This window comes from Vibrio splendidus (assembly GCF_001557875.1).
GTDB classification, from domain to species: Bacteria; Pseudomonadota; Gammaproteobacteria; order Enterobacterales; family Vibrionaceae; genus Vibrio; species Vibrio splendidus_F.
Genome location: NZ_LNRF01000004.1, coordinates 1 through 114,886, shown reverse-complemented (window position 1 = coordinate 114,886; position 114,886 = coordinate 1). Strand labels below are relative to the sequence as shown.

Here is a 114,886-nt window from a genome sequence, read left to right as displayed (position 1 = left end):
TGAAGCGGCAGAGGGTGTAACAACCGGTATCTCAGCATCCGATCGTGCAGTGACGGTTCAAGCAGCAGTAGCGAAAGACGCAAAAGCGGCTGACTTAGTTCAACCTGGTCATATCTTCCCACTGACAGCTCAAGAAGGCGGCGTATTAACGCGTGCTGGCCACACTGAAGCGGGTTGTGATTTAGCTCGATTAGCGGGCTGTGAACCAGCTTCGGTTATCGTTGAGATCCTAAACGATGACGGTACCATGGCTCGTCGCCCTGATCTTGAAGTGTTCGCAGAAAAGCATGACATTAAGCTAGGCACTATTGCTGACTTGATCGAATACCGTAACAACACAGAAACAACGATTGAGCGTGTTGCACAATGTCATTTACCAACAGAGTTTGGTGATTTCGAGCTTGTGACTTACCGCGATACAATTGATAACCAGATCCACTACGCAATGCAAAAAGGCAGTTTAACCGAAGGTGCTCCTTTGGTGCGTGTTCACCTGCATGATACGTTTACGGATCTGCTTCACTCAGACCGCGGTACTGAGCGCAGCTGGTCGCTAGATAAAGCGATGAAGCGCATTGGCGACGAAGGCGGTGTGCTGGTTATTCTTGGCAACGAAGAGTCGTCTGATTCTTTGATCCACAAAGTGAAGACATTCGAAGCGCAAGATAAAAACGAGCAGCCAACCATGGCTAAGAAGCAGGGTACCTCGCGCCGTGTTGGTGTCGGTTCTCAGATTCTTCAAGACCTAGGTGTGCACGATATGCGTCTGCTTTCTTCGAGCACTAAGCGTTACCACGCATTGGGTGGTTTTGGTCTTAACGTTGTTGAGTACGTTTGCGAATAAATCATGTGTCAACGAGCAGACGTTTCTCCGTTTGTAGCGACATAATTTACCGATGATTTCAGTGGCTCTTTTGGTAATAAGTTTTGCCAAAAGGGCAAAGTAGCCAAGTTCGACTCAAAACGTGTTCAATACACAAACTTGGCTCCTCGCTGTTCCTATATGCTTGGGACCAGCGCTGCATTATCATCTTTACATTGCCGGTGTCTGTTCTTCTAAATTACCATTAGATATTGCTCACAGTTTTGTGCTAGAATCCGGCGATTCTCACTTGATGAAAATAGTTAAAGGAAGGCTTATGAAAGTGATCGAGGGTGGCTTCCCAGCGCCAAATGCAAAAATTGCTATCGTTATTGCTCGTTTCAACAGTTTTATTAACGAAAGTTTACTTTCTGGTGCAATCGATACTTTAAAGCGTCATGGACAAGTAAGCGAAGACAACATCACTGTTGTTCGTTGCCCTGGTGCAGTTGAACTTCCACTTGTAGCGCAGCGCGTTGCAAAAACAGGCAAGTTCGATGCGATTGTATCTCTTGGTACAGTAATTCGTGGCGGTACACCTCACTTTGACTATGTTTGTAGTGAATGTAATAAAGGTTTGGCACAAGTGTCTCTGGAATACTCTCTTCCAGTAGCGTTTGGTGTTCTTACTGTTGATACGATCGATCAAGCTATTGAACGCGCAGGAACCAAGGCTGGTAATAAGGGTGCAGAAGCAGCACTTAGCGCACTTGAGATGATCAACGTTCTTTCTGAAATCGATTCCTAATGGGGGCCAGTGTGAAACCAGCCGCACGTCGTAACGCACGTCAATTTGCTCTACAAGCAATTTATTCTTGGCAAATTACTAAAGAAAATATTGCTACCGTTGAAGAACAGTTCTTATCTGGTGGTAAGTATGATGAAGAAGAGCATCATGCTGCAGAACCTGCACTTGCTATGCCAGAAACAGACGTTGCATACTTCCGCGACCTGCTAACTGGTGTTGCTCTTAGCCACATGGAACTTGATAGCAAGCTTCGTCCATTCGTATCTCGCCCTATGCAAGATCTGGATCTGATGGAACTAGCGCTTCTACGTTTAGCTATGTACGAGATGACTCGTCGCGAAGATGTACCATACAAAGTGGTTATCAACGAAGCTATCGAGCTTGCAAAAGTATTTGCAGCAGAAGACAGCCATAAGTTTGTTAACGGTGTGCTTGATAAAGCAGCACCGCACGTTCGTAAGAAATAAGACGTTCGTATATTGAATCTAAAGGTCAGCTTTCATGCTGGCCTTTTTTGTAACTAAATTTCTGTAATATCAATAATTACGGTGATTTGTATGAATACTAAAGATAGGGCATGTGATGTCTGGCGAATTTAACCTGATTGAAAAATATTTTGTAAATCGACAACCACAACGTAAAGACGTACTTCTGGCTGCTGGTGATGACTGTGCTTTGGTCAAAGCGCCGGGCAATGTTGAGATAGCGATCAGCACGGATACCTTAGTGGCTGGTACCCATTTCTTGGCTGAGGCTAATCCGGCATGGGTGGCACACAAGGCTTTGGCTTCTAATATCAGTGACCTTGCCGCTATGGGGGCGACGCCTGCTTGGGTTTCATTTGCGTTAACCATGCCTGAAGTGGATGAAACCTGGCTTGCTCCTTTCTGTGACTCCTTTTTTAAACTCGCAGACTACTTTGGTATCCAGTTAATTGGTGGCGATACAACTAAAGGACCACTAAGCCTGACATTGACTGTACAGGGCTTTGTTCCTGAAGGACGAGCCCTGCGCAGAGATGGCGCTAAAGTGGGTGACTGGATTTACGTAACGGGTAACTTAGGTGACAGCAAAGCTGGCCTAGAGGTGTTGCTTAACCCTGAGCAGAACAAAGCTAAGCCTTATGCACTTGAGCTTGAAGAGAGACATTATGTGAGCGCCCCTCGAGTGTTAGCTGGTCAGGCGCTGGTGAACCTTGCTTCATCGGCGATTGATATCTCTGACGGCGTGATTGCTGACCTAAAACATATCCTGAAGCGTTCAGAGGTTGGTGCGAGTATTGATGTAAGCACGCTACCTATCTCTCCAGAACTGCGCCAGTTTGCTTCAGATGTTGCCTCAGCGCAGCAGTATGCGCTGACCAGTGGTGAAGAGTATGAACTGTGCTTTACTGTGCCTGAAGAGAATAAAGGTTCATTGGAAAGTGCTTTGTCACACACTGGTACAAAAGTCACCTGCATTGGCCAGATAAGACCTGTAGAATATTTTGAATTACACAATAATGGTGAACCACTGAGTTGGAACTTAACTGGTTACGATCACTTTAAGGTTAATTGATGACAAACCCACTTTCTCGTATTTCTCTTAAAAACCCTTGGCATCTACTAGCAACGGGTTTTGGCAGTGGCTTATCGCCGATTATTCCTGGAACCATGGGCACGCTCGCGTCTATTCCGTTGTACTTGTTATTGGTTCAGTTGCCTTTCCCGGTTTATGTCATTTTAGTGATTGTGAGCTGCATTATTGGTATCAAAATATGCCAAGTAACTTCTGACGATATGGGCGTGCATGATCACGGCTCTATCGTATGGGATGAGTTTGCTGGCTTTTGGATCACCATGGGTCTAGTACCAATGTTGGGCATTGCTACTGATGATTGGAAATGGCTATTAGCTGGCTTTGTTCTGTTTCGTTTTTTCGATATGGTGAAGCCTTGGCCAATTGGTTGGTTAGACAAGCGAGTTCACGGCGGCTTAGGTATCATGATTGATGATATTGTGGCGGGCATCATGGCGGCTATTTCGCTGTATGCGGTGGCGCATTTCGCGGGCTGGCTAGTATAAGCTCTGAACGGTTTAAATATAACGACTAATAAACAAGGAATTACAATGTCTAAGAAGGTTTACTGTATTGCTCAATTTCAGCCAAAAGAAGGCAAATTGAACGAGTTGTTTGAAGTTTTGAAATCACTAGAGCCTAACACTCTGCGTGAAGATGGTTGTATCCAATACACAGTGACTCGTCACATCAAGAGCCCGTTTGCTGAAGGTCAGAGTTTCCCAATTGCTTTCAACGAAATCTGGGCGGATAACGAAGCGTTTGAAGCGCATTGCCAACGTCGTGAGATTCAACAGTTTTTCCAAGAGCAGTGTGTTGAAGAGACTGGCTTAGTTGAGAACTTCAATGTTGCTATCTACTCTGATGAACCTGAGAACTATGACGCACCTGTGCTTAAGCCTTGTTGCTAATCTGCTGTAACAAGTGACTTAAACAGTGACTAGCTAATGAGTTAGCGGATACTAAAAAGGTTGACCCTAGGGCCAACCTTTTTTTGTTTTGTTGCTTATGCAGTTCGCTACTGAAAGCTATTTAGCAAGGTACTCAGAGATAGACTTCTCAATACCTTTCGCGTCTAAGCCTAGCTCTTCATGCAGTTCACCTTGAGTGCCTTGAGCAATGAACTTGTCTGGTAGACCAAGGTTCAGTACTGGCATTAGCAGTTTCTCTTGCATCAAGAACTCAATCACACCTGCACCTGCACCACCGGCAATCGCATTCTCTTCGATAGTCACCAATACATCGTGGTCAGCGGCAAGTTGTTTGATTAGAGCTTCATCTAGCGGCTTAACAAAGCGCATGTCTGCAACGGTCGCATCGATAGCGTCAGCGGTTTGAAGTGCATTTTCTAGGAAAGTACCAAAGCTTAGGATAGCAACCTTAGCGCCATCTTTTGCTTTTGAGCTTTCACGAACGATACGGCCTTTACCAATCTCAAGTGCAGTAAACTCACTTTGAATTTCTGTGCCCATGCCATTGCCACGAGGGTAACGAACTGCACTTGGTCCATTGTGCTGGTGGCCAGTGTAAAGCATTTGGCGACATTCGTTTTCGTCACTTGGTGCCATGATCACCATATTTGGAATGCATCGCATGAAGCTTAAGTCGAACGCACCTTGGTGTGTTTGACCATCGGCACCGACAAGACCAGCACGGTCAATAGCGAACATAACCGGTAGATCCATGATAGCCACATCATGGATCAGTTGATCGTAGCCACGTTGTAGGAAAGTTGAGTAGATAGCCACAATCGGCTTATCACCTGCAATCGCCATACCTGTTGCTAGCGTTACTGCGTGCTGCTCAGCAATAGCAACATCGAAGTATTGCTCTGGGTACTCTTTCGAGAAACGCACCATGCCAGAACCTTCACGCATTGCTGGCGTGATTGCCATTAGCTTAGGATCTTGCGCGGCCATATCACACAGGAAGTCGCCAAAAATCTTAGAGAAAGTTGGTTTAGAGCTGGTGCTCTTAGGCAGACTTGAGTGTGCTGGATCGAATTTCGGTACGCCGTGGTAACCGATTGGATCTTTCTCAGCAGGCTCGTAGCCTTTGCCTTTCTTAGTCATGATATGCAGGAACTGAGGACCTTTTAGGTCTCTCATGTTCTTAAGCGTTTTAATCAGCTCATTGACATCGTGACCATCAATTGGGCCTATGTAGTTAAAGCCTAACTCTTCGAACATGGTGCCAGGGACAACCATGCCTTTTAGATGTTCTTCTGTACGACGAACCAGCTCTTTAATCGGCGGAACGCCTGATAGCACTTTCTTGCCGCCCTCACGAATTGACGTGTAAAGACTGCCAGAAAGAACTTGAGCTAGGTGGTTGTTTAGCGCACCCACGTTTTCAGAGATCGACATCTCGTTATCGTTCAGGATAACCAGCATATCATTGTGAATATCGCCTGCGTGGTTCATGGCTTCAAATGCCATACCTGCAGTAATCGCGCCATCACCAATCACACTCACGACTTTACGGTTCTTACCTTCTTTCTTTGCACTGATAGCCATACCAAGTGCAGCACTGATCGAAGTTGAAGAGTGACCAACAGAAAGTGTGTCGTATTCGCTCTCTTCACGCCATGGGAATGGGTGCAGTCCATCTTTTTGACGGATAGTCGATAAACGGTCGCGACGACCAGTAAGAATTTTATGCGGGTATGCTTGATGCCCAACATCCCAAACCAACTGGTCAAAAGGCGTGTTGTACACGTAGTGCAGAGCCACGGTTAGCTCTACTGTACCCAAGCCTGATGCTAAGTGACCACTTGATTGGCTCACTGAGTTAAGAAGATAGGTACGTAATTCATCACAAAGCTGGGTCAGCGTCTCTTTTGGAAGTAGACGCAAATCCTCTGGCTTATCAGCCAAAGCAAGAGTTGGGTACTTTGATATATCAAGAGTCATAGGTAATGCGCGCTTATTGTCTTAGTTCTTGCGCTCGATGACGTATCGGGCGAACTCTTCGAGTAACTGGGTATTGTATGGGATTGCAGCCAAAGCTTGAAGCGCTTCCTGTAGCAGAGTTCGCGCTTTTTCTTGAGCGCCCTCTAAACCTAGCAAAGAAGGGTAGGTGCTTTTGTTTAATTCTTGGTCAGAACCCTGTGGCTTACCCAAAGTTTCAGTATCGCTAGTGATATCTAAAATATCATCTTGAACCTGGAATGCTAATCCAATGGCATCGGCGTACTTGTCTAATTGAGGCATCACTTCAAACGCTTTCTCGCCAGCAGCAAGCGCACCTAAACGAATCGCACATTTCATTAGAGCGCCCGTTTTATTGCGGTGAACTTCTTCTAACTCTTCTAGAGTGACAGAGCGATTTTCAGCTTCAATATCAAGTGCTTGTCCAATACACATACCTTGTGCACCAGAGGCTTCTGCTAGGCGTTGAATCATTCGAACGCGATTGCTTTCACCGTCAGCACTTAATGTGCCTTCCGCAAGTATAGTAAAAGCGAGAGTTTGTAGTGCATCGCCCGTTAAAATTGCCGTTGCTTCATCGTATTTGATGTGACAAGTCTGATGCCCGCGACGCAGTTCATCGTCATCCATTGCTGGAAGGTCGTCGTGAATCAGAGAGTAGGCATGAATACATTCGATTGCAGATGCTGGAGTGTCGAGTTCTTCAGCGGTGCAGCCGAGCATTTCCCCTGTAATGTAGACAAGAAATGGACGTGCGCGTTTGCCGCCTAAAAGTAACCCATAACGCATCGCGTTGATCAGGTTCTGATTTTGGTGTGGCAGGCGATCAAGCCAAAGGTTCAGTTGCTCGTTATTACGTGCTTGATAAGACAATAAAGTCTCGATCATAGGGGATCTCATACAATTCGTTATTCAGGTTGTGGGTTAAAGTCACTCAGCTCTGCATTTTCATCATTCTGCAGTAGGATGCTAACGCGTTGTTCAGCATCATTTAGTTTACTTTGACCGGCACGAGCGAGGGAGATGCCTCGTTCGAACTTTTTAAGCGCATCATCTAAAGCTAGATCACCATTTTCTAGTTGATCAACCAAGCCATCAAGCTCTTCGATTGCTGCTTCAAAGCTCATATTTTCAGGTTTCTTAGTAGCCATAATAAATCTGCGTTTGGAAAGATGAACGAACGTTACCCTAGGCCGCTGAGATGGTCAAATGTAACCAAGAAATTTTGCTAGAAAGTTTGTTTTTAAGGGGCTTGAACTCACTTTGCTTGAATAACCTTAGCTTTATCGAGTTTATGCGCTACGTATAAAAGCAAAGTAAGCCAATAGTTGGGATTCAAAAACGAAAAGTGTGATACTTAGGCCAAGAATTTACTAAAAGATCTTATAGTCTTGCCGATACAAAGATTATCGTCGACATAGAGCTACAAAAAAGCATGAGGAGTGCATCAGTGGATTTAGCAACCCTAATAGGTTTGATTGGTGGATTTGCCTTTGTAATCATGGCAATGATCCTAGGTGGAAGCCTCGGGATGTTCTATGACACGACATCCATTTTGATCGTAGTTGGTGGCTCAACCTTTGTTGTTCTAATGAAGTTCACCATGGGACAGTTCTTTGGTGCGACTAAAATTGCTGGCAAAGCATTCATGTTTAAAGCCGATGAACCTGAAGATCTTATCGCTAAAGTGGTAGAGATGGCGGATGCAGCGCGTAAAGGTGGCTTCTTAGCACTCGAAGAGATGGAAATCAGCAACAGCTTCATGCAAAAAGGTATCGACCTGTTGGTAGATGGCCATGATGGTGATGTGGTGCGTGCTGCTTTACAAAAAGACATTGCGCTAACGACAGAGCGTCACGAGCAGGGCGCGAAAGTGTTCTCTGCATTTGGTGATGTTGCTCCTGCGATGGGCATGATCGGTACTTTGGTTGGTCTGGTTGCCATGCTTTCGAACATGGATGATCCAAAAGCGATCGGCCCTGCGATGGCGGTAGCACTTTTGACCACCCTATATGGTGCAATTCTATCGAATATGGTGTTTTTCCCAATCGCAGATAAACTAGCGCTACGTCGTGACCAAGAGACACTAAACCGTCGTTTGGTTATGGATGGCGTATTAGCGATTCAAGATGGTCAAAACCCACGAGTTATTGATGGTTACCTGAAGAGCTACCTAAATGAAGGTAAGCGTATGATTGATGGTGAACCAGCGTAAGAGGAGTTGAAGATGGATGAAGAGAATCCATGTAAATGTCCTCCTCCGGGGTTACCTCAATGGATGGGGACATTTGCTGACTTGATGTCACTGCTGATGTGTTTCTTCGTACTGCTGCTCTCATTTTCTGAGATGGACGTACTGAAGTTCAAACAGATCGCTGGCTCGATGAAATTTGCGTTTGGTGTACAAAACCGCTTGGAAGTGAAAGACATTCCTAAAGGCACCAGCATCATTGCACAAGAGTTTCGCCCTGGTCGCCCAGAGCCGACACCGATTGATGTGATCATGCAGCAGACGATTGATATTACGCAGCAAACGCTTGAGTTTCATGAAGGTGAATCTGAACGTGCTGGTGGTACCATGCGTGACCAAGGCAAGATGACCGGAGGCAAGTCGCCAGAGGTCTCGACTCACGACAATCAAAACTCCGAGTCAGACCAACAGCAACAACAAGCTGAAGCTCAATCGCAAGAGATGGAAACCTTAATGGAAAGCATCAAGAAGGCGTTGGAGCGAGAGATCGACCAAGGCGCGATTGAGGTGGAAAACCTTGGCCAGCAGATTGTGATTCGAATTCGTGAAAAAGGCGCATTCCCATCAGGTTCCGCTTTCTTACAACCTAAATTCCGCCCGTTGGTGAGACAGGTTGCTGAGCTGGTAAAAGACGTTCCGGGTATCGTTCGAATCTCAGGACACACCGATAACCAACGTCTTGATTCAGAGCTTTATCGCTCTAATTGGGACTTGTCATCACAGCGAGCTGTGTCTGTTGCTCAAGAGATGGAAAAGGTTCGCGGATTTTCTCATCAACGCTTGAGAGTACGTGGCATGGCCGATACCGAGCCAGTCGAGCCGAACGATACTGAATGGCAACGTAGCCTCAACCGCCGCGTTGAAATCAGCATCATGCAGGGCGAACCGCTTTACAGTGACGAAGTGCCTGTTATTAATAAATAGCCTATACGAGCACACGCAGTAGTAAGCAGATAGCATCGAAAGCCCAACCTTATAATGAGGTTGGGCTTTTTGTTTGCTGGTCTTCTATCATGCTTTCTGCTGAATTAATGTTGTTTCGAAACCTGCTACTTTTAATAACAAGCGGTTTAATGATGGTGTTACAGCAAGCACTCTTTTCCTTGCTTCACTTTCTCATGTATAATTCGCGCCCTTAGATTTAGATATGATCTATTCTTGCTTCAAGTGCTGCGTAAATTCTCTAATTTACTTGGCGATGAGCGTTTTCAAAATTTTGAACATTAATGTTGTGAAAGTACTATGAAATTTATTGTTAAGCCCCATCCGGAAATTTTTGTAAAAAGTGAATCGGTGCGTAAGCGCTTCACAAGGATTCTAGAGTGCAACATTCGTAACGTTATTCAACGTCGCTGTGAAAGTGTTGCGGTATTCAACCGTCGCGATCATATCGAAGTGACGTCTGAGAGTGACCAGTACTACGCAGAAGTGTTAGAGGCTCTGACTCACACTCCAGGTATTCACCACTCTCTTGAAGTACAACAGTCTGAGTTTAAAGACTTGCACGATATTTACGAGCAAGTACTAGAACGCAGCCGTGCAGACATTGAAGGCAAGACTTTCTCTGTTCGTGCTAAACGTCGTGGTAAGCATGACTTTACGTCTATTGAACTTGAACGCTACGTAGGCGGCGGCCTAAACCAAGCAGTTGAGTCGGCTCGCGTTAAGCTGAAAGATCCAGAAGTAACGGTTAAAGTTGAAGTTGCGAACGACAAACTGAACCAAGTTCTAGCTCGTCACAAAGGCCTCGGTGGCTTCCCTCTTGGTACTCAAGAAGATCTACTAAGCTTGATCTCTGGCGGCTTTGATTCTGGTGTTTCAAGCTACCTGCACATCAAACGTGGCTCTAAGGTTCACTACTGTTTCTTCAACCTTGGTGGCCCAGCGCACGAGATTGGCGTTAAGCAAGTGGCTCACTACCTATGGAATAAATACGGCTCATCTGCAAAGGTGAAGTTCATTTCTGTAGACTTTGAACCCGTGGTTGCTGAAATTCTTGAGAACGTAGAAGACGGCCAAATGGGCGTTGTTCTTAAGCGTATGTTCATGCGTGCTGGTGGTATGGTTGCAGAGCGCTTCGGTATTGAAGCTCTAGTGACGGGTGAAGCACTTGGTCAGGTTTCTAGCCAAACGCTGACTAACCTTCGCCACATTGATAACGTGACAGATACTTTGATTCTTCGTCCGCTTATCAACTGGGACAAAGAAGACATCATTGACCTTTCTCGTATCATCGGTACTGAAGACTTCGCTAAAGTAATGCCTGAGTACTGTGGTGTTATCTCTAAGAAGCCAACAGTGAAAGCGAAGAAAGGCAAACTGGAAGCAGAAGAAGCTAAGTTTAACTTTGAAGTGCTGGATCAAGTGATCGAGAACGCTCGTGTTATGGATATCCGTGACATCGAGAAAGAGAGCCAAGAGCAAGCGCCTGAAGTTGAACAAGTTCAAGCTGTTGCTGAGCACGCTATCGTTCTTGATATCCGTAGCCCAGAAGAAGAAGACGAAAGCCCACTAGAGATCGAGGGTGTTGAAATTAAACACATCCCATTCTTCAAGCTTTCGACTCAGTTTGGCGACCTAGACCAAGCGAAAGAGTACTTGCTGTACTGTGACCGTGGTGTAATGAGCCGTCTACAGGCGCTTTACCTACAAGAGCAAGGCTTCCATAACGTTAAGGTTTACCGCCCATAGTGGTGTATTGATCAACCGTTAATCATTTTGCCAAGCCGCTTACTGAAAAGTAAGCGGCTTTTTTATTTTCTATTGTGAATGATTTACAGTAGTCAGACAGAGGCGTGAGTTTGGGCGTGCTATCGTCATGCTCAGCTTTAAAATTTTTGATTGATAGAAAGAGTAAGCTCTAAACGGGTTTATAAGTACCGAAGAAGTGTGAGTATCTTGAAGTATTCTGTTACTTTTTAGTGCAACTCAATGGTGCTATTTGTATGTGTTCAGTTGATTATTTGAGTGGGTGTCTGATTCTGTGATTAGCGATGAAAAATAATAAAGATTAATTAGCACAGCTATTGATAAACTTGTTGTTACATTTCTTTGCACATAAAAAAACACCGCCCATAAGGCGGTGTAAACAAATTTGACAGACAGGTCAAAATAAATACAGGAAGTACATGCCTCGTTTCAGTATAGAACTGCAACAAAACATTTGGTAGAACTCTACCCAACTCGAAAAGAACGAGTTTGCAAACACAACATCGCAGGAGCTAAGCCAATTGATTCTAGAGAGAATCAAGCCGTTCAGGCTAGCTGCTGCGGGATGAAATATAGAATTTCTCTGGCCGCTAGGCAATGGACAAATTATAATGTTTCAGATAAAAAAAACTAATGCTTATTTAGAGAGTAACTATGTCTCGTCGATTACCCCCATTAAACTCGCTAAGAGTGTTTGAAGCAGCTGCTCGACACTTGAGTTTTACGCGTGCCGCAGAAGAGTTGTTTGTTACTCAAGCGGCGGTCAGCCATCAGATCAAAGCGCTTGAAGAGTTCTTATCTTTGAAGCTGTTTCGCCGAAGAAACCGCTCTTTGCTGCTGACTGAAGAAGGCCAAAGCTACTTCTTGGATATCAAAGATATTTTCACATCACTGGCAGAAGCGACAGACAAAGTGCTGGAGCGAAGTGAGAAGGGCGCATTGACCATCAGTTTACCGCCTAGTTTTGCTATTCAATGGTTGGTGCCAAGGCTCGCTGACTTTAATCAGCAAGAACCTGATATTGATGTAAGAATCAAAGCCGTTGATATGGATGAAGGCTCGCTGACCGATGATGTAGACGTGGCTATTTACTATGGTCGAGGTAACTGGCCGGGGCTTAGAGCCGATAAGCTTTACCAAGAATACTTGATCCCTCTTTGTTCACCTTCCGTGCTGCTAGGAGCTAAACCATTAGAATCTCTCAGTGATCTAGCATGCCATACGCTATTACATGATACCTCTCGAAAGGATTGGAAACAGTTTGCTAAGCAAAATGGCATCGACGGGGTTAACGTTAATCACGGTCCTATCTTCAGTCACTCAACCATGGTGTTGCAGGCAGCAGCTCACGGCCAGGGTATTGCACTGGGTAATAACGTGTTGGCGCAACCTGAAATCGAAGCGGGTCGTTTGATTGCGCCTTTCGACGAAGTGTTGGTGAGTAAGAACGCCTTCTATGTGGTTTGTCATGAGAAGCAAGCCGATATGGGCCGTATCGCTACTTTCCGTGATTGGATGCTGGCGAAAGCGCAAAGCGAACAAGAGGACTTACTCGATGAATAACCTCATCATTGATGGTGAAGACAATCCCATCACCTTTATCTTTGCCCATGGTGCTGGCGCAGGCATGGATCATGAATTTATGCAGTCGGTAGCCAAAGGATTAGCCTTTAAAGGGATACGAGTGGTTCGCTTCAATTTCCCTTATATGATCAAGCGTGCCGAAGATGGTAAGCGTCGTCCACCTGACAGAGCGCCTAAGCTGCTTGAAGCTTATCAAGAGATCATTGAGCAAACTGATGCTGACAAGCTTGTGATTGGTGGTAAGTCGATGGGAGGCCGCATGGCGAGTCATTTATCTCAGTTGGATAAAGTGGCAGCGATGGCTTGTTTAGGTTTCCCTTTTCATCCTCCGGGTAAGCCAGAGAATTATAAAGGTGAACACCTCGCTTCTTTGCAAAAGCCATGTCTGATTCTTCAAGGGGAACGCGATACCTTTGGTAAGCGTGAAGAGTTTGCTGATTTCGACCTATCGGATTCCATTCGAGTTGAGTTTATTCCTGATGGTGATCACAGCTTCAAACCACGCAAGAGTTCTGGTCACACAGAGCAGCAGAACATCGCATTAACGGTTGAAAAGCTCTCAGCATTCATTAAAGAGGTGCTTAATGAAAAGTAAGTACCTACTTACCTTCGCTGGTCTATCTGGCGCTATTGCGGTGATGCTTGGCGCGTTTGCTGCACACGGTTTAAAAGCTATTTTGCCTGAGTACCTGTTAGGTGTATTCGAAACGGGTGTTCAGTATCAGTTTATTCATACGTTAGCGATATTAGCGTGTGGTGCTCTGCTACAGATGAAACTTGGCGCTAAATCACAAAAATATTTTTTCATTGCGGCAATTTGCTTTATCATCGGCATCCTTTGTTTTAGTGGCAGCCTGTATGTGTTGGCACTGACAGGAATAAAATGGTTTGGCCCAATAACTCCGTTTGGTGGTCTACTATTTATCATTGGTTGGGGAGTCTTCTCCTTCGCTGTTTTGAATATAAAAGAGGTAACTCAGTGAAACACGTACTACTTTATTGTCGCTCTGGTTTTGAAAAAGAATGTGCTGGCGAAATTCAAGACAAGGCAACACAACTGGAAGTGTTTGGTTTTCCTCGCTTAAAAAACAATACCGGTTTCGTATTGTTTGAATGTTACCAAGCTGGTGAAGCGGACAAGTTGATCAAAGAGATCGATTTCCAATCATTGATCTTTGCTCGTCAAATGCTAGCTGTAGCGGTTGAAATCAAAGACCTGCCAACTGATGACCGTATCTCTCCAATTCTTGAGGCGCTTTCTGAGAAAGAAGGTTTCCCTCGCTGTGGTGATATCCGTATTGAAACGCCAGATACTAACGAAGCAAAAGAGCTACTGAAGTTCTGTCGTAAGTTTACTGTTCCAATGCGCCAAGCAATGCGTGGCAAAGGTTTGATGACAGCTAAGGATAACGCTAAGAAGCCTGTGCTTCATTTATGCTTCATCGCGCCGGGTCACTGTTTTGTTGGTTATTCTTATCCAACCAACAACTCACAGTTCTTCATGGGCATCCCTCGTTTGAAGTTCCCTTCAGACGCGCCAAGCCGTTCTACATTGAAGCTAGAAGAAGCGTTCCACGTATTTATCCCTCGTGATGAATGGGATGAGCGTCTTGCTCCGGGTATGTGGGGTGTAGATTTAGGTGCTTGTCCAGGCGGTTGGACTTACCAACTAGTGAAACGTTCTATGTTCGTTCACTGTGTTGATAATGGCATGATGGCAGACAGCCTGATGGAAACTGGCCAAATCAAACACCACATGGTGGATGGCTTTAAGTTCGAACCAGACCGTAAGAACGTCACTTGGATCATCTGTGACATGGTTGAAAAACCAGCGCGCGTTGCACACCTTATGGGTGAGTGGATCATCAAAGGTTGGGCGAAAGAAGCACTATTCAACCTTAAACTGCCAATGAAGGGCCGTTACGATGAAGTTTTGCAAGATATTGAGAACCTAAAACTGTTCCTGATTGAGAACAAAGTGAAGTTCAAGATGCAGGCGAAGCACTTATATCATGACCGTGAAGAGATTACCGTTCATATTCAGTCGCTTTCAAACATCTCACCGCACTAATATTAGCGTTGATATATCAGTGATAAAAATGCTCCTTTAAGGGGCATTTTTTGTATCTGAAATTCGTTAAATGTTCGGGTTTAGGCGCGTTAATGAAGTCAACATCGTCGAAATGTCGGCCATTTCAGTATTCAGATGTTAAAAAAGCCGTAAGTGATCGAGACTTACGGCTACCTATCTTCAGGGGTGATACGAAGCGGGATTTATTCAAAGATTCAGCAGCAAAACGAAGTAAGTTTTACAGCGAGGGCATCTTAACAAAATTTATTTTATGAAAAGTAAGTGAACGTAAGTAAAGAATGTAAATGATAAGAATTATCATTCAATTTGTGTAATATTCACGTCCCCTGACTTAAATCTATAAAATATAAAAACACAGTATGAAACTTAAAGCACTTTCAGTAGCCGTTACGGTTGCCTTAACTTCATTTACAGCCCTTGCTGCCGACGAACAAGAAACGGTAGTGGTAATTGGCTCAGCTCTTGATCAACTTGTTCAGACTGAAATCAACTCTGACACACTTGAAAAGAAACAAGCATCAGACATTAAAGATGTACTGAATACTATGCCAAGCGTAACGGTAGATGGAAACGCACGTTACTCTCGCAAAGTGTATGTACGTGGTATGGAAGACAAGTTTGCCGTGGTAACTATCGATGGTGCACGTCAAGAAGGTCAGCTGTTCCACCACTCTGGTGATCAGGCCATTGACCCAGCGATGCTTAAGCGTGCTGAAATTGAATTAGGCGGTAACTCTGCACTGTCTGGCTCTGGTGCGATTAACGGCTCATTTAGCTACGAGACAAAAGATCCAAGCGACCTTCTTAAGCCAGGCGAAAGCATTGGTGCTCGAGTTAAAACTAGCTACCAAACGGCTTACGAGCGTTTCGCAACCAACGTTGCTGTGTATGCAAAAGTAAACGATAAGCTGCAATTCATGGGGATTGCAAATTACTCTGAAGATGGTGACCTACATATACCTGATCAGGAAGCAGTGACGTCTAAGCAAGGCGAACTGAAGTCTGGCATCGCGAAAGTGGTATTCATCCCGAATGACGCTAACGAGTTTAAACTGACTTTCAACCGATACAACGATGGTGGTAAACGTCAGCTTTCTGGTGAGAAGGCCGGTGCTCTGTATGCGGATGATGAACACAACTACCACTCGCTTAACCGTGATACTGTGACTCTGCAACATGAATACGATGCAGGTAGTGACTTAGTACACCTGAAAACCAACATTTACTACAACCGTCAGTACATGGAGCGCGATGCGCTTGTGGATACGGCTTGGGATAAAGACGCGAACGGAAAATGGATTAAAGATGGCACAATTGCTATCCCTGATCGTGAATACAACGTGACAACCATTGGTGGTGACATTCGCAATATCTCTTGGGTTGGTGAGCATGAACTAACTTACGGTCTTGATGGCTATAAAGCAGAGCAGTGGATTGATGCGGGTGACGGTGTTTACCAAAGCGGTTCTAAGCAAGGTGAGACTAAGAAGTACGGCATGGATGGCGGTACCGTGACAGCTTACGGTCTTTACCTGCAAGACATGTACGAGTTTAGCGACTTCCGTTTAACAACAGGTTTGCGTTACGACGTTCATAAACTTGGTGGTGTTTATGATGGCGACTTCGACCAGTTGTCTCCTAAATTTAAAGGTGAATACCAAACCACGGATAATCTAAAACTTCGTGTAGGTTACGGTCGTCTATTTAAAGGCGCGTCATTGCCAGAGACTCTGACAATGAAAGCAGCTGCAGATGTTAAGCAGTCTGATACTAAGGCGATGACGGGTAATAACTATGAGGCTGGTTTTGATTACGAGCTGACACGTCTACTGGCAGCGGACTACGCTATCCTAGGTTTCACGGCTTACACCTACAACCTAGATAATCAAATGCACCCAACTAAGAACAACACAACACTGGCTAACCAGTACGATGTTGAAGTGTGGGGTGTAGAAACGGTACTGAGCTACGCACTAGACTCTCTAAGCGTATACGCTAACCACTCTTACTCGGATGGTGACCAGAAAGATCTAGATAATGGCAAAACAAGCCACATGAGCAAAACAGGCATTCACAACTTCAAAGCGGGCTTTAATTACAGCCTAAACAGTGAGTTTGTGTTTGGTTGGGACTCTCGCTTCGTTCCGGGTAATGACTACACGGATGAAGATGGTGAGCAAGTGAAGCGCGCAGGTTTTGCTACGCATAATATCTGGGCCGCTTACACACCTACGTTTGCGAAAGACCTAGAGATGAACATCGGTATCGATAACATTCTTGATAAGAAATACGCGGAGCATACTGGCTTTGGTATCTCTTGGGGCTCAGACAAGTACACCAGCTACGAAGCCGGTCGTAACTTCAAAGCTTCTATCGCTTATAACTTCTAATCATCCGATTAAGTTCAGTTAGGCGGCAGCCAAAATAACAAAAAGCCTTAGTATCGACTAAGGCTTTTCTGTATCTGGAACTTCGTATAACAAAGGGTTTCTATGTAGAGTTAAGCGCTCGCTTCGTAACGAATATCTTGTAGGTTAAAGCCTAAATCTATGTCTGTTTTGAGAGCAGAGACTTGCTTACACACTCGAGCGGACTCAATGTGTTCATCAAACTTCTTACGATATTTCTTCGGTAAGTCTTCCGCTTGGTATGCAGTTTCAATATCGGGGTACGAAGTTAATATCTCTTTTGCTGCTTTTGGCCCCACGCCAGGGATGCCTGGCACTTGGCTAGAGCTTACACCGGTTAACCCCCAGTAATCTGCAAGCTGCTCTGGTTTTACGCCGAACTCCGCCTCGATAAAGGGCTTATCTAACCAGCGATGTTGGAAATAATCGCGGATCTGCAGGGTAGGCGACAACAGTTGGCAGTAGCCTTTGTCTGTAGAGATGATGGTTACGGTCTCGCCATGGTCTGCAACTTTCTTTGCCAGTGTTGCAACCAAGTCATCCGCTTCATCACCATCGGACAGTAATGAGTCTATTCCTAATTCCCACCAAGCTTGTTGGATCGCATCAAGGCCTTGCATGAGCGGCTCTGGCATGGGTTTACGGTTCTGCTTGTAAGCAGGCAGTACTTCCGCGCGCCAGCCTCGGTCTTGCAGGTGATGATCAAACACCGCGATGATATGAGTCGGCTTAGACTCTGAAGTAATCTTATTTAGAGTACGAGTTGTCGTGGTGATGGTTCTTGCTATATCGGTTGGATCCGGCTGAGCCGAGTGCACGCGTCGGATGAGATTCAAGGCATCGATAATAACAAGATGGATAGACATAAGTTTCCACTAAATAGGCAATAAAAAAGGGGCTGCTAGCCCCTTATAGTAACGTATCAGTTAGTGAGTTGAAACGTTGGTAACGTAAACGCCTTAATCACGAGAGGCGATTTTATAGCAAGGCACGTAGTCGGTCCCGCCCGGTAGCTTCATTCGATGTTGCTCAACAAAGTCGTTAAGCAGTTGGTCCATTTTGGTCATTAGCTCTTTATCACCATCGATAATGAATGGGCCATGTTTTTCTATCTCTAGAATACCTTCAGCTTTGACATTACCCGCAACAATGCCCGAGAACGCTTTGCGCAGATTCGCCGCAAGGCTCTCTGTTTTCTGATCCATGTGTAGGTCGAGTGCCGCCATCGATTCGTGAGTCGGATCGAACGGCAGTTGGAACTCAGGTTCAATATGCAGTGACCAGTTATAGCTGTAGGCATCGCCGGTCTCTTTACGGTGAGAACGGACATCCGGCATAGCTTGCTTCATGATTTTCGCGGCGCGAGCCGGGTCATCAATCACGATCTCATAATGTTTTTGTGCTTCTGGACCTAATGTCTCGCCAATGAATTTATCAATTGAGCGGAAGTAGGCTTCACTCTCCTTTGAGCCCGTTAATACAATCGGCATTGGCTGATCGGCATTGTTCGGGTGCATCATAATACCTAAGATGTACAACAGCTCTTCGGCAGTACCTGGGCCGCCAGGGAAGATGATGATGCCGTGCGCCATACGAACAAACGCCTCAAGACGCTTCTCAATATCTGGCATAATCACTAGCTCATTCACGATAGGGTTTGGTGGCTCAGCCGCAATGATAGATGGTTCAGTAAGACCTAGGTAACGGTGATCGGTGTAGCGTTGTTTCGCGTGACCAATCGCCGCTCCTTTCATAGGGCCTTCCATCGCGCCCGGTCCACAACCGGTACAGATGTTCAGCTCGCGCAGGCCAAGTTCATTACCCACTTCACGAGTGTATTGGTATTCGCTGGCATTGATTGAGTGACCACCCCAACACACGATAAGGTTCGGTTCGATGCCCGGAGTCAGTGCTCCAGCGTTTCTTAAAATACCAAACACTAGGTTGGTGATATGAGTAGCGTTGGTCAGGTTAAGCCTTTGGTTGTCGGCTAGGTGCATGTTGACGTACACAATGTCACGTAGCACTGAGAATAGGTGCTCTTGTATCCCCTTGATGATTTCACCATCGACAAAGGCATGTTCTGGTGGGTTGCTCAGTTCGAGCTTGATACCACGCTCACGGCGAACGACTTCGACATCGAACGATAGATATTTGTCGAGCAACTCTTTGGAGTTGTCGGTATGGCTACCTGAGTTGAGTACCGCTAACGTACAGTTACGATACAGTTGGTACAGATCACTAGACGCGGTTTTCTTAAGACGCTCAACCTCAAGTTGAGAGAGTAAATCCATGCTACCGGCAGGGCTGATATGAGTGATCATAGTGCCTCCTTGTTGAAAAGAGCAGAGGACGTTGAAGTGACCCTCTGGCTCGAGAGTGAGAAGCAAACGTTGAAAGTGTTTGGTTAAAGGTGGGGGAGAGTTAACCAGACGAAACGGATACGACAGCGTTGCTTGCCAAGAATGCTTGTTAAGCGAATGTTAATCATTAGCTTAGCAAACATTGAGGGAAATGGTATGTGATAAGTATTTGAAAAAATGAAATAAATTAAATCTAGGGCTGGCCTAGTGCCAAACAAGTTGGTTATTACCGCGTTGTTTTGCTTTATTTAGTGTTGTATTGAGTCGCTCTAATACTTCTTCAGGTGTATCTGACTCTTTAAACTGAGTACTTGCCGCGCATAAAGTAATCGTGATTTGTTGGTCACGGAACTTAAAGGGTAAGCGGCTTACTTGAGTTTGAATATTTTGAATCACTTGGTGACAATATTCATCGGTTTGCTCTGGCAATAGTAAGACAAATTCTTCACCAGAAAAACGCGCCACAGTATCGGTCGTGCCTGCTTCTTTGGTGATGGTTCTTGCGATGATCTTAAGCGCTTTATCGCCAGCGGTATAACCAAAGCTATCGTTAATGGCTTTGAAGTTGTCGATGTCCAGAAGTACTACGCGCAGTGAGTGTTGTGCGCGGATCCAGCGGCGATACTCAAGCTCTAAGCGATCAGTGAAAGCGGTACGGTTGTAAACCTTCGTTAGAGGGTCAAGTAGCATACGCTGAGCCTGATCTTCTAAACGCTTGCGGTAATCTTGAGTCACTTCATACAGTGAATCGAGCTGAGTTTTTCCGTAACTCATTCTCTCTATTAGTGCTTGCTCTTTTTGCTCTGCGTGGTTCAGTCTTTCCGAAAGAGATGCGATTTCACTGAGTAGCGGGTTAATTGACCGTTTTAAACTATCAATATCCTTGGCTTTCTCTACTGAATTCTGGCTCTTAGTGACAAGTTCATTTAACTCAGAGTTAAGCCCTTGGCGGTGCTCAAAGTAGCTTTGGCTCTGGTCGGCATTTTGGTCTGCCGTTTTGATGCTGGAAGCTAGAGAGGAATTAAGCTGATCGATAAACTGTTCAGACTTCTTGCGCTCTAGATTGGTGCCTTCAATAACCAGTTTGAGGATCTGAAGTGTCAGATCTAGCAGGTTTTGTGTGGAAACACCAAGTAGTAGCTTCGCTCTAATATCAGTAAGCAAATCACCCGATTCACCCTCAAAATCGAGTTCAGTAATCAGGTGTTGTAATTCGTTTGACAGGTCGGAAAGAAGTTCCTGCTCCGGAGAATGCGTAGCATCGGCAAAATGAGTGCGTGAGTTGTTCGCCATAATCTTAATGGCACGCTCATAAATACCGAGTAATTTCATGGCATGGTCAACTTTCTGACTGCCATTGCATTCGGAGAAGCTAAGTAAGTTTCGTAGGTCGCGTTTTAGCTGTGCTGGAAGGCCAGTTATGCGTTGCAGCGTTTCCCCACTGTGCTTAATGCTATCGTCCAGATATCCGTTCTGTTTATCCATAGCCAACGTTTTCTGCTTAAGCATCCTTTCTAATACTGCCAGCTTTGGGATCATCGAGCTAATGTCTTTTTGCTTTTCTAGCTCTTCCCTAAGGGCAATGAGGTTTTCATCTAAATGGCTGTTACTGCCAACACATGCATTACTCAAAGATGTGACGATACGCTTTAGAACTTTTTGTTCTCTAAGAAATTTGAACGAGGTGTCTCTTTGCGCCAAACGGACTTGCTCCAACTGAAATTTCAGCTGGTGGAGTTGCGCCTGAATGTCTTTTTCAAGAATGCCCATAGATGTATTAATTAGCGCCGCGTAGACCGATCTCGATCATTTTGATGAAATTCCGTTAAATCAATAATAACAAAACTAAAAATAAGGTCACGACTTGCCGCTCTTAACCGCTCGCAAATCAGTCATCTTTTAGCATTTTTTTGATGTTGTCCTCATTCTGGTACGATGATTGTATTTTTATTAGCCCTTGATTAATCGCATGTTTACAGGCTTCTCTTATGTTACCCGTTGCAAGGCTCGCTGCGGGTGCATTATCGATAGCTTTTAAATATACCCATTGGCTACTGCGTTCTTTGAGACTGATCTCACGGGCTAGGTTAGTCGACATTAATAACACATCGAGCAGCTCTTGGTCGTTGATCGCGGTGTAAGCGCGTGGCAAGAATGGGTAGTCAGCGATACCAATACGGACCGTTCGGTTAATGTTACGTTCTGGTTCGAAGTTATTCACCCAAGATTGAATTTTCCTGAATATGGCCTCCGGCGATAAATCACGATCAGCGTTTGGTTCGATATAAAGCAGGTTCGCATCCGAGAAGTGGTAGACACGAGCTGGGCCTTCAAGCTTAGATTTGAGGAACTCGCCAAAAGCATCTTCGAGTTCTAAACCTGCTTTGTAACCGTTCTGCGTGTACATGTTACGTAGGAAGGGCAAATCAATCATCACGAAGCGTAAACGGTCGTTGAGCGGCTCGTGAATCAATTCACCAAGTTGCCACTGTTCAAAGGTTTGACTGGTTTGTTCCAATGAATTTGAGAGCTTCGCATTGAGCATTCTTAGGTTAGGAAGCTTAGAACGCGAGTGTGTAAAGAGGTCGGTGCGTAATGCATCCACTTCTTTGACTAAGGTTTGAATGATGTAACCTCGGCGTAGCACGAAGAAGAACAAGACAATGCTGAACAAGAATAGGGCGAACGATATCTTTTGGAATTTGCGATGTTCTAGTTTGTACTTTTCTAGCTCTTGCGCTTGGCCTGCATAGTGCAGGGTTTGTTCGGCAAACTCTTTCTGTTGACGGAATGCGTCTTCGCCAACACGGTTGAGTTTCTGCTGCTCCAAAGAGACAAGACTGTTGTACTGTTTTAGATTTGCCAACGCTTGCTGTGGACGGCCGGCTTGTTCATAACCCAAAGAGAGTAAGTAGTACGAGCGTTGTGAAAGACGCATGTTCTCTATCTGACGTGAGATCTCAAGCGCACGTGTCGCATGCTTTATCACATCTTCACTCTCTTGCAGATGGTAAGCCAATCCTGCCGATAATAGTGCAGCACGCCCCTCCAGTTTTGGAATGTCAGTGTACTCTAATAGTTCGAGGGCACGGGTGAGGTACTGCTCTGCGAGAGGGTAGTTATAAAGGCGTAGGTAAGTCGCAGATAGACTTAGGCGAATATCGATGACTTGGTGGATATCTCGGTCAGTACTCTCGTGATCAAGAACGTTGAAGAAGTGCACAAGGGCAAGGTTGTATTTTCCTTGATAGAAATACACGTCACCCATTTTCTTGAGTACTTGCGCTAAGACAGGAGAGTTTTCAAAGTTATCATAAAAATCAGCAGCTTGAGAAAGGTGTTCTAGTGCTTTATCTAATACTTGGCGCTCAAAGAACAACTGCGCAAGTAGGCGGTTTACTTTGGCCAAGCGTGAACTCAGGTTGCCTTCTACAGATTTCCAGTAGCCATACAATAATTCAGATAGTGCGTGGTTGTATTCTTTATGGGTTAGATAAAATTCACCAACTGCGATGTGATAATCGATGGTAACTTTTTCTGAGTAACGCTGATCGAGGTAGGTTTTCGCTTCTTGATAAAGCTTCTCGGCTTCGTCGACCTTGTTATCGTAAGAGGCGATATCGGCTTTCAACATGATCAATCGATAGGTGATGCCTTCCGTTAAACGTAAAGTTTTATTCACTGATTCTAGGTTTGCTTCAATGCTCGTTAGCGTAGCTTTTGCTTTGGCTGACTTTCTGTCATTGAGCCAAACTAACCGAACTTTTAGGATCTGAAGGTCCAGTTTTAGGTAATCAAGCTTATAGGTTTTGGCGAGATCTGAGGCTTTGTCGATGTGCTGAATCGCAATACGTATATTGCCAAGGTTGTACTCAGCTTTGGCTAAGATCTTATACGCATCGATACTGCTGTTTGGCGTTCTAATCGAAGAGTCTGTCTCTTCGCGAGAAATAGCTGAAGGGCTTTTCTCGCGTTGATCAGAAAGGACACGTAGCGTTAGGTAGCTGTTGGCCATTTGTTTTGCTTGGCTCGGCTCAATCTCAACCAAGTTATTGGCTTCATTGAGTAGCGCCGACGAATAAACTGACGCATTAACCGATGTACTTAAGCTTAAAATAAATAGACTAACAACGTATAACCAACGCATTTCAATGTCCCTTTAAAGATTTGGTAGGTTCAAATAAGTGTGGGTGGTTCACGCCTGATTATTGGCGAGCCATACGCTTATTGTGGCTTGGTCTATCTTGTTCTGTTGAACGGTATGGGTTGATGTCCAGACCACCACGGCGTGTGTAACGTGCGAACACGGTTAGCTTCGATGGCGCACAGTATTTCATGATGTCAGTGAAGATACGCTCAACACATTGTTCGTGGAATTCATTGTGCTCACGGAAAGAAACTAAATAGCGTAGCAGAGCTTCACGGTCAATTTGCTTACCAGAATATGCGATCTCAACGCTGCCCCAATCCGGTTGATTGGTGATCAAACAGTTCGACTTCAATAGGTGGCTATGCAGTGTTTCTTCAACGTCTTGCTCGCCAGCAGCGCCTTCCAGCAATGATGCTTCAAAATCGTAGCTAGTGATTTGGATGTCTTGGTTGTCGATACAGTCACCTTCCATCGTCACGATAGGCTGGTTGGTGTAGTTGGTTACTGAGTTTACATTCACAATCACCGTTTCGCCTGCACATGCCGACAAATCTTGGGTCAGGCGCTCAGTGACTTGATCCCAGTTTTCAAATTGAGTCTGGTTGTAGCTGTTCAAGTACAGCTTGAAAGATTTTGATTCAATTAAATTTGGGCTGGTTGCCGGGATGAAAACTTCACCGACAGCCACTTGTGGTAGGCCGTTTGTGTTTAGCCACGAAAGCTCGTACATCGTCCAAATATCATGACCAACAAAAGGCAGCTCGCCGTTTAGCGCAAGATCATCGCGATTAAGGCTACGAGGTACTGGCTGCAATAAACTTGCATCGTATTGGTTAGAGTACTCAGTTTTTTGGCCAAGGGTTAAACCCGCTAGCTCTTTTGCGTCAGAATATTTGCTCATACTTTCGTTTCAAATTCGATTAGAATGGGGTCGATTTTACTGAATCCCCATTACCCTGTCATTAAGTCATCGCTTAATCGGCGCGGAAAGGGCTCGGATTCTATTTATTATTTTGTGTTTAGGAGATTTTCATGACTCAACGTGCTCAAGACGCACTACTTTCTTTTAGTCAGCGATACGTTGACGCGTGGCAGCAGCAACACCAAAGCTTACCTCGTAATGAGGAGTTGGTGGATATCGTATCGCCATGCGTAGAAGAAAAGAGCGGCGACGCAGTGTTGTGGAAGCACTATCCACGTGAGCAATTCGCGGATTTCACCAACGTTGAAACCGGTATTGAGTTGACTCTGCATGAAGACATCAAGACTTTCTACGGCGCACAGTTCAGTGCGGATATGAACGCGACTTTTGATGGTAACGAACTGACTCTGTTACAGATTTGGAGTGATGAAGATTTCGAATGCCTACAAGAAAACATTTTGGGTCACCTAGTGACTCAGCGTCGCTTGAAGCTAAAACCAACGGTTTTCATTGCCGCGACCGATGCAGAGCTAGACGTTATCTCTATCTGTAACCTGACGGGTAACGTGATTCTAGAGCGCTTAGGCACCAAAAATCGTGATGTACTAGCCGAGACATTGGCAGAATTTTTAGAAAAGCTACAACCAGCGGTATAAATAGATGTACGTACTAGAACTTCAATTTGAGTGTTTTGATAACACAACGGTAAGCGCTGTCGATAAGGCAGTTAATGGCTTGATGGATGCACTTCGTTATAACGGACAAGTGTTAGGCCGTGAGTTTCCAATCGTGATGGGAGACGGAGAGTTCTTCGTTCGCGTTGTGTGCCCGGAGCAAGATAGCTTGCACCCGCGTAATCACTCAGACTTTGTGAAAGTGTGTTTTGATCGCTTGTCTAACGCGAGTCTACTAGCGCCTAAAATGCGTTTGTTGGGGCGAGATCTGAACTCAGAAGAAGTAGCAGAAGATGAAACGCCAAGCTGGCAGGTGTTATACACGACATTCGTGCATACCTGTTCACCGCTGCGCAGTGGCGACAGCTTGTTACCGATCCCTCTGTACCGCAACCCGCCAACCTTCAATGGCGACCATAAAGCTGTATTGAAATGGCAGACAGAATGGCAAGCCTGTGATGAAGTACAAATGGGCGGTGGTTGTCGCGCTGAACACGCAACGCTAACCGAGATCAGTGATACTAATAGTGTGCTGTTTAAACGCGGTTGGGGCCTAAGAGGACGCATTGAATATCTGACTAAGGTTCCAACCTACTACTACCTATATCGTGTCGGTGGGATCAGCCTGAAAGATGAAAAAGAACGTAAATGTCCGCAATGTGGTGGTGAATGGCTGCTAGATGCGCCTATCCACGATATTTTCTATTTCAAGTGTGATGACTGCCGATTGGTGTCAAACATCTCTTGGGATCACCTGAAGTAGTCTTCTAGTGGTTATTTAAGCGTCATGCTTTAGATATCGGAGCGCTAACTTAGTGCTCTGATATTAACTCCCCTTTAATATTAAATACTTAGCATCTTGTATCATCCCCGATACCGTGATTTCGTTACTTATTTTAGCTCGATCTTTCTTACTCTATTATCGTTACCCATTTTCCTTTTAATACGCACAGAACGTGATATTCAGCTCTTTCTGTAGCTCCGACGCATTCATTGAAATAATCCAACGTCCATCAACTTTTAGTTACCTCAATAGTTAGCCTGATCACAATAATCAATCAGTTCTCTTTCAATTTATATTCTTCTCAATATAAATGGGATCGATCCCATGGGAATGTTCCCATTTGTAAATAATAACTTGATTCTAGATCTGAAAGGAATGGACGATGAAACTGTTACCTATTGCTGCTGCACTCTCTACTGCTTTACTTGCTCCTAATTTATACGCTGATGAAACCACGCCATTGGAGTTCAATGGCTACATGCGCGGCGGCGTTGGCCTTAGCAATGAAGGCGGCTCAAACAGCAAGTGGGAGGTGAGTAAAGTTGGGCGACTCGGCAACGAGAATGACCTGTATGGCGAGTTTGGCTTTAAGAAAGAGGTGTATGCTGAGGACGACGTTTCATTTTTAGTTGATTCCATGTTGTCGTATTGGCAAGGCCAAGATGAGAACGCCGCGGATAAAAGCGTGGATGTGGTGCAATTGAATGTTCAGGCTGGAAGATAAGGACATTGGGATTTGGGCGGGTGAGCGCTACTACCAACGTCATGATGTGCACATCGTTGACAACTATTACTGGGATGTAAGTGGTATTGGTGCTGGTGTTGAACACATCAATATGGGACCAGGTAAATTATCGGTGGCTTTGATTCAAGACACGGTTGCGGGTGACATTGCCGATGGTAAAGAAACCACAGCCATGATTGCTGATATACGTTATGCGGGCATTCCATTGTGGAACAATGCTGATCTTGAGGTCGGTATTGATATGAACTTCGCCAATGAAAAGCAAGGCCAAACAGTCGATGCGGATGACAGCGTAATGCTAACGGCGAGCTTAAATCAAAACCTTTCAGGTGGCTTCAACAAAACTATTCTACAGGTTGCTAACTCTGGTTATGCCGAGCAGATGACGACTTTTGGGACAGGTAAAGGCATCGTTCGTGATGCCAACAACAATGACGCCGATGGCTTCCGATTGATTAACTGGGGCGTACTTGCGATCGGTGAGAACATCGAGTTTGGCCACACTGTCCGTTATGCTGCTTCAACCGGTGTTGGCGCCAATAATAGTGATGATGACTCTTTCAGTGCGGTAATTCGTCCGCTTTATAAGTGGGACAAGCGCATGCGTACCATTCTTGAAATTGGTGGCTTTGTTGAAACTATCGATAACAAAGATGGTGCGGGTGGTAAATTCACAATCGCTCAGGCTTGGGTACCACAAGTGGGTTTCTGGTCTCGTCCTGAATTCCGTATCTTTGCCACTTACCTCAATGATGCTGAAAACGACAATGCCTTCGGTGAAGGTAAAAACAGTGAAATGAGCGTGGGCATGCAAGTGGAAGCTTGGTGGTAAGTCGAACTTTCTTCCTAAATCCTAATCCATAAAAAGGGGCTGACGTTATGTCAGCCCCTTCGGGTATCTATACAATGCTGTAGTTTAGTTGATTACCAACCTTTAACTACGCCGCCTTGGAAGATGTCAGAAGCTGCGTTGTACACTTCTTCAGTTTGGTAAGCTTTAACGAAGTTTTGTACGTTTTCAGCGTTTAGGTTGTCTTCACGGGAAACGATTAGGTTTACGTAAGGAGAATCTTTGTCTTCAACGAATACGCCATCTTTTTGTGGAGTCAGGTTGATAGAGCTCGCGTAAGTTGTGTTGATGATAGATAGAGCAACATCATCAAGAGAACGTGGCAGTTGAGCTGCGTCTAGTTCAACAATCGTTAGGTTCTTAGGGTTACCCACAATGTCACGAACGGTAGCTAGAAGACCAGCACCTTCACGAAGCTCAAGCAGACCCTGTTGCTCAAGAAGAAGTAGAGAGCGACCTAGGTTTGTTGGGTCGTTTGGTACGGCAATACGCGCGCCGTCTTGGATTTCGTCTACAGATTTCACTTCTTTAGAGTAACCTGCAATTGGGTAAACAAATGTGTTACCAGCGATAGTTAGCTTGTAGCCACGGTCAGCCACTTGCTGATCTAGGTACGGTGCATGTTGGAATGCGTTGATGTCGATAGAACCATCATCTAGAGCTGCGTTTGGTGTTACGTAATCTGTAAAAGTCACTAGCTCAACATCTAGGCCGTATTTTTCTTTCGCTACTTTAGCTGCCACTTCAGCAACTTGAGCTTCTGCACCTGCCATTACGCCAACTTTTACTTTAGAAGTGTCGACTTCTTTATCACCACAACCTGCTAGAACTAGCGCTGAAGCTGCTGCTGCGATAGTTAGTAAACCTTTAAGGCTAAATTTCATAATAATCTCCTTTTAATAAATCTATTTAATTTGGTTCCGACGACTCTAATCTTTATGCGTGAGTCTTTATCTGTGGTCAACGCGGCGAACTAATGAATCACCGATTGATTGAATAATTTGTACCAGCACAATCAACATCACTACTGTCACAGCCATGATGGTCACATCGTAACGGTGGAATCCGTAACGAATCGCGACATCACCTAGGCCACCACCGCCTACAGTACCGGCCATTGCTGAGTAGCTCACTAGAGTCACTAGCGTAATCGTTACTGAGTTGATGATAGTTGGTAGTGCTTCTGGAAGCAGAACCTTATTGATGATTTGTGTTGGTGTCGCGCCCATTGATTGAGCGGCTTCCACAAGACCTGTTGGTACTTCAAGCAGCGCACTTTCGATGAGTCGAGCTACGAATGGGATAGCGCCAATCGTCAGTGGAACAATCGCTGCTGTCGTACCGATGAAGGTACCAATCAGCATCTTAGTTAGTGGGATAATCGCAACCATCAACACCAAGAAAGGTACTGAACGACCCACGTTCACAACCGCACCAAGAATCTTGTTTACTTTGGGGTTCTCTAGCAGACCACCTTTTTTAGTCGTATGTAGAATCACGCCTAATGGAATACCGACCGCGAAGCCAACGATGCCAGCGACAGCAACCATGTAAAGCGTTTCGCCTGTTGCGCCTAATAGAAGGTTACCGTTAAGGCTGATCCAGTCAGCAATCTCGTTGAAACTAAAGGACATAACCAAGCACCTCTACTTTTACATTGTTGTCGCGTAGGAATTGGATAGCAGCATTATCATCTGCTTCATTACCGAACAGCTCAGCGACCATCATGCCGAACTTCACGCCGCCGGCGTAATCAAGGTCAGAGCTTAAGATGCTGACGTCGATATTGAATTTACGTGCGATTTGCGTCATCAGCGGTGCATCAACCGTTGCACCAGTAAACTCAAGACGCACAAGCGGGTAGCTGCTGTTTACGCGAGTCTCTTGCAAGCGTGCTTGGTAATCTTCAGGAATCGTTAGATCCAACGTTGAGCGAATAAACTGATGTGCTAGCTCTGTCTTCGGATGAGCAAAGATGTCACCGACTGTGCCTTTCTCTACCAACTCACCGCCACCAATGATCGCGACTTCATGACAAATGCTTTTCACCACATCCATCTCGTGCGTAATAAGCAGGATAGTGATGTTCAGCTTGCGGTTGATTTCACGCAGCAGTTCAAGGATAGATTGAGTTGTTGCTGGGTCCAATGCGCTGGTGGCTTCATCACATAGCAGTACTTTCGGGTCAGAGGCCAGTGCGCGAGCAATCGCCACACGCTGCTTTTGACCACCACTAAGGTTTGCCGGGTAGGTGTCACGCTTATCAGCAAGGCCAACCAGTTCAAGTAACTCGCTGACTTTCGCTTCAATAATCGCTTTATCTTTACCAGCAAGTTCTAGAGGCAGTGCTACATTGTTAAATACAGTACGAGAAGACAGTAGGTTGAAGTGCTGGAATATCATGCCGATGTTACGGCGCGCTTCGCTAAGTTCAGATTTGCAGAGTTTTGTTAGGTCGATACCATCAACAATCACTTCACCAGAGGTCGGAGCTTCCAACATATTTACACAGCGGATTAGGGTACTTTTGCCTGCACCTGAAGAGCCAATGACTCCAAAGATTTGACCTTGAGGAATGTGGAGGTTGATATCAATTAAGGCATTGATTTCTTTAGTGCCTTGATAAAAAACCTTGTTGACTTGATTCACTTTAATCATAGAGAAACCCGTGCAGGTAGAACAGAATAATATGTCGATAGCTCGCTCGATTTACAGATGATGCTATGGTGTTCTATGATCTAAGTCAATAGATATTTTTACGTCTAGACGGCTAAACGTCGATTGTATGGCTAAGCTAGAAACAAATCGTTAACGAACGCAAAACTAAATAGATAGTGATGAAGCAAATAAAGCGTGTAATAATTAATGATTAATAGAGAGTTGATAGAGAACAAAATTTTGTCTAAACCTGCTGTTTTTTTAGATCGTGATGGTGTGATTAACGTTGACCACGGCTACGTACATGATGAGCATGACTTTGAATACATTGACGGTGTGTTTGAAGCGGCGAAAGCGTTTAAAGATATGGGCTATTTATTGGTGCTAGTGACTAATCAGTCAGGCATTGCTCGCGGCATGTTTAGTGAAGACCGTTTTCTTTCTTTAACGCAGTGGATGGATTGGAACTTTGTTGATAACGGCGTTGAGCTTGATGGCATCTATTACTGTCCTCATCATGCTGAGCACGGTGTTGGTGACTACAAGCAAGATTGTGAATGTCGTAAGCCAAAGCCAGGCATGTTCATTTCTGCCCGTGACTTTCTGAAGATTGATATGGCTAACTCGGTCATGATCGGCGATAAAGCTGAAGACATGATGGCTGCAGAAGCGGCAGGTGTTGGCACAAAAGTACTGGTAAGAACCGGTAAGCCAATCACTGAAAAGGGTGAAGCACTTGCAAGTGTTGTGCTTGACAGTATTAAAGATGTACCAGCATTCTTAAAAGGTTAAGACACTAAGTCTCTTTCACTTAGATATAAGTGTTGTTCACTATATAAAGATGAGGAACGCAGTATGAAAGCATTGTTGATAGCATCTCTATGTACGGTAGCGTTATTCGGGTGTTCTAAATCCGCAGCGCCTGATGGTGCAGTATCGGACGATCAATTCGTGACTTATCAATGTGAGTCTGACGCTTCATTTAAGGTCGCTTACCTTGGTAATGAAAAAGCGGTATTACGTTTGCCAGAGAATGAATATCGCCTCACTCAAATAGCGGCAGGTTCAGGAACGAAGTATATCTTAGATGATGGAACCTCTGAACTGATCAATAGCGTCACTTTACGCACTAAAGGTGACAACGCACGTCTAGAACTTGGTCGTGTCGTATATAAAAATTGTCGAAAGTAAGTCATAGTTAACTTCTAAGATTTACAAACAGTTAAGTGAGGGAATCTACCCTCACTTTTTATTCTCTTCCCTTTAACGTTAGACTTTTTATGAGCAAAAAACTCACTATTCTTGATATTGCAAAACTGTCCGGTGTTGGTAAGTCAACCGTATCACGCGTTCTGACCAACGATCCAAAAGTGAAACCTGAAACCCGTGAAAGGGTGGAAAGAGTAATTCAAGAATCTGGGTATACACCTTCAAAGTCAGCGCAATCGATGCGCGGTGGCAGCCAAAAAGTCATCGGCGTGATTATCTCTCGTTTGGATTCCCCTTCTGAAAACAAAGCCGTTAGCACCATGCTGGCCGAGTTGTATCGAGCGGATTACGATGTCGTGATCATGGAAAGCCAACTCGACAGAGAAAAAGCCAACGAGCATCTTCAGGTTCTTAAACGTCGTAACGTTGATGGCATTATTGTGTTTGGTTTTACGGATTGTGATATTCCTGCGATCGAAGCGTGGGAGCACAAAGCCGTGGTTATTGCTCTGGATACCGAGAATGTAACGTCGATTAACTACGATAACCAACAGGTGATTAATAGTGCGTTAGCGCATCTATCGGAGCAAGGGATCTCAGATGTCGGCTTTATTGGTGTTGATCCTAGCGACAAATCAACCGGTGAGCTGCGTCTTAAGGCTTATCTCGATTGGTGTGAAAGCACCGGAGTGATTGCGAACTATCGCACTGGCCAACTTCATCACGAAAGTGCTTATCAGCTGGTGGATGAGGTTCTAACTCCCGCGACTCAAGCGATCGTTTGTGCCAGTGATACCCTTGCTCTTGGTGTTATCAAACGTCTGCAAGAGCGACAACGTGAAGATGTGGTAGTCACCGGCGTTGGTGGTAATGATCTTCTCTCTTTCTTATTCCCACGAGTATTTAGCATTGATCCTGGTTACCAATCTGCAGGTAAGTTGGCTGCTAATCTATTGATCTCTCAGCTATTAGGCAATTCAGATATCTCTCATCACACTCAATCTCCGATTCTATAATCCACTCAATTAAGCGAAATTGAACCGCTTAGATTAAAATTAGAGTGTGATCTCTTTCAATTAATGGGACTGTTCCCATTTTAATTTATCATTCATGCGGGCATTATAATAACCGTGATTGGGAATGTTCCCATAAATCTAAATCTGAGTGGTTATAGCTGCATGGTTTAGATGAGTAATTGAATGAAACCAGGGTGGGGTAGTATGAGTAAGATAGCGAAGCAAGACGTTGCGCGTCTTATCGAGTTAGTCGGTGGTAAAGAAAACATTGCAAGTGTCAGCCACTGTCTGACTCGACTGCGTTTTGTATTGAACGATACAGAGCAGGCAAACAAAGCTGAACTCGAAAAATTGAAGCTAGTAAAAGGCTGCTTTACTAACGCAGGTCAATTCCAAGTTGTGATTGGCACTGAAGTTGATGAAGTGTATGCACTTCTGATTGAACAGACAGGTAAAGAGGCATCATCAAAAGATGAGGCGAAGTTGGCTGCTCGTCAAAATATGAACTTCCTTGAGCGTGGTATCTCCCATTTAGCCGAAATTTTCGTACCACTGCTGCCTGCCATTATTACTGGTGGTTTGATTCTTGGTTTCCGTAATGTGATTGGCGACATTCGCATGTTCGACGGCAAAACTCTAGTTGAAATCAGTCAATTTTGGGCAACGGTTCACTCTTTCTTATGGTTGATCGGCGAAGCTATTTTCTTCTTCCTACCGGTTGGCGTGTGTTGGGCAACGGTTAAGAAACTCGGTGGAACCCCTATTTTGGGCATCACGCTCGGTGTGACCTTGGTTTCCCCACAACTTATGAATGCATACATGATAGGTAAATCGGTACCTGAGGTATGGGATTTTGGACTGTTTGTGATTGAGAAAGTCGGTTATCAGGCTCAGGTGATCCCTGCAATGTTGGCGGGTGTAGCTTTGGCGTTCATTGAAACCAATCTTAAGCGCATCGTCCCAGCTTACTTGTACCTAGTGGTTGTGCCATTTGTATCGATTATTTTGTCTGTGATTCTAGCGCACGCTTTCATTGGCCCATTTGGTCGTATGTTAGGCGATGGTGTGGCATTCGCGGCTAAAGCGGCAATGACAGGTGACTTTGCGATTCTTGGTTCAGTGGTATTTGGCTTCCTTTACGCACCTTTGGTTATCACGGGCATTCACCACACAACCAACGCGGTGGATCTGCAATTGATGCAAGATTTAGGTGGCACACCAATCTGGCCTTTGATTGCACTATCAAACATTGCACAAGCATCGGCAGTAGTGGGCATCATTATCTTGAGCAAGCGTGAAGGTGAACGAGACATCTCGGTTCCTGCAGCAATTTCAGCCTACTTAGGTGTAACAGAGCCTGCGATGTACGGCATCAACCTTAAATACAAATTCCCAATGCTGAGCGCGATGATTGGTAGTGCTGTTGCAGCCGCAATCTGCGGTAGCGCAGGTGTTATGGCGAATGGTATCGGTGTCGGCGGCTTGCCGGGCATCTTATCGATTCAACCTCAATATTGGTCGATTTACTTAGTTGCGATGCTGGTGGCGATTGTATTGCCTGTAACCTTGACGTTGTTCTTCTACAAGCGCGCCCAATCAAAAGGTGAGCTCGAAACCGCTAACGCGTAATGCATTTTATAAGCGATGACTTTAATTGAGTCATCGCTTTTTCTCTTAGAAATGACTTCTATTCGACCATGATTTGCATGGTGATTTTAATTTATATTTTTTGGTAAGTGAGTGTTAGAGATGGCGATGACTGAACATGATGAAAGCTGGTGGAAAACCGCGACCATCTATCAAATCTACCCAAAGAGCTTCTGCGACAGTGGCAGTAAAGGTACTGGAGATATCAAAGGGATCATTTCGAAACTGGATTACCTCAAACACTTGAGTGTCGATGCAATTTGGTTAACTCCGGTTTACGCATCACCAATGATTGATAACGGCTACGATATTTCAGATTACTACGCGATTAATCCTCAATTTGGCACCATGGAAGATTTCGACCTATTGCTGTCTGAAGCACATCAGCGTGGTATTCGTATCGTGATGGATATTGTGGTTAACCATACGTCCACTGAACATGCATGGTTTCAATCTGCTCTGGGCGATAAAAACAGCCCGTACCGCGATTACTATATCTGGAAAGATCCAGTAGATGGTCAAGCTCCAACTAACTGGCAGTCTAAGTTCGGTGGCAATGCGTGGGAATTAGATGAGGTGACTGGGCAATACTTCCTACACTTATTCGCCAAAGAACAGGCCGACCTGAACTGGGAGAACCCAGTTGTACGTGAAGAAGTGAAAGACGTTATCAGTTTCTGGGCTGAGAAGGGCGTCGACGGTTTCCGTTTAGACGTGATTAACCTGATTTCAAAGCAGCAAGATTTCCCTAATGATGATATCGGTGATGGTCGCCGTTTTTACACAGACGGCCCACGTGTGCATGAATATCTAAAAGAGATCAGCGAAGCAGTATTTCAGAAGTACGGCAGCGTCACCGTCGGCGAGATGTCCTCAACCACGTTGGAACATTGCCAGCAATATTCAAATGTTGATAACAGCGAGCTATCGATGGTGTTTAACTTCCATCACCTTAAAGTCGATTACACCAATGGTGAGAAGTGGACTAATGCTCCGTTTGACTTCTTACAGCTCAAATCGATCTTCAATCACTGGCAAACAGGATTGAACGGAAAAGGTTGGGGCGCACTATTCTGGTGTAACCACGACCAACCAAGAGTGGTGAGCCGTTTAGGTAACGATCAGCAATATCGAGTTGAATCAGCCAAGATGCTTGCTGCTTCTGTCCACATGATGCAAGGCACACCTTACATTTACCAAGGTGAAGAGATTGGTATGACCAACCCTGGCTATACCGACATCAGCCAATATCGTGACGTTGAGAGTACCAATATGTACGACATCATGGTGAACCGTGATGGTGTAGCTCATCAAGATATGATGGCTATTTTAGCGCAGAAGTCTCGTGATAACTCTCGTACACCAATGCAATGGAACAGTGAGCCTTACGCAGGATTCTCACAAGCTCAGCCATGGCTTGATGTAGCGAATAATTACTCTGAGATTAACGCTGAGCAAGCACTTGAAGACAAAGACTCTGTTTTCTATTTCTATAAGAGCTTGATTGAGTTACGCAAACAAGTACCAGTGATTACGGATGGCAGCTATCAAGATTTATTGCCTGAGCACTCATCCATTTTTGCGTATGTACGTGAGAACGAAGGGCAAACCTTGCTGTGTATTAACAACTATTATGGTGAAGAGGCGGAATGCGTTTTACCAGAACGTTTTGATATGACTAAGGCGAAGAGTCTGTTGTCTAACTATCAACAAGCGAACACTTCAGTCGCATTACATCATCAAGTACTGCGTCCTTACGAGACTCGTATTCTCTTGATTGAAGGGTGACCTTGTTTTATTTCAATAAGCCTAATTCTTATTCCCCTTAAAGGGTTCGGCTTCTACAAAGGCTTTGGAGTGCTCCCCAAAGCCTTTTTTATTGCTTGTGGTTAGTCAGCAGTTACGCTCAGATTTAGTGAATCTAAGTCAGGGCTAGCTAATCGAGGTCAGTAGCGCTGCTGATTCTTCGATCGTAGATTGTTCTACAGACATCAATTCAATCTGCTCAATTAGGCCAATCGTTGGGTTGAACCAGCGCTCAGACGATGTGCCAAACTCTGCTGAGTCCATCCCAACACAGCCAATGTGGTAAGTGTTTTTCTCCGTAAGATTCGCAGCTTCGATCGATTTACCCGAAACAGTGAAGCTTTTACGCACACCAGTTTCATTAATTTCCTGCTGCCAAGTGACTTGGCACGAAGCGTCAGCGGATAACGTTTTAACCCACTGGTGATCCTCAAAGTCACTCAACATATTCGTGACGGCTTCTCCATCAAGCGTGATTTGCATTGAAATGGTTTCTTCACTGATATCAATGATAGGGTTGCTCTCTTTTACGTCTGTTCCTTTCAAACGGAACAGTGGGCTGCTGTACATCATTCTTGTGACGTATTGGCTGCCAATAAAGTAGGCACTGGTGATCTCGTGTAGGCCGCGGTCAGGGCCAGCAAAATAAATGCTGCCGTCTTCTTGTGTACCTTCAACATTCGTCATGATGTCTTCAGAAACATAAAATTCGGTGATGCCGTAATTGATGAGGTCATTGATAACTTGAACGACAGTTTCATTGCCGGTCTCTTCTTCTAACCCTGCAATAATGAGTTCACCGCTTAAAGGAGTGAAGTTCATTGTCATCACGCCTTCAGTTTGACCATCTTTGGTAAATGAGTAGCCCAATGTTGTTTCTGGTTTCGGGGAAAACGTAGCGCTCGCAATCGGGTAATCAACCTGATTGCTTGGCCCTTTGTTACCACCTGTTGAACCAGAAGAAGAGCCACCTCCGCCACCACAACCATAGAGAGCAAAGAGAGAGGTCGCTAGCAGCGTCATTGTTTTCTTCATGTTTAATATTCCTAAAGTTGAAAGCCCTTGGTGGGCCCGATGTTTTTAGGAATGCTATTGTTTGAGGAGTAAATAGGGCAAAAAACGAAGTCACATAAGATCTTAATTTATATTTAAGTTGTTTATTTGAAAGGGCTTTTTATTGTCATTTGAGAACTGCTGCCCGACAGCTGTGCAGTAGTTAAGCATTAAGTTTTCCCACTGCTTTATGATCAGAGGCTCTTTAACGCTTAGCTTTAAGCTCTTCCAAGGTTGTAGGCAGGTCGATTTGGATTCCGGTTTAGATAGTCGAGCGAATAGCTCTTCGGATGGAACCACTCTTAATAACGCAACCAGAGACTCCATGTAGTTGAGGCGGAACTTCTCCATGTTGCCTTGCTTATAAGCAATGTGAGAAACCATCATATAAACCAACGCATTTTCGATCGTAGAGTTTCCTGAGGTATTGGTCAGGAGTTCTTTTGCGGTTTGCAGGTTTCTCTGTTTGAAATGAATGATACCAAGCCACAGCTTGAGTTCGTCCGGAAGTAACTTAAATCGAGTTTGAACAAGATTCGTGAACGCAATGAGCTTCTTCTGATCCGTTTCAAATAGAGCAAGTTGTCGTGCAATCAGAGTAGAGGTCATGGTGTTGAGCTTGATGTTATCAAACACTATGGGTTTTCCACTCAGCAACTCGCTGACTTCGGTATTGTCGACAGACCATTCCGGCGACAACGGTGCAGGCAAAGCAAAGTAGCTGGCTAGCTCTTGGTTAATCTCCATCAAGCTTTCGCTGAGGTTGTCTATATCAACAGAATAAACGCCACGAAAGGCAAGCTTACCTGAGATCGGGTAGATCAGGCTGACCTTGGCCGCGAGTCGTTTGTTAACTTCTTGGTCCTTCAGTTGAATGTTAAGTAGATAGTCACTGGTACGCATGTTTTTCGCGCCAGGGAAGAAAGGGGAGCTATCTATTGGATCTAAGAAGTAACTAGGAGCATCTTGGTTGGCTAAATCGGTGTAGGCGTACTCAATTTGCTGTTGAAGTAGCAGAGCTTTAACAACCTTGCGATAGTGCCTTGCGTTGTCTCCGACAGCATCAATGCGATTGAGTAGCAGCTCAACCTTAGGAATCAATCGTTGGTCGCGTTCGACTTCAGAGGCTCGAGTCGAAGATTGCCAAAGCATATAGCCCATTACCGCGGTGCTGATCAGCAAAACCAAAGACACCACAACAAGCCAAGGGTTAGCAGGATTGGAGCCAAATCCTTTTTTATTGGTTGGAGACTCTATGGTGGCATTATTAGGTGCGTTTTCAGGGGAAGCCGCGGCAAAGCTAACCGAGCTTGGGTTAAGGAAGTAGCCCTTGCGCGGATAAGTCACCAGTATTTTGGTTGCGTCGCTATCTGGCAGGTGTTTTTGAAGTACTGAACGTAAGGTACTGATTCGGTTTGTCAGAACATTTTTGGAAATGAAGTTACTTTGCCATACAGATTCAATGATGTGCTCGGCAGCGAGCGGCTGACCAACGCTGGTAAGAAGCAACTCCAATAGCTCGATAGAACGAGGTTCTAAATCGATGACCTGCTTGTCGCAGCTTAAGACTCGAGTGTTGGGGTTGAATTCCAAGCCTTCAATATAAATAGAGGCTTGTTGGTCTTTGGCGCTAGAGAGGTAATCTTGCATAGAAAAGGCGACGGTTTATAAAACCTAAATTCTAGCTGTTTTTGTTATTAAAAACAGCTAGTAATTCATAGGGTGATTGGTATTAAGACGCGTAATTCACCGAGTAGCGAGTTGGTTTGTGGTTCATTGCCAATACGATGTTCAATACTGCGGTGCCTAATACAGATACGGTAATCACCCAAGGTGATACAAAGAAGAACGATGCAAAAAGAATACACGCATCAATACCCATTTGTGTTTTACCTACCGAGATACCGTAGCGGTCTTGGATAAATAAGCACAGTACGTTGAAGCCACCCAGGCTTGAGCGGTGACGGAATAGGATTAGCATACCTAAGCCCATTAATAAGCCGCCGGCAACAGCACAATAGATCTCGTTATGAACTTCTAGCGAGATAACTAAGTATAAATGATCGGCAAACACAGACACTAAAGCACCAGAAATCGCGCTGCTAATAGCAAAGCTGCGGCCAAATCGTTTCCAGGCCAATAAGTAGAATGGACAATTGGCAACAAAGTACAAAATACCAAAGGTTACAGGCAAGAATTGACTCAAAAGCAGAGCCAAGCCAGTAGTACCACCGGTAAGCAGGTTCGCTGACTGTAAAAAGAAGACGCCTAACGCCACTAAAAACGTGCCAGTGAGAATCGCTACCCAATCTTCTTTACGTGAGTGTTTTTCCATCGTTTTTATAATTACCTAACCAATAAAGGCGTGCATAGTAGAGAAAAACCTTAGCTTTCGGTAGCTTGAGGTGCAAAATTAAGGTAAACCTATGTAATCTGCGTTTTACAGGGTGTAAAGCGTAAAATTGACAGTAAGCGTCATCTTTGGTTGGATAAGCTTAATAACCATGATGAATCTTATATGTGATTATGAAAAAACTGCATGATAAAATTGCAATTAGCTCTTTATGACCTAGATCAAATTATGTAGAATGCGTCACATCAAAACGGTGACGGAAACGTTTGCTTTCGGTCGTTGTGTGGTTTTTTTGAAACTTTCAGTACAATCTGAGTCAGGAGATACAGATGCTTAAGCGTGACATGAACATTGCTGATTACGATGCGGATCTATTCGCAGCTATCCAAGAAGAAACTCTTCGTCAGGAAGAGCACATCGAACTTATCGCTTCAGAAAACTACACAAGCCCACGTGTAATGGAAGCTCAAGGTTCTCAACTTACAAACAAATACGCTGAAGGCTACCCAGGTAAGCGTTACTACGGTGGTTGTGAGTACGTAGATAAAGTTGAAACTCTAGCAATCGAACGTGCATGTGAACTGTTTGGCGCTCAATACGCAAACGTACAACCTCACTCAGGTTCTCAAGCAAACAACGCTGTATACATGGCACTGCTGAACGCTGGCGATACTGTTCTAGGTATGAGCCTTGCGCACGGTGGTCACCTAACTCACGGTTCTCCAGTAAACTTCTCTGGTAAGCTTTACAACATCATTCCTTACGGTATCGATGAAGCAGGTCAAATCGATTACGAAGAGATGGAAGCGCTAGCTATCGAGCACAAGCCTAAGATGATCATCGGTGGTTTCTCAGCTTACTCTCAAGTTTGTGATTGGAAGCGCATGCGTGAAATTGCTGACAAAGTAGGTGCTTACTTCTTCGTAGATATGGCTCACGTTGCTGGTCTAATCGCTGCAGGCGTTTACCCGAACCCAGTTCCACACGCTCACGTTGTAACAACAACAACACACAAGACGCTTGCTGGTCCTCGTGGTGGTCTTATCCTTTCTAACGAAGGCGAAGATCTTTACAAGAAGCTAAACTCAGCAGTATTCCCAGGCGGCCAAGGTGGTCCTCTAATGCACGTTATCGCTGGTAAAGCAGTAGCGTTCAAAGAAGCTCTAGAGCCAGAATTCAAAGAATACCAAGCTCGCGTAGTTGCTAACGCAAAAGCAATGGTTGCTGAATTCCTTGCACGCGGTTACAACATCGTTTCAGGTTCTACAGAGAACCACCTGTTCCTAGTTGACCTAATCGATAAAGACATCACAGGTAAAGAAGCAGATGCAGCACTAGGTGCAGCGAACATCACAGTGAACAAGAACTCTGTACCAAACGATCCTCGTAGCCCGTTCGTTACTTCAGGTATCCGTATCGGTTCTCCTTCTATCACTCGTCGCGGTTTCTCAGAAGCAGACGCGAAAGAGCTAGCAGGTTGGATCTGTGACATCCTAGATAACATGGGCGATGAGTCTGTTATCGAAGCAACGAAAGCTAAAGTACTAGAGATCTGTAAGCGTCTACCAGTTTACGCTTAATTTTTTCTGCGTAGAGTGAACGAATTTCTGTGTCGCACATACTCATTTGCTAGCGCAAACTCCGTGTGAGCTCCTTGAACTTCGCTCATCTACTTTGAAAAAAGTTTAAAAGGTCCCTGTTGGGGCCTTTTTTGTATTCGTAAGTAATAAAGTCGTTGTCGAGCATGCTCACTTACATTCGTAAGCTCCGCGTGCTCTCCTAGAATTTCAAACGACTACTTTGAAAAACACTTTTAAAGGGGCTCATTGAGTCCTTTTTGTTTTAGGGAAGGGTGTTGAAAGCTTCGTGTCTTTTCCTGAACTAAAGCTATTTGATTGAAAAATATGATTTGAAAGGCTCCTGTTGGGAGCCTTTTTTGTATCTGTCGGTATGGAGTTGGGGTATCTGAGAATACAGAAAGGCTGATACTAAAAAGGGCTGATGCTTGCACATCAACCCTTTGTTGTTTGCTGGTCTCGATTTTACTTTTTGATGCTCAGTAAAGTGCCTGATTTACACTTAAACGAGTAGTAGCTGCGGCTTTCATTGAATTTGCCTAAGCCTTCGCCATCGCAGTAGTCGATGTTGATATCACGCATTACTTCTAGCGTATCTTCGCTGTTCAAAGCGAATTTAGAACCATCAGAACAGACGATACGAATTCGCTCATCATGGCTTACAGAGTAGATATCGACTTCGGTATTACATAGTTCAAAAGAGGCTTCACGAAAGTTATCTTGCTGAGTATTTGAAGAGCACCCTGCGGTGAGTGCGGCTGTGATAACGGCTAATAGTCCGAGTCTTTTCATTGTTAGTCCTTCGATATCATCCAACTTAGTGATGAGTTTTATATGCTGTTCTGGGTAGCCTATACAACAACACGCTTTGGTTCAAGGATCGCAGGTTGACTCTAGGATATAAAAGTATAGGCGCAAACAGATAATTTATAATAGGTTTATTGATCTTTGGCCTATTATGTACCCTTCTTCCGGCCAATAAATAAAAAGACCAACACTAAGGTTGGCCTTTCAAAATCAAGCTTGTTCTAAATGACTATCTAAACTGTTTGGCTTCTGGAAGGAACTCAAAGCCAGCAGACGCAAGTTTCGCTATCAATGCTGCTTTGTCGATCTCGTAGAAGTTGACCACTCGATCCAAATCACCGCCGAAGTCGTCACGCAGTTTCATGTTGACGATGCTCATCAACATCACAGGATCCATCTTTTCAAAGTTAGCGAGGTTCATATTAGTCCTCGAAATCTGAGATCAGTAGGTTTGCAGCGGCAAAGGCTGCACGCTCACGCGCTTCTTTAGGAAGAGATTCGTCTGCAGCAAGGTCATTCAATGTTTTTACCGCGCAGGTGATCGCTTTCGGGATATAGCCTTGGTCGCCACTGCCAATTTGAGAATACAGTTCACGCACCAAATCACAACAATCGTATACTTTCATTTTTATACCTAACCAAATGATAACTGATCTCAATATACACATAGAGATAAGTAAAAACAAAGTGGATCTGATTAAGTTCAGAGTTAGTTTGTTCTTGCTCAATATCTCATTCTGTTGATGCTCAACGTATCACTTGCTAGCTTGCCAATTAGCCGGATATTGACCGCTTAACCAGATATTTGTTGTTCAAGTTGATAAGTCACTTCATCAGCAAGATTGAGTTGTTTGGCTAACTCTTTGAGGTACGCCTTTTCCATGAAGTTCTGCTCATCCGCTACGATCAAAGAGGCTAAGTAGATTTCGCTGGCTTGTTGCGGTGATGTCGCGAGTTGAGCGATTTCACTTGGATCGAGTGGTTTGTGCAACTCTTCAGACACCAATTTAGTCAGTTGATAATCGGCACCCATGTTTTCGACGGCTTGTTCAATCTTAGCCATCTCTTCTTCATCGACATGGCCATCGGCTTTGGACGCTGCAATCATCGCTCGGAGAATCAGTACGCTATGGTTTGAGTCGTTCTCATCAAATTGAGCTTGCTCGGTATTCGGTGTTTGGCCTTGTTTAGATTGGTAGTCGTTGTAGACCTTGTAAGCGAGAGCGCCAAGTGCTGCTGCGCCACCAATACCTGCGGCTTTTTTACCCATTTTCTTGGTTTTCTTCGAGCCCATTAACGCACCTAACAGTCCGCTGCCAACTGCGCCTGCACCGAAAGCGCCAAGTGTGCTCTTGTTGATACCCTTGCCATTGCTGCTACTGCCTTGAGAGAGGCTGCTTAAACTCGAAGATCCTTGGGAAAGCTTCTGAGTTCCTTGTTTAACGAGATCTGACTTAAGTGCTTGGTTAAGTAAGCTTTTGATATCCATCGATACCTCCAATGTAAGCGGGTCTAAAGAGTTGATGAACCCAATATACGGATTTAAAGATGAACCGGGGATTAACTCACGTTATTTACTCTACTGATAAATAGAAGAGAACTTGAAGGGAAACGACAGGCACAAAAAAGGCCACCTAATGGCAGCCTTTCAATGTTTATCTAGTGAGTAATCGGATTACTAAGCTAGTTGAGCTTTAAGGTGCTCGATAACCGTGTCCATAGCGATAGCTTCTTTATCACCAGTACGACGGTTTTTGTATTCGAAGTTGCCTTCGTCCATGCTGCGATCGCCGATAACGATAGTGTGAGGGATACCCACTAGCTCGATATCTTTGAACATTACACCTGGACGCTCTTTACGGTCATCGAATAGAACTTCGATACCCATAGCTGTTAATTCAGCGTATAGCTTCTCAGCTGCTTCTTTAACGCGCTCAGATTTGTGCATGTTCATTGGTACGATAGCAACTTGGAATGGCGCTAGTGCGTCTGGCCAAGTGATACCGAATTTATCGTGGTTTTGCTCGATAGCAGATGCAACAACACGTGAAACACCGATACCGTAACAACCCATTTCTAGGATTACGCTCTTACCATCAGGACCAAGCACGTTACAGTTCATTGCTTTAGAGTAAGTATTACCTAGTTGGAAGATGTGACCAACTTCGATACCACGCTTAAGCTGAATAGTACCTTGACCACATGGGCTAAGGTCGCCTTCAACAACGTTACGTAGGTCTTCAACTTGAGCAAGCTTAACGTCACGACCCCAGTTGATGCCGAAGTAGTGCTTACCATCTACGTTTGCGCCAGCGCCGAAATCACTCATTACAGCAACAGAGCGGTCAACGATGAATGGTAGCTCTAGGCCTACAGGGCCAAGTGAACCAGGACCTGCACCAACAAGTGCACGGATTTCTTCTTCAGAAGCCATCTCTAGCGGAGAAGCAACCTGTGGAAGGTTCTCTGCTTTCACTTCGTTCAGTTCGTGGTCACCACGGATGATTAGCGCGATGATATCAGCGTCTACTTCATCAGAAGCTTTAACGAATAGAGTCTTAACTGTCTTCTCGATTGCTAGACCGTGTTGCTCTACCAATTCTGCGATTGTTTTTGCGTTTGGCGTATCAACCAGTTCCATCTCTTGAGTTGGCGCTGCCGCTTCAGTCGTTGGAGCTAGTGCTTCTGCTTTCTCGATGTTCGCTGCGTAATCAGATTCAGAAGAGAATGCGATTAGGTCTTCGCCGCTTTCAGCAAGAACGTGGAATTCTTGAGAGCCGCTGCCGCCGATTGCGCCAGAGTCTGCCAATACTGGACGGTACTCAAGGCCCATGCGGTCGAATGCTTTACAGTAAGCATCGTGCATCGCTTGGTAAGACTTTTCTAAGCCTTCTTTATCGATATCAAAGCTGTACGCATCCATCATAGAGAATTCACGTGCACGCATTACGCCAAAACGAGGGCGGCGCTCATCACGGAATTTAGTCTGGATTTGGTACAGGTTTAGAGGTAGCTGTTTGTAAGAGCTGATCTCGTTACGTACTAGGCTCGTTACCACTTCTTCAGCTGTTGGGCTAAGAACAAATGGACGAGAGTGACGGTCTGTGAAACGAAGTAGCTCAGGACCCATCTTTTCAGAACGGCCAGTCTCTTCCCAAAGCTCAAACGGTTGAACTACGGGCATCAAGATTTCAACGGCACCTGCATTATCGATCTCTTGGCGAACGATATTTTCGACTTTACGCAGTACACGTAGACCAGTAGGTAGCCAAGTATATAAACCTGAAGCTAGCTTACGGATCATACCTGCACGTAGCATCAGCTGGTGGCTGATAACTTCTGCGTCGTTTGGAGTCTCTTTCAGAGTAGAAAGAAGGTAGTTACTGGTACGCATTCTATGGTATCCGTTTCATCATTGATAAAAGAAAACTTGCTGTCGTTCGTGACCACAGCAAATCTGATATAGCCGCATATAATATCAGCCTATTTGGGATCTCAAAAGCGTTCAATGTCAGTTACATTGATGAAAAGCGTTTCAACCACGAATTTCACGTTAAGATCGAACAAATTTACCGCATATTCTTTGTTGTCAGGCTTACCTTTCTTATAGGCAGGGCGAGGGTCTTGGCCTAATACTTCTTTGATCACCTGAATGATATGGCGCGCTTGTGGATGGCTTGCGAGCTTACTTTGCGCTTGCTGTGAAAAGTTAACGTCGAGCACCTCTGGTTCGTCGGCGGCGAACCCTCCCAATGCATCCGGAATCGAATCTGAGTAGGGGATATAAGGCTTGATGTCGATGATCGGTGTACCGTCTACTAAGTCGACGCTGCCGAGATCCAACCAAGTTTGTCCTTTTTCTTGAGACACACCTTTTAGTTCAACCGCAGACATGCCAATTCCATTCGGTCTGAATGTGGCACGAGACGCGAATACACCAATACGTTCATTCCCGCCAAGGCGAGGTGGCCTCACAGTTGGTTTCCAGCCTGCTTCAAGGTTCTTGTCGAACAGAAATAGTAACCAAACATGGCTAAATTGCTCGATATCACGAACAGACTCAAGGCAGTTTGCTGCATCAACCAACCTGACTCTTGAGGTGGATGTGGGTACTAGCCTAGGCTGTCTTGGCACAGCGAACTTCTCTTTATAAGGAGACTCAATAAAGCCAACAGGTTCAATGGTGTACATAGTTGGGTGTTCTCTGATTACGATTAAGACGGAAAAATATCATAAAATAGCTTGTTTTTCTTTTGATAATAATTATCATTTGCAATGTTATAACATATCAAATTAGTTATTTAAGGGAAATACAATGAAACCGAATATCCATCCAGATTACCGTCCCGTGGTTTTTCATGACACCAGTGTCGATGAGTACTTCTTAATCGGCTCAACGCTAAAAACAGACCGTACTATCGAATGGGAAGACGGCAATACTTATCCTTACTTCACGATTGAGGTGTCGTCAAAGTCTCATCCTTTCTATACGGGTAAACAACGAGTGCTGCATAAAGAAGGACGTGTTGCGAACTTCACACGTCGTTTTGGTCAATTAGGTAAGGGAGCGAAATAGAATGAAAGTTGTGAAATCACTTAAAAGCGCGAAAAGCCGCCATCCTGATTGCCAGATAGTAAAGCGCAGAGGTCGTCATTATGTTATCTGCAAAACCAATCCGAGATTCAAAGCGGTTCAGAAATAGTCAGTCAAATTGATGTGACGCGAGTGTAAAAACGAGGGGAAAGTCAAACTTCATTCATTTGTCTGTTTTTCTTTTCCCTCGAGAAGAACCTAGCAGAATATTGCGTATTAACTTAGAGTATGGCGTGTTTTATTTTCAAGTGAATCAATGGGTTATATTATCAGTTATATTTGTAGTGAATGTGTATTTGTGAATTATAAATCTAGATTTTGTATTTAATGTAGATTTATTTGCTAATTAATTGTTCAAATAGAGTTAAAAATCGTCGATTGTTACACATTTTGTAACATTTTGAATTTCTAATTGATAATTTTGTCGCGTACCCTTCGCTGGCAATTTGAACATTTTTGTCACAATTGCATAGGAATCACTACAAGGAGGGAACTGATGAGTTCATCAGCTTCAATAAAAAACAACTCGCCAAAGAAACCTATTTTTACCCGTTTTCTCGATGGTGTTGAATATTTGGGGAACCTATTACCCCACCCGATCACTCTTTTCGCAATCTTCTGTGTCGCAATCTTAGTTACTTCAGGTATCGCTGGATATTTTGAAGTATCTGTTATGGACCCTCGCCCAGAAGGTGCTCCTGGTCGTGCTGCTGACGGCATGATCTACGTTGTAAGCTTACTTAACGCTGAAGGCTTACAGCTCATTGTTACTAATCTAGTTAAAAACTTTGTTGGCTTTGCGCCATTAGGTACCGTGCTTGTTGCAATGCTAGGTGTAGCGATTGCTGAACACTCAGGTCTATTATCTGCGGCGATGCGTGGCATGGTAATGGGCGCATCTAAGCGTATGGTTACGGTAACCGTAGTTTTTGCCGGTATTATCTCTAACACGGCTTCAGAGCTTGGTTATGTAGTACTTATCCCTCTTGCAGCAATGCTTTTCCACTCTTTGGGTCGTCACCCATTAGCTGGTCTAGCGGCAGCATTTGCTGGTGTATCTGGTGGTTACTCTGCAAACCTTCTAATCGGTACGGTTGATCCACTGCTTTCTGGTATTACAGAAACAGCAGCACAAATGATCGACCCGACTTACAGCGTCGGTCCTGAATCAAACTGGTACTTCATGTTTGTTTCGACGTTCTTCATTGCGATTACAGGTGCATTTGTAACTGAGAAGATTGTTGAGCCAAAACTGGGTAAATACAACGATGAAGAAGCGTCTGAAGACCTATCAAATGATTCGATGGGCAAACTAACAGACGTTGAGAAGAAAGGCCTTAAGCTTGCGGGTATCGCAGTGCTAGCGGTTTCAGCGCTTCTTGCTTGGACGATTGTTCCAGCTGACGGCGTTCTACGTTCAGCCGCAGGTACGGTTTCAGGTTCTCCATTCCTGAAAAGTATCGTAGCGTTCATCTTCGTATTCTTCGCGGTTCCTGGTTTTGTTTACGGTAAAGTTACCGGCACAATGAAAACTGATCGTGATGTTATCGATGCAATGTCTAAATCTATGTCTTCAATGGGCATGTACATCGTACTTGTGTTCTTTGCTGCTCAGTTTGTTGCTTTCTTCAAGTGGACTAACTTCGGTCAAGTATTCGCAGTTGCAGGTGCTACTTTCCTACAGGATATTGGCCTAACGGGTCCAATGCTGTTCTTCGCATTCATCTTAATGTGTGGTTTCATTAACCTGATGATCGGTTCAGCTTCTGCTCAGTGGGCAGTAACAGCACCAATCTTCGTTCCAATGCTAATGCTAGTAGGTTACGCTCCTGAAACGATTCAAGCGGCTTACCGTATCGGTGATTCAACAACGAACATTATTACTCCAATGATGAGCTATTTTGGCCTTATCCTTGCGGTAGCGACTCGTTACATGAAGAACCTAGGTATCGGTACTCTGATTGCAACTATGCTTCCATACTCAATCGTGTTCTTGGTTGGTTGGAGCTTAATGTTCTACGTTTGGGTATTCGTATTTGGTCTACCAGTAGGCCCTGGTGCTGAAACGTACTACACGCCTTAGCCTTGAGAACTATATTTGTTTATAGACGGTTCGTTCTTATAGACAACTCTTTCTTATAGAGAACAAAAAAACCTGCGTTTATCGCAGGTTTTTTTCGTTATGCCACTGGGAACTAGTAGGAGTAAGTCATGATGACATTGATGATTTTTCTACCCGGGCCTCCGATAAATTCTAAATTAGCTCCGTAAGTTTTCGTGATATTCCAGTTTGCTCCGATGATTGCAGAGTAGTCTTCCGCGCTCTGTTGAGATAATTGGTAAGACAGTCCATCCACACCTAGTGCGTTGTTTTCTTGGGTTAGCCCTTCGCTATGCATGTAAGCGGCACCCATATAGGGGAAAATGTTACCCCAGTTTTCAGTTTGGATAAGTTGGCCAACTCGTGGGCTGAACAACATTGTTTTAGTGTTAGTACGCTCATCATCAGTGCGAGAGTGCGTCATACTGGCCGGAAGCACATAAGTGAAATCCCCAACCTGACCTACAATATTCATTGAGAACCCCCAGTTCGAACCTTCAACATCGGGATAAAACTCCGGAGTGCTGACGGATTCTTTAGCGCAAGTGGGTAATCTTGGATGATTGTCGCAAGCTTTAAAGAGTGAGGTCGGTATTTCGGCTGTTAATTGTGTTCCACCCGAGAAACGGCCTACATGCACACCCATTTGTAAGAAAGGAAACACCCAAGCCGCAGCGCGCAGCTGCATGCTTTTGCTCTCGATCTCAGGAGTACCAAAGGACACCTGAGAAAGATCGTATCTGTCTCCTAAGTCTACATCGCCAACTTGCACGCCCAAATCATACATTTCGATGTTTTGTTTAGAAGCGTTACCTATAAATGAAACAGAAAATGGTAGAGGCAGAGCGTAACCTAGATCAATTGCTTTTTGGGCATGAAAGGGCAAAGCATGCTCCCACTTTTTATTCAGCTTTTGCTGTGTTTCAGCATCAGGAAAATCGACTCGTGCACCGTTCTCTGCCTTACTTGGTGTTGACCCTATAGCCAATGCGACAGCGGCACCTAACGTTGTAAATTTCGTCATGATGGCCTCTTAAAACGCTTCGTTGATCGACAAGTAAAGGCCTTGGGCATCATTGGATCCAAACCCGAGATCAACACGAACATTCATACGAGGTTGGAGTTCATAGCGATAACCAACGCCATAGCTGTAAATTTTATCTTGATACAGCTCGTTGGTGTTTTTAGCTGTTGTAGCGAGACCTGCCCACATCGTAAAGCCATGTTTGGTGTAATCACCATGGCTCATAAATGACTGGCGATACTCCATGGTGTGCTCAATGCTGTGCATATCACGGTAGCGTCCGTAATAGATGCCACGCATGGAATCTTGGCCGCCAAAGGTCGGCAGTTCGTAATAGGGCACATCGCCTGTACTTAGGTTGGCAGTATTGAGAAAAGCGAAGGTGGAGCCTTTGATTGGTGTCCAATAAAGACGGTAATCGGCTTCGGCTTTTTCAAAATTGGAGTCACTGCCAAAGTTGTCCTGGTAGCTCGCGTATTCAAGGCTTAGAAACTGACCTTGACGTGCATTTACTGCGATGTCTCGAGTATCCCACTGTAAGGCTAACCCTAGCCCTAAAGTGAAGGGGTTATCTTGACCGTAGACAAAATCGGTATCTTGAGCGACGTTTGATGAAATCGACTCTTCAATGGCCTTTTTGTACTGCAGGCGAAGTATTGGCCCTAGGTAAATGTTGTTACCTAAGTGCATTCCTAGATCGGCATTGTAAGTGACGAAATCATAGTCGACTAAGTTCTCTTCATCTTTGCCGGTATTTACCCCTGATTGATAACCTGTACCGAAGTAGTACAAGCTTTGTTTTCCCATCGATAATTGGCCGAAGTAACGAAGTCGATTCTGTGGAGAAAATATTTTTTGCTTAGAGCGAACACCAAACCCTACACCGCTATCCATTTCATTGGCGATACCCACTAATGTGATAGAAGATCGTTGAGTTTTGCTCGGTTGTTCCGGTGTGGTGTTAAATGAGTACAATCCTCCGATGGCAAGCATAAAGCCAGTTTCAGGCATGTAAGCTGGCCCCCCAAGCAGTGAAAATAATCCGTTATCTTTGTTATCTGGTGGCGAGGGGAGAACTGTATCTTCTTGTGCTAAAGAAGTAGAAGAGAGTCCAAGGAGCAGGGAGCAGATCCATTGCAACGAGCCAAAAATAGTCGTTGTTTTATGTAGCATGGTGCACTCATGTGTTCACTAAAAGAGGGAGTATCTATGTCTGTGCTACGAGGAGGTAATGATCAGTTTCAATATCTGATATGTGTTAACTGTATATCTTTGTTGGGATAAGGCTTGGAGCACCATCTTGACCGGCTTCAAAATGGTGCACACAAAATAAATTGGTTACTTTGGTCGCTTAGCGAGGATTTTATCAAGGTGGTTGGCAAACTCACGACGATCGGTTTGAGAAAGGGTACTTGGTCCGCCAGTTTGGATGCCACTTGAGCGCATAGTATCCATGAAGTCACGAATGTTCAGACGTGCTTTGATTGTCTCTTTGGTATAAAGCTCGCCACGAGAACTGAGTGCTTGCCCACCTTTGGTGATCACTTCGTCGGCCAGAGGGATATCGGATGTAATCACAAGGTCGCCAGGTTCAGTGCGTTTTACGATTTCATCATCAGCAATATCAAATCCGCTTGGCACTTGAATCGAGTGAATGTTATTGCGTTTAGGAACGGGAACCAGATGGTTTGCCACAAAGGTACATTCAACCCCTGTGCGCTCAGCTGCGCGTACGATTGTTTCTCGGATAACCTTTGGACAAGCGTCCGCATCAACCCATATCTTCATAGTGTTCTAATTTCTCTGTTAGCTTATTTATCGGTCAACTTATTGCTCAGTTGCCTTATTGATCAGTTAGTTTAGCTTCAAGCATGGCAACGCGAGCAGTGAGTTCAAAGATTTGCTTCTCTAGTTGGCTAACACGATCAAGTGCAGGCTCTTCTTGTGTCGCGACTTCAACTTTAGGAACGCGATTTGCGCTTTTCCAGCTCTTGATGGTCGTAATTAAAGCTGGCATCGGAACGGATGTGCTCATACGAGCCTTAACTAAAGCAACTGTCGGTTCTTTCCCTTGCGCTTGCAGTCCTTCAAGCACTGATTTCAACTCTTCAGAAACATCTTTTGTCAGCATGTTGATCTCCATTTTTAGTCTTCAGTCATTTTACTCGCTCTGGTGAATGATAGCGAATCATAAAACCGCCCATGGCTTGTGAGAGATCTCTTACAAAGGCTGTGAGATAACACGAATACATCGCTAGAGAGATTGATGTGCATATGGTTAAGGTGTTGATTTTTAATTGTTTTATATAATTAACAACTTTTTCGAATTCAAAATGTGATGCAAATCTATTGTCCGAAACCCTAAATCGCGTAAATTAAACCTTGTCGGAAGGATTCTGACACGGAACAGGAAAGCACCAAGGATTTGGTTATCTTCAGGATGAAGATTTGGTTACTTAGGATTGAGTGATCAAGCATGGAGCGTAAGGACATTGTAGGGATACAGTCAGTTAACAGGAAGTTAGCTGCAACGGAATGACAATGGACACCTCTAGGATTAAAGGGTTGGATTAGCATCAGGACGATGTAAAGGACACCGCTCACGGAACAAGTGATGTGCGCTAACTAGGATTGTTAGCTTTCAGGAAGATTGGACACCGCTAGGACGGCGAAGTAAAGGAAAGAGCTGAAGGATTACAGCCACTATTATGGATGATGCATGGAGCATTAATTAGTAGCCGGACTGCTGCGAGTAAGACCCTAGCCCTGACACTTCGGTGTCGGGGCTTTTCTTTTCTTGGAGCTTTTATCTAGGCGCTGTTCTTTATTTTAGAGCACTACATCTGTTTTTCTGCTAATGGTCAACACAAGGAGTGTTTTATGACGATAGCAACCTCAAGAACGCTGTTGGTACCTTATACCGAACAGCTACAACTCGACTTTATCAAGTTAAATTGCTGCCCCATTAATCGTGCTGAAATGAACGGGCCTCACTCTTTCGCCTCTGCGAAGCATCTTTTTCAAGAAATACTACAAGATAACGTAGGGTTCTGCCGCGCGATCATCCACAACCAAACCCGTGAATATCTTGGGCATGTCTTTGTTTCATCGGAAAAGGGTAAGCATGAACTTGGCTTTATTTTGGATAAAAAATACTGGAATCAAGGCTTTGCTAGTGAGGTACTAAAACCTTTCTTTAGTTTGGTGCGCTTTGAAGAGCGTTTAACGAATGTTGTTGCGACTGTGAATGTCGGCCACAACCCATCCATTAAACTATTGGAAAAATTAGGCTTTGCATTTAAAGAGACCAAACAAGATCAGTTTGGCCCTTATCATGAATATCGTTATACCGAGTATTGCGACGTTACATTCTATGAGGCTGTAGCTCAAACCGCATAGAGCGGAAGCCTACCATAGTCAGTTTTCCTTGGTACAGGTCATCACCTAACGCCGAAAACTCAAATTGGTACACAGTATGCCAGCGCCAAATCGTAGTAAGCTCATGGCGCATCTTAAGTTTATGACCACTAAAGGCCACGCTCAATAGCTGTAAGTCGAGCTCTTTACATTTTCTCGCAATGGCAGCTTTCGCAAGCTCTGATTGCCTGCGCTGCTGCCAAAACAGAAAGCAAAAGAAGCACAGCATCAAAATAGCCAATAAGTTATCTATCATTTAATCCATACTTCCTTTTATCTCTCTATTCCAATCGTGATAGTTGCACATTTTGATGAGCTACAGAGTGAATCTCTCTGTGAACTTATTTAGCTTTAGCCGCTTGCTGCAGTTCGACCAGTGCGTTTGCAAGTTCTGGTGATGGGTTCGAGTTCAATAATGGTAAAAATACCATTCTCAGTGTCGGAATCATCACTAAATCTGCAAATAACTGATTGAACAGGTTCTGGTTGCCTGTTTGTGCGAGGCGCAACAAGAATTGCTCTGCAATCGCTGGATCTTGTAGTGCGTGCCAGCTGCGACCAGCCAAACCAATTAATACCTCTTGATGGCTTAGGCGTGGGCTAGCCAAGACTTGATTAATCACGGCATTCGTTGTGTTTTGCTCTGCGCCAGAAAGGGCACGTACCAGTGCTGACAGTAAGAACAGATCCGGTTCTTGACTGTTAATCTCATTCTCTGTCATTTCTTGTAAGCGTTGAGCGAGCTTGTCATTGATTTGAGTATGCTCAAGTGCCCCCAGTGTGGCGTAGAGAGGTTCTGAAGGCAGTTTATTCAATGCTTTGCGAATCGCGACACCATTTTGTTGGTTGCCCAAGCGAGCACACATATCTGTGATGCCTTGTAGGCCAACGGTTTTCCAGTTGTCCCAGCCTAGTTCGCCAGTGAAGTAGTGTTGAGCGTGTTCGTAGTATTGGCTCGTCGCCAAGTCTAAACCTGCTCTTACTTGGCTATGGAACACCGCCATTTTGTCTTCTGAAGGCTTGAAGGTATATGGGTTGTTAGACAGCTTTTGTTGTTGCTCTTCGCTGATCTCACCGTTCAAACGTGTGCCCATCGCTTCGATAACAAACTTAAGGAAATTGCCGACATCACCCTGATGTAATAGGCCTCTCTCATCCAGTTTGAATTTCAGGAACCAGATCCATGGTTGTTTGTGTTCGTTCCAGTAGCTAATCGCTAAGTGAGCTTGTTTCTGAAGTGGAAATGGGTACGGTTGTTTCCCTTGCTCAACATCAGAGAATAAGGTGTTGTCGATCTTCTGAATACGGCGACCTAGGTCGTAGATATCGTATTGGCAACCGCTATTCTTTAGTAACTGAGTGAGCGTGTGAATCGTTTCCATAGTAATAAAGCTCCTAACTTTCTTTCCTAAATAGATGGTACTCTATGCCCCAATTTCAAGGTCACTAGATAAATAACTTGGTGAAAAATGACAGCAGCCACAAAGTTACCTCTTTTACTTCAACAATTAGAACAACAAATGCGCCAATGTTCCCTATGGAGCACGCTTCCGCCTTCGGATGAAGCTCTAGCGAGCGTTGAACCTTTTGCTATTGATTCTCTGCAGCCAGAAGAGTGGTTGCAGTGGATCTTTATCGTTAAGATCAACGCAATGATGGATGCGAACATGCCGCTACCGAAGGGTTTTGCTATCTATCCTTATTTTGGTGAAGTTTGGAAAAATGAGGCAGACAAAGTCGAACTGCTAGTGACGATTCAGAGCATTGATGAGGTATGCGCGTAATGTTAGAGATCATTTATCAAGATGAGTATTTTGTCGCGGTGAATAAGCCCGCTGGCATGCTAGTGCATCGCTCATGGCTGGATAAACACGAAACGCAATTTGTTATGCAGACACTGCGTGATCAAATTGGTCAGCATGTATTTCCATTACACCGTTTAGACAGACCGACATCTGGTGTGCTGGTATTTGCGTTGTCGAGTGAGGTTGCTTCACAGGTGATGCCAATGTTCGCTAACCATGAGATGCAAAAAACTTATCATGCGATTGTCCGTGGCTGGATAGAAGAGGGCGATACGCTCGATTATGCACTTAAGGTTGAGCTGGATAAGATTGCGGATAAGTTCGCGAAAGAAGACAAAGAAGCGCAAGAGGCGGTGACTGTCTATGAACCGCTAGCAAAAGTAGAAGTGCCATACTCAACAGGACGTTTTCCTACGAGCCGCTACTGCTTGGTTGAGATGATGCCAAAGACAGGTCGCAAACATCAGCTGCGTCGTCACATGGCTCACCTAAGACATCCGATTGTGGGTGATACTTCACATGGTGATGGTAAGCACAACCGATTGTTTCGCGATGATTTAGATTCGCACCGTTTGTTGCTGCACGCTTCTGAGCTTCGCTTCATTCACCCTTTTACTAAAGAAGAGTTAGTGATGAAGGCCAACCTAGATGAAACTTGGCTAAGGTTGTTTGAAACCTTTGAGTGGGATACCAACTTAATTGATGCTCAAACTTGCTTGTCCAAGTAAGTCACGCGTGTTTAAGTAATTACGAGTCTAAGTGAATAGAGAAAATAGAATAAAAACAAAGGGCTGATATTAATATCAGCCCTTTTTGATGTCAGTGCGACCTTAACGGCATAACTATTATTGGTTAGTTAGTCGTTAATTGTGGGATCATTTTAGCTTTTCTAGATCGGCTTCGATCTCAGCGATCTTACTTGATACCACTTTCTCTAGATGGCGTAAGTCGGTAAGGATCTTCTGCTTCACATCCACCTCAGCCGTTGGCGTCGGTTTGGTGATCTTGTTGAGCTCATCAATCACAAGAGTGAGGTTGCGGTTAATCTCAGTCACTTCTTTGTATTGATTATTGCCACCGCTAACAAGCACACTTTTTACTTGTCGTGGGTACTTAAATTTAACGCTTTTCGCGAACAGTTCACCTTTCTGCTTACGAAAGTAAATCTTCAGGATATCTTTGTGCGCTTCTTGGCGAAGGGAGTAACGTTCAATCTGTTTAGGTTCGTGTATACCTAAGCCAGTGAGGTTTGGATACATAAGCGACCTCTAGGTTATGAATGTAATACTTTTATGTAATTGACTTGATCAATGTAGCAGCCTAACGACGAGCTAGATAGTTGATATCTGTGAATTGATTGTAAGTTGTGGGCAAGATCGCTCTCTATCTTTGCCCACACTTATTTGATTATTAAACCTGCTTTTAGACTTAATTCACTTTCTAAGGTGCGAGTTCTGAAACGTGCTCGGTTAATCGTTCTCTTAGCGCCTGCTCTTGCTCTTCAGACAGTCTTCCCCCTGCTTCACTGGTCAGAATAAACAAATCCTCTGCTCGCTCACCTATGGTGGTGATTTTCGCACCGTGTAAGTTGATGTCTAGCTCCGCAAAGGTTGCACCGACTTGAGCCAATAACCCTGGCGTATCAAGGGCTCTTAACTCCATCAAGGTGCGCTTTTTGCTCTTGGTTGGCAGGAACTCAACTAAGGTTTTGACCTTAAAGTGCTGCAAGTTACGTGGCGTGCGACGCGTCTTAATCTTCGTCGGTCGGCCATCAGCCAATACATGAGTCAAATGTTTAGCAACGGCTTTGTGTCTTGCTTCATCAATGGCTTCGCCGTGCTGGTCTAGTACGATAAAGGTATCCAAAACATGGCCATCTTTGCTGACCATGACCTGCGCGTCATGAACGTTAAAGTTGCGCCTGTCGAGTTCGGCAACCACGGTCGCAAACAGTGCCGCTTGGTCTTTACAGTAAACGAACACCTCGGTACCGCCCCGTGTCGCTTTCTTACTGATCAGTACTAATGGTTGGCTTGGATTTTCCAGGCGAAGTAAGTGCTCACAATGCCAAGCGATTTGTTTGTGCGTATGACGTAAGAAGTAATCGGCTTTGAAGCGCTGCCATAGCACTTCAATTTCACGAGCAGTGAAGCCTTCTTTACGCAGCAGTGCTGATGCCATTTGTTGATTGTGACGAATACGATCTCTAACATCGACAGGGTTTTCTAAGCCACGGCGCAGTGCTCGCTGTGTAGAATGGAACAGTTCAGCTAGCAGGGTTCGTTTCCAACTGTTCCATAACTCAGGGTTAGTCGCACAGATATCGGCAACGGTTAAACAAACCAGTAGCTCGAGTGACTCTTCATCTCGCACTTTTTTAGCGAATTCGGTGATCACATCTGGGTCGTAGATATCACGGCGCTGGGCAGTAACCGACATCAACAAGTGATTTTGTACCAACCACGCCACTTGTTTAGCTTCAGGTTTCGATAGCCCGTGCTCGATACAGAAAGAGTAAGCTTCAACTGCACCAATCTCAGAGTGGTCTCCGCCACGGCCTTTGCCGATGTCGTGGAAGATAGCAGCAAGGATTAATAACTCTTTCTTCTGTACTCGTGGGTACACTTCACAGCAGATAGGGTGCTTATCGTGGTTTTCAATTTGACCAAAACGGTTGATATGCTTGAGTAGGCGAATGCTGTGTTCATCCACGGTGTAAACATGGAACAGGTCGAATTGCATCTGACCTACTATCTGACTCCATTGCGGTAAGTACGCTGAGAGTACGCCGAGCTTATGCATCAAGCTAAAGGCTTTGTGCAGAGCATTCGGATGGCGAACCAATGCCATGAATTTGTCTCGAGCTTCAGGAATGGTATGCAGGAATCGGTTCAATCGACGACGCGCTGTTCGTAGTTGTCGCAATGTTGGGGGACTTACTCCTTCGATGGTCGAGTCATTAGCAATATGGATAAACATATCGAGAATCGTTTCTGGTCTCGCTTGGAATAGGGCAGGCTTACGCGCTTCGATCAATGACCCTCGACGTTGGAAGTCATTATCGAGAATCTCCGCATCTTGGGTCTGACCGCCATTGATGATCGCTTGATCGAACAGTTTCAGAAGCATTTTATTAAGCTCAGCTACGCGGCGAAGTGTTCGATAGAACTCCTTCATCATCATCTCGACGCCACGATTCCCTTCGCCCGTATAACCCAGATGTTCAGCTACTTGGGCTTGATGGGCAAACGTCAGACGATTGTCGTAACGGCGTAACTCAATGTGCAGTGCAAAGCGAACGCGCCATAGGAAATCTTGGCACTCAACTAATTCACGATACTCCGCATCGGTTAGAAAGCCGTATTTGCTCATCTCTAACAAAGAGGTCGCACCGAAATGGCGACGCGCAACCCAGCTCAGAGTGTGGATGTCTCTTAATCCACCCGGAGTCGATTTGATATCGGGTTCTAGATTGTAAGTGGTGTCGTGGTAGCGAGCGTGACGCTCTCTCTGCTCTTTAATCTTAGCCTTGTAGAAGGTTTCACTTGGCCAAAATGAATCGGAATGAATCTTCAGTTTTAGTTCTTGGAAGGTGTCTTCACTGCCACACAACAATCGCGATTCTTGAAGGTTGGTTGCAACGGTTAAGTCATCAATACCGATCTCGAGACATTCGGCAATGGTACGCACAGCGTGGCCGACTTCTAATCTTAAATCCCACAGTAGAGTGATGAATTGACTGACTTTCTCCCCCAGTGCTGGTGGCAGTGTTTTTTGTGAGACGACTAGGATATCAATATCGGATAAAGGGTGTAGTTCACCACGGCCATAGCCGCCCACTGCGACAAGTGAAATATGAGGTAATTTATTGAATCCAAAATGATCCCATAATCGACTGAGAAGCAAATCCATGTACTCGGAGCGCAGCAGAACTAAGTCGGTAACTGGGTGGTGATTCAGAAATTCATTTTTTTGATACTGCGTGAAGATCTCGAGCTGATTTTTTAATTCGCAGATTTCAATTTGTTCGTCATTGAACGTAAGAGGGCATTGATAAGGCATAGTCTGCTATCCGTGCAAGCAAATGAGAATAGTAAACAATTTAACAGAAGCTGATGGAAAGTCGAAATTGAGCGGATAAAAAAATATCCTCGATAATGCGAGGATATTTTTAAAAGGCTGATGCGTTCAGTTCGGCGAACTAAGCGTTCTTCATGATGCGTGGAATCGTATCGTCGCTGCGTAGTGTTAGTACTTCACAACCAGTATCCGTCACAACCAGAGTGTGTTCCCACTGAGCCGAGTTCTTGCTGTCGGCTGTGTATACGGTCCAGCTATCTTGGTCATCAAGACGGCAGCCAAATTTACCTGCGTTGATCATTGGCTCGATAGTGAAGCACATACCTGCTTTTAATACAGTGCGGTCGTTGTTTTTGTAGTGAACGACTTGTGGGTCTTCATGGAATTCAGCCCCAATGCCGTGACCACAGTAATCTTTAACAATTGAGAACTTCGCGCGTGGGTTGTTCTTATTGTTTGTTTTGATGTACTTCTCGATAGCAGTACCTATTTGGCCAAGCTGGACACCAGGTTTTACTTGGCGCATGCCTTCGTAAAGTGCTTCTTGAGCAACCATACATAGACGCTTGTTTGCTGGTGAAACTTCACCCACTAGGAACATCTTAGAGGTATCACCGTGGTAACCTTGTGGACGAACGCTTAGATCTGCGTTTTCGTCATCAGGGATAATTACCGTGATATCAACGTTAAGAATGTCGCCATCTTTTAGTACCGCCGGTTTGAATTGACCTGTGCTGCCAGTCTCATCTTGTGATGCTGGAATGCCGTGGCACACAATGTGGTTGATAGACGTACAGATTGACTTAGGGAAACCGTGGTAATCAAGTGGTGCTGAGTATGCGCCTCTTTCTAGAGCGTACTCGTGACAGATTTGGTTTAGCTCTTCTGTCGTTGTACCTACTTGGATGTGAGGTTCAATCATCTCTAGAATTTCAGAAGCCAGCTTGCCGGCGACGCGCATTTTTTCAATTTCTTCAGCAGTTTTAATTTTTACAGCCATTGCATATCTCTTAATTTGGTAGCACCTAAGTGTGCATATTGGGGCTATTCTATCAGTGCAGCATTTTAGCGCAACATTCCCATATCCGCACAATACCGATGGATACTGTTTAACCTGAGTAAATAATGTTCGGTTAAAAGATGTAGAAGCAACTCGATATGGATGCCATTTATAGAGGAAATTCGTCTTTAGAGGTCAGTATAGCAGTCGCCATTTTTCGATTTTTTTCTAGCCATAGATAGACAAAATATGGTATAAAGCGCGCCGGACATCAGGAGTGTTTTCTCCAATTGGCGAAACAAGCTTTGTGTCCACTAACTTATTTCTTTAAATCACACACATTCCGACACATGTTCCGGGGTGCCTCAACAACACAAATAACGGCTGAAAAGTGGTTAGTTGTTAGGGGTCGGATTCATGGGGGATGTGGAGGCCTAACCCCATAGAGGATTTTAAAATGGCAACTGTATCAATGCGCGATATGCTTAAAGCTGGTGTTCACTTCGGTCACCAAACTCGTTACTGGAACCCAAAAATGAAGCCATTCATCTTTGGTGCTCGTAACAAAGTACATATCATCAACCTAGAAAAAACTGTACCAATGTTCAACGACGCTCTAGCTGAAATCGCTAAAGTTGGCGAGAAGAAAGGTAAAGTTCTTTTTGTTGGTACTAAGCGCGCTGCATCTGAAGCTGTTAAAGAAGCTGCTATCAACAGCAACCAGTTCTACGTTAACAACCGCTGGTTAGGCGGTATGCTAACGAACTACAAAACTGTTCGTCAGTCTATCAAGCGTCTGAAAGAACTTGAAGCGCAAGCTCAAGATGGTACTTTCGACAAGCTTACTAAGAAAGAAGCTCTAATGCGTACTCGTGAAATGGAGAAGCTAGAGAAATCTCTTGGTGGTATCAAGAACATGGGCGGCCTTCCAGACGCTCTATTCGTAATCGATGCTGATCACGAACACATCGCAGTTAAAGAAGCAAACAACCTAGGTATCCCAGTTTACGCTGTAGTTGATACTAACTCTAACCCAGACGGCGTTGACTTCGTTATCCCAGGTAACGACGATGCAATCCGTGCAGTACAGCTTTACCTAAACGCTGCTGCAGACGCGGTTAAAGAAGGTCGCAACAAAGATGTTGCTGCTGTAGCTGCTGAAAAAGACGGTTTTGTAGAAGCTGAATAATAGCGGCTCTGAGCCATATTTAGTTCATATTAAGCGGTCATAATCGGTGGCTTAACGGACTGAATACAGTCAATATCAGGGGCCAATTAATTAGGCCCCTGTTTTTTATCTTTTTTAGAATTTACTGAGGAATAGAGAATGGCAACTGTAACTGCAGCTCTAGTTAAAGAACTTCGCGAGCGCACTGGCGCTGGCATGATGGAATGTAAGAAAGCGCTTGTAGAAGCAAACGCTGACATCGAACTAGCAATTGAAAACATGCGTAAGTCTGGCGCAGCGAAAGCAGCTAAGAAAGCTGGTAACGTTGCTGCTGAAGGCGCAATCATCATCAAAGAAGAGAACGGCGTAGCTGCTCTTCTTGAAGTTAACTGCCAAACTGACTTCGTAGCAAAAGATGCTAACTTCACAGCATTCGCAGAAGAAGTTGCAGCTGCTGCAGTAGCTTCTCAAGCAACTGTTGAAGAGCTACAAGCACAGTTCGAAGAGACTCGTGTTGCTCTAGTTGCAAAAATCGGCGAAAACATCAACATCCGTCGCGTACAGTACGTTTCAGGTGTTGCACTAGCATCTTACCGTCACGGTGAGAAAATCGGTGTTGTTGTTGCTGGTGAAGGCGAAGCTGAAACTCTTAAGCACGTTGCAATGCACGTTGCTGCATCACGTCCTGAGTTCCTAAACCCAGAAGACGTACCTGCAGACGTAGTTGCTAAAGAAAAAGCAGTTCAAGTTGAAATCGCTATGAACGAAGGCAAACCAGCTGAAATCGCAGAGAAAATGGTTGTTGGCCGTATGAAGAAATTCACGGGCGAAATCTCTCTAACTGGTCAAGCTTTCATCATGGAGCCTAAGCAAACTGTTGGCGCTATCCTTAAAGAGAAAGGCGCTTCAGTATCTAACTTCGTACGTCTAGAAGTTGGTGAAGGCATCGAGAAAGCAGCTGAAATGAGCTTTGCTGACGAAGTTGCAGCGGTACAAAAAGGTTAATCCTTAGCGTATTGTTTGAAAAGAGACCGTGGCAAATGCTGCGGTCTTTTTATGAATAGTGAATTATTTTTTAGCTGTTATGAATGCAAACTGAGCTATTCAGTTTTTATCCATGACTGTTAATCATCAACTCTTTGGAAGGTAAACTCCATGACTACGAACCCTAAACCGGCGTATCAACGTATTCTGTTAAAACTTAGCGGTGAAGCACTACAAGGCGAAGAAGGTTTTGGTATTGACCCGACGATCCTTGATCGTATGGCTCAAGAAGTGAAAGAATTGGTTGAACTAGGTGTTCAAGTAGGCGTTGTTATCGGTGGTGGTAACCTTTTCCGTGGTGCAGGCCTTGCTGAAGCAGGTATGAACCGCGTTGTTGGTGACCACATGGGTATGCTTGCAACGGTAATGAACGGCCTTGCAATGCGTGACGCTCTTCACCGTGCTTACGTAAACGCACGTGTAATGTCTGCAATCCCTCTTAAAGGTGTGTGTGACGACTACAACTGGGCAGACGCAATCAGCCAACTACGTCAAGGTCGCGTTGTGATCTTCTCTGCTGGTACTGGTAACCCATTCTTCACTACGGATTCTGCTGCTTGTCTACGTGGTATCGAAATCGAAGCTGACGTAGTTCTAAAAGCGACAAAAGTAGATGGTGTATTTACTTCTGACCCTGTAGCAAACCCAGACGCAGAGCTGTATGATACGTTGTCTTACAACACAGTTCTTGATAAAGAACTTAAAGTAATGGATTTGGCTGCATTTACGCTAGCACGTGATCACAAAATGCCAATCCGCGTATTTAACATGAATAAACCAGGCGCACTACGTCGCGTGGTTATGGGTGAAACTGAAGGTACATTAATCAGCGACGCTGACTAATTTTTCGGGCTTACTGAGGTGTTAGACTTTGGTAAGCTTATCCTTATCACTCAAATAAAAAGCTTTCTTGAAGAAAGAACATAATCAAGGTGAAATTGTGATTAACGAAATCAAAAAAGACGCTCAAGAGCGCATGGTAAAAAGTGTTGATGCACTAAAAAACAGCCTGCAAAAGATTCGTACAGGTCGTGCGCACCCAAGCCTACTTTCTGGTCTTACTGTTGAGTACTACGGTGCTCCAACGCCTTTGACTCAAGTAGCTAACGTTATCGCTGAAGATGCTCGTACACTAGCTATTACAGTGTTTGATAAAACACTGACTCCTCTAGTTGAAAAAGCAATTCTGACATCTGACCTAGGCCTAAACCCTATGTCTGCTGGCACAGTTATCCGTGTTCCACTTCCTCCGCTAACGGAAGAGCGTCGTAAAGACCTAGTTAAAATCGTTCGTGGCGAAGCTGAAGGTGGCCGTGTTGCTATCCGTAACATCCGTCGTGACGCGAACGGCGATCTAAAAGCACTTCTTAAAGATAAAGAAATCTCTGAAGATGAAGATCGTAAAGCACAAGACGAAATTCAAAAGCTAACTGACGCTGCGGTTAAGAACGTAGACGAAGTTCTAGCTGTTAAAGAAAAAGAGTTGATGGAAGTTTAATTTTCCATATTCTTTTCTTTCCGGAAAAACGCTGTACTCACGGTGCAGCGTTTTTTTATGCTACTCTGTTCGACTATTAGAATTTGATTCACTCTTTTATGCATAATTCTCAAGCGTTCACAGACTCTCTTCCTAAACACATTGCTATCATTATGGATGGTAATGGCCGCTGGGCAAAAGCTCAGGGCAAGCCTCGCGTCTTTGGCCATAAAAACGGTGTTCAAGCCGTTCGTAAAACTATCTCTTCTGCTGCCAGACTTGGCATTAAAGCCGTTACTCTTTTTGCGTTTAGTAGCGAGAACTGGCGTCGTCCTGAAGAAGAAGTCGGTATTTTGATGGAACTGTTTATTTCAGTGCTGTCGAGTGAAGTAAAAAAGCTTCATAAAAATAATCTACAACTTCGTGTTATTGGTGATAAAAGTCGTTTCAATGATCGACTACAAAAGAAGATAGAAGAAGCGGAAGCTTTGACTAGCACCAATACCGGTATGGTTATTAATATTGCGGCGAACTACGGCGGTAAGTGGGATATTCAGCAAGCAATGACCTCTATTGCTCAACAGGTAAAGTCTGGTGATATTAGTGTAGATGACATTGATGAAGCTATGATTACACAGCACCTGACGATGGCAGATATTCCTGAAGTCGATCTACTTATCCGTACCAGTGGTGAATGCCGCATTAGTAATTTTATGCTTTGGCAGTTGGCTTACGCCGAAATGTATTTCACTGAACAATTCTGGCCAGACTTTAATGAAGACAGCTTAGTAGAAGCTGTGACTTGGTTTGTAAACCGTGAGCGTCGTTTTGGATGCACTGGTGAGCAAATTAAAGCTCTGATGGACAGTTAATAAGGATTTTTTGGTTTGAAACAACGAATTATTACGGCGTTGATTTTAGCTCCCCTAGTTATTCTAGGCATTTTCGAGTTATCACTTCCTACATTTATTCTTTCATTAGCGGTAATCTCGCTATTAGGTTTTTGGGAGTGGACTCAGTTTGTTGAAAGCAAATCGCGTTATTTAGCGTTGATTCCAACGGTTGTGGTCAGTGCCGCAAGTTTTGCTTTTATCCCTTTTGATGCATTTAGCCTTAATAACTTGTCTACTGCTCACTACGCCATTCTAACGATTGGCTCAATTTGGTGGGTAATAGCGAGTGGTATGGCGGTGACTTATCCTAAGTCTATGCCTGCATGGAAAGATTCTTCTCTTCTTCGTCACGCCTTTGGTGTGCTGACTCTGCTGCCATTCTTCTGGAGTGTGGTTATCCTGCGTGCTAACGGTATCGATGTTGATCCTTACCACGGTGCAAAATTGGTGATGTTTGTTTGCTTGCTCGTTTGGGCTGCAGACAGCGGTGCTTACTTTTCAGGAAAGAGCTTTGGTAAGCGTAAAATGGCCCCAGCGGTAAGCCCGAATAAAACGATTGAAGGTCTTATTGGTGGCATCATTACTGCAGTGATCGTGGCTTGGATCTTTGCTGACTTGTTTGATATTCAATTCACAAGTCCTCTTCACATGATTGTTATTACTCTTGTGACCGTCGTTATTTCTGTTCTTGGTGACCTTGTTGAAAGCATGTTTAAACGTGTGTCTGGGGTGAAAGACAGTAGTAATCTGATTCCTGGTCATGGTGGTATACTAGATAGAATAGATAGCTTAACGGCTGCATTCCCTGTCTTTGCTCTGCTTTATTTAGCATTCTAATAAAAAAGGGCAGTGATTCTGCCCTTTATTACATTTCTACGGTCATATGTGATGCGAAATCTAACTATCCTTGGCGCTACCGGCTCTATTGGTGCAAGTACACTAAAAGTCGTTGAGCAAAACCCAGATCTTTATACGGTCGTGGCACTAGCCGCCGGTTCGAATGTTGAAAAGATGCTGGCGCTAGTTGAAAAGTGGCAACCAAGCTATGTTGCTATGGCTTGCCCCGATGCAGCGTCTCAACTGAGTGATGTGTTGTCTTCTGATTATCCAAACATCAAAGTACTTTCAGGCTCAGAAGGCATGTGTCAGGTCGCTTCCCTAGATGAAGTAGACACGGTAATGGCTGCGATTGTTGGTGCCGCAGGTTTACTTCCTACTATGTCTGCGGTTAAGGCCGGTAAGCGTATCTTACTTGCTAATAAAGAAGCCTTGGTGATGTCTGGACAGTTGTTTATAGACGCCGTGGAAAAGTACGGTGCTGAGCTACTTCCTGTCGACAGTGAACATAATGCTATCTTTCAGTGTTTGCCGCAAAACGTCCAAACCAATCTAGGTCGCTGTGATTTAGAAGCTAATGGTATTAACCATATTCTACTAACTGGTTCTGGTGGTCCTTTCCGTTATACCGACGTGGCTGAGTTGGAATCAGTGACTCCTGAACGCGCTATTGCACACCCTAACTGGTCTATGGGCCCTAAGATCTCCGTCGATTCAGCGACCATGATGAATAAAGGCTTAGAGTACATTGAAGCGAAATGGTTATTTAATGCCTCTCAAGAACAGTTGAAAGTGATTATTCATCCTCAATCTGTGATTCATTCGATGGTTCAGTACAAGGACGGCTCTGTGCTTGCTCAAATGGGCGAACCGGATATGGCGACACCAATCGCTTTAACGATGTCTTACCCTGAGCGCACAGAAGCGGGCGTTAAGCCTCTGGATTTCACTAAAGTGGGCGAGCTTACTTTTCTAGAACCAGACTTTAGTCGTTACCCATGTTTAAGGTTAGCGATTGAAGCTTGCTACTTGGGTCAGCATGCTACAACCGCAATTAACGCGGCAAACGAAATTGCCGTCGATGCTTTCTTGAACAATCGAGTGAGGTTTACCGATATTGCTGTCATTAACGAACATGTTATGAGCAAAGTATGTGAACAACATAACTCTGAGGGCTTAGATAGCTTGGAAAGCCTTCTCGAGCTAGATAATATGTCTCGTCAATTAGCCAATCAATTTATTAAAGAGCAGCTAGCATGAGTGGAATTCTGTGGAACTTCGCATCCTTTATTGTAGCGCTTGGCATTCTGGTCGCTGTTCATGAGTTTGGACACTTCTGGGTTGCTCGTCGCTGTGGTGTGAAAGTTGAGAAATTCTCGATTGGTTTTGGTAAATCAATCTGGAGCAAAGTTGGCCGTGATGGTACGGAATACAGCTTGTCAGTCATTCCATTGGGCGGCTACGTTAAGATGCTTGATGGTCGTGTTGACGACCTTTCTGAAGATGAACAACAATACGCTTTTGATAAGAAGCCATTGTGGAAAAGAACGGCGATAGTTGGTGCAGGTCCTGCGTTTAACTTTATCTTTGCCGTCTTTGCATATTGGCTAGTATTTTTGATTGGCGTGCCGGCGGTTAAACCTGTAATCGGTGAAGTCACACCGCAATCTATTGCTGCACAAGCCGGAATTGAAACTGGAATGGAACTTAAATCTATTTCAGGAATCAAAACCGCAGATTGGGAGTCAGTCAATATGGGTTTGATATCACATATTGGTGATCAGTCCATGACTGTAACGGTTTCTTCTCAAGACGATATCGGCTTTGAACAGCAGATGACATTGGATATTTCAGACTGGTCATTTAACCCAGAAACTGAATCAGCAATGACAACGCTTGGTTTTAGACCGTATTCTCCAGAGATATCGACAGTGCTCGCTCAAGTCATTGATGACGGTGCAGCATACGATGCCGGAGTAGAGGTCGGCGACAAAATTGTTGAGATTAATGGACAGCCTATTGAACAGTGGCAGTCGGTTGTTGAGTTAATTCGTGCAAATCCAATGACAGCATTGGACTTGGTCGTATTGCGAAATGGGGTTGAACAGCCCTTAGTTATGACGCCCAAAAGTCGTGAGCTTTCTGATGGTTCGACAATTGGCTATGCAGGTATTGCTCCAGAAGTCGCAGAATGGCCAGAAGATTATCGCTTTGAGTTACAATTTGGTGTAATTGAGTCTGTAGGAAAAGCATTTGATAAAACAGGTCAAATCATTGGATTGACGCTGACAATGCTTAAGAAGCTCATCGTTGGTGATGTTGGCTTAAATAACTTGAGTGGCCCGATTTCAATAGCTAAAGGTGCAGGGACAACCGCCGATTACGGTTTGGTTTACTTCTTAGGCTTTTTGGCTCTGATTAGTGTTAACTTGGGTATTATTAATTTGGTTCCGCTGCCTATGCTTGATGGCGGACATTTGCTCTTTTTCGCTATTGAGGCCGTTACTCGTAAACCGGTTCCTGAGAAAGTTCAGGAAATGGGATACAGAGTGGGAGGTGCAATCCTCTTCTCTTTGATGGCTCTGGCAATATTTAATGATTTTACTCGTCTGTGAATGGTTTCTCACAGGCATTGGTAGTAGCAAGGAATAATTAGAATAAGTATGGCGATTAAGCAAATTCTGTTCGCAAGTCTATTAGCCACTAGTGTGGCAGCGAACGGAGCACAAAACTTTGTAGTTCAAGATATCAAGATTGAAGGTTTACAGCGTGTTGCACTTGGTGCGGCTCTACTGAAAATGCCAGTGCGTATTGGCGATGAAGTAGATGAAAGCGATGTGTCTGAAATCATTCGTGCATTGTATGCTTCGGGTAACTTTGAGGATGTTAAAGTCCTTCGCGATGAAGGTGTTTTAGTTGTTCAAGTCAAAGAACGACCGACCATCGCGAGTATCTCATTTTCGGGTAACAAAGCGATCAAAGAAGAACAGCTTCAACAGAACCTAGATGCATCTGGCGTTCGTGAGGGTGAAGCCCTTGACCGTACTACGCTAAGCAACATCGAGAAAGGCCTTGAAGATTTTTACTACAGTGTTGGTAAATACAACGCGACAGTAAAAGCGGTTGTGACGCCTTTGCCTCGTAATCGTTCTGACCTTAAGTTTGTGTTTACTGAAGGCGTATCCGCTAAGATTCAGCAAATCAACTTTATCGGTAACGAAGTCTTCTCAGACGCTGAGCTACTTAGCCGCTTTAATCTGAACGTTGATGTTGCATGGTGGAACTTCCTTGCGGATGAAAAATATCAAAAGCAAGTATTAGCGGGTGATATCGAAGCGCTGAAATCTTACTACCTCGACCGTGGTTACCTTAAGTTTAAGGTAGACTCTACTCAGGTTGCGATCTCTCCAGATAAGAAAGGCGTTTATATCACGCTTGGTATTGATGAAGGCGAAGCCTACACCGTTAAAGATGTCGCATTTCGTGGTGAACTCATCGGCCGTGAGGCTGACTTTGAAGCGCTAGTGCCATTTGAAGACGGTGATACTTATAACGGTTCATCGGTAACGTCTTTAGAAGAGAGCGTAAAAAGAATTCTTGGCGAATCTGGCTATGCGTACCCACAAGTTCGTACGATTCCTGAGTTCAATGATGAAACCAAAGAAGTGTCGTTAGTTATCAATGTAGAAGCGGGCAGCCGTATCTATGTTCGCGATATTCGATTCACGGGCAATAACTCAACGAAAGATGAAGTTCTTCGTCGTGAAATGCGTCAAATGGAAGGCAGCTGGCTTAACTCTAAGTCAATTGATACTGGTAAGAGCCGTCTTAACCGTTTAGGTTTCTTTGAAACGGTTGATGTACAAACAGTTCGTGTTCCTGGTAGTGAAGACCAAGTTGATTTGGTTTACAACGTTAAGGAAGCGAACTCAGGCAGCATCAACTTTGGTGTCGGCTACGGTACGGAATCAGGTGTCAGTTTCCAAGTTGGTTTACAACAAGACAACTTTGCAGGCTCAGGTAACCGTGTTGGTGTAAGTGCCATGATGAACGATTACCAAAAGAACGTGAGCTTAGACTACCGTGACCCATACTGGAACCTTGATGGTGTGAGTCTAGGCGGTAAGATCTTCTACAACGAGTTTGAAGCATCTGAAGCGGGTATCGTCGACTATACAAACCAAAGTTATGGTACTAGCTTAACATGGGGTTTTCCTATGGATGAGCTGAACCGTATCGAGTTTGGTGTTGGCTACACACACAACAAAATCGGTAACGTACCGACTTATATCCAGGTTGAACAGTTCGCGAGAAGTATCGACCAATACGGTGACGAAAACATCTTAACCAATGATTTCGACATCAATATTTCCTGGACGCGTAACAATTTGAACCGTGGTTTCTTCCCAACAGAAGGTAACCACCAACGTGCTTTCGCTAAAATGACGGTACCAGGCTCTGATGCTCAATACTTCAAAATGCAGTACGATGTAAAACATTACATCCCGCTGACCAAAAAGCATGAGTTCACACTATTGATGCGTGGTCGATTAGGCTATGGTAATGGCTATGGTCAAACGAATGGTAACGATAACTTGTTCCCATTCTATGAGAACTACTACGCGGGTGGTTTTACAACCCTACGTGGTTTTGGCTCTAACTCGGCAGGCCCGAAAGCCGTTTACGGAAGCAGCACAGGTAATAACCCAACCTACGATACCGCTACTGATGATTCAGTGGGTGGTAACGCGGTTGCCTTGGCAAGTTTAGAGTTAATCGTACCTACGCCGTTTGCTTCTGATGAAGCGCGCAGCCAGATTCGAACCAGTGTCTTCTTCGACATGGCAAGTGTATGGGATACAGAGTTCGTAGACCGTGGCGCACCTAACAGTGGCAGCCAGTACTACTACGATTACTCTGATCCAACAAATTACCGTTCATCTTATGGTGCAGCCCTGCAATGGATGTCACCGATGGGCCCACTGGTTTTCTCTCTAGCGAAACCAATTAAAATTTACGAAGGTGATGACGAGGAATTCTTCACATTCACCATTGGTAGAACTTTCTAATATTTAAAGGACAATATTTTGAAAAATATGATTAAAGCAGCAGGTTTAGGCCTTGTAGTTCTTAGCTCTTCTTTCTTTGCAACAGCTGCTGAAGCTGCGCAAAAAGTGGGTTATGTAAACACTGCACAAGTATTCCAGGCTCTACCTCAGCGTGAAGTTGTTCTTCAAAAAATGCAGGAAGAGTTCAAAGATAAAGCGGCTGAGTTACAGAGCATTCAAGCTGAAGCAAAGACTAAGATTGAAAAGCTTAAGCGTGATGGCGAACTACTTGGCCCTGACGAAGTTGAGAAGCTTCGTATTGAAGTAGGCCAACTTGACAGCAAGTACAAAATCAAAGCTCAAGCACTAGAAAAAGCAAGTCAACGCCGTGAAGCACAAGAGAAGCAGAAGCTGTTCAAAGTGATTCAAGATGCTGTAACTAAAGTTGCAGAGAAAGAAGGCTACGACATGATCGTTGATATTCAAGCTCTACAATACGGTAAGCCTGAATACAACATCTCTGAGCAAGTAATTAAATCACTGAAATAAGTTTTATGAAGAATCTGACTTTAGCCGAATTGGCAACGATTACCGGGGGAGAGCTACACGGAGACGGTACGATTACCATCTCAGCAGTCGCTCCTATGGATAAAGCGCAAGAAGGTAACATTACGTTCCTTTCTAACGTGAAGTACAGCAAGCACCTAGGTGACTGTAAAGCATCCGCTATTATGGTTAAAGAGAGTGAGCGCGAACTGTGTAAGACCAACGTTATTGTGGTTAGTGACCCTTACGTTGCTTTTGCTAAGGTAGCTCAAGCGCTTGATACTACTCCTGCACCCGCAGCGGCTATTGCTGATTCTGCTTCAATTTCAAGTGATGCAACAATTGGACAAAATGTGTCTATTGGTGCGAACGCGGTGATTGAGTCTGGTGTAGTACTTAGTGATGATGTGATCATCGGTGCTGGTTGCTTTATTGGTAAAAATGCAAAAATTGGCGCAGGCACTAAGCTGTGGGCTAACGTAAGTGTTTACCATGAAGTGGTGATTGGTGAAGCATGTCTGATCCAATCAAGTACTGTTATTGGCTCTGATGGCTTTGGCTATGCGAACGAGAAAGGCGAATGGGTTAAGATCCCGCAAGTCGGTTCAGTTCGCATTGGTAACCGTGTAGAAATTGGCGCGTGTACTACCATCGACCGCGGTGCATTAGATGACACAATCATTGAAGACAACGTTATCCTAGATAACCAACTTCAGATTGCTCACAATGTTCACATCGGATATGGTTCAGCTCTTGCTGGTGGTACTATCATTGCAGGCAGCACGACGATAGGTAAGTACTGTATTATTGGTGGTGGTAGTGTGATTAATGGTCACATTGAAGTTACTGATGGCGTTACAATCACCGGTATGGGGATGGTAATGCGCAGCATCACTGAGAAAGGCATGTACTCTTCGGGTATTCCTTTACAGCCAAACAAAGATTGGCGTAAAACAGCAACGCGTGTTCATCGTATTGATGAAATGAACAAGCGTTTGAAAACCGTTGAAAAACTTATCGAGAAGAGCGCGGAATCATAATTCCAGCATTTCTAATAAAAGGCTCGCGTACAGCGAGTCTTTTTCGTTTATAATCCTTCTAATTAAATAAAGAATATACATAGGAATACGACTTTGACTACTGAACAGACAACGATGAACATTACTGAAATTCAGGAACTATTACCTCATCGCTACCCATTCTTAATGGTTGATCGTGTGACTAGCTTTGAAAAAGAAAAAACACTGACTGCAATTAAGAATGTCTCTGTTAACGAACCTCAGTTCACAGGCCACTTTCCTCAGCTTCCTGTATTCCCAGGCGTGTTGATCTTAGAAGCAATGGCACAAGCAACAGGCCTTCTAGCATTTAAATCTTTCGGTGCGCCTTCTGGTAATGAGCTGTACTACTTTGCTAGTGTAGATAAAGCTAAATTCCGTAAGCCAGTAGTGCCAGGTGACCAACTGGTTATCGAAGTAGAATTCTTAAAAGAGCGTCGTGGCATCGCATCGTTTAACGGTGTTGCTAAAGTTGACGGCGTAGTTGTATGTTCAGCTGAACTTAAATGTGCTCGTAGAGAGTTTTAATATGATTCATGAAACAGCGAAAATTCACCCGGCAGCAGTAATCGAAGGTGATGTAACTATCGGTGCTAACGTGACAGTTGGGCCTTTCACTTACATTGCTGGTAACGTGACAATTGGTGACGACACTGAAGTGATGTCGCATGTTGTGATCAAAGGTCATACAACCATTGGCAAAGAAAACCGTATCTTCCCACATGCAGTTATTGGCGAAGAAAACCAAGACAAGAAATACGGTGGTGAAGAGACAACAGTTGTGATCGGTGATCGCAATGTGATCCGTGAAGCGGTTCAAATCCACCGTGGTACGGTTCAAGACAAAGCAACCACAGTAATTGGTGATGACAACTTACTTTGTGTTAATGCTCACGTAGCACACGATGTTATTGTTGGTAACCACACTCATATTGGTAACAACGCTATTCTTGGCGGTCACGTAACGGTTGGCGACTACGCTGGTGTAATGGCGCTTTCTGCGATTCACCCATTCTGTTCGATTGGTGCTTACGCGTACATTGGTGGCTGTTCTGCTGTAGTTCAAGATGTACTGCCGTACGTGCTTGCACAGGGTAACCATGCTGCTCCATTCGGTCTTAACTTAGTGGGCTTGAAGCGTAACGGATTTGAGAAACCAGAAATTCGTGCACTACAGAAAGCGTACAAAGAGTTATACCGTTCAGGTAAAACACTTGAAGAAGCGAAAGCGGCTTTAGTTGAAATGGCAAAAGAGTTTGCTTCGGTAGCTCCTATGCTAGAAATGCTAGAGAGCTCTGAGCGCGGTATTATTCGTTAATACTTGATGTGGTTATGTACCAATCAATGTGAGTATGACAATAATTACTTCATCAGAATGGTATAACAAAAAGATCGCTACTTGTTAGGCGGTCTTTTTTGTTTTAGGCAAGAAGGGAATTGGAAAACTATGGCACAGCAAGAAGCAGCAACCAATAGCTCGGACTTTGTTTCGAATGAACCACTGCGCGTAGGTATTGTTGTCGGCGAACTCTCTGGCGACACGCTTGGTGAAGGCTTTATCAAAGCGATCAAATCACAATACCCAAATGCTGAGTTCGTTGGCATTGGCGGGCCAAAAATGAAGGCGCTCGGTTGTGAGTCTCTTTTCGAGATGGAAGAGTTGGCCGTTATGGGCTTAGTTGAAGTGCTTGGCCGTTTACCTCGTTTGTTGAAGGTAAAAGCAGAGCTAGTTAAGTATTTCACTCAAAACCCGCCTGATGTGTTTGTAGGTATCGATGCGCCCGACTTTAACCTAAGGCTTGAGTTAGATCTTAAGAATGCTGGCATCAAAACGGTGCATTACGTGAGCCCCTCAGTATGGGCTTGGCGTCCAAAGCGTATCTTTAAAATCGATAAAGCAACCGACTTGGTATTGGCTTTCTTGCCGTTCGAAAAAGCGTTCTACGATAAATATAACGTTGCCTGTGAGTTTGTTGGTCACACGTTGGCAGACGCGATTCCTTTAGAACCGAGTAAACAGAATGCGCGAGAGCTTTTAGGTCTTGATCAAGACAAGCAGTGGTTAGCCGTATTGCCGGGCAGTCGTGGTGGTGAGATGAGTTTGATTGCTCAACCATTTATCGAAACTTGCCAGCGTATTAAGCATAAGTATCCGGATGTCAATTTTGTTGTTGCGCTCGTTAATGAGCAGCGTAAAAAGCAGTTTACTGAAATCTGGCAATCGACCGCACCTGAGCTTGAATTCACGTTAGTCGAAGATACGGCAACCAACGTGATTACCGCTGCTGATTCTGTGCTCTTGGCTTCAGGTACCGTGGCTCTTGAATGTATGTTACTTAAACGCCCTATGGTGGTTGGTTACAAAGTAAATAAGCTGACAGGTTACATTGTTAAGAAGTTGGCGATCACTGAGTTTGTATCATTGCCGAATATCTTGGCTGGGGAAGAGATCGTCAAAGAGCATATTCTTGAAGAGTGCCACCCAGACTTTTTGTTCCCATCTGTCGATAAGATGCTATCAGCCGATAACAGTGCCTTGATCGAACGTTTTACCGAGATGCATCACTGGATCCGCAAAGACGCAGACAAACAAGCCGCTAACGCGGTATTGAAGTTGATTGACCGACCTTTTGTTGAAGCATAAAGCGCTTACTTACAGAACATTAAGAGATTAGTTATGGCAGTAAAAGAGAAAAAAGAGCTTCCTCCTTTTGAGTACCCGCAAGGTTACCAGTTGTTTGCTGGTGTGGATGAAGTAGGCCGTGGTCCTTTAGTTGGCGATGTAGTGACCGCTGCGGTTATCCTCGATCCAAACAACCCAATCGAAGGGTTGAACGACTCAAAGAAATTATCTGAGAAAAAGCGCCTAGCTTTGCTTCCAGAAATTAAAGAGAAAGCTCTGGCATGGTCTGTTGGTCGTTGTTCTCCACAAGAAATTGATGAGTTGAATATTCTGCAAGCGACGATGGTTGCTATGCAGCGAGCTATCGCAGGGTTGAGCGTTCAACCTGATATGGCGCTAATCGATGGAAACCGTGTCCCAGAACTGCCAATGGACGGTCTTGCTATTGTAAAGGGTGACTTGCGAGTGGCTGAAATCAGTGCGGCGTCTATTATCGCTAAAGTCGTTCGAGACCAAGAGATGGAAGAGCTTGATAAACTCCATCCGGAATTTGGTTTTGCTAAGCATAAAGGTTACCCGACTAAAGCGCATTTCGAAGCGATTGAAAAACATGGCGTAACCGAGCACTACCGTAAGAGCTTTAAGCCAGTAAAACGTATTCTTGGCATAGATTAGAGCGTATTGATTAAGCTCTATATTGACTAGAGCTTGACGTTAACTAGAGCTGGGCATCGAATAAAGTTGCTAACTTGCGATAGAAAAAAATAGAATACACACAGTTGTAATCCTAGGCTCAAACCTAGAACTCAGGAAAAATAATGTCAGATCCAAAATTTGTTCACCTACGCGTACACAGTGACTTTTCGATGGTGGATGGCCTATCCAAGGTGCCACCATTAGTTAAAAAAGTCGCTGAAATGGGTATGCCTGCTCTAGCATTGACCGACTTTACCAACCTGTGTGGTTTAGTGAAGTTTTACGGTACTGCCCATGGGTGTGGGGTTAAACCAATTATTGGTGCTGACTTCTTGATGCAATCTCCGGAATTCGGTGACGAGTTGACCAAGCTCACAGTCATTGCAACGGACAATAAAGGTTATAACAATCTAACGCTGCTTATCTCAAAAGCCTACCTTCGCGGTCATGTTCAGCATCAGCCTGTTATTGATAAAGAGTGGCTAATTGAGAATGCAGAAGGCCTGATCATTCTATCGGGCGCCAAAGAAGGTGAGATTGGTAAGGCGTTACTGAAAGGTAACCGTGACTTGGTTGCAAGCAGCGTCGAGTTTTACAAAACGTACTTCGCCGATCGTTTTTACTTGGAACTGATTCGTACCGGACGACCGGATGAAGAGTCATACTTACACTTTGCATTAGAGCTTGCTGAACAAGAAGACCTACCTGTTGTCGCAACCAACGAAGTGGTTTTCCTAACGGAAGATCTGTTTGATGCTCATGAAATCCGCGTGGCGATCCATGACGGCTTCACTATGGTCGATCCTCGTCGCCCTAAAAACTACAGCGCGCAGCAATATCTACGCAGTGAAGAAGAGATGTGTGAGCTGTTCTCAGACATTCCAGAAGCACTAGAGAACAGTGTTGAGATTGCCAAGCGTTGTAACGTGACCGTTCGTCTAGGTGAGTACTTCCTACCTAACTTCCCTACGGAAGGTTTGGCGATTGAAGACTTCTTGATCAAAAAATCTGAAGAAGGTCTTGAACGACGTTTGGCGTTCCTATTCCCTGACGAAAAAGTTCGTGCTGAGCGTAGACCTGAATACGATGAGCGACTTAAGATAGAGCTCGAAGTTGTCAATAACATGGGTTTCCCTGGCTACTTCTTGATCGTAATGGAGTTCATCCAGTGGTCAAAAGACAACGATGTGCCAGTAGGCCCAGGACGTGGTTCTGGTGCCGGCTCTTTGGTGGCTTACGCGCTTGATATCACCGACCTTGACCCGCTTGAGTACGATCTACTTTTCGAACGTTTCTTGAACCCAGAACGTGTATCGATGCCCGATTTCGATATCGACTTCTGTATGGATAAGCGTGACCAAGTTATTGATCACGTGGCTGAAATGTACGGTCGTGATGCCGTTTCTCAGATCATCACCTTTGGTACCATGGCGGCAAAAGCGGTAATCCGCGACGTAGGCCGTGTACTGGGTCACCCGTTTGGCTTTGTCGATCGAATTTCAAAGCTTGTACCGCCAGACCCGGGTATGACGCTAGAGAAAGCATTCCTTGCTGAACCTGCATTGCCAGAGCTTTACGATGGCGATGAAGAAGTTCGTGAGCTGATTGATAAGTGTCGCATTCTTGAAGGTTGTACGCGAAATGCGGGTAAGCACGCGGGTGGTGTTGTTATCTCACCCACCACGATCACCGATTTTGCGCCAATCTATGCCGATGCCGAAGGTAACTTCCCAGTAACGCAATTCGATAAGAATGACGTTGAAACCGCGGGTTTGGTTAAGTTTGATTTCTTGGGTCTGCGTACCCTGACCATCATCGATTGGGCACTAGGTCTCGTAAACCCTCGCCTGAAGAAAGAGGGTAAAGAGCCGGTTCGTATCGAGTCGATTCCTCTTGATGACCAAGCATCGTTCAACCTATTACAAAATTCTGAAACCACCGCGGTATTCCAGCTGGAATCGCGTGGTATGAAAGACCTGATCAAACGTCTACAGCCGGACTGTTTTGAAGATATTATCGCATTGGTAGCCCTGTTCCGTCCGGGCCCTCTGCAATCAGGCATGGTAGATAACTTTATCGACCGTAAGCACGGCCGAGAAGCCGTTTCATACCCTGATGAAACGTGGCAGCACGAATCGCTTAAAGAGACACTAGAACCAACGTACGGCATCATCCTGTATCAAGAACAGGTAATGCAGATAGCACAGATCCTGGCTGGTTATACGCTTGGCGGAGCGGATATGTTGCGTCGTGCGATGGGTAAGAAAAAGCCAGAAGAGATGGCAAAGCAGCGTGGTACCTTTAAGGAGGGTGCTGAAGCCAATGGTGTTGATGGTGAACTGGCCATGAAGATCTTTGACTTGGTTGAGAAATTTGCGGGCTACGGCTTTAACAAATCTCACTCGGCTGCATATGCACTGGTTTCTTACCAAACGCTATGGTTGAAAACGCACTACCCAGCAGAGTTTATGGCTGCGGTAATGACAGCGGATATGGATAACACCGAGAAGGTTATTGGCCTTGTTGATGAGTGTTTCCGTATGAAGCTCAAGCTTTTACCACCAGATATCAACTCGGGTCTGTACCGCTTTAACGTGGATGAAGATGGCGCAATTGTTTATGGCATCGGTGCAATCAAAGGGGTCGGTGAAGGCCCTATTGAAGCAATCATTGAAGCGCGAAATAAAGGCGGTTATTTTAAAGACTTATTCGACTTCTGTGCACGTCTTGACCTGAAGAAGGTTAATAAACGTGTTATCGAAAAGTTGATTCTATCCGGAGCCTTAGATAGATTAGGTCCTCACCGAGCTGCGATGATGGCCTCTTTGAAAGATGCGGTGAAGGCCGCGAGCCAACATCACCATGCCGAGTCTTTTGGTCAATCTGATATGTTTGGTGTGTTGACTGACGCTCCAGAAGAGGTTGAGCACAAGTATACCCAAGTGCCTAAATGGCCTGAGAAGGTTTGGCTTGAGGGTGAACGTGAAACGCTTGGTTTGTATTTAACGGGTCACCCGGTTAACGCTTACATCAAAGAGTTAGCGAAATACACCAGCTGTCGCTTAAAAGATGCCACGCCAACGCGTCGTGACCAATCACTAACGATTGCTGGCTTGGTGATTGCTGCGAGAGTGATGACCACTAAGCGCGGTACACGAATCGGTTTGATGACACTTGATGACCGTTCGGGCCGAATGGAAGTGATGTTGTTCTCGGATGCGCTCGATCGCTACGCAGAATTGCTCGAAAAAGACAAAATTGTGGTCGTTTCCGGACAGGTCAGCTTTGATGATTTCAATGGCGGGCTTAAAATGTCCGCGCGCGAGGTCATGGACTTAGGAAGCGCCCGTGAGAAATATGCTCGTGGGGTGTCGATATCTATCGACCAATCCCAAATTAACGGTCAATTTTTTGAACGCTTTAGTCAAATCTTAGAACCTTATAGAGCCGGAACGGTCCCAGTCAATGTATACTACCAGCGTGCCGACGCTAGAGCGCGGTTAACATTGGGCACAGAATGGCGTGTGACGCCAAGTGATACATTACTAGACGAATTAAAACAGCTGCTTGGAAATAGCCAAGTAGAACTCGAATTTAACTAAAATTTAGCTTCGCGAATGCGGAGCTGAATCAACAAGGATTCATAGATGAGCCTGAACTTTCTAGAATTTGAAAAGCCTATCGCTGAACTTGAAGCAAAAATCGAAGCGCTACGTGACGTTTCGCGTCACGGTGGTGACACTGCGGTAGATCTAGACAAAGAAATCGAACAACTAGAGAAAAAAAGCTTAGAGCTTAAACAGAAAATCTTTAGTGACTTAGGTGCATGGCAGGTAGCTCAACTTGCTCGTCACCCTCAACGTCCTTACACCAAAGATTACCTGGAGCATGCATTCACAGAATTTGAAGAGATGGCGGGCGATCGCGCTTACGCTGATGACAAAGCAATTGTGGGTGGTATGGCTCGTCTAAATGGCCGTCCTGTTATGGTTATTGGTCACCAGAAAGGTCGTGAGACTAAAGAGAAAGTGATCCGTAACTTTGGTATGCCAAAGCCAGAAGGTTACCGTAAGGCGCTACGTCTAATGGAAACCGCTGAGCGTTTCAACATGCCGATCATTACTTTCATCGACACGGCGGGTGCATACCCAGGTGTAGGTGCTGAAGAACGCGGTCAATCTGAAGCTATCGCAAAAAACCTAAAAGTGATGGCTGGCCTTTCAGTTCCAGTTATCTGTAACGTGGTTGGTGAAGGCGGTTCTGGTGGTGCACTCGCGATTGGTGTTGGTGACTACGTGAACATGCTTCAGTACTCAACGTACTCGGTTATCTCTCCAGAAGGTTGTGCTTCAATCTTATGGCGTGATTCAGATAAAGCTCCACAAGCTGCTGAAGCGATGGGCCTAATTGCTCCTCGTCTTAAAGAGCTTGAGCTTATCGACGAAATCATTCCTGAGCCTCTAGGCGGCGCGCACCGTGACCCAGCACAAACCGCTCAGAACATGAAAGACATGTTAGTCAAACAGCTAGAAGAGCTAGAGCAGTTCGACAACGAAACGCTGCTTGAGCGTCGTTACCAGCGTCTAATGAGCTACGGCTACTGCTGATAACTTGCCTTAGCGATAAGGCTAGCTACACGAACAAGTTGATGAAAGGGTTGGACTCAGTGCCAACCCTTTTTTATTATTAAAACATTATCTCTTCACACACGATCTCTTGGTTTATTAGCCTCATGACACACTTAATTGATACCTTCACATCTGTACTTGATCAAAGTGCGCTTAAGCCTTGTCGGTTGGTCGTCGCTTTCAGTGGTGGTGTCGATTCACGAGTGTTGTTGGAGTTGGCTGCGCAATATGCTAAGTCCCATCACATTGAGTGCTGCGCGGTACATGTTCACCACGGCTTAAGCAACAATGCTGATCACTGGGCAGAGCAGTGCCAAACATGGTGCGATGCTTTGTCGGTATCCTTGTTCATTGAACGAGTCTCGCTAGATATTAGCCGTGGAGAAAGTGTTGAAAAGCTGGCTCGAGACGCGCGATACCAAGCCTTTAAAAAGCATATTAGACAGGGTGATGTATTAGTTACAGGTCAACACATCGATGACCAAGTAGAGACTTTCTTGTTGGCGTTGAAGCGTGGCAGTGGTCCGAAAGGGCTCTCTTCAATGGCGAAAGTAATGCCGTTTGCTAATGCTTATATCGTTCGCCCACTGCTGTCAGTGACGAGAACGGATATTGAAGGGGCGGCGCGTGATATGGCGTTAACTTGGGTGGAAGATGAGAGTAATCAAGACGTTCGCTTTGACCGCAATTTTATTCGTCATCAAGTCACTCCTGCATTGACCGAGCGTTGGCCTAGTTTCCGAGAGTCAGTCAGTCGTAGTGCTCAGCTATGTGCAGAGCAAGAGTTACTGTTGGATGAGTTGTTAGAACCTCACTTACAGCAAGCTTTAGGTGGCAATCAAAGTCAAAGCATGAGCATAGCAGTACTATCTCAGCACTCTGATTTACTGCGTGCACGCTTATTGAGAATGTGGCTGAACCTCTGTAATCAACCGATGCCGAGCCAAAAGCAGCTCAAACTTATATGGGATGAGGTGGCATGCGCTCAGGTAGACGCCAATCCTAAGCTCGTGTTGAATGAGGTTGAGGTTAGACGTTTTAATCATCAGCTCTATGTAGTCAAAGAGACCAAAGACTTGTCGAACTGGCAAAGCGATATCTCGATGGAAGATAGCTTAGTTTTGCCTGATGATTTAGGGGAGCTACACTTAATTTCGGCGGCGAGTCATGGTGTATCTAACCAGTGTGATGCGCAACGTTTTAGTCTCAACACAACGAGCGGAACACTACGAGTGATCTTTAACCCTGAGGGATTGTCAGCACACCCTGTTGGGCGCGGTCATAGCAGGAAGCTGAAGAAGTTGTTTCAAGAGTACCAAGTACCCAGTTGGTTAAGACGCAGAACGCCGATATTAATGGATGGCGATCGAGTGATCGCTGTTTTAGGCATATTCGTAGATAAAAACTACGAAGGTCAAGATTGTGAAGCGCTTTGGAGCAAGTAGAAAAAGTTTGTGTCACAATTCACCGTCACTTTAATAAAAATAATTAATGGAATATACAATGAAGAAAATTACACTAGGATTAGTTCTTGGATTTGGACTATTGAGTGGTAACGCTCTGGCGGGTGATGTTGCTGCGGGTCAAGCTAAAGCAGCAATCTGTGCGGCATGTCATGGTGCAGATGGTATCGCGATGATCCCGGGTTACCCAAACCTTAAAGGTCAAAACGAGCAATACATCGCTTCATCAATCAAGGCATACAAGACCAAACAGCGCACCGGTGGTTTGGCAGCTGTAATGCAGGCTCAAGCTTCGATGCTGAGTGATGAAGACATCGCTAATCTAGCCGCTTACTACGCAAGCCTTAAGTAAAATCTTCTCAAAGCGCTGATTAAACAAGATGATAAATTTCGAGCCAGAGCTTTAAAGCTCTGGCTTTTTTCATTGAATGTTTACTATAGCTAACCGATAATGAGCCATTCGCACAGTTTAAGGGATGAACATGAAAAAGATTGAAGCCATTATCAAGCCATTCAAACTTGATGATGTACGTGAAGCACTTGCAGAAGTGGGTATTACGGGTATGACAGTATCTGAAGTTAAAGGCTTTGGACGTCAGAAAGGTCATACTGAGCTATATCGTGGCGCAGAGTACATGGTCGACTTTTTACCTAAAGTGAAATTAGAAATTGTTGTGACCGACGAAGTGGCTGACCAATGTGTTGATACCATTATCGAAACGGCGCAAACAGGTAAAATTGGCGACGGTAAAATCTTCATTACTGACGTTGAACGTGTGGTACGTATTCGTACTGGTGAAGAAGACGAAGACGCCGTATAAAAAAACTATTACCCTAAAAGGAGCGTTTATCGCTCCTTTTTCATTTTTGGTAGGGTGCTGTATGTTTAAGAAAACCATCATTGTTATCACATTGCTGATAACGCTTGTTGTCGTTAGTTTTCACTTTATCTTTGTGATACCGAATAAACCCAACCTGATCACTTCCTCTCAAAGTACCAGCAACGACATCTACAGCTGTTACCAAAACTCTGCACCGAAAGCGATTGATGTGTCTGACGGCTTAGATATTACGGTGTGGAATATCTACAAGCAAAACCGCAGTAATTGGCAGAGTGAGTTGAATAAGCTGTCAGCAGGTAGCGATTTGGTTTTGCTGCAAGAAGCGAGTATGACAGAAGGGCTTCGCCAATGGGTGACAAGTGGTCAGTGGGGAAGTACACGTGTTAATGCGTTTGAAGCCTTTGAGAAAAGTGCTGGTGTACTTAACTTAGCGACGCATTTACCGATCGAAGCTTGTGCTTATACTCATGAAGAACCTTGGCTTCAATTGCCTAAATCCGCGCTTTGGTCTCGTTACCTGCTCAGTAATGGCGAAGAACTGGCGGTGATTAATATTCATGCTGTGAACTTTACCTTTGGTACGGAAGATTACGAGGCTCAGCTCAAGAGCTTAACTGACAATCTGCAAAAGTATCGTGGGCCTGTTATTTTTGCTGGGGATTTTAATAGTTGGAGTGAGGCTCGCTTCGCTGTATTGAAAGATGCGTTGGAAAAGGTTGGTTTGACAGAGGTTACTTTCGACCCAGATGATCGCACTCAATTTATTACGGGTTTAGTGCTAGACCATGTGTTCTATCGAGGGCTAGAGGTAGAAAAAGCAAAAGCGCCCATTACGGACGCTTCTGATCATAACCCAATGCGAGTGACGTTTAAGGCTAAATAGACGAGTGAATTTTCGCTAGCCTTCTTTTTATCTCCTCAGCTTAGAAGATTAAAATGTAGAGCGCCCAGATTAGGTAGTAGCCAATCCATGGTAAGCCAGAAATTACCAATGCTTGACCACGTTCAAACTCAGTCCAAGTTAATACCGCTGCATAACCCAGTACGATGTACCATGGTAATAATAGTGGCAACGAGCTAGCAAACTGTGACCACTCATTGGTTAGTGGTAACTTAATTAAGCCATTTAAGCTGTTCAAGTCAGCTGCGTAGTTCATCACATGCCCATGCTTAAGTATCAGGCTTGCGTAGCTCGCAATGTCGCCTAAAACTGCAGGGAAGATGATAACGGATGCCGCTGCAAACCATCGCCAAAAGCTATGTTGATGTTGGCTTGGCTTAGTTGCGAGGTTAAACCAGAATGCCAACAAAACGATGGTTAGCGTTCGGCTAAATACGTCGTTGATGATTTCACTTGCGAGTAAGGTATTGCTGTCGAGTAACGCCAATTGGTCAGGGTTAGTTTGAGCCAGTTGTTGTGACAACTCAGCACTTAGCCATGCAAAATCTACATTCGAAAAATAAGCACCCCAAAACAAAAAGGGGCTGAGCATTAATACGACGTAGGGTTGCCATCCCCAAGCACTTCGTTGATAAAGCGCTAAGAAACACGCTGTTGGTGAACGGAATATATCCAACAGCATGACGAGTGGGTTACTTGACGGGTTCATACACTTACCTTAGTTACATCAACATACAGCTTCAGTTTTTGTCCTGGCTGTAGGTATTTCTTGTTCTGCAAAGCGTTCCATTTTACAACATCTGCACTTTTTACTTTGAACTTTGATGCAATACCGCTGACTGTGTCACCTGATCTCACGTTATAAAAGATCGTACGGATGATGGCGCCGTCTGAACCATTCTTCCAAATGACCAGTTCTTGACCAACTCTAAGCGTGTCGCGTGGTCCCATGCCATTCCACTTAGCCAGTGACTGGTGAGAAACCTTATTTGCGCGTGCAATCGTCCATAGGCTGTCACCACTTCTTACAGTATGGCTGAGCTTATATTGACCACGACTCTTCGACTGTGTGCTTGCTAGGCGATTTGAGGCGCTTAGGGCGTATGCCTTGTCGTCTTTGGTGGATGTTGGGATAAGTAAGTGCTGGCCGATACGAATATTATTGTTGCTCAAACCGTTTGCAGAGCGGATCACTTTGCTGGTGGTGTTATATTTACTTGCCAGTACGCTAATGCTGTCACCAGACTCAACCTTGTAGCGCACCAACTTCATGCCTTTACCTTTATTGGCAGCCACTTCTTTGTTGAATTTCTCAATAGCATCCAAAGGCAACAATAATTGTTGGTGTTTCTCTGGTGCAGTCGCCCACTGATTGTAAGCAGGGTTATAGCCTTGAAGCTCTTTTACTGGGATACCTGCGTAGCTTGCAGCAATCGCTAAATCAAGCTGTTCATTTGGGTTAACCAGAGTCAGTACTGGTTTATTTGGAATCGCAGGGATATCAATACCGTATTTTTCTTGGTTGGCAATCACGTCAGCCAGAGCAAGTAGCTTAGGTACGTAGCTGCTGGTCTCTTTTGGCAAATCCAGAGAGAAGAAGTCGATTGGCTTACCAAGCTTCTTGTTCTTGCGGATTGCGCTGTTTACACGTCCACCACCACTATTGTAGGCAGCGATTGCGTGTTGCCAGTTGCCATCAAAACGTTTGTTTAGGTCGGTTAGGAAATCCAATGCAGCATCAGTTGAAGCGGCAACATCTCGGCGACCGTCGTACCAGAAGTTCTGTTCTAGTCCGTAAGCTTCACCGGTGCCTGAAATGAACTGCCATAAGCCAGCGGCGCTACCGTGAGAATACGCAAATGCATCAAATGAGCTTTCAACAACGGGCAACAGTGCCAGTTCTAAAGGCAGGTCTCTTTCTTCAATCTTGGTGGTGATCAAATAAAGGAAAGGCTCTGCACGTTTTGATACGGTTTTTAGATGACTAGGGTGTTTAAGATACCAAGTTCGGTAGTAGTCGACCTTCTTTTGGTCGGGCACTTCCATTTCAAGTTGCATTGCAATACGTTTCCAAACATCTTGTTGTGTTTGTGGAGTAACGACAGGTGCTTCAACTTTTGGTTCTTTTTTGGTCGCATCTGGTGAAACGTTCGCTTGAGAAACTTCTTTAGTAGGAGAGGTGTTGGTTTGCTTGGAAGCTTGGTCTGGATTCTCTGACTGAGTTAATTGGCAACCAGAAAGTAGTAATACCAAAGCCCAGCTGTACTTAACTCGCATGTTACAGCCTTTTTAATAAACGGCCGATGATAATACTTGCCACCCCCTATGAGTGACAAGTCTGTATTTGTTAAAATTCGTTCTTCCACGCACGTAAAGCGGCAAATACTGATAAAGGATCCGTTTGCTCAGTACGATTAGACACTGATTTCACTACACTTGGCTCGGTATAGCGCAAGAAGGGGTTAACAAATTTCTCTTGTCTCAAATTTGTGGGGATGGTCGACTTATTTTGGGCGCGAAGTCGGTTCACTTGGTCGCGATATTGCTGAAGATGTTGGTTATCAGGTTCAACCGCTAATGCGAAAGCGATGTTCGCTGCTGTGTATTCATGCGCACAGTAAACTTCGGTTTCTTGGGGAAGGGCTGTTATCTTATTCAATGCATCGAACATCTGTTGTGGTGTGCCTTCCATGATGCGGCCACAGCCCGCAGAGAACAACACGTCGCCACAAAATAGTTTAGCATCGCCCACATAACCAATGTGCCCTGCGGTGTGACCACTGAGCCCTAGTACGAGGAATACTTCGCCAAACAGTTCTAATTGATCACCATCATCGACCGGATGAGTTAAGGTGGGGATAGGTTCATTCCTTGGACCCACGACATCCACGCCGGGAAATTGTCTAACTAGTTCTGGAACGCCACCAATGTGATCGTGGTGGTGGTGCGTAATCAAGATTGCATCTAAAGTTAGCTCATGGTGCGCTAAGTACTCTAATACTGGAGCCGCATCACCAGGGTCGACGACAGCACAACGGCGATCGCTATTTTGAATCAGCCAGATGTAATTGTCGTTAAATGCAGGTATGCTTTTGATATGTAACATTATTGGTTCTCCAGTCACTTTTAGTGAGACAGAATAAGTGAGACAGGTTATTGATGAAGCCAGCACGTAGCAGAAAGAAGTTTGAACGTCCTTACACTTGGGCGCAATTGCACAATGGGGACTGGTTGAGAGAATCTATTCAAACTCGACTCGATGAGTGGTGCCCAAAGCTATTTGGTTACCATATGCTCAAGCTTGGCGGTCTCAGTAGTGAGATTTCTAGCTGCACATGCAACATTCAACATCAAGTAAACCTAGATATCCAGAACCCATTACATAATGTGATAGCGGATGGCTATAATTTACCCTTTTTGGAGAAAAGCTTTGATGTTGTGGTGTTGAGTCATCAGTTAGATTATAGCAATGACCCGCATCGCTTATTGAGAGAAGTCGATCGAGTGATGATGGACGATGGCTATATCATTATCACTGGCTTTAACCCGATCAGTGTTACTGGGCTTGCCAGTTTGATGCCTTGGCGAAAGAACAGCTTGCCTTGGAGTGGGCGTATGTACACGCCTAATCGAATTAAAGATTGGTTAGGTGTACTTAATTATGAAGTGATTCATTGTGACACCTACGCACTGTTTCCGATGAGTAAGTATCAAGCAATGTGGACGTGGTTGGAGAACAGCTTGGGTAGCTGTGCCTCCTTCGCCGGAAGCCAACACTTCATTGTTGCTCGTAAACGTACTTACCCGCTTAAACCTATTAAGCCACATTGGCACCTTAAGCGACGCTTCTCGCCTGTTGGAGCGAGTTTTAGAACCAACACGCGCCGTACAATGGATTCAGCTAAAGCTTCATATCCGTTAAAAACAGAAAAAGCCGACTAGTTGTCGGCTTTTCATCTATTAGTTCTGTTAAGAAACTATCCATTAGTTTAAGGCGTTATCAATGAGTTTCAGGAACAATAAATCGTTTTCTGAAATGTACGTCTAACTTCAAAAGATGATTAGTTTGGTTGATAGCCCGTATCTTCTTGAGTCGGATTTTCCGCTGCGTTTCTTGCTAAATCATCACACATCTCGTTTTCTCTGTGTCCTGCGTGTCCTTTTACCCAGCGCCAATCCACGCTATGGCGAGCAGTTTCTTTATCGAGCCTTTGCCACAGATCGGCATTTTTAACCGGTTTCTTATCGGCTGTTTTCCAGTCTCGCTTTTTCCAGTTGTGAATCCACTGTGTGATGCCTTGACGCACATATTGGCTATCTGTGGTTAGAATCACAGAGCAAGGTTCTTTGAGGGCTTGGAGAGCAACGACAGCGGCGAGCATTTCCATACGGTTATTGGTTGTTAGCGTGAAGCCTTCTGCTAGCGTCTTCTCGACTTTTTTGTAGCGAAGTACGATGCCATAGCCACCGGGACCTGGGTTGCCTAAACAAGAACCATCAGTGAAAATTTCAACTTGTTTCGTCATGATTTGATACTATTACCTCAAGCACATTATCGGCATAGTCTGACACAGTTATCCTTATGAATACCAGTAGCACTCCAGAACAAAGCACGAACGAAAAAAACAGTTCGAACGAAAATAAGCGCATTGTTGTACTCGATACCGAAACCACCGGTATGAATACAGAAGGTGGCCCTCACTATATGGGGCACCGCATCGTTGAAATTGGTGCAGTAGAGATCATCAACCGTAGGTTGACTGGGCGTCATTTTCACGTCTACATCAAGCCTGATCGTGCGATTCAAGAAGAGGCGATTGGTGTTCACGGTATTACCGATGAATTCTTGATTGATAAGCCGGAATACCAAGATATCCATAAAGAGTTTCTCGACTTTATCAAAGGTGCTGAGCTGGTGGCTCATAACGCGCCCTTCGATACGGGCTTTATGGACTATGAGTTTGAGAAGCTTAATCCAGCGATAGGTAAAACGGATGACTACTGTAAAGTTACCGATACCTTGGCGATGGCGAAGAAGATATTCCCAGGGAAAAGAAACAACCTAGATATCTTATGTGACCGTTATGGTATTGATAACTCGCACCGTACTCTCCACGGCGCATTGCTCGATGCGGAGATCCTAGCCGACGTCTACTTATTGATGACGGGTGGTCAAACTTCGCTGCAATTTAATGCTGGTCAACAGGAAGGCGAAGCGGAAAGCATACGAAGAGTAGAAAGTGGTCGAAAATCCCTAAAGGTTTTACGAGCTACGGCCGATGAAGTAGAAGCGCATCAAAGTCGTTTAGATCTCGTCGAGAAAAGCGGAAGCTGCCTCTGGCGTCAGTAGGGAGAAAGTATGTTAAGGGTATTGGCTACCGGTTGCTTATTGCTGTTAAGCTTTGGCTTACATGCAGCAACAGAATCTGTAATGAGTTTATTGGACAACCGTTTTCGAGTTGATCCCAGTATTGAACAAGTCACCTTTGTGATTTATCGAGCCGATAACTCTAAATCTGTCGTTTTGGTTCGCCCGGATGGCAAGAAATACTACTCTTGGCGCAATGCTGATAATGTCCGTTGGTACGAAGAATCGTCCATGGACATTATATCTATCGACAATCCGATGCCCGGCCCTTGGCAAGCAATAGGTAATGTCTCACCTAAGAACAATATCAAGCTCCTGTCTCACCTTGTTTTAGATGCTAATGAGTTTCCCGACAAGTTGTATCAGACTGAGCGCATTAAATTTACCGCCCGTCTCACCTCTGATGGCAAGCCTTTGGTGCTGCGTGATTTTCTCGATCGCGTGAAGCTCAAGGTGACGTTTACTAAGTTTGTCGAAAACGAAGAGTCTTTAGTAAGAGAAGCGCGCCCGGTGCCTGTTGTGATGGGCGAGTTTGCCGATGATGGCGCTGATCTTGATGAAAAAGCCGGAGATGGTGTGTTCACTGTCTCTTTACCAATTGATATTGAGCCTGGTAAATACAGAGCGCGTATTACTTCTGGCAATGGCGTATTCCTGCGAGCGCAAGAGCAAGAAGTATTGGTTTATCCAACACCAATTACTACCACCTTCATTCAATCACGAAAAGAGGGCTTACCTCATACTATTGTGGTGTCTGGTGAGCAGGGGATGATCGCACCGAGCTCGTTAGCGGTTCATGTTGAGCACAAGGCTCCTGATGAGTATGTGATGTACAAGCAGGGGCAAGCTGAAGTTGACGCAATGAAAGTTGCTTTAGAGGTGCCTTACAATGGCGATTTAGGCATATATAATTGGTCAGGGGTGGTTTATGCCACTGATGCTTCAAGTCAGCGCCCACTGACCTTTCCAATTACCGAGCAGTCGTACAGCGTTGTTGAAGATATCGACTTAGCAGAGTCTCGACGTCTTCAAGAAGAAGCGCTTGCTGAACAGAAGCGTATCGCAACAGAGTTGATGATCCTTAAAAAACGTGAAGATGACAGACAGCGCAGTATGATCATTATTGCGGTGGGCAATGTGGTTGCGATTCTGTTAGGTCTACTGATTTGGTTTGTGGTTCGTAAAGTGACAGCCAAGAAAAGAGCGCTACCTGAGATGCAGCTCAAGGCACCAAAGTAATTCGTTCGCGTCATTGAGCTATTCGGAGATCAAAAACATTCGTGCTCATAATAGTACTGAGAATAAAAAAACGGGACTCATAGGAGTCCCGTTTTTGTTCTAGTCCAGAGCCTAGGCGACGTTATCAATCGATTGATCTGGGTACTGAGACTTTGCTGCAAGCTCCTCTGGTGAGAAGTCATCCACGTTAATCGTGTACAGTCTATGTTCCTCTGCGCTAATCAGAAGATTTGCTTCTTCTTGCGTTAAGATACCTTTTTCAAGTCCCAACTGAGCAACAAGATCAAGTCGTAAGAAGGCACGTTTTTGATGTGTTTCTTTGCAGACTTTGTCGAACAGAGGTTCAGCTTGAAGAATCACTTCTAGTGCTTTTTCAATCTTACCTACTGGGTTGTATTCCGTTGCTTCCAGGTATTGGCCGCGACCGATACGAGAGCGTGTTTCACTTGGTGTTTGTAGAATGTGCGCGACTTTGCTATCCAGTTTGTCGTTTGGTGCACGACGGATACGGCCAAATGGCATTATCACAACACGAAGCAGACGACCAATCACCGGGTTAGGGAAGTTCGCTAAGAACTCATCAATCGCCACTTCAGTCTGACGTAAACTATCTTGCATCCCCCAATGTACTAACGGCAGATCTTCAGCATGGCTGCCTTCGCTTTCAAAGCGTTTCAGCGTTGCTGAGCCGAGGTAAAGTTGACTCAGGATATCCCCTAGTCTTGCTGATAAACGTTCTCTACGCTTCAGTGAGCCACCTAGAACTGCCATTGAGATATCAGACAGTAGCGCTAGGTTTGCACTGTAGCGGTTTAGCTGTTGGTAGTAACGTTGAGTCTGTTTATCTGTTTTATTTGAAGGTGTTGGCGCATCTGAACCACGACCATCGGTTAAACCAAACCACAAGCTGCGGACTAGGTTACTCATAGTAAAGCTAACGTGTCCTGCTAACGCTGAATCAAACTTATCAAGCGCATCGCTGCTTTCAGAATAAGCCGCTTCCATTTCGTTAAGTACGTAAGGGTGACAGCGAATCGCACCTTGACCATAGATGATCATTGAACGAGTCAGGATGTTTGCGCCTTCAACCGTAATCGCGATAGGCGAACCTTGGTAGCCACGAGCTAGGAAGTTCGAGGGACCCAAACAAATGCCTTTACCGCCGACGATATCCATCGCATCAATGATGCTGCGTTGGCCACGGTGAGTACAGTGGTACTTAACGATTGCAGAGATAACTGAAGGCTTTTCGCCAAGGTCGATACCTGCAACGGTTAGGTTACTTGCAGCGTCCATTACATAAGCGTTACCAGCAAGGCGTGCAAGTGGCTCTTCAACCCCTTCCATGCGACCAATCGGTTGTTTGAACTGACGACGGATACGAGCGTAAGCACCCGTTGCCAACGCTGCTGATTTAATACCACCTGTTGAGTTTGAAGGCAGTGTGATACCACGACCAACCGACAGACACTCAACCAGCATGCGCCAGCCTTGGCCTGCCATTTTCTGGCCACCAATGATGAAATCGATAGGCACGAAGATATCGTCGCCTTGCGTTGGACCGTTCTGGAAAGGTACGTTTAGTGGGAAGTGGCGGTTGCCAATTTCTACGCCTTTTAAATCGGTTGGGATAAGCGCACAAGTGATACCAAGATCTTTTTGATCACCAAGCAGGCCATCCGGGTCTCGCAGTTTAAAAGCCAAGCCTAATACCGTCGCGACAGGTGCTAGGGTGATGTAACGCTTGTTCCAAGTTAGGCGCATGCCCAATACCTCTTCGCCTTCCCATTCGCCTTTGCATACAACACCGTAATCTGGGATTGAACCTGCATCTGAACCGGCTTCTGGACTGGTTAGGGCAAAACAAGGGATCTCTTTACCTTCCGCTAGGCGCGGCAGGTAGTGGTTTCTTTGTTCTTCAGTACCGTAGTGTTGTAATAGCTCACCGGGGCCTAATGAGTTAGGTACGCCAACCGTTGATGACAATACGCTAGAAACGCCGGTTAGCTTCTGAAGAACCAAAGATTGAGCGTAAGCCGAGAATTCTAAACCGCCGTATTTTTTCTTGATGATCATGGCGAAGAATTTGTGGTATTTCAGGTATTGCCATACTTCTGGTGGCAAATCAGCAAGCTCATGAGTCACTTGGTAATCATTGACCATTTCACACACGGTATTTACTGGACCATCTAAAAACGCTTGCTCCGCTTCAGAGAGCTTCGGGTCAGCAATGTTCTGAAGTTTCTTCCATTCAGGTTTTCCTTTGAACAGCTCTGCTTCCCACCATACTGTGCCAGCTTCTAGTGCCTCTTTTTCTGTCTGGGACATCGCCGGTAGAACTTTCTTAAACAAAGAGAGCGCTTTTTGACTGATTAGGGTCTGACGAATTGCCGGTACAGCAAAGATCGCAATAGCTAAGAGATAACAAAGCCAGCCAGTGACAGCCACGCCGCCAAACAGTGTTAATGCTACCATTGCGCCAGTTAATACAATTAATGCACGTACCAGACTAACTCTATGGTAAAGACAGACGCCTAAGATAGCTGTCATGCCGAGTAGGGAGAGCAATATGTTCATGATCGATTTCCTTTTCAGAGATCACTTATTGTTATTAAGTTTTAGGTAAGAGGTCTAACCAGTCAAGTGTAAACAAAATATTAAATATTTGTAAAACTCCAAAGTGAATAAAAAGTGATCTGAGTAGAGCTAAAGTTCTAATTGTGAGAGGTCGGTGGCGAATATTTGGACGAATTTACAGTGAGACCCTAATTAAGGTGGCAATCTTTGGGCTTAAGTGTCGACACTATTTCATGTTTGTGGGTAAACTCAGCTATAAAGAGGGGAAAACCCTCAGTTCTCATTTCGCGTACTTTAAGTTACGTCAAAAAAATAAGAGATAAGCCTTATGTACCAAGACCTAATCAAAAGTGAATTAAACGAAGCTGCTGACGTTCTTAACAAGTTTTTGAGTGATGACCATAACATCGCTCAAATTGAAGCGGCGGCAAAACTGATTGCTGACTCATTCAAGCAAGAGGGCAAAGTGCTTTCTTGTGGTAACGGTGGTTCACACTGTGATGCAATGCACTTTGCGGAAGAGCTTACTGGCCGATACCGTGAAAACCGTCCAGGTTACGCTGGTATTGCGATTTCAGATCCAAGCCACTTGTCTTGTGTGAGTAATGATTTTGGCTACGACCACGTATTTTCGCGTTATGTAGAAGCGGTAGGTCGTAAAGGTGATGTGTTGTTCGGTCTGTCGACTTCAGGTAACTCTGCCAATATTTTAAAAGCGATTGAAGCCGCTCAAGCTAAAGGCATGAAGACGATTGCATTGACGGGTAAAGATGGCGGTAAAATGGCTGGTTGTGCTGATATCGAAATCCGAGTGCCACATTTTGGTTACGCAGACCGGATCCAAGAGATTCACATCAAGATCATCCACATTGTGATTCAGCTTGTTGAAAAAGAGATGGAATAATAGTTTTACAGACATTTGGAGCTCTGTTTAGGCTCCATTGGTTTTAATAGGGAGTAGATTAAACCATGTGTGAATTGCTCGGTATGAGCGCGAATGTGCCAACTGATATTTGTTTTAGCTTTACTGGTCTTATGCAGCGTGGAGGCAACACAGGTCCGCACCGTGATGGCTGGGGTATTACCTTCTATGAAGGAAAGGGTTTTCGTACATTTAAAGATCCTAACCCTAGCTGTGAATCTAAGATCGCTGAGTTGGTTCAAAACTACCCAATTAAAAGCCAAGCCGTTGTCAGTCATATCCGTCAAGCCAACCGTGGTGGTGTTAATCTAGAGAATACACACCCTTTTACTCGTGAGCTTTGGGGGCGATACTGGACCTTTGCTCACAATGGTCAATTAACGGATTACGACGATCTGATTAGTGGTCGTTTCAGACCGGTTGGCGAGACAGACAGTGAGCTCTCTTTCTGTTGGCTACTCAAACAACTTGAAGAGCGTTTCCCAGAACCACCACAAGACATGGAAGGTATGTTTCGCTTTGTGGCTGAGTGTTGTGACCAGCTAAGAGAGAAAGGCGTTTTCAACATGTTACTCAGTGATGGTGAGTATGTGATGACATACTGCACTAACCATTTGTACTGGATAACAAGACGTGCGCCTTTTGGCAATGCGAGTCTGATTGATGAAGATGTTGAGATTAACTTTCAAGAAGAGACTACGCCTAATGACGTGGTAACGGTGGTGGCAACTCAGCCTCTGACTGACAATGAAGAGTGGTTTAGAATGAAGCCGGGTGAATACGCGCTGTTTCATTTTGGTGAGCTGATTGGCAATAATCATCAAGCGTTAGAAGATGTTGCTTATGCGCCGAAAAAGGTCGCGAGCCAAGCGCCTACTGAGCCATTAAGCTAATGCTGTAGATCGTATTGCTGAACCCAAACAAACGAAAGGCCGCTTACTGCACTAATAAGTCAGTTAGCGGCCTTTTTGTTTTCTATTTGAGTGATTGTCGGTTTGTTTAGCGGATCACTCTGATATTACTCTTCTGCGTAACCGTGTTTGCCCAATGCCTTACCGTCTAAGACAGCCTGCCCATTAAGCATTGATAAACGATCTTCCGCAAACCATTTGCATACCATAGGGTAAATGCAGTGTTCTTGAGTAAGCACTCGGCTTGCCAGCATATCAGCATCATCATCTTCAAATACTGGAACCTTAGCCTGTAAGATCACAGGGCCACCATCAAGTTCTTCGGTAACAAAGTGGACGCTAGTACCGTGTTCTTTATCTTGCGCATCAATAGCACGCTGGTGGGTGTGTAGACCTGGATATTTAGGTAGCAGGGAAGGGTGGATGTTGACCATTTTACCCGCATAGTGACGAACAAACTCTGAACTCAGGATACGCATGTATCCCGCTAGTACGATTAAATCGGGTTGATAAGCGTCAATCTGAATCATCAATTCATGGTCGAAGTCTTCACGTGAACCAAAGTCTTTTGGATTCACTGAATGTGCGTCAACCCCTGCGGTTTTCGCTCGCTCTAATCCAAAAGCCTCTGCTTTGTTTGAGAAGACTGCCTTAACTGAAGCATCAATCATATTGCTATCACAGGCATCCAAAATTGCCTGTAAGTTACTTCCGCTTCCTGAAACTAACACAACGATGTTTTTCTTAGAGTGACTGGTTTTATTTGAGTGATTGTTTTTCATAGAGTGGGTCATACGATTGATTAACTGGACTGTTTACAATGTACCTACATAAACTAAGGGTTTCTGCGGGCTAAATAGCAAAATGAGGACCATTAGGTCCTCATTGATTAACTAAGTAAGTGAGCGTATCACTTATTTGATTTCAACTTGCTCTTCGCCAGCTTCAGCGTTTGCGATCTCACCGATAACCCAAGCGTTTTCGCCTTCAGCTTTCAGTAGTTCAACAGCAGCGTCTGCTTGATCTTTAGGTAGAGCAACAACTAGGCCTACACCACAGTTGAAAGTGCGGTACATTTCAAATGTCTCCACGTTGCCTTTCTCTTGTAGCCAGTTAAAGATAGCAGGCCATTCCCAGCTCTTGCCATCAATGACTGCTTTAGTACCTTCAGGAAGTACGCGTGGGATGTTTTCCCAGAAACCACCACCTGTGATGTGCGAGATAGCATGAATGTCATGCTCTGCAATCATCTTAAGTGCCGATTTTATGTAAATCTTAGTGGGTTCTAGTAGGTGCTCACCGATAGTGCGACCTTCTAGTTCTTCACTCTTATCAGCACCAGAAACTTCTAGAACTTTACGAATTAAAGAGTAACCGTTTGAGTGTGGACCACTTGAGCCAACAGCGATAAGTGCGTCACCTGCTGCTACTTTAGTACCGTCGATGATGTCAGCTTTCTCCACAACACCAACACAGAAGCCAGCTACGTCGTAGTCGTCGCCTTCGTACATGCCTGGCATTTCAGCCGTTTCACCACCGATTAGTGCACAACCAGCTTGGACACAGCCTTCTGCAATACCAGAAACAACGTCTGCTGCGGTATCTACATCTAGCTTACCTGTTGCGTAGTAATCTAGGAAGAATAGCGGCTCACCACCTTGAACGATTAAGTCGTTCACACACATTGCCACTAGATCGATACCAATGGTGTCGTGTTTTTTCAGATCCAAAGCAAGGCGAAGTTTAGTACCAACACCATCAGTACCTGAAACAAGTACCGGCTCTTTGTATTTCGTTGGAAGTTCACATAGGGCGCCAAAGCCACCAATACCGCCCATAACTTCAGGGCGACGAGTGCGTTTAACAGCACCTTTAATACGGTCTACTAGTGCATTACCTGCGTCGATATCAACACCAGCGTCTTTGTAGCTTAGAGAAGAAGTATTACCACTCACGGGATAGTCCTCGAACTTAAGTTGGATGTGAAAGCGGCGCTATTCTAACAGGGCTTGATTACCAAGAGCAAACGTTTGCGCGGTTTTTTTTATTAGAATAAAGATTCTGAAATAACCACAGAGTTCGTGTATAATCTACAGGTTTGTTTAAATATTGCCGGAGTTGGAAATGAAAGTTGTTGAAGTGAAACACCCGCTAGTAAAACATAAAATTGGCCTGATGCGTGAAGGTGAGATTAGCACTAAGCGTTTTCGTGAGCTAGCGACAGAAGTGGGTAGCCTTCTAACATACGAAGCGACATCAGATTTTGAAACTGAGCGCGTAACGATTAACGGTTGGAACGGTCCTGTAGAAGTTGACCAAATTAAAGGTAAAAAAGTAACAGTAGTACCAATCCTACGTGCTGGTCTAGGCATGATGGACGGCGTTCTTGAGCACATCCCAAGTGCACGTATCAGCGTTGTGGGTATCTACCGTGACGAAGAAACGCTTGAGCCAGTACCATACTTCAACAAGCTTGCATCTAACATCGATGAGCGTATTGCTCTAGTAGTAGATCCAATGCTTGCGACAGGTGGTTCTATGATCGCGACTATCGACCTGATGAAAGAGAAAGGTTGTAAGCACTTTAAGATTCTTGTGCTTGTTGCTGCTCCTGAAGGTATCGCTGCTCTAGAAAAAGCGCACCCAGATGTTGAGTTGTACACTGCTGCAATCGATGAGAAGCTAAACGACAAGGGCTACATTGTTCCTGGTCTTGGCGATGCTGGCGATAAGATCTTCGGTACTAAGTAATTCGGTTTCGGCTTAAGTGACTCTAAACTGTTCCTTAACTCGCTGAATCAACCGCATTAATAAAAAGGGAGAGCATTCGATGCTCTCCCTTTTTTGATCTTGTTCGGTTGTGATTCTATTGAATCTACTCTTACCGATTCATTAGTCGATTTGAGCTTTATCTACCACAGTGTTGTCACCTAGCTCATCTGGAAGTACTAGGTTAAGTAGAATCGCGACGATACCGCATAAGCTTACGCCTTGTAGGCTAAAGTCGCCGATGCCAAATGCCATGCCGCCAATACCGAAGACTAACGTAATGCCCACAATCACAAGGTTACGTGATTTGTGTAGATCAACTTTGTTCTGAATTAGAGTATTCAAGCCTACGGTTGCGATAGAACCAAACAGTAGAATCATGATGCCGCCCATCACAGGAACCGGAATTGTTTGGAGTAGTGCGCCTAGCTTGCCAACCAATGCAAGAACAATAGCTGTTACCGCAGCCCAAGTCATGATCACTGGGTTGAATGCTTTCGTCAGCATTACCGCGCCTGTTACTTCACTATAGGTTGTGTTTGGTGGAGCGCCCAGCATAGATGCAGCAATCGTTGCCACGCCGTCGCCTGTGATTGTGCGGTGCAGGCCTGGCTTCTTAAGGTAGTCTTTACCCGTCACGTTGGAAATCGCAAGCATGTCACCTACGTGCTCAACGGCTGGTGCAATCGCGACAAACACCATGAAGAAGATAGCGTTGATGTTGAACTCTGGCGCTGTGAAATTTGGCAGAGCTAACCAAGATGCTTGCGCTACTGGTGCGAAGTCGACAGCACCATAAACCAAGCTAGTGATGTAACCCGCAACAATACCACCGAAGATTGGCAGTAGCTTAAGGAAGCCTTTAGAGAACACACTGATGACAATGGTCACTAACAGTGAAATCGAAGAGATCCACAGTGCTGCGTCTGCATCAACAAGTTGAACTGCGCCATCACCTGTTTTACCTAGCGCCATGTTTACCGCCACAGGCGCAAGACCTAGACCGATAACCATGATTACAGGGCCAACCACGACAGGTGGAAGTAACTTGTGGATGAAGGCTACGCCACGAACTTTAATCAACGCACCCATTAATACATACACAACACCCGCCGCCATAAGACCGCCCATGGTTGCACCTACACCCCAAGTTTGAATACCAAACATGATAGGTGCGATGAATGCGAAAGAAGACGCTAAGAAGATTGGCACTGAACGGCGTGTAATAAGTTGGAATAAAAGGGTACCGATACCTGCGCCAAAGAGTGCAACGTTAGGATCGAGTCCAGTCAGTAGCGGCACGAGTACAAGCGCACCAAAAGCTACGAACAGCATTTGCGCACCTTGCAGAGCATTCTTCATGTTATGTCCTTAAAAATGGTCGTTATATGAAAAGTGAAAAATAAAATTCGCAGGATTCTATCACTTAGCAATCGATTGCCGCACCAAATAGATCAAATTTATTTATCTTAGTGATGTTTTATATTTATCAAGGCTCGGAAATTCAGTCTATAAGTGAGCGATTTATCATGGTCAGGTGATATTTTGTGGTTATTAAACAGAGTGGGTGCTAACGACCTTGCCCCTCAATCCATAGTTGCTTATCATCTAGGCACAAGATTTGAATATTAGGATCAGTATGCGCTATATAGCATTGTTGTTGATGGGACTATTAGCCTCTCCGAGTTACGCTTTAACTCAAGTAGATATCTTTAGTGCTGAAGTTGCGATTAACGCTGAAGACAAACAGCCAGAACAAGTGGCAAGAAATACAGGTATGGAGCAGGTATTGATACGTGCGACTGGCCAAACTGATGTCGCTTCGAATGAGACAATTCAAAAGGCGATGCGCAAAAGTGCGCAGTACATGTCTCAAATGAGTTTTGGCGAAAGCAACGATCAATCAACATTGCGCATGCGTTTTAACGGTGCTCAAATCCGTTCTCTATTGACTCAAGCGCAGTTACCGTACTGGCCTGACACGCGCTCAAACATCCTTGTTTGGCTGGTGGAAGAGGACAACTACGATAAGAACATCGTGTGGGAACACTCTAACTCACAGTTGGCCGCAGGCTTACAAGCGAACGCAAAAGAGCGAGGTTTGCCTTTGACGCTGCCTGTTGGTGATTTTGACGATATTACAGGTATTGCGACTTCTGATTTGTGGGGTAGCTTTGTTACGCCAATCAGTAAAGCGAGTCAGCGTTACCCTGTTGATGCTGTGTTGGTGATAAAGGCTCAATCTTCAGGTCTTCGTTGGACTCTATACGATCAAAAGCCAAGTCAATTGACGAGCACACCAAAATCGCCAGTGAGTGGTTCGGTATCGGGCAACAGCGCCACGACTTCTAAGAAGTTAGTCGACCAAATCAGTAACTACTATGCAGGCAAAAGTGCTGTGACGGTAGCAAGTGAGTCATCAGAATCGATTTTAACGCAGTTTATTAGCCTGAATAATGCTCAAGACTTCTTCCAGCTGGAGAACGCACTTAAGCGTCTAAACTCGGTGGCAAGCCTAGATATTCTGAAGATTCAGAACAATGAAGTTACTTTCCGAATTCACTTATTGTCGACTCAACAAGAGTTTGAGCAAGAAGTGGCAAGCATTCGCCAAGTTGCGAAGGTTGAAGAATCTTACATTGAGCCTGAAGTGAGCCCTGAATTTGAAACTCAAGACAACACAATGTCTGTAGGTGATGATTCAACAGATGCTGCTGAAGTCGTTGGTGACGAAACTGACTCAGGCGTACAAGTGATTAATGGCAACGAGGTATCTGAGGATACTGAGCTAACGAACACGCCTGACGCAACGCTAGAGGAATCTAACACAGCTGATACTGCGCCTGTACATGCTAAGCCAAGCTTGGTCTACGAGTGGGTTCGCTCATAATTGTCTGCTGAGATGACTGATTAAAATGAAACATTAAAAAGCCCTGCAAGAGCAATCCTGCAGGGCTTTTTGTTTATCTAGTGTCTGTGTTCAAGAGCAACGTATCAATATTATTGCTCGAATTTCGCTTTTTCTTTCTTTTCTACTTCCGAAAGGCGCTTCAACTTGATGCCTAACTCTTTAGCCCTAAAGCGAGTAAATAAGATATTGCCCGCGAAACCAAGAGTCGTCAGAAGCAGTTCTACAGCCGCTAACAAGCGTTCACCATCATCTACATACAAAATAGTTAATGCGTGTAGGAAATAGAGCATCAGGACGAAATTCGCCCAAGCGTGCGTATAAGGCTTACCGGCTAAAATGCCTGGTAATGGCAGTAACAGCGGTATTGCCCAAGCAATTGCCAGTGTTACATTACTGAGATGAGGATGCGGCGAAAGTGTCATCTGCCAAGCCACCACCCAGAATAAAAGCGACAAGTTACCCGCTAAAGCAAGGTAGCGAAATAACTTGGTTTTGGGAGACATTGCCTTCTCTGGCATATACATCATTGAGAAATTCCCTTCTGGTTTAGTGCGATGCGCGCTAGGCGTTTGCCTAGGTTTTGAGCCAACTCAATTTCTTCTTTGCTAAGCGAAGCGCTTTCTCCAGTACTGCTTGCACCATAAGGCGTACCACCAGTTTGCGTGGTGTGTAGCGCAGGTTCTGAGTAGGGGATACCCACGACTAACATACCGTGATGAAGCAGAGGCAACATCATGCTTTGCTGTGTCGTCTCTTGACCACCATGCAGTGATGAAGAAGAGGTAAATACACAAGCTGGTTTATCGATGAGATCGCCATTGATCCACATTGATGTCGTGCTATCCCAAAAGTGCTTCATTGGCCCGGCCATGTTGCCAAACCAAACCGGACTGCCTAGCGCCAAACCATCACAAGATCGAAGTTCTTGTAACGAGGCGATAGGATCGGTTGGTTGATAACGCGAATCAGGCTGCTCTTCTACTGTGTACACGTCGTTAACCGTTCTTAGCATGGCTTCGCAGTTCGGGATGGATTCAACCCCTCGTGCAATTTGCCTTGCTAGAGCTTGTGTGTTGCCGTGACGACTGTAGTAAAGAACAAGAATGTTAATGCTCATATTGGATTACAGAATCTCTAGCACTTGCTCTGGTGGACGACCAATCTTTGCTTTGTTGTTCGCGACAACCACTGGGCGCTCAAATAGTTTTGGATTGGTTGCCATTGCGGAGAAAAGATCTTCATCAGTAACCGAAGCATCACCAAGGTTTGCTTCTTTGTAATCCGCTTCTTTGGTGCGCATCATGTCGCGAACACTCTCAAACCCAAGCTGAGTGAACAGTACTTTCAGCTGTTCAACCGTCAAAGGATTTTCTAGGTATTTGATTACCTCTGGCTGTACGCCGTTTTCCTGAAGCACTTCTAGAGTTTGACGGCTCTTTGAGCAGCGTGGGTTATGATAAATCACGACAGACATGGTTCTTCCTCATTATTATTTTTTGATTTAATTGTTTAGCTGAAGCCACCAGAGGTGACTTCTTTTTTGTGTAACGTTGAGCTTTCTTTTTATTCTGGTAACGAGCTGTTACCAGTAAACATCCTATTGTAGCGACAAGAAGCGTTCTCGTTGAATCATCAGCTGATCAATTCGAGCGTCGTAGCGTGCTTGTTTTAGGCTACCAAGCTCTGCGATTTGGCTTGCTTGCGTGTAGTACTGAATCGCTTTGTTCCAGTTGGCTTGCAGAGCCAAAATTTCTGCACGAGCTGCCAGTTCTTCGTCGCTATTACCAAGGCTCGTATTTACTTTTGAAAGTAAGTGCCAGCCATTGGTGTCGTTCGGATTATCGTGTGTGTAACGTTGTAATACGCGAACGGCTTCTTGTAGATCTTCATTTTCAATCAGTGCATTGGCGTAGTTAATGGTCAGAACCGGATTGTTTGGCTGACGAACCAGTGCCGATTTAAGTTCTTTAATCGCAATCTCAGGCTGCTTCTTCTCGATGTGCAGATCGGAAATAGCATCTAGATAAAACAGGTTAGTTGGGTCGCTGTTAATTAGCTTGTTCAGAATCGGTTCTGCTTTGTCTAATTTTTTAGAATCTAGGTAAACCAGTGCTTGGCCATACTCTAACGATGGAACCAAGGCTTTAGGGGCTTTCTTCAACTTACGCTCAAACCAGTCAAGAGCTGCATCATTATTAATGCCAGCATAGCGCGCGACAATACGGGCTCTTGCTAGATGGTAATCCAGTGATGGAGCCAGCTTCAGAGGCGGATAGCTGCGAGCACGTGCGCGTGAATCTGTGATTCGGTCTTCTGGTAATGGGTGAGTCAATAACATTGGTGGCGGTGTGCTTGCATAGCGGTATTCATCAGCCAAACGGCCAAAGAAACGTGGCATAGCATTCACATCGAACCCTGCTTTTGCAAGCGTGTTGATACCAAAACGGTCGGCTTCTTTTTCATTACTACGCGTGTAGTTGATTTGGCTTTGCATGTTGCCCGCAGTAGTCGCAGTTAGGGCTGCGATCCCCGCTTCTGGTGCAGCAATTGCCAGTAATACAGAAGCAGCAAGTGCTGCGATGGTTACAGGAGAGCGGCGAGCTTGATCTTCCATACTACGTGCCAAGTGACGCTGAGTAACGTGCGCGATTTCGTGCGCTAATACTGAAGCCAGTTCACTTTCAGACTGTGCATGCAGGAATAGACCTGAGTGCAAAGCAACATAACCGCCAAAGAAAGCAAAGGCGTTAATGTTGCGGTCACGGATCATAAAGAACTGAAAAGGCGTCTTTACATCATTCGCGTTTGCGACAAGGCGGTGGCCAAGCGTATCAATATACTGGTTTAGAACAGGGTCGTTTACGATAGGCTGGCTGCTTCTGATGATACGCATATAGGCATCACCATAGATAAGCTCTTGGTCGATAGTGAGCGTGCCGCCAGCAGCGGTACCGATATCGGGTAGCTCCAAACTATTGGTATTCGCCAACGTTGGGGTACTTAATGTAGCTGCGATGCATAAGCAAGCAATTGAGCGAGCGCGTTTAAACATATTAGTCAGTAATACTCCGTTTCTTCTGACAGTAAGACAAGTGCAATGCAAATTGGTTCTTTATCTGATTTAACCTTTGCCAAGTGCGTGCGCTATCATGAAGGAAGATGAATCAATGATGGCGCGTTTTCAAAAACAGATTACAATACGACCCTTATAATAAGCATCGAGCTCAAGAATGACACCTAATATTCTAGATTTACGCCAAGAGCGCTGTCCAATGGCGTTATTATTAGCCAAGCGTCACAGTGTAAAATTAGAAGTAGGGCAATCATTGTCAATTTATGTCTCTGATAACAGCTCGATGAAAGATATTGTTACTTTTTTGTCTAAGCAAGCCTATGACGTCATCACTGAGGTTTGCTCTAATTACTATCATCTCCTCGTCACTAAAAAGGAATTGCAGTCAGATGCTTGAAATGGTCAATCGTTGGTATAAACGACGTTTCTCTGATCCACACGCTGTCAGTTTGGTTGCCATCATTCTATTCGGCTTTATTACGATCTACTTCTTTGGTCACTTGATCGCACCGTTATTGGTTGCGATTGTGTTGGCTTACTTGCTTGAGTGGCCTGTGACTCAACTTCAACGATTGGGTGTTCCAAGAACGCCGTCGGTGATGTTGGTGATCTTAATGTTCTTTAGCGTGATGCTATTGGCGATATTTGGTTTGGTACCGACCATTTGGGAGCAAGTGGGCAACCTAATCAATGATATTCCAAGCATGTATGGCAGCCTACAAAAGTTCATCGCGACGATTCCAGAGCGCTACCCTGAACTGGCTAACTTGCAGATTGTTGAGTCAGTTATGTCTAACGCGAAGAACAAAGCGCTAGGCTTTGGCGAAAGCGTTGTTAAAGGCTCTTTAGCGTCTCTTGTGAGCTTGGCAACATTGGCGGTTTACTTGATTCTCGTACCACTGCTTATCTTCTTCTTGTTAAAAGACAAAGAAGAGATGATCAGAATGGCGAGTGGTGTACTTCCTCGAAATCGTCGTTTAGCGACCAAAGTATGGGAAGAGATGAACCAGCAAATCTCGAACTACATTCGTGGTAAAGTCTTAGAGATTTTAATCGTTGGTGGTGTGAGTTACGTAACCTTCGCGATTCTGGATCTGCGTTATTCAGTCTTGTTGGCTGTAGCGGTTGGCTTCTCAGTACTAATTCCTTATATCGGCGCGGCAGCTGTGACTGTTCCAGTAGCGATTGTTGGCCTGTTCCAATGGGGGCTAGAACCTCAGTTCTACTGGCTGTTACTTGCGTACGGCATTATCCAAGCACTAGATGGTAACGTGTTGGTTCCGGTTCTGTTCTCTGAAGCTGTGAACCTGCACCCAGTCGCGATTATTGTTGCGGTATTGGTGTTTGGCGGACTGTGGGGGTTTTGGGGTGTGTTCTTTGCTATCCCGTTGGCAACACTAGTCAAGGCGGTTTGGAATGCCTTACCGAGTCATGCACTAGATGATGACCCGGTACATCATCAATAACGAAAAATGAATGATAAAAAAGGCGACTATCGATGATAGTCGCCTTTTAATTTATCTGAGTTCGTAGTGAGTCTAGATAGCTCACTCCAACTGATATTAGGCTTCTTGATTGAAGTACTCTAGAACCACTTCGTGGTGAGTCTTAGTCTTGAACTTGTTGAAGACGTGCTCAATCTGACCTTCTTCGTCAATTAGGAAGCTAATGCGGTGCAGGCCATCGTAGACCTTGCCCATGAATTTTTTCTCACCCCAAACGCCAAACTGTTCAGCAACGCTGTGGTCTTCGTCAGATAGCAGTGTGAAGTTTAGAGATTTTTTCTCAATGAAGTTAGGTAGGCGTTTAACTGGGTCGATACTGACACCTAGAACAACCACGTTTAGGTCATCCAGCTGTGCTTTGATATCACGCAGGCCCTCTGCTTGTACGATACAACCCGGAGTCATTGCTTTTGGGTAGAAGTAGAAAAGTACTTTTTTACCTTTGAAGTCACCAAGAGATACGATATTGCCATCTTGATCTGGGAGCGAAAAAGCAGGTGCTGGAACACCAGCCATTAGCGTATTCATGATATTTCCTTTTTAAAGACTGTTTTTAATAAAGTTGAGCGAGCCTTGGACTGATAGGCTCTGACACAGCGAATTGAATTCTTCTTGTAGCTGCATCAAGTTACATTCTGATTGTACAGAAGCGGTAATAGAGATATGGAATTGGTCGTTGTCGAGTTGAACCTTAGACTTATTGATGGTTCGTGCACTTAACGAATCGAGGCCGATATTTCGGTCTGCGAAGAACTGGGTAAACTGCTCAGTAAGGCCGATTTTATCGTCTGACTCAACGAACACCTCTACTGTGTAAGAGTTCTCAATAACATCATGAGTTGAGGTTCGCTTCATAATCGTAATCAAGTCGTGCTCTTGTCCAAGCAAGGGCAAGGTGGTTTCAACGCGGGTGATGTTGTTTGCCTTTCCAGACAGCAGCATGATAAGCGTAAATTCTTCGCCAAATAGAGCGATACGGCTATCAATAATGTTACAGCCTGATTGGGTGACTAAATGAACCACTTGGTTGCATACACCTGGGCGATCAGTGCCCACAGCTGTGATTACTAGATGTTGAGTCATAAAATCACGTCTCTTTATATTCCATTGATTCATGCATGTTAGCACAGTTAGCTCGTGGAATAAGCGTGCGTACGGGGCTTTTTATGAGGCTTCTTGTTTCTAACATGTAACCAATGATAAGAATATTGAGAGTGTTAAAAAGTGAGATAGAGTGGTGAGAGTACAGCTTACTTATTGCTGACATCCAATGATGTGCTATCCGCTAGATTGAGCGCAGGTTACCATAATTCTAGGTAGAACCGCCGTTAGAAGTCGTTTTACCTCAAACATACGACAATATTTAATGCAGATGTTGCCGGTAAGCCACTTTAATGTCTTGTGTTTATTGATTGGCTTACAGTAACATGCAAAAAGAATAAATTAAGGGAGATAGACATGTTTTCAGGAAGTATCGTTGCGCTAGTTACGCCATTTAATACAGATGGTGAAGTGGATTTCGACAGCCTTAAAAAGTTAGTTGAGCACCATGTTGCTGCAGGTAGTGATGGTCTGGTTGCGGTTGGCACAACAGGTGAGTCTTCAACACTCACTATTGAAGAGCATGTCAAAGTCGTCAATAAGATCGTTGAATTTGCTGATGGCCGTATTCCCGTTATCGCTGGTACAGGTGCAAATGCGACTCACGAATCTGTTCTATTCAGCCGTTTGTTAAATGGCTCTGGTATTGCTGGTTGCCTGAGCGTAACACCTTACTACAACAAACCGACTCAAGAAGGTTTGTACCAACACTACAAAGCGATTGCTGAAGTCAGTGACGTTCCACAAATCCTATACAATGTACCGGGTCGTACTGCTGTAGACTTGTTACCAGAAACGGTTGCTCGCCTTGCTGAGATCGAAAACATCGTTGCACTTAAAGATGCGACGGGTGATCTCGACAGAATTGCAATTCACCGTGAACTTTGTGGCGAAGACTTTATCTTACTAAGTGGTGATGACTTAACAGGTCTAGAATTTGTTAAGCGTGGTGGTGATGGCGTGATCTCTGTAACGAACAACGTTGCAGCCGCAGATATGGCAACCATGTTCAAGCTAGCGAAAGAAGGTAAGTTTGAAGAAGCAGAAGCGATCAATGAGCGTTTGATGCCTCTACATAAGAATTTGTTCGTTGAGTCTAACCCTATTCCCGTAAAATGGGCGGTTCATAAAATGGGTCTGATTGCTGAAGGTGGCTTACGCCTACCGCTGACTGAACTGTCAGAGCCAGCTCAACCTGTTGTTGCTCAAGCAATGACTGAAGCGTGCATTTACTAAAAACGTATGAAGTGATGCCGAAGCGAACCTTCGGCATTTAGGAGTATAAATGAAGTATTCTCACCAGCTAGTGATTGGGTCACTGGCTGTTTTCGTTCTTACAGCATGTTCTGGCAGCCCGACTCAACGTCGTCAAGCCAAAGATGATTTCGAATACTTAGAAACACCTGAGTTTTCACAATGGCAATTGCCTGAAGATGCTCAGCCTCAGTTCTACCCAAACTTTGACATCCCAAGCGGTGAGTTCAGCGGTGGTATTGGCCGTGAAGTGGATATTCGTCCACCGCAACAGGTTCTTGAATTGATTCCTGGTGCACGTGCTGAGCGTCAAAATGGTGAAGTGACACTATGGCTTCTTCGTGCTGAAGAGGCAGACAGAGTGTGGCAAACTGCTGTAGATATGCTGGCTCAGCGTGGTATTGGTATTCGTGAGCAATCAGAGAATGAGATTGAGACTGATTGGGTAACTTGGGTTTCTGAAGATGAAGACGTAGAGATTGGCAGCCGCTACTCTATGTCTCGTTTCCAAGCGAACAACCGTCACGGCTTCAAGATTAACCTGATTGATTGGCGTGAAGGTACTGAAGAGAAACCGGTAACGGCAACCAATAAAGAGCGTTACAACGCGTTCCTGACTAACCTAGTTATGGCTAAGTACGATGAAAACCTTCGTGCTGAAGCAGCGCTGAAAGCGCAAGAGTTGGTGAAGCGAATCCCAATCTCAATGGGTGCGGACCGCAGTGGTTTCCCTGTGATTATTGCTCGTACACCATACAATGTATTCTGGCAGCGCCTGCCTAACTTGTTACCCGCTATGGGCTTTGAGCTTGAAGAACGTAATCAATCTCAGGGTACGGTGAAGGCGAAGTACGCAGCACCAGATGATGAGTTCTGGGAAGAAATTGGCCTACAGCCTATCGATTTAGCGCCAGGCACTTACAACTTCCTATTTGGTGACCTTGGTAACCGTACGTCGATTAACGTAACGGATGCATCAGGTAAGCCAGTAGAAGAAGAGTTGCTTAAGTCAATGGTTCCGGTACTAGCGCATATTGCTGACCAGACCAAAGATGACAAAGAAGCGAAAGCTGAGTAGTAGCACTTAAGCAGTCACAGAGCTGGGTTCAATCAGCTCTGTGACTAGCTAAAGCCAATAAAAAAGAGGACACATTGTGTCCTCTTTTTTATATTCGTTGTTATTAGACTATTGGTCAATCAAGCGGATTAGCCAAAGCAAAAAGTTATGCGTCTTTATTGTCTTTGGATTCTTCTTTTTCAGCTTTCTCTTGGTTAAGTTTATCCAAGCGATTGAGCTTATCTAAATCTCGCTCAGTTTTACCACGACCCGTCAGATCCATATTGGCGGTCTGTTTGAGCGCCGCGATGTTACCCACCACAACGCTTACCACGATGATGATGATAACCCAAGGGTTTGTAAGCCACTCCAACATAAGCGCTCCTAATGACTGATATTCGCTACGAAGCGCGCGTAGATCTCGTCTAGCTGCTCCATAATAATCTCATACCCTAATATTGGCTTAGATTGGAGTTGCTTGCCAAGTAAAGTAGGAGATAACTGTGATAAACACGACTCCGATACTTTACGATGGCTGATATGCCATGGTTCGATCGCTACACCACCAAGGTCTTCGCTATAAGGAAAAAAGAACCCAAACTGCGAAGCATGAACAGACAACCATTGGTAAAATGCCTGCTGGTGGCCAGTAAGGTATTCCCATGGCTCTAATTGCAGCTGTGTGCCTTCTGGTAAGTCGTTTCGAGCAAAGACATCAAAGTCACAACCCCAATGGTGACGGCTCGCACCGGGAAGGGCAGACCACCTAAGAATGGCTGACAGTTTTTGGTGCTCACTGAGTATTGAAGCATCAAGTGGTTGGCTTTCTGAATCTAATATTGGAGCGTCACCAGAAAACTTACGGTTCCAAATCAGAGATTGCCTTTCATAGTCGCGAAAGCCACTGGCAATCTCCATTTTAAAGCCAGCGAGTTGAGCAGCTTCAATCAAATTGTTTAGGTCACCTTTGACGTCACTGTGAACCAAGAAGGTTTTGCTGCCAATGAGGCTAGGTTCTAGGTGAGAATCTGATTGTCCGGTTAGCTGCTCTGGTGTCATAACGTGCCTCTCAATAATTAGATGCTATGAATCGCTGATAAAAGAACTATTTAGCGAACAGGTTCACTAATGTTTTTTCGTACATGTCGGTTAGCTTCTCTAAATCAGCCACTTTCACGCATTCGTTAACCTTGTGAATAGTTGCATTCACTGGGCCTAGTTCTACGACTTGCCCTTTCATGCGTGCAATAAAGCGTCCGTCAGATGTCCCACCTGTTGTAAGCAACGCAGGTTTAACATCATTTACGTCACCTACTGCATCGACAATAGCATCAAGCAATGAGCCTGCGTCTGTTAAGAACGGGTCACCATTGAATGTCCATTTAAGGTCGTATTCGAAGTCGTACTTATCTAGCGTAGTTGTGATTCGTTCAACGATGATGTCGTTGCTTAACTCGGTACTAAAACGCAGGTTAAACTGAACATTGAACTCACCAGGGATAACGTTTGAAGCCCCTGTACCCGCGCTTACATTTGGGATTTGGAAACTGGTTGGTGGGAAGTAATCATTACCTTTATCCCACTCAGTCGTTGCCAACTCGTTGATTGCAAGCAGAGAGCTGTGTACTGGGTTATTTGCAAGGTGAGGGTAGGCAACATGACCTTGTGTACCCTTAATCGTTAGGTCGCCTGTGATAGAGCCACGACGACCGTTCTTCACTACATCACCTACAAACTCAGTGCTTGATGGTTCACCGACAATACACATGTCGATGTTCTCACCGCGCGCCATCAACGTTTCAACAACACGTACCGTACCGTTGATGAAAGGACCTTCTTCGTCAGAGGTGATAAGGAAACCGATTGAACCAGTGTGATCTGGGTGTTTGGCGATGAACTGTTCTACAGCCACAATCATTGATGCCAGAGAGCCCTTCATATCTGCCGCGCCGCGACCATGTAAGTAGCCATCAACGATCGTTGGCTCAAATGGCTTGGTGCTCCATTGCTCGATTGGACCCGCTGGTACCACGTCAGTGTGGCCTGCAAAAGCAAATAGAGGCGCTTCGGTACCACGACGAGCCCAGAAGTTCGTAGTATCTTCAAATACCATGACTTCGATTTCAAAGCCGAGTGCTTTTAAGCGTTCAATCATTAGGTCTTGGCAACCTGCATCTTCTGGTGTTACCGATTGACGGCTGATTAGGTCTTTTGCCAGAGCCAAAGTTGGGCTGTCTGTCATCCTTGAATTCCTTGTTTAAATAAAACGTCTAGTCATTAATGTTTAGGACGCTGATTTCATGAACAACGTCCAGTTGTCTATCTATGTAAATACAACGGCCTAAGAAAAAACAGCCGCGTATTGGTCGGCTTTAAATCCGATGTGAAGCTTACCATCTACTTTTAAGATTGGGCGCTTGATCATTGCTGGTTGCTCAACAAGCAAAGCCACTGCTTTTTCTTCCGTTAACGTGTCTTTTTGCTCTTGAGGAAGTTGGCGATAAGTTGTCCCACGTTTGTTTAGCACAAGCTCCCAACCTAGCTCAGAACAGAAGTTTGTTACTAGCTCTGTGCTGATGCCTTGTTTGCGATAATCGTGAAATTCGAACTCGATACCTTCAGCTTCGAGCCATTTCTTTGCTTTTTTAATAGTGTCGCAATTTGGGATACCAAACATAGTGATAGTCATTATTCTTCCTTTGAGTGATTTTATTTCATTGTTATGAGTTGAATCCTATCAGGAAGCAGCAACTCAGACAAAATAGAGTGATGAATATTTCATAGAGTGAAAAAAAAGCGTAAGAAAATGTCACTATTGGAGACTTATTGATCAGCCTCAACATGTTGTCAGCGAAAAAAGAAATAATTGAGCTGCACATATATAGGAGGTGTCAATGGAGTTGAGTCCTGTTTTTGCAAGGCGGCTATATTTAGCATTGTTAGTGGAAAGCCTTGATAGGCCAAATGTGCCTAAACTCATCGAAAAAACGGGGTGGCCTCGTCGTACTATTCAAGATGTACTCAAGGCGTTACCGGGGATCGGTATTGAACTTATGTTTGTTCAAGATGGGCGACGTCATAATGATGGCTATTACCAGTTATCCGACTGGGGGCCATTTGACAGTCAATGGGTTATCCAGCGTAAAGGCGATATAGCAACAAGCCTTGGATTTAGTGCATAAGCCAGCGAAAGCTGGCTTTCTTTTTTGTAGTAGAAGTAGTCGTGGTAGCATCTCGCTCATTTTAGTGCTGAGCTACCTAATTACGTTTCTATCTACTTACACAAATAAGCTGTGCCCAGCATGGTCACGGAAGTGGCAAAGTCTTGGGGAAGGGTAAATATCACGGTGTCTGCGCCTAGTTCAATCGTATTCGATTTGAGTTCATTCATGGCGCCCTGAATCAAGGTGTCGTTTGGGTAAAACAGGTAACTATACCAATGCCCCTCGCTGCCGGTGACCTCTCCTTTATATTCGCATTGGTCGATATTAATCAGGCCGTGGTAGTCCATTTGTACTTTGTCAGCTTCGCTATGGGGCATTGATGTCGGTGTCGTGCAACCAAGCAATGCACCACTTATAATCAAAGCGACTAATTCCTTTTTCATACGATTACCCTGTTATTTCATCAAATAAATTGCGAAGCCTATCCAGCTAGCGACCAATAGTAGCCACGGCAATTTATTGGCGTGATTTGATGTGGTTTCAACGCTAGTGTCGATATCCTGCTCTTGAGCTTGGTGCGCTTGTTGAGTCTGCTTCTCTTTCTGTACTCGTTTCTTTGCTTTATCAGCTTGGCGACTGCGTTCTTTTTGCTGTTTCTTATAGAGCGCAATGCCTTTCTCAATCCCCTGAGCAATCAATTTAGTTTGTTCTTTGGTCTGAGCAGGTTTTTGAGTCGCTTTGGCTATCTTCAGTGCTTCTTGTTGAGATTCAACAGACGGTGTACTAGTTTTCTTTTTCATACTGAGTTCGATAATTAAAACGGATTAACCAATAAGATAACGCAAACCTAGTTAAGTATGAATGATTTGCGTTAAAGTGTTGGTTTGAAACTAAGTGAAAGTGAGATTTGTGCGGTACTCCATAGAACAATACGATAAGCACGGCTTTTTAAAAGCCCCAATTCTATTATGGTTGGGTTGGCTGTTTCTTGCGAAAGCTCTGGTCGTGTTCATTGTTGCAGGTGCAAGTAGAGAGTCGGGAACCGATATTCTCGAGATCATCTATCCAGATCATCATATGTTTTATGTAGGGATCGCTTTGAGTATCCCTAGCTTGTTACTCATGTGGTTGTTTGGGCTAAGATCTCCAGATAGAAAGCGCTTGAATAAAGTAGTCTCATGGGGGCGTTGGGTCACTATGACGGCTATTTTAGCACAAGGCTCTCATACGATTTATTTAATCTATTTGGATAACGGATGGTTCCGTTGGTCAAATGGTCTCACTCTATTGCTGCTCTTATGGTTAGCGCTTTATCTAACTAATAGCCATGCAGCAAAGGATTGCTTTAAAGTGGTTGAGCACGAAGACTGATTCTCATCAAAACATTTGTCCTATTCACAATTATACTTAGAAGCTAAAAATGGAAGGAATAATCTATGCTTAACACCTCAAATGAGAAGATCAACGTTCAAAGTGCAATTTTGCCTGAAGCTGGGCCTTTCGCTCTTTACGTTCAACTTAAAGTGAATGCTAACGCTACTAATGTACTCGCAGAAATTCAAAAGATTCCAGCTCTAATTGAAGAGCTAAACCAAACTCAACCAGATGCGAACCTAACAGCGTCGGTTGCGTTTTCGAAGGCTTTTTGGGATAAGTTCGAGCAAGCTGCTCCCGCGGACTTAATTGATTTTCCTGCACTTGGCGAAGGCGACGTTACGGCGCCGAGCACGCCAGCAGATGTCTTGATTCACTGTCACTCAAACCGACATGATCTCCACTTCTTTATTTTACGTAAATTGCTATCTGAAGTAGCGTCTGACGTAGAAGTGGTTGATGAAACCTACGGTTACCGCTTCCTAGACTCTCGTGATATGACTGACTTCGTTGATGGCACTGAGAATCCGAAAGATGCACAACGCGCTGAAGTGGCGATTGTTCCTGAGGGTGAATTCGCTGGTGGTAGTTATGTGATGGTGCAGCGTTTTGTGCACAACCTGCCAGCTTGGAATCGTTTGAATGTATCGGCACAAGAGAAAGTGATTGGTCGAACTAAACCTGATTCAATTGAGTTAGATGATGTTCCTGCGGCGTCTCACGTTGGCCGTGTGGATATCAAAGAAGAAGGCAAGGGGCTTAAGATTGTTCGCCACAGCCTACCTTACGGCACGGCTACGGGCGATCACGGCTTATTGTTCATTGCTTACTGTAACGTTCGTCATAACTTCGATGCGATGTTAGAGAGCATGTACGGCGCAACAGACGGCAAAACAGACCAACTGCTTCGCTTTACCAAAGCAGTGACTGGCGCTTACTACTTTGCACCTTCAACTGACATGTTGAGTGCATTAACGGTTAAGTAAATCGTCTCAAAATAGAATAAACAAAGGGAGCCTCAGGGCTCCTTTTTTATTAAAGCTTTAGATAGATTGGTCGATATAAGAGCAATCGTGAGTTTTATTCATCTTTTTGTAAGTGAAGGTCTATGGCTATAACTGTTAATACAAATGTCTCGGCGTTAGTAGCTCAGAGAAACCTCTCTAATGCTAATAACATGCTGAACCAATCTTTGGAGCGCTTAGCTTCAGGGAGCCGTATTAATAGCGCAAAAGACGATGCGGCTGGCTTACAGATCTCAAATCGATTAGAAGCACAGATGAGTGGCATTGATGTTGCCGTTCGAAATGCTAACGACGGTATCTCCATTATGCAGACTGCAGAAGGAGCAATGAATGAAACCACTAATATCATGCAGCGCATGAGAGATTTGTCCCTACAAGCGAGTAACGGCTCGAATAGTTCATCGGAACGAATCGCCATTCAAGAAGAAGTCACCGCCTTAAATGACGAGCTGAATCGAATTGCCGAAACCACTTCATTCGGTGGTAAAAAGCTCCTTAACGGCAGTTTTGGGCACTCCTCGTTTCAAATCGGCGGCAGTTCCGGCGAAGCCGTGCAAATTGGCTTAAAAAGCATGCGTACTGATGACATTAACATGGGCGGTTTTAGCTACGTTGCTAACGGCATGGCCGGTGATTCATGGGAAGTGAAATCGAACCAGAATGATATGACGATGTCGTTTACCGATCGTTTTGGTCAGCCACAAGAGATCACCATCAACGCGAAAGCGGGCGATGATATCGAAGAGTTGGCGACTTACATTAATGGTCAAACGGATCTCGTATCAGCTTCCGTCAATGATGACGGACAGCTTCAGATTTATATGTCAGGTGAAGATACCGCGGGTACCATCTCTTTTTCAGGTTCATTAGCCAGTGAGCTTTCGATGTCAGCGGGCTATCACGAGTCAGTTAATGACATCAATGTCACCGATGTAGGTGGTGCTCAGCGTGCTGTCTCTATTTTGGATACAGCGATGAAGTATGTTGATAGTCATCGCTCTGAACTAGGGGCAATGCAAAACCGCTTTGATCATGCCATCAATAACCTTGAAAATGTTCATGAGAACTTGGCGACATCAAATAGTCGTATTAAAGATACCGACTACGCCAAAGAAACGACTCAGATGCTCAAGCAACAAATACTGCAGCAAGTGAGCACAACGATACTCGCTCAAGCTAAGCAAGCGCCGAATCTAGCTTTAACGTTATTAGGTTAATGAATTACCTCGGACTTTATAAAGGCATTTCAGCTTAGCCAGTGCTTTTTGGCGAATAAAAACACAATTCCCCACTCGACTGACTTCCCGGCAACTTTAGCGATTTTCTCATCTTTTTTCGATAATTTTACGACCAGTCACGCTTTCTTCTGTTTTACCGCTATTTCTTTAATTTTGTTGTTTTTTTCCTAAAGGTTTCGTCAATCACGCCGTTATTAAAAGTAACTTAGAGATAACTACTTGGTTTTCCGAGACGTCGGAAACCGCTATACCGGAAAATCAATTGGAGAAGTCACCATGGCAGTGAATGTAAATACAAACGTTTCAGCGATGACAGCGCAACGTTACCTAAACAACGCAAACAGCGCACAACAAACATCAATGGAGCGTCTAGCTTCAGGCTCAAAAATCAACAGCGC

General features: G+C 44.7%; 113 protein-coding genes and 2 pseudogenes (1 of these 115 cut by a window edge). 66 read left to right on the top strand and 49 right to left on the bottom strand.

What is annotated here, in order from left to right; all coding sequences use genetic code 11:
* The 6 genes from ribBA to ATB74_RS11885 form a co-directional block, all read left to right on the top strand.
* Window positions 1-844, top strand: partial view of a bifunctional 3,4-dihydroxy-2-butanone-4-phosphate synthase/GTP cyclohydrolase II gene (gene ribBA / locus ATB74_RS11910; protein ID WP_017096788.1) — the 3' portion only. It extends 266 nt beyond the left edge of the window; 844 of the gene's 1,110 nt are visible here — the last part of the coding sequence; the start codon falls outside the window, past its left edge; the stop codon is at window positions 842-844.
* A 295-nt stretch (window positions 845-1,139) separates the two neighbouring features.
* Window positions 1,140-1,610 carry a 6,7-dimethyl-8-ribityllumazine synthase gene (gene ribH, locus ATB74_RS11905; protein WP_004741508.1) on the top strand — a complete coding sequence of 157 codons (471 nt, stop codon included), beginning with the start codon at window positions 1,140-1,142 and terminating at the stop codon, window positions 1,608-1,610.
* Window positions 1,610-2,077, top strand: a complete 468-nt coding sequence (gene nusB, locus ATB74_RS11900) for a transcription antitermination factor NusB (protein WP_004734399.1) — start codon at window positions 1,610-1,612, stop codon at window positions 2,075-2,077. Before ribH ends, nusB begins: the two co-directional genes overlap by 1 nt.
* A gap of 115 nt (window positions 2,078-2,192) precedes the next feature.
* Complete coding sequence (gene thiL / locus ATB74_RS11895; RefSeq protein WP_061018671.1) at window positions 2,193-3,167, top strand: thiamine-phosphate kinase; 975 nt, start codon at window positions 2,193-2,195, stop codon at window positions 3,165-3,167.
* Window positions 3,167-3,673 (top strand): phosphatidylglycerophosphatase A, encoded by a 507-nt coding sequence (gene pgpA / locus ATB74_RS11890; RefSeq protein WP_060982564.1) that lies wholly within the window; start codon window positions 3,167-3,169, stop codon window positions 3,671-3,673. The genes thiL and pgpA overlap by 1 nt, the downstream gene beginning before the upstream one ends.
* Window positions 3,674-3,718: 45 nt before the next feature.
* On the top strand, window positions 3,719-4,078 hold the full coding sequence (locus tag ATB74_RS11885) for a putative quinol monooxygenase (protein WP_060982563.1): 360 nt from the start codon (window positions 3,719-3,721) through the stop codon (window positions 4,076-4,078).
* A gap of 117 nt (window positions 4,079-4,195) precedes the next feature.
* Here ATB74_RS11885 and dxs read toward each other — a convergent pair whose 3' ends face one another.
* The 3 genes from dxs to xseB are packed head-to-tail and all read right to left on the bottom strand — an operon-like array spanning window position 4,196 to window position 7,248.
* Window positions 4,196-6,079: a 1-deoxy-D-xylulose-5-phosphate synthase gene (dxs, locus tag ATB74_RS11880; RefSeq protein ID WP_061018669.1), complete on the bottom strand. Its 1,884-nt coding sequence runs from the start codon at window positions 6,077-6,079 to the stop codon at window positions 4,196-4,198.
* 21 nt (window positions 6,080-6,100) lie between these two features.
* Window positions 6,101-6,985, bottom strand: a complete 885-nt coding sequence (gene ispA, locus ATB74_RS11875; protein WP_061018668.1) for a (2E,6E)-farnesyl diphosphate synthase — start codon at window positions 6,983-6,985, stop codon at window positions 6,101-6,103.
* 20 nt (window positions 6,986-7,005) lie between these two features.
* A complete protein-coding gene (gene xseB / locus ATB74_RS11870) occupies window positions 7,006-7,248 on the bottom strand; it encodes an exodeoxyribonuclease VII small subunit (RefSeq protein ID WP_004734405.1) in 243 nt (80 codons plus the stop codon).
* 299 nt (window positions 7,249-7,547) lie between these two features.
* Between xseB and pomA the strand changes: the two genes are divergently transcribed.
* From pomA to ATB74_RS11830, 8 genes are all read left to right on the top strand, one after another.
* The gene (gene pomA, locus ATB74_RS11865; RefSeq protein ID WP_060982560.1) at window positions 7,548-8,312 is read left to right on the top strand and encodes a flagellar motor protein PomA; all 765 of its coding nucleotides are present in this window, start codon (window positions 7,548-7,550) and stop codon (window positions 8,310-8,312) included.
* Between the two features lie 12 nt (window positions 8,313-8,324).
* Window positions 8,325-9,272, top strand: a complete 948-nt coding sequence (locus ATB74_RS11860) for a flagellar motor protein MotB (protein WP_061018667.1) — start codon at window positions 8,325-8,327, stop codon at window positions 9,270-9,272.
* 318 nt (window positions 9,273-9,590) lie between these two features.
* Window positions 9,591-11,039, top strand: coding sequence for a tRNA uracil 4-sulfurtransferase ThiI (thiI, locus tag ATB74_RS11855; RefSeq protein WP_061018665.1), 1,449 nt, complete (start codon window positions 9,591-9,593; stop codon window positions 11,037-11,039).
* 672 nt (window positions 11,040-11,711) lie between these two features.
* Complete coding sequence (locus tag ATB74_RS11850) at window positions 11,712-12,620, top strand: transcriptional regulator GcvA (RefSeq protein WP_060982558.1); 909 nt, start codon at window positions 11,712-11,714, stop codon at window positions 12,618-12,620.
* Complete coding sequence (locus ATB74_RS11845) at window positions 12,613-13,236, top strand: alpha/beta fold hydrolase (protein ID WP_061018664.1); 624 nt, start codon at window positions 12,613-12,615, stop codon at window positions 13,234-13,236. Before ATB74_RS11850 ends, ATB74_RS11845 begins: the two co-directional genes overlap by 8 nt.
* A complete protein-coding gene (locus ATB74_RS11840; protein WP_061018662.1) occupies window positions 13,226-13,624 on the top strand; it encodes a DUF423 domain-containing protein in 399 nt (132 codons plus the stop codon). The genes ATB74_RS11845 and ATB74_RS11840 overlap by 11 nt, the downstream gene beginning before the upstream one ends.
* A complete protein-coding gene (rlmM, locus tag ATB74_RS11835) occupies window positions 13,621-14,712 on the top strand; it encodes a 23S rRNA (cytidine(2498)-2'-O)-methyltransferase RlmM (RefSeq protein WP_004738523.1) in 1,092 nt (363 codons plus the stop codon). Before ATB74_RS11840 ends, rlmM begins: the two co-directional genes overlap by 4 nt.
* Window positions 14,713-15,092: 380 nt before the next feature.
* Window positions 15,093-17,123 carry a TonB-dependent receptor plug domain-containing protein gene (locus ATB74_RS11830; RefSeq protein ID WP_061018659.1) on the top strand — a complete coding sequence of 677 codons (2,031 nt, stop codon included), beginning with the start codon at window positions 15,093-15,095 and terminating at the stop codon, window positions 17,121-17,123.
* Window positions 17,124-17,233: 110 nt separating this feature from the next.
* On the opposite strand, the gene xni is transcribed toward ATB74_RS11830, so the two are convergent.
* The 5 genes from xni to queF form a co-directional block, all read right to left on the bottom strand.
* Window positions 17,234-18,007, bottom strand: coding sequence for a flap endonuclease Xni (xni, locus tag ATB74_RS11825; RefSeq protein WP_061018657.1), 774 nt, complete (start codon window positions 18,005-18,007; stop codon window positions 17,234-17,236).
* A gap of 93 nt (window positions 18,008-18,100) precedes the next feature.
* Complete coding sequence (gene ppnN, locus ATB74_RS11820) at window positions 18,101-19,465, bottom strand: nucleotide 5'-monophosphate nucleosidase PpnN (RefSeq protein ID WP_008222901.1); 1,365 nt, start codon at window positions 19,463-19,465, stop codon at window positions 18,101-18,103.
* Between the two features lie 243 nt (window positions 19,466-19,708).
* Window positions 19,709-21,274, bottom strand: coding sequence for a GGDEF domain-containing protein (locus ATB74_RS11815; RefSeq protein ID WP_061018653.1), 1,566 nt, complete (start codon window positions 21,272-21,274; stop codon window positions 19,709-19,711).
* Between the two features lie 118 nt (window positions 21,275-21,392).
* Entirely contained in the window at window positions 21,393-23,651 is a 2,259-nt protein-coding gene (locus ATB74_RS11810) for a tetratricopeptide repeat protein (protein ID WP_060982552.1), read from the bottom strand.
* 58 nt (window positions 23,652-23,709) lie between these two features.
* Window positions 23,710-24,555 carry an NADPH-dependent 7-cyano-7-deazaguanine reductase QueF gene (queF, locus tag ATB74_RS11805; RefSeq protein WP_048615530.1) on the bottom strand — a complete coding sequence of 282 codons (846 nt, stop codon included), beginning with the start codon at window positions 24,553-24,555 and terminating at the stop codon, window positions 23,710-23,712.
* Window positions 24,556-24,686: 131 nt separating this feature from the next.
* Between queF and syd the strand changes: the two genes are divergently transcribed.
* The 3 genes and pseudogenes from syd (at window position 24,687) to ATB74_RS11790 (ending at window position 27,611) form a co-directional block, all read left to right on the top strand.
* Window positions 24,687-25,232 (top strand): SecY-interacting protein, encoded by a 546-nt coding sequence (gene syd / locus ATB74_RS11800; protein WP_017089736.1) that lies wholly within the window; start codon window positions 24,687-24,689, stop codon window positions 25,230-25,232.
* A 4-nt stretch (window positions 25,233-25,236) separates the two neighbouring features.
* Window positions 25,237-26,013 carry a Zn-ribbon-containing protein gene (locus ATB74_RS11795; RefSeq protein ID WP_061018651.1) on the top strand — a complete coding sequence of 259 codons (777 nt, stop codon included), beginning with the start codon at window positions 25,237-25,239 and terminating at the stop codon, window positions 26,011-26,013.
* A 403-nt stretch (window positions 26,014-26,416) separates the two neighbouring features.
* Window positions 26,417-27,611: pseudogene (locus tag ATB74_RS11790) on the top strand (carbohydrate porin).
* A 92-nt stretch (window positions 27,612-27,703) separates the two neighbouring features.
* On the opposite strand, the gene ATB74_RS11785 reads toward ATB74_RS11790, so the two are convergent.
* The 3 genes from ATB74_RS11785 to metN all read right to left on the bottom strand — a co-directional run bounded on the left by ATB74_RS11785 (window position 27,704) and on the right by metN (window position 30,287).
* On the bottom strand, window positions 27,704-28,513 hold the full coding sequence (locus tag ATB74_RS11785) for a MetQ/NlpA family lipoprotein (protein WP_019824947.1): 810 nt from the start codon (window positions 28,511-28,513) through the stop codon (window positions 27,704-27,706).
* A 66-nt stretch (window positions 28,514-28,579) separates the two neighbouring features.
* Window positions 28,580-29,263, bottom strand: a complete 684-nt coding sequence (locus ATB74_RS11780) for a methionine ABC transporter permease (RefSeq protein ID WP_061018650.1) — start codon at window positions 29,261-29,263, stop codon at window positions 28,580-28,582.
* Window positions 29,253-30,287, bottom strand: a complete 1,035-nt coding sequence (gene metN, locus ATB74_RS11775; RefSeq protein WP_061018648.1) for a methionine ABC transporter ATP-binding protein MetN — start codon at window positions 30,285-30,287, stop codon at window positions 29,253-29,255. The genes ATB74_RS11780 and metN overlap by 11 nt, the downstream gene beginning before the upstream one ends.
* Before the next feature lie 207 nt (window positions 30,288-30,494).
* Here metN and gmhB point away from each other — a divergent pair, with 207 nt between their 5' ends.
* The 5 genes from gmhB (at window position 30,495) to treC (ending at window position 35,947) form a co-directional block, all read left to right on the top strand.
* Window positions 30,495-31,079, top strand: a complete 585-nt coding sequence (gene gmhB / locus ATB74_RS11770) for a D-glycero-beta-D-manno-heptose 1,7-bisphosphate 7-phosphatase (RefSeq protein WP_060982549.1) — start codon at window positions 30,495-30,497, stop codon at window positions 31,077-31,079.
* 63 nt (window positions 31,080-31,142) lie between these two features.
* Window positions 31,143-31,478 (top strand): MliC family protein, encoded by a 336-nt coding sequence (locus ATB74_RS11765; RefSeq protein WP_048664565.1) that lies wholly within the window; start codon window positions 31,143-31,145, stop codon window positions 31,476-31,478.
* Between the two features lie 89 nt (window positions 31,479-31,567).
* On the top strand, window positions 31,568-32,512 hold the full coding sequence (treR, locus tag ATB74_RS11760; RefSeq protein ID WP_061018646.1) for a trehalose operon repressor TreR: 945 nt from the start codon (window positions 31,568-31,570) through the stop codon (window positions 32,510-32,512).
* A gap of 204 nt (window positions 32,513-32,716) precedes the next feature.
* Window positions 32,717-34,141: a PTS trehalose transporter subunit IIBC gene (gene treB, locus ATB74_RS11755; protein WP_061018645.1), complete on the top strand. Its 1,425-nt coding sequence runs from the start codon at window positions 32,717-32,719 to the stop codon at window positions 34,139-34,141.
* A gap of 120 nt (window positions 34,142-34,261) precedes the next feature.
* A complete protein-coding gene (treC, locus tag ATB74_RS11750) occupies window positions 34,262-35,947 on the top strand; it encodes an alpha,alpha-phosphotrehalase (protein ID WP_061018643.1) in 1,686 nt (561 codons plus the stop codon).
* Window positions 35,948-36,091: 144 nt separating this feature from the next.
* Here treC and ATB74_RS11745 read toward each other — a convergent pair whose 3' ends face one another.
* The 3 genes from ATB74_RS11745 to ATB74_RS11735 all read right to left on the bottom strand — a co-directional run bounded on the left by ATB74_RS11745 (window position 36,092) and on the right by ATB74_RS11735 (window position 39,353).
* Entirely contained in the window at window positions 36,092-37,000 is a 909-nt protein-coding gene (locus tag ATB74_RS11745) for a hypothetical protein (RefSeq protein WP_061018641.1), read from the bottom strand.
* Between the two features lie 102 nt (window positions 37,001-37,102).
* The gene (locus ATB74_RS11740) at window positions 37,103-38,668 is read right to left on the bottom strand and encodes a winged helix-turn-helix domain-containing protein (protein ID WP_061018639.1); all 1,566 of its coding nucleotides are present in this window, start codon (window positions 38,666-38,668) and stop codon (window positions 37,103-37,105) included.
* Between the two features lie 82 nt (window positions 38,669-38,750).
* On the bottom strand, window positions 38,751-39,353 hold the full coding sequence (locus ATB74_RS11735; protein ID WP_061018638.1) for a YitT family protein: 603 nt from the start codon (window positions 39,351-39,353) through the stop codon (window positions 38,751-38,753).
* A 347-nt stretch (window positions 39,354-39,700) separates the two neighbouring features.
* Here ATB74_RS11735 and glyA point away from each other — a divergent pair, with 347 nt between their 5' ends.
* Window positions 39,701-40,951, top strand: coding sequence for a serine hydroxymethyltransferase (gene glyA / locus ATB74_RS11730; RefSeq protein WP_048612231.1), 1,251 nt, complete (start codon window positions 39,701-39,703; stop codon window positions 40,949-40,951).
* A 462-nt stretch (window positions 40,952-41,413) separates the two neighbouring features.
* On the opposite strand, the gene ATB74_RS11725 is transcribed toward glyA, so the two are convergent.
* The 6 genes from ATB74_RS11725 to tsaA form a co-directional block, all read right to left on the bottom strand.
* Window positions 41,414-41,740, bottom strand: coding sequence for a hypothetical protein (locus ATB74_RS11725; protein WP_060982543.1), 327 nt, complete (start codon window positions 41,738-41,740; stop codon window positions 41,414-41,416).
* A 244-nt stretch (window positions 41,741-41,984) separates the two neighbouring features.
* Window positions 41,985-42,176, bottom strand: a complete 192-nt coding sequence (locus tag ATB74_RS11720) for a DUF4250 domain-containing protein (RefSeq protein ID WP_010436438.1) — start codon at window positions 42,174-42,176, stop codon at window positions 41,985-41,987.
* 1 nt (window position 42,177) lies between these two features.
* A complete protein-coding gene (locus ATB74_RS11715; protein WP_008222923.1) occupies window positions 42,178-42,381 on the bottom strand; it encodes a YaeP family protein in 204 nt (67 codons plus the stop codon).
* 167 nt (window positions 42,382-42,548) lie between these two features.
* Window positions 42,549-43,244: a tellurite resistance TerB family protein gene (locus tag ATB74_RS11710; RefSeq protein ID WP_061018636.1), complete on the bottom strand. Its 696-nt coding sequence runs from the start codon at window positions 43,242-43,244 to the stop codon at window positions 42,549-42,551.
* A gap of 189 nt (window positions 43,245-43,433) precedes the next feature.
* Entirely contained in the window at window positions 43,434-45,149 is a 1,716-nt protein-coding gene (locus tag ATB74_RS11705) for a proline--tRNA ligase (protein ID WP_061018633.1), read from the bottom strand.
* Window positions 45,150-45,250: 101 nt separating this feature from the next.
* Window positions 45,251-45,946 carry a tRNA (N6-threonylcarbamoyladenosine(37)-N6)-methyltransferase TrmO gene (gene tsaA, locus ATB74_RS11700; RefSeq protein WP_050619947.1) on the bottom strand — a complete coding sequence of 232 codons (696 nt, stop codon included), beginning with the start codon at window positions 45,944-45,946 and terminating at the stop codon, window positions 45,251-45,253.
* 124 nt (window positions 45,947-46,070) lie between these two features.
* On the opposite strand from tsaA, the gene ATB74_RS11695 reads away from it, so the two are divergent.
* The 3 genes from ATB74_RS11695 to ATB74_RS11690 all read left to right on the top strand — a co-directional run bounded on the left by ATB74_RS11695 (window position 46,071) and on the right by ATB74_RS11690 (window position 48,432).
* On the top strand, window positions 46,071-46,331 hold the full coding sequence (locus ATB74_RS11695) for a type B 50S ribosomal protein L31 (protein ID WP_009847432.1): 261 nt from the start codon (window positions 46,071-46,073) through the stop codon (window positions 46,329-46,331).
* A gap of 1 nt (window position 46,332) precedes the next feature.
* The gene (gene ykgO, locus ATB74_RS23790; RefSeq protein WP_004734365.1) at window positions 46,333-46,458 is read left to right on the top strand and encodes a type B 50S ribosomal protein L36; all 126 of its coding nucleotides are present in this window, start codon (window positions 46,333-46,335) and stop codon (window positions 46,456-46,458) included.
* Between the two features lie 387 nt (window positions 46,459-46,845).
* Window positions 46,846-48,432, top strand: coding sequence for an AbgT family transporter (locus ATB74_RS11690; protein ID WP_060982536.1), 1,587 nt, complete (start codon window positions 46,846-46,848; stop codon window positions 48,430-48,432).
* A 112-nt stretch (window positions 48,433-48,544) separates the two neighbouring features.
* Here the strand turns inward: ATB74_RS11690 and ATB74_RS11685 are convergent, their stop codons facing one another.
* From ATB74_RS11685 to ATB74_RS11670, 4 genes are all read right to left on the bottom strand, one after another.
* Window positions 48,545-49,474: a hypothetical protein gene (locus tag ATB74_RS11685; RefSeq protein WP_061018632.1), complete on the bottom strand. Its 930-nt coding sequence runs from the start codon at window positions 49,472-49,474 to the stop codon at window positions 48,545-48,547.
* Window positions 49,475-49,483: 9 nt separating this feature from the next.
* A complete protein-coding gene (locus ATB74_RS11680) occupies window positions 49,484-50,647 on the bottom strand; it encodes a BamA/TamA family outer membrane protein (RefSeq protein ID WP_081090103.1) in 1,164 nt (387 codons plus the stop codon).
* A 165-nt stretch (window positions 50,648-50,812) separates the two neighbouring features.
* Window positions 50,813-51,262, bottom strand: coding sequence for a YaiI/YqxD family protein (locus ATB74_RS11675; RefSeq protein WP_060982534.1), 450 nt, complete (start codon window positions 51,260-51,262; stop codon window positions 50,813-50,815).
* Between the two features lie 55 nt (window positions 51,263-51,317).
* The gene (locus ATB74_RS11670; RefSeq protein WP_061018630.1) at window positions 51,318-51,605 is read right to left on the bottom strand and encodes a hypothetical protein; all 288 of its coding nucleotides are present in this window, start codon (window positions 51,603-51,605) and stop codon (window positions 51,318-51,320) included.
* A gap of 749 nt (window positions 51,606-52,354) precedes the next feature.
* On the opposite strand from ATB74_RS11670, the gene ATB74_RS11665 reads away from it, so the two are divergent.
* Entirely contained in the window at window positions 52,355-52,873 is a 519-nt protein-coding gene (locus ATB74_RS11665) for a GNAT family N-acetyltransferase (protein WP_061018628.1), read from the top strand.
* Here the strand turns inward: ATB74_RS11665 and ATB74_RS11660 are convergent.
* Together ATB74_RS11660 and ATB74_RS11655 are read right to left on the bottom strand one after the other, a co-directional pair.
* Window positions 52,839-53,147, bottom strand: a complete 309-nt coding sequence (locus ATB74_RS11660; protein WP_017060748.1) for a DUF3301 domain-containing protein — start codon at window positions 53,145-53,147, stop codon at window positions 52,839-52,841. The genes ATB74_RS11665 and ATB74_RS11660 overlap by 35 nt on opposite strands.
* An 85-nt stretch (window positions 53,148-53,232) precedes the next feature.
* On the bottom strand, window positions 53,233-54,273 hold the full coding sequence (locus tag ATB74_RS11655; RefSeq protein WP_061018626.1) for a DUF3549 family protein: 1,041 nt from the start codon (window positions 54,271-54,273) through the stop codon (window positions 53,233-53,235).
* 87 nt (window positions 54,274-54,360) lie between these two features.
* Here ATB74_RS11655 and ATB74_RS11650 point away from each other — a divergent pair, with 87 nt between their 5' ends.
* Window positions 54,361-54,675, top strand: coding sequence for a YqcC family protein (locus ATB74_RS11650; RefSeq protein WP_061018622.1), 315 nt, complete (start codon window positions 54,361-54,363; stop codon window positions 54,673-54,675).
* A complete protein-coding gene (gene truC, locus ATB74_RS11645; protein ID WP_017060745.1) occupies window positions 54,675-55,424 on the top strand; it encodes a tRNA pseudouridine(65) synthase TruC in 750 nt (249 codons plus the stop codon). The genes ATB74_RS11650 and truC overlap by 1 nt, the downstream gene beginning before the upstream one ends.
* Window positions 55,425-55,571: 147 nt before the next feature.
* On the opposite strand, the gene ATB74_RS11640 is transcribed toward truC, so the two are convergent.
* From ATB74_RS11640 to map, 3 genes are all read right to left on the bottom strand, one after another.
* Entirely contained in the window at window positions 55,572-55,955 is a 384-nt protein-coding gene (locus ATB74_RS11640) for a DUF3461 family protein (RefSeq protein ID WP_004734354.1), read from the bottom strand.
* A gap of 181 nt (window positions 55,956-56,136) precedes the next feature.
* Window positions 56,137-58,758 carry a bifunctional uridylyltransferase/uridylyl-removing protein GlnD gene (gene glnD, locus ATB74_RS11635; RefSeq protein ID WP_061018619.1) on the bottom strand — a complete coding sequence of 874 codons (2,622 nt, stop codon included), beginning with the start codon at window positions 58,756-58,758 and terminating at the stop codon, window positions 56,137-56,139.
* A gap of 139 nt (window positions 58,759-58,897) precedes the next feature.
* Window positions 58,898-59,776, bottom strand: a complete 879-nt coding sequence (gene map, locus ATB74_RS11630) for a type I methionyl aminopeptidase (RefSeq protein ID WP_060982528.1) — start codon at window positions 59,774-59,776, stop codon at window positions 58,898-58,900.
* Window positions 59,777-60,233: 457 nt separating this feature from the next.
* Here map and rpsB point away from each other — a divergent pair, with 457 nt between their 5' ends.
* The 21 genes from rpsB to ATB74_RS11520 all read left to right on the top strand — a co-directional run bounded on the left by rpsB (window position 60,234) and on the right by ATB74_RS11520 (window position 82,982).
* Entirely contained in the window at window positions 60,234-60,965 is a 732-nt protein-coding gene (gene rpsB, locus ATB74_RS11625) for a 30S ribosomal protein S2 (RefSeq protein ID WP_009847420.1), read from the top strand.
* A 138-nt stretch (window positions 60,966-61,103) separates the two neighbouring features.
* Window positions 61,104-61,949, top strand: a complete 846-nt coding sequence (tsf, locus tag ATB74_RS11620; protein ID WP_017630772.1) for a translation elongation factor Ts — start codon at window positions 61,104-61,106, stop codon at window positions 61,947-61,949.
* 150 nt (window positions 61,950-62,099) lie between these two features.
* Entirely contained in the window at window positions 62,100-62,831 is a 732-nt protein-coding gene (gene pyrH, locus ATB74_RS11615; RefSeq protein WP_017630771.1) for a UMP kinase, read from the top strand.
* 97 nt (window positions 62,832-62,928) lie between these two features.
* Entirely contained in the window at window positions 62,929-63,486 is a 558-nt protein-coding gene (gene frr, locus ATB74_RS11610) for a ribosome recycling factor (protein ID WP_017060741.1), read from the top strand.
* A gap of 98 nt (window positions 63,487-63,584) precedes the next feature.
* Window positions 63,585-64,337, top strand: coding sequence for an isoprenyl transferase (locus ATB74_RS11600; RefSeq protein ID WP_061018617.1), 753 nt, complete (start codon window positions 63,585-63,587; stop codon window positions 64,335-64,337).
* Between the two features lie 15 nt (window positions 64,338-64,352).
* Window positions 64,353-65,195 (top strand): phosphatidate cytidylyltransferase, encoded by an 843-nt coding sequence (locus ATB74_RS11595; RefSeq protein WP_048606675.1) that lies wholly within the window; start codon window positions 64,353-64,355, stop codon window positions 65,193-65,195.
* A 51-nt stretch (window positions 65,196-65,246) separates the two neighbouring features.
* Window positions 65,247-66,455, top strand: a complete 1,209-nt coding sequence (ispC, locus tag ATB74_RS11590) for a 1-deoxy-D-xylulose-5-phosphate reductoisomerase (RefSeq protein WP_061018614.1) — start codon at window positions 65,247-65,249, stop codon at window positions 66,453-66,455.
* Window positions 66,452-67,810 (top strand): sigma E protease regulator RseP, encoded by a 1,359-nt coding sequence (gene rseP, locus ATB74_RS11585; protein ID WP_061018612.1) that lies wholly within the window; start codon window positions 66,452-66,454, stop codon window positions 67,808-67,810. The genes ispC and rseP overlap by 4 nt, the downstream gene beginning before the upstream one ends.
* Before the next feature lie 48 nt (window positions 67,811-67,858).
* Window positions 67,859-70,264, top strand: a complete 2,406-nt coding sequence (gene bamA / locus ATB74_RS11580; protein ID WP_061018610.1) for an outer membrane protein assembly factor BamA — start codon at window positions 67,859-67,861, stop codon at window positions 70,262-70,264.
* A gap of 27 nt (window positions 70,265-70,291) precedes the next feature.
* Entirely contained in the window at window positions 70,292-70,792 is a 501-nt protein-coding gene (locus ATB74_RS11575) for an OmpH family outer membrane protein (RefSeq protein ID WP_004734343.1), read from the top strand.
* A gap of 5 nt (window positions 70,793-70,797) precedes the next feature.
* Window positions 70,798-71,829, top strand: a complete 1,032-nt coding sequence (gene lpxD / locus ATB74_RS11570; RefSeq protein WP_061018608.1) for a UDP-3-O-(3-hydroxymyristoyl)glucosamine N-acyltransferase — start codon at window positions 70,798-70,800, stop codon at window positions 71,827-71,829.
* 93 nt (window positions 71,830-71,922) lie between these two features.
* Window positions 71,923-72,375 carry a 3-hydroxyacyl-ACP dehydratase FabZ gene (gene fabZ, locus ATB74_RS11565; protein ID WP_009847408.1) on the top strand — a complete coding sequence of 151 codons (453 nt, stop codon included), beginning with the start codon at window positions 71,923-71,925 and terminating at the stop codon, window positions 72,373-72,375.
* A gap of 1 nt (window position 72,376) precedes the next feature.
* Complete coding sequence (gene lpxA, locus ATB74_RS11560) at window positions 72,377-73,165, top strand: acyl-ACP--UDP-N-acetylglucosamine O-acyltransferase (RefSeq protein ID WP_060982523.1); 789 nt, start codon at window positions 72,377-72,379, stop codon at window positions 73,163-73,165.
* 129 nt (window positions 73,166-73,294) lie between these two features.
* Entirely contained in the window at window positions 73,295-74,491 is a 1,197-nt protein-coding gene (gene lpxB, locus ATB74_RS11555; protein ID WP_061018606.1) for a lipid-A-disaccharide synthase, read from the top strand.
* Between the two features lie 33 nt (window positions 74,492-74,524).
* Window positions 74,525-75,145 (top strand): ribonuclease HII, encoded by a 621-nt coding sequence (gene rnhB / locus ATB74_RS11550; RefSeq protein ID WP_048606660.1) that lies wholly within the window; start codon window positions 74,525-74,527, stop codon window positions 75,143-75,145.
* A gap of 143 nt (window positions 75,146-75,288) precedes the next feature.
* Window positions 75,289-78,768: a DNA polymerase III subunit alpha gene (gene dnaE, locus ATB74_RS11545; protein WP_048616172.1), complete on the top strand. Its 3,480-nt coding sequence runs from the start codon at window positions 75,289-75,291 to the stop codon at window positions 78,766-78,768.
* A 45-nt stretch (window positions 78,769-78,813) separates the two neighbouring features.
* Window positions 78,814-79,773 carry an acetyl-CoA carboxylase carboxyl transferase subunit alpha gene (gene accA / locus ATB74_RS11540; RefSeq protein ID WP_017060731.1) on the top strand — a complete coding sequence of 320 codons (960 nt, stop codon included), beginning with the start codon at window positions 78,814-78,816 and terminating at the stop codon, window positions 79,771-79,773.
* Window positions 79,774-79,898: 125 nt separating this feature from the next.
* Window positions 79,899-81,239 (top strand): tRNA lysidine(34) synthetase TilS, encoded by a 1,341-nt coding sequence (gene tilS, locus ATB74_RS11535; RefSeq protein WP_061018605.1) that lies wholly within the window; start codon window positions 79,899-79,901, stop codon window positions 81,237-81,239.
* 58 nt (window positions 81,240-81,297) lie between these two features.
* A complete protein-coding gene (locus ATB74_RS11530) occupies window positions 81,298-81,609 on the top strand; it encodes a c-type cytochrome (RefSeq protein WP_061018603.1) in 312 nt (103 codons plus the stop codon).
* A gap of 130 nt (window positions 81,610-81,739) precedes the next feature.
* On the top strand, window positions 81,740-82,078 hold the full coding sequence (gene glnB, locus ATB74_RS11525; RefSeq protein WP_004738609.1) for a nitrogen regulatory protein P-II: 339 nt from the start codon (window positions 81,740-81,742) through the stop codon (window positions 82,076-82,078).
* Between the two features lie 61 nt (window positions 82,079-82,139).
* On the top strand, window positions 82,140-82,982 hold the full coding sequence (locus ATB74_RS11520) for an endonuclease/exonuclease/phosphatase family protein (RefSeq protein WP_061018602.1): 843 nt from the start codon (window positions 82,140-82,142) through the stop codon (window positions 82,980-82,982).
* 40 nt (window positions 82,983-83,022) lie between these two features.
* On the opposite strand, the gene ATB74_RS11515 is transcribed toward ATB74_RS11520, so the two are convergent.
* The 3 genes from ATB74_RS11515 to gloB all read right to left on the bottom strand — a co-directional run bounded on the left by ATB74_RS11515 (window position 83,023) and on the right by gloB (window position 86,106).
* Window positions 83,023-83,709, bottom strand: a complete 687-nt coding sequence (locus ATB74_RS11515) for a YIP1 family protein (protein ID WP_061018600.1) — start codon at window positions 83,707-83,709, stop codon at window positions 83,023-83,025.
* Window positions 83,706-85,277 (bottom strand): LysM peptidoglycan-binding domain-containing protein, encoded by a 1,572-nt coding sequence (locus ATB74_RS11510; RefSeq protein ID WP_061018598.1) that lies wholly within the window; start codon window positions 85,275-85,277, stop codon window positions 83,706-83,708. Before ATB74_RS11510 ends, ATB74_RS11515 begins: the two co-directional genes overlap by 4 nt.
* A 70-nt stretch (window positions 85,278-85,347) precedes the next feature.
* Window positions 85,348-86,106 carry a hydroxyacylglutathione hydrolase gene (gloB, locus tag ATB74_RS11505; RefSeq protein ID WP_060982516.1) on the bottom strand — a complete coding sequence of 253 codons (759 nt, stop codon included), beginning with the start codon at window positions 86,104-86,106 and terminating at the stop codon, window positions 85,348-85,350.
* Between the two features lie 53 nt (window positions 86,107-86,159).
* Between gloB and ATB74_RS11500 the strand changes: the two genes are divergently transcribed.
* The gene (locus ATB74_RS11500) at window positions 86,160-86,942 is read left to right on the top strand and encodes a class I SAM-dependent methyltransferase (protein ID WP_061018596.1); all 783 of its coding nucleotides are present in this window, start codon (window positions 86,160-86,162) and stop codon (window positions 86,940-86,942) included.
* Between the two features lie 119 nt (window positions 86,943-87,061).
* Here the strand turns inward: ATB74_RS11500 and rnhA are convergent, their stop codons facing one another.
* A complete protein-coding gene (rnhA, locus tag ATB74_RS11495) occupies window positions 87,062-87,526 on the bottom strand; it encodes a ribonuclease HI (RefSeq protein WP_061018594.1) in 465 nt (154 codons plus the stop codon).
* Window positions 87,527-87,582: 56 nt separating this feature from the next.
* On the opposite strand from rnhA, the gene dnaQ reads away from it, so the two are divergent.
* Window positions 87,583-88,350: a DNA polymerase III subunit epsilon gene (gene dnaQ / locus ATB74_RS11490; protein ID WP_017060722.1), complete on the top strand. Its 768-nt coding sequence runs from the start codon at window positions 87,583-87,585 to the stop codon at window positions 88,348-88,350.
* A gap of 9 nt (window positions 88,351-88,359) precedes the next feature.
* Window positions 88,360-89,607, top strand: a complete 1,248-nt coding sequence (locus tag ATB74_RS11485) for a TIGR03503 family protein (RefSeq protein WP_060982514.1) — start codon at window positions 88,360-88,362, stop codon at window positions 89,605-89,607.
* A 111-nt stretch (window positions 89,608-89,718) separates the two neighbouring features.
* Here the strand turns inward: ATB74_RS11485 and fadE are convergent, their stop codons facing one another.
* Window positions 89,719-92,184, bottom strand: coding sequence for an acyl-CoA dehydrogenase FadE (gene fadE / locus ATB74_RS11480; protein ID WP_061018592.1), 2,466 nt, complete (start codon window positions 92,182-92,184; stop codon window positions 89,719-89,721).
* Window positions 92,185-92,512: 328 nt separating this feature from the next.
* On the opposite strand from fadE, the gene lpcA reads away from it, so the two are divergent.
* A complete protein-coding gene (gene lpcA, locus ATB74_RS11475; RefSeq protein ID WP_017063379.1) occupies window positions 92,513-93,088 on the top strand; it encodes a D-sedoheptulose 7-phosphate isomerase in 576 nt (191 codons plus the stop codon).
* 65 nt (window positions 93,089-93,153) lie between these two features.
* Window positions 93,154-93,999, top strand: coding sequence for a class II glutamine amidotransferase (locus ATB74_RS11470; RefSeq protein ID WP_061018591.1), 846 nt, complete (start codon window positions 93,154-93,156; stop codon window positions 93,997-93,999).
* 125 nt (window positions 94,000-94,124) lie between these two features.
* Here the strand turns inward: ATB74_RS11470 and purN are convergent, their stop codons facing one another.
* Window positions 94,125-94,799, bottom strand: a complete 675-nt coding sequence (gene purN / locus ATB74_RS11465; RefSeq protein WP_061018589.1) for a phosphoribosylglycinamide formyltransferase — start codon at window positions 94,797-94,799, stop codon at window positions 94,125-94,127.
* 132 nt (window positions 94,800-94,931) lie between these two features.
* A complete protein-coding gene (gene purM / locus ATB74_RS11460; RefSeq protein WP_008222945.1) occupies window positions 94,932-95,972 on the bottom strand; it encodes a phosphoribosylformylglycinamidine cyclo-ligase in 1,041 nt (346 codons plus the stop codon).
* Window positions 95,973-96,141: 169 nt separating this feature from the next.
* Here purM and upp point away from each other — a divergent pair, with 169 nt between their 5' ends.
* Window positions 96,142-96,768: a uracil phosphoribosyltransferase gene (gene upp / locus ATB74_RS11455; protein ID WP_017060716.1), complete on the top strand. Its 627-nt coding sequence runs from the start codon at window positions 96,142-96,144 to the stop codon at window positions 96,766-96,768.
* Window positions 96,769-96,909: 141 nt separating this feature from the next.
* Here upp and ATB74_RS11450 read toward each other — a convergent pair whose 3' ends face one another.
* Window positions 96,910-98,148 carry a uracil-xanthine permease family protein gene (locus ATB74_RS11450; protein WP_061018587.1) on the bottom strand — a complete coding sequence of 413 codons (1,239 nt, stop codon included), beginning with the start codon at window positions 98,146-98,148 and terminating at the stop codon, window positions 96,910-96,912.
* Window positions 98,149-98,425: 277 nt separating this feature from the next.
* Between ATB74_RS11450 and ATB74_RS11445 the strand changes: the two genes are divergently transcribed.
* Complete coding sequence (locus ATB74_RS11445; RefSeq protein ID WP_061018585.1) at window positions 98,426-99,676, top strand: DUF2066 domain-containing protein; 1,251 nt, start codon at window positions 98,426-98,428, stop codon at window positions 99,674-99,676.
* Window positions 99,677-99,786: 110 nt separating this feature from the next.
* Here ATB74_RS11445 and ATB74_RS11440 read toward each other — a convergent pair whose 3' ends face one another.
* The 4 genes from ATB74_RS11440 to ATB74_RS11425 form a co-directional block, all read right to left on the bottom strand.
* Window positions 99,787-100,224, bottom strand: coding sequence for a DUF2069 domain-containing protein (locus tag ATB74_RS11440; RefSeq protein WP_061018583.1), 438 nt, complete (start codon window positions 100,222-100,224; stop codon window positions 99,787-99,789).
* Window positions 100,221-100,814, bottom strand: coding sequence for an NAD(P)H:quinone oxidoreductase (gene wrbA, locus ATB74_RS11435; protein ID WP_050619931.1), 594 nt, complete (start codon window positions 100,812-100,814; stop codon window positions 100,221-100,223). The genes ATB74_RS11440 and wrbA overlap by 4 nt, the downstream gene beginning before the upstream one ends.
* Window positions 100,815-100,820: 6 nt before the next feature.
* Window positions 100,821-101,171 carry an arsenate reductase (glutaredoxin) gene (arsC, locus tag ATB74_RS11430; RefSeq protein WP_061018581.1) on the bottom strand — a complete coding sequence of 117 codons (351 nt, stop codon included), beginning with the start codon at window positions 101,169-101,171 and terminating at the stop codon, window positions 100,821-100,823.
* A 123-nt stretch (window positions 101,172-101,294) separates the two neighbouring features.
* On the bottom strand, window positions 101,295-102,749 hold the full coding sequence (locus ATB74_RS11425; RefSeq protein WP_061018579.1) for a beta-barrel assembly-enhancing protease: 1,455 nt from the start codon (window positions 102,747-102,749) through the stop codon (window positions 101,295-101,297).
* A 178-nt stretch (window positions 102,750-102,927) separates the two neighbouring features.
* On the opposite strand from ATB74_RS11425, the gene ATB74_RS11420 reads away from it, so the two are divergent.
* Together ATB74_RS11420 and ATB74_RS11415 are read left to right on the top strand one after the other, a co-directional pair.
* Window positions 102,928-103,167 (top strand): sulfurtransferase TusA family protein, encoded by a 240-nt coding sequence (locus tag ATB74_RS11420; RefSeq protein ID WP_004734311.1) that lies wholly within the window; start codon window positions 102,928-102,930, stop codon window positions 103,165-103,167.
* A complete protein-coding gene (locus tag ATB74_RS11415) occupies window positions 103,160-104,236 on the top strand; it encodes an AI-2E family transporter (protein WP_061018577.1) in 1,077 nt (358 codons plus the stop codon). The genes ATB74_RS11420 and ATB74_RS11415 overlap by 8 nt, the downstream gene beginning before the upstream one ends.
* A 96-nt stretch (window positions 104,237-104,332) precedes the next feature.
* On the opposite strand, the gene bcp is transcribed toward ATB74_RS11415, so the two are convergent.
* Both bcp and ATB74_RS11405 read right to left on the bottom strand, forming a co-directional pair.
* Entirely contained in the window at window positions 104,333-104,803 is a 471-nt protein-coding gene (gene bcp, locus ATB74_RS11410; protein ID WP_061018576.1) for a thioredoxin-dependent thiol peroxidase, read from the bottom strand.
* A gap of 12 nt (window positions 104,804-104,815) precedes the next feature.
* Entirely contained in the window at window positions 104,816-105,358 is a 543-nt protein-coding gene (locus tag ATB74_RS11405) for a glycine cleavage system protein R (protein ID WP_060982506.1), read from the bottom strand.
* Window positions 105,359-105,733: 375 nt separating this feature from the next.
* On the opposite strand from ATB74_RS11405, the gene dapA reads away from it, so the two are divergent.
* Together dapA and bamC are read left to right on the top strand one after the other, a co-directional pair.
* Entirely contained in the window at window positions 105,734-106,612 is an 879-nt protein-coding gene (gene dapA, locus ATB74_RS11400; RefSeq protein ID WP_050644965.1) for a 4-hydroxy-tetrahydrodipicolinate synthase, read from the top strand.
* Between the two features lie 49 nt (window positions 106,613-106,661).
* Window positions 106,662-107,708, top strand: a complete 1,047-nt coding sequence (gene bamC / locus ATB74_RS11395) for an outer membrane protein assembly factor BamC (RefSeq protein WP_061018573.1) — start codon at window positions 106,662-106,664, stop codon at window positions 107,706-107,708.
* Window positions 107,709-107,853: 145 nt separating this feature from the next.
* On the opposite strand, the gene ATB74_RS11390 is transcribed toward bamC, so the two are convergent.
* From ATB74_RS11390 to ATB74_RS11375, 4 genes are all read right to left on the bottom strand, one after another.
* On the bottom strand, window positions 107,854-108,063 hold the full coding sequence (locus tag ATB74_RS11390; RefSeq protein WP_019821638.1) for a DUF2897 family protein: 210 nt from the start codon (window positions 108,061-108,063) through the stop codon (window positions 107,854-107,856).
* An 8-nt stretch (window positions 108,064-108,071) separates the two neighbouring features.
* Window positions 108,072-108,746 (bottom strand): M15 family metallopeptidase, encoded by a 675-nt coding sequence (locus ATB74_RS11385; protein WP_061018572.1) that lies wholly within the window; start codon window positions 108,744-108,746, stop codon window positions 108,072-108,074.
* Between the two features lie 46 nt (window positions 108,747-108,792).
* Window positions 108,793-109,929, bottom strand: coding sequence for a succinyl-diaminopimelate desuccinylase (gene dapE / locus ATB74_RS11380; RefSeq protein ID WP_060982503.1), 1,137 nt, complete (start codon window positions 109,927-109,929; stop codon window positions 108,793-108,795).
* 99 nt (window positions 109,930-110,028) lie between these two features.
* Window positions 110,029-110,376, bottom strand: a complete 348-nt coding sequence (locus ATB74_RS11375) for an ArsC family reductase (RefSeq protein WP_048606538.1) — start codon at window positions 110,374-110,376, stop codon at window positions 110,029-110,031.
* A 205-nt stretch (window positions 110,377-110,581) separates the two neighbouring features.
* Here ATB74_RS11375 and ATB74_RS11370 point away from each other — a divergent pair, with 205 nt between their 5' ends.
* Window positions 110,582-110,869: a winged helix-turn-helix domain-containing protein gene (locus tag ATB74_RS11370; protein ID WP_004734273.1), complete on the top strand. Its 288-nt coding sequence runs from the start codon at window positions 110,582-110,584 to the stop codon at window positions 110,867-110,869.
* Window positions 110,870-110,961: 92 nt separating this feature from the next.
* Here the strand turns inward: ATB74_RS11370 and ATB74_RS11365 are convergent, their stop codons facing one another.
* Window positions 110,962-111,294: a DUF4156 domain-containing protein gene (locus tag ATB74_RS11365; protein ID WP_061018570.1), complete on the bottom strand. Its 333-nt coding sequence runs from the start codon at window positions 111,292-111,294 to the stop codon at window positions 110,962-110,964.
* Window positions 111,295-111,306: 12 nt separating this feature from the next.
* Window positions 111,307-111,651 (bottom strand): DUF2956 domain-containing protein, encoded by a 345-nt coding sequence (locus tag ATB74_RS11360; protein ID WP_061018569.1) that lies wholly within the window; start codon window positions 111,649-111,651, stop codon window positions 111,307-111,309.
* Window positions 111,652-111,760: 109 nt separating this feature from the next.
* On the opposite strand from ATB74_RS11360, the gene ATB74_RS11355 reads away from it, so the two are divergent.
* From ATB74_RS11355 to ATB74_RS23785, 4 genes and pseudogenes are all read left to right on the top strand, one after another.
* Window positions 111,761-112,222 carry a DUF2919 domain-containing protein gene (locus tag ATB74_RS11355; protein ID WP_060982500.1) on the top strand — a complete coding sequence of 154 codons (462 nt, stop codon included), beginning with the start codon at window positions 111,761-111,763 and terminating at the stop codon, window positions 112,220-112,222.
* Between the two features lie 65 nt (window positions 112,223-112,287).
* Window positions 112,288-113,211, top strand: a complete 924-nt coding sequence (locus tag ATB74_RS11350) for a Dyp-type peroxidase (protein WP_061018566.1) — start codon at window positions 112,288-112,290, stop codon at window positions 113,209-113,211.
* Between the two features lie 122 nt (window positions 113,212-113,333).
* Window positions 113,334-114,467: a flagellin gene (locus ATB74_RS11345; RefSeq protein ID WP_061018564.1), complete on the top strand. Its 1,134-nt coding sequence runs from the start codon at window positions 113,334-113,336 to the stop codon at window positions 114,465-114,467.
* 297 nt (window positions 114,468-114,764) lie between these two features.
* Window positions 114,765-114,886: pseudogene (locus ATB74_RS23785) on the top strand (flagellin); the annotation flags it as partial.

Excerpts from the sequence above, each read along its gene's own strand:
- rseP (WP_061018612.1), top strand. The coding sequence starts at position 66,452 with ATGAGTGGAATTCTGTGGAACTTCGCATCCTTTATTGTAGCGCTTGGC.
- ATB74_RS11390 (WP_019821638.1), bottom strand. The coding sequence starts at position 108,063 with ATGTTGGAGTGGCTTACAAACCCTTGGGTTATCATCATCATCGTGGTA.
- rnhB (WP_048606660.1), top strand. The coding sequence starts at position 74,525 with ATGGCAGTAAAAGAGAAAAAAGAGCTTCCTCCTTTTGAGTACCCGCAA.
- glyA (WP_048612231.1), top strand. The coding sequence starts at position 39,701 with ATGCTTAAGCGTGACATGAACATTGCTGATTACGATGCGGATCTATTC.
- ispA (WP_061018668.1), bottom strand. The coding sequence starts at position 6,985 with ATGATCGAGACTTTATTGTCTTATCAAGCACGTAATAACGAGCAACTG.
- dapE (WP_060982503.1), bottom strand. The coding sequence starts at position 109,929 with ATGACAGACAGCCCAACTTTGGCTCTGGCAAAAGACCTAATCAGCCGT.
- lpcA (WP_017063379.1), top strand. The coding sequence starts at position 92,513 with ATGTACCAAGACCTAATCAAAAGTGAATTAAACGAAGCTGCTGACGTT.
- arsC (WP_061018581.1), bottom strand. The coding sequence starts at position 101,171 with ATGTCTGTCGTGATTTATCATAACCCACGCTGCTCAAAGAGCCGTCAA.
- dnaE (WP_048616172.1), top strand. The coding sequence starts at position 75,289 with ATGTCAGATCCAAAATTTGTTCACCTACGCGTACACAGTGACTTTTCG.
- ATB74_RS11785 (WP_019824947.1), bottom strand. The coding sequence starts at position 28,513 with ATGAAATTTAGCCTTAAAGGTTTACTAACTATCGCAGCAGCAGCTTCA.
- wrbA (WP_050619931.1), bottom strand. The coding sequence starts at position 100,814 with ATGAGCATTAACATTCTTGTTCTTTACTACAGTCGTCACGGCAACACA.
- xseB (WP_004734405.1), bottom strand. The coding sequence starts at position 7,248 with ATGGCTACTAAGAAACCTGAAAATATGAGCTTTGAAGCAGCAATCGAA.
- ATB74_RS11575 (WP_004734343.1), top strand. The coding sequence starts at position 70,292 with ATGATTAAAGCAGCAGGTTTAGGCCTTGTAGTTCTTAGCTCTTCTTTC.
- bamC (WP_061018573.1), top strand. The coding sequence starts at position 106,662 with ATGAAGTATTCTCACCAGCTAGTGATTGGGTCACTGGCTGTTTTCGTT.
- metN (WP_061018648.1), bottom strand. The coding sequence starts at position 30,287 with ATGATTAAAGTGAATCAAGTCAACAAGGTTTTTTATCAAGGCACTAAA.
- ATB74_RS11345 (WP_061018564.1), top strand. The coding sequence starts at position 113,334 with ATGGCTATAACTGTTAATACAAATGTCTCGGCGTTAGTAGCTCAGAGA.
- ATB74_RS11780 (WP_061018650.1), bottom strand. The coding sequence starts at position 29,263 with ATGTCCTTTAGTTTCAACGAGATTGCTGACTGGATCAGCCTTAACGGT.
- dxs (WP_061018669.1), bottom strand. The coding sequence starts at position 6,079 with ATGACTCTTGATATATCAAAGTACCCAACTCTTGCTTTGGCTGATAAG.
- ATB74_RS11720 (WP_010436438.1), bottom strand. The coding sequence starts at position 42,176 with ATGAACCTCGCTAACTTTGAAAAGATGGATCCTGTGATGTTGATGAGC.
- ATB74_RS11530 (WP_061018603.1), top strand. The coding sequence starts at position 81,298 with ATGAAGAAAATTACACTAGGATTAGTTCTTGGATTTGGACTATTGAGT.
- ATB74_RS11745 (WP_061018641.1), bottom strand. The coding sequence starts at position 37,000 with ATGAAGAAAACAATGACGCTGCTAGCGACCTCTCTCTTTGCTCTCTAT.
- ATB74_RS11740 (WP_061018639.1), bottom strand. The coding sequence starts at position 38,668 with ATGCAAGATTACCTCTCTAGCGCCAAAGACCAACAAGCCTCTATTTAT.
- truC (WP_017060745.1), top strand. The coding sequence starts at position 54,675 with ATGTTAGAGATCATTTATCAAGATGAGTATTTTGTCGCGGTGAATAAG.
- fadE (WP_061018592.1), bottom strand. The coding sequence starts at position 92,184 with ATGAACATATTGCTCTCCCTACTCGGCATGACAGCTATCTTAGGCGTC.
- lpxB (WP_061018606.1), top strand. The coding sequence starts at position 73,295 with ATGGCACAGCAAGAAGCAGCAACCAATAGCTCGGACTTTGTTTCGAAT.
- ATB74_RS11660 (WP_017060748.1), bottom strand. The coding sequence starts at position 53,147 with ATGATAGATAACTTATTGGCTATTTTGATGCTGTGCTTCTTTTGCTTT.
- lpxD (WP_061018608.1), top strand. The coding sequence starts at position 70,798 with ATGAAGAATCTGACTTTAGCCGAATTGGCAACGATTACCGGGGGAGAG.
- bcp (WP_061018576.1), bottom strand. The coding sequence starts at position 104,803 with ATGAATACGCTAATGGCTGGTGTTCCAGCACCTGCTTTTTCGCTCCCA.
- gloB (WP_060982516.1), bottom strand. The coding sequence starts at position 86,106 with ATGTTACATATCAAAAGCATACCTGCATTTAACGACAATTACATCTGG.
- ATB74_RS11695 (WP_009847432.1), top strand. The coding sequence starts at position 46,071 with ATGAAACCGAATATCCATCCAGATTACCGTCCCGTGGTTTTTCATGAC.
- glnD (WP_061018619.1), bottom strand. The coding sequence starts at position 58,758 with ATGCCTTATCAATGCCCTCTTACGTTCAATGACGAACAAATTGAAATC.
- treB (WP_061018645.1), top strand. The coding sequence starts at position 32,717 with ATGAGTAAGATAGCGAAGCAAGACGTTGCGCGTCTTATCGAGTTAGTC.
- nusB (WP_004734399.1), top strand. The coding sequence starts at position 1,610 with ATGGGGGCCAGTGTGAAACCAGCCGCACGTCGTAACGCACGTCAATTT.
- treR (WP_061018646.1), top strand. The coding sequence starts at position 31,568 with ATGAGCAAAAAACTCACTATTCTTGATATTGCAAAACTGTCCGGTGTT.
- ATB74_RS11515 (WP_061018600.1), bottom strand. The coding sequence starts at position 83,709 with ATGAACCCGTCAAGTAACCCACTCGTCATGCTGTTGGATATATTCCGT.
- ATB74_RS11685 (WP_061018632.1), bottom strand. The coding sequence starts at position 49,474 with ATGACGAAATTTACAACGTTAGGTGCCGCTGTCGCATTGGCTATAGGG.
- ATB74_RS11445 (WP_061018585.1), top strand. The coding sequence starts at position 98,426 with ATGCGCTATATAGCATTGTTGTTGATGGGACTATTAGCCTCTCCGAGT.
- ATB74_RS11765 (WP_048664565.1), top strand. The coding sequence starts at position 31,143 with ATGAAAGCATTGTTGATAGCATCTCTATGTACGGTAGCGTTATTCGGG.
- tsaA (WP_050619947.1), bottom strand. The coding sequence starts at position 45,946 with ATGTACACCATTGAACCTGTTGGCTTTATTGAGTCTCCTTATAAAGAG.
- ATB74_RS11425 (WP_061018579.1), bottom strand. The coding sequence starts at position 102,749 with ATGTTTAAACGCGCTCGCTCAATTGCTTGCTTATGCATCGCAGCTACA.
- dnaQ (WP_017060722.1), top strand. The coding sequence starts at position 87,583 with ATGAATACCAGTAGCACTCCAGAACAAAGCACGAACGAAAAAAACAGT.
- ATB74_RS11420 (WP_004734311.1), top strand. The coding sequence starts at position 102,928 with ATGACACCTAATATTCTAGATTTACGCCAAGAGCGCTGTCCAATGGCG.
- ATB74_RS11350 (WP_061018566.1), top strand. The coding sequence starts at position 112,288 with ATGCTTAACACCTCAAATGAGAAGATCAACGTTCAAAGTGCAATTTTG.
- ribH (WP_004741508.1), top strand. The coding sequence starts at position 1,140 with ATGAAAGTGATCGAGGGTGGCTTCCCAGCGCCAAATGCAAAAATTGCT.
- accA (WP_017060731.1), top strand. The coding sequence starts at position 78,814 with ATGAGCCTGAACTTTCTAGAATTTGAAAAGCCTATCGCTGAACTTGAA.
- ATB74_RS11655 (WP_061018626.1), bottom strand. The coding sequence starts at position 54,273 with ATGGAAACGATTCACACGCTCACTCAGTTACTAAAGAATAGCGGTTGC.
- ATB74_RS11500 (WP_061018596.1), top strand. The coding sequence starts at position 86,160 with ATGAAGCCAGCACGTAGCAGAAAGAAGTTTGAACGTCCTTACACTTGG.
- ykgO (WP_004734365.1), top strand. The coding sequence starts at position 46,333 with ATGAAAGTTGTGAAATCACTTAAAAGCGCGAAAAGCCGCCATCCTGAT.
- treC (WP_061018643.1), top strand. The coding sequence starts at position 34,262 with ATGGCGATGACTGAACATGATGAAAGCTGGTGGAAAACCGCGACCATC.
- ATB74_RS11375 (WP_048606538.1), bottom strand. The coding sequence starts at position 110,376 with ATGACTATCACTATGTTTGGTATCCCAAATTGCGACACTATTAAAAAA.
- ATB74_RS11450 (WP_061018587.1), bottom strand. The coding sequence starts at position 98,148 with ATGAAGAATGCTCTGCAAGGTGCGCAAATGCTGTTCGTAGCTTTTGGT.
- ATB74_RS11365 (WP_061018570.1), bottom strand. The coding sequence starts at position 111,294 with ATGAAAAAGGAATTAGTCGCTTTGATTATAAGTGGTGCATTGCTTGGT.
- gmhB (WP_060982549.1), top strand. The coding sequence starts at position 30,495 with ATGATTAATAGAGAGTTGATAGAGAACAAAATTTTGTCTAAACCTGCT.
- rnhA (WP_061018594.1), bottom strand. The coding sequence starts at position 87,526 with ATGACGAAACAAGTTGAAATTTTCACTGATGGTTCTTGTTTAGGCAAC.
- ATB74_RS11850 (WP_060982558.1), top strand. The coding sequence starts at position 11,712 with ATGTCTCGTCGATTACCCCCATTAAACTCGCTAAGAGTGTTTGAAGCA.
- ATB74_RS11680 (WP_081090103.1), bottom strand. The coding sequence starts at position 50,647 with ATGCTACATAAAACAACGACTATTTTTGGCTCGTTGCAATGGATCTGC.
- ATB74_RS11810 (WP_060982552.1), bottom strand. The coding sequence starts at position 23,651 with ATGCGTTGGTTATACGTTGTTAGTCTATTTATTTTAAGCTTAAGTACA.
- thiI (WP_061018665.1), top strand. The coding sequence starts at position 9,591 with ATGAAATTTATTGTTAAGCCCCATCCGGAAATTTTTGTAAAAAGTGAA.
- syd (WP_017089736.1), top strand. The coding sequence starts at position 24,687 with ATGACTCAACGTGCTCAAGACGCACTACTTTCTTTTAGTCAGCGATAC.
- ATB74_RS11690 (WP_060982536.1), top strand. The coding sequence starts at position 46,846 with ATGAGTTCATCAGCTTCAATAAAAAACAACTCGCCAAAGAAACCTATT.
- ATB74_RS11845 (WP_061018664.1), top strand. The coding sequence starts at position 12,613 with ATGAATAACCTCATCATTGATGGTGAAGACAATCCCATCACCTTTATC.
- ATB74_RS11510 (WP_061018598.1), bottom strand. The coding sequence starts at position 85,277 with ATGCGAGTTAAGTACAGCTGGGCTTTGGTATTACTACTTTCTGGTTGC.
- tilS (WP_061018605.1), top strand. The coding sequence starts at position 79,899 with ATGACACACTTAATTGATACCTTCACATCTGTACTTGATCAAAGTGCG.
- map (WP_060982528.1), bottom strand. The coding sequence starts at position 59,776 with ATGGCTGTAAAAATTAAAACTGCTGAAGAAATTGAAAAAATGCGCGTC.
- dapA (WP_050644965.1), top strand. The coding sequence starts at position 105,734 with ATGTTTTCAGGAAGTATCGTTGCGCTAGTTACGCCATTTAATACAGAT.
- ATB74_RS11520 (WP_061018602.1), top strand. The coding sequence starts at position 82,140 with ATGTTTAAGAAAACCATCATTGTTATCACATTGCTGATAACGCTTGTT.
- ppnN (WP_008222901.1), bottom strand. The coding sequence starts at position 19,465 with ATGATCACTCATATCAGCCCTGCCGGTAGCATGGATTTACTCTCTCAA.
- xni (WP_061018657.1), bottom strand. The coding sequence starts at position 18,007 with ATGTCTATCCATCTTGTTATTATCGATGCCTTGAATCTCATCCGACGC.
- ATB74_RS11860 (WP_061018667.1), top strand. The coding sequence starts at position 8,325 with ATGGATGAAGAGAATCCATGTAAATGTCCTCCTCCGGGGTTACCTCAA.
- upp (WP_017060716.1), top strand. The coding sequence starts at position 96,142 with ATGAAAGTTGTTGAAGTGAAACACCCGCTAGTAAAACATAAAATTGGC.
- ATB74_RS11715 (WP_008222923.1), bottom strand. The coding sequence starts at position 42,381 with ATGAAAGTATACGATTGTTGTGATTTGGTGCGTGAACTGTATTCTCAA.
- ATB74_RS11470 (WP_061018591.1), top strand. The coding sequence starts at position 93,154 with ATGTGTGAATTGCTCGGTATGAGCGCGAATGTGCCAACTGATATTTGT.
- glnB (WP_004738609.1), top strand. The coding sequence starts at position 81,740 with ATGAAAAAGATTGAAGCCATTATCAAGCCATTCAAACTTGATGATGTA.
- ATB74_RS11640 (WP_004734354.1), bottom strand. The coding sequence starts at position 55,955 with ATGTATCCAAACCTCACTGGCTTAGGTATACACGAACCTAAACAGATT.
- ispC (WP_061018614.1), top strand. The coding sequence starts at position 65,247 with ATGCGAAATCTAACTATCCTTGGCGCTACCGGCTCTATTGGTGCAAGT.
- ATB74_RS11405 (WP_060982506.1), bottom strand. The coding sequence starts at position 105,358 with ATGACTCAACATCTAGTAATCACAGCTGTGGGCACTGATCGCCCAGGT.
- ATB74_RS11705 (WP_061018633.1), bottom strand. The coding sequence starts at position 45,149 with ATGCGTACCAGTAACTACCTTCTTTCTACTCTGAAAGAGACTCCAAAC.
- ATB74_RS11370 (WP_004734273.1), top strand. The coding sequence starts at position 110,582 with ATGGAGTTGAGTCCTGTTTTTGCAAGGCGGCTATATTTAGCATTGTTA.
- ATB74_RS11600 (WP_061018617.1), top strand. The coding sequence starts at position 63,585 with ATGCATAATTCTCAAGCGTTCACAGACTCTCTTCCTAAACACATTGCT.
- tsf (WP_017630772.1), top strand. The coding sequence starts at position 61,104 with ATGGCAACTGTAACTGCAGCTCTAGTTAAAGAACTTCGCGAGCGCACT.
- ATB74_RS11735 (WP_061018638.1), bottom strand. The coding sequence starts at position 39,353 with ATGGAAAAACACTCACGTAAAGAAGATTGGGTAGCGATTCTCACTGGC.
- lpxA (WP_060982523.1), top strand. The coding sequence starts at position 72,377 with ATGATTCATGAAACAGCGAAAATTCACCCGGCAGCAGTAATCGAAGGT.
- ATB74_RS11710 (WP_061018636.1), bottom strand. The coding sequence starts at position 43,244 with ATGGATATCAAAAGCTTACTTAACCAAGCACTTAAGTCAGATCTCGTT.
- ATB74_RS11815 (WP_061018653.1), bottom strand. The coding sequence starts at position 21,274 with ATGGGCATTCTTGAAAAAGACATTCAGGCGCAACTCCACCAGCTGAAA.
- ATB74_RS11440 (WP_061018583.1), bottom strand. The coding sequence starts at position 100,224 with ATGATGTATATGCCAGAGAAGGCAATGTCTCCCAAAACCAAGTTATTT.
- pyrH (WP_017630771.1), top strand. The coding sequence starts at position 62,100 with ATGACTACGAACCCTAAACCGGCGTATCAACGTATTCTGTTAAAACTT.
- ATB74_RS11650 (WP_061018622.1), top strand. The coding sequence starts at position 54,361 with ATGACAGCAGCCACAAAGTTACCTCTTTTACTTCAACAATTAGAACAA.
- ATB74_RS11885 (WP_060982563.1), top strand. The coding sequence starts at position 3,719 with ATGTCTAAGAAGGTTTACTGTATTGCTCAATTTCAGCCAAAAGAAGGC.
- ATB74_RS11670 (WP_061018630.1), bottom strand. The coding sequence starts at position 51,605 with ATGCTGACAAAAGATGTTTCTGAAGAGTTGAAATCAGTGCTTGAAGGA.
- ATB74_RS11795 (WP_061018651.1), top strand. The coding sequence starts at position 25,237 with ATGTACGTACTAGAACTTCAATTTGAGTGTTTTGATAACACAACGGTA.
- pgpA (WP_060982564.1), top strand. The coding sequence starts at position 3,167 with ATGACAAACCCACTTTCTCGTATTTCTCTTAAAAACCCTTGGCATCTA.
- ATB74_RS11485 (WP_060982514.1), top strand. The coding sequence starts at position 88,360 with ATGTTAAGGGTATTGGCTACCGGTTGCTTATTGCTGTTAAGCTTTGGC.
- queF (WP_048615530.1), bottom strand. The coding sequence starts at position 24,555 with ATGAGCAAATATTCTGACGCAAAAGAGCTAGCGGGTTTAACCCTTGGC.
- purN (WP_061018589.1), bottom strand. The coding sequence starts at position 94,799 with ATGAAAAACAATCACTCAAATAAAACCAGTCACTCTAAGAAAAACATC.
- ATB74_RS11385 (WP_061018572.1), bottom strand. The coding sequence starts at position 108,746 with ATGACACCAGAGCAGCTAACCGGACAATCAGATTCTCACCTAGAACCT.
- ATB74_RS11725 (WP_060982543.1), bottom strand. The coding sequence starts at position 41,740 with ATGAAAAGACTCGGACTATTAGCCGTTATCACAGCCGCACTCACCGCA.
- rpsB (WP_009847420.1), top strand. The coding sequence starts at position 60,234 with ATGGCAACTGTATCAATGCGCGATATGCTTAAAGCTGGTGTTCACTTC.
- ATB74_RS11360 (WP_061018569.1), bottom strand. The coding sequence starts at position 111,651 with ATGAAAAAGAAAACTAGTACACCGTCTGTTGAATCTCAACAAGAAGCA.
- ATB74_RS11830 (WP_061018659.1), top strand. The coding sequence starts at position 15,093 with ATGAAACTTAAAGCACTTTCAGTAGCCGTTACGGTTGCCTTAACTTCA.
- ATB74_RS11665 (WP_061018628.1), top strand. The coding sequence starts at position 52,355 with ATGACGATAGCAACCTCAAGAACGCTGTTGGTACCTTATACCGAACAG.
- ATB74_RS11415 (WP_061018577.1), top strand. The coding sequence starts at position 103,160 with ATGCTTGAAATGGTCAATCGTTGGTATAAACGACGTTTCTCTGATCCA.
- ATB74_RS11840 (WP_061018662.1), top strand. The coding sequence starts at position 13,226 with ATGAAAAGTAAGTACCTACTTACCTTCGCTGGTCTATCTGGCGCTATT.
- thiL (WP_061018671.1), top strand. The coding sequence starts at position 2,193 with ATGTCTGGCGAATTTAACCTGATTGAAAAATATTTTGTAAATCGACAA.
- ATB74_RS11675 (WP_060982534.1), bottom strand. The coding sequence starts at position 51,262 with ATGAAGATATGGGTTGATGCGGACGCTTGTCCAAAGGTTATCCGAGAA.
- bamA (WP_061018610.1), top strand. The coding sequence starts at position 67,859 with ATGGCGATTAAGCAAATTCTGTTCGCAAGTCTATTAGCCACTAGTGTG.